This is a genomic window from Clostridium transplantifaecale, from assembly GCF_900626075.1.
GTDB classification, from domain to species: Bacteria; Bacillota; Clostridia; order Lachnospirales; family Lachnospiraceae; genus Otoolea; species Otoolea transplantifaecalis.
The window spans coordinates 346,028-461,370 of the sequence record NZ_UYZY01000001.1; the positions used below are offsets into that span (position 1 = coordinate 346,028).

General features: G+C 49.8%; 101 protein-coding genes, 1 riboswitch and 2 other annotated features (2 of these 104 running past the window's edge). Of the genes, 81 read left to right on the plus strand and 20 right to left on the minus strand.

The genetic code is table 11. The features are described 5' to 3' along the window. The 3 genes in view from EJL91_RS01540 to EJL91_RS01550 are tightly spaced (at most 51 nt apart) and all read left to right on the plus strand, a layout consistent with a single transcriptional unit that may run on beyond the window. On the plus strand, positions 1-865 hold the 3' portion of the coding sequence (locus tag EJL91_RS01540) for a pyridoxal phosphate-dependent aminotransferase (protein ID WP_125140205.1). The gene continues 221 nt to the left of window position 1, outside the view; the window shows 865 of its 1,086 coding nt (coding positions 222-1,086); its start codon lies beyond the left edge, outside the window; its stop codon occupies positions 863-865. Positions 866-916: 51 nt separating this feature from the next. Continuing rightward, a complete protein-coding gene (locus EJL91_RS01545) occupies positions 917-2,458 on the plus strand; it encodes a cobyric acid synthase (RefSeq protein ID WP_125140206.1) in 1,542 nt (513 codons plus the stop codon). Next, complete coding sequence (locus EJL91_RS01550) at positions 2,455-3,096, plus strand: precorrin-8X methylmutase (protein ID WP_125140207.1); 642 nt, start codon at positions 2,455-2,457, stop codon at positions 3,094-3,096. The genes EJL91_RS01545 and EJL91_RS01550 overlap by 4 nt, the downstream gene beginning before the upstream one ends. A 263-nt stretch (positions 3,097-3,359) precedes the next feature. Here the strand turns inward: EJL91_RS01550 and EJL91_RS01555 are convergent, their stop codons facing one another. Further along, positions 3,360-3,644, minus strand: a complete 285-nt coding sequence (locus EJL91_RS01555) for a hypothetical protein (protein WP_125140208.1) — start codon at positions 3,642-3,644, stop codon at positions 3,360-3,362. 163 nt (positions 3,645-3,807) lie between these two features. On the opposite strand from EJL91_RS01555, the gene EJL91_RS01560 reads away from it, so the two are divergent. Continuing rightward, entirely contained in the window at positions 3,808-4,962 is a 1,155-nt protein-coding gene (locus EJL91_RS01560; RefSeq protein ID WP_125140209.1) for an alanyl-tRNA editing protein, read from the plus strand. A gap of 12 nt (positions 4,963-4,974) precedes the next feature. Further along, positions 4,975-6,096: an AI-2E family transporter gene (locus tag EJL91_RS01565; protein WP_125140210.1), complete on the plus strand. Its 1,122-nt coding sequence runs from the start codon at positions 4,975-4,977 to the stop codon at positions 6,094-6,096. Positions 6,097-6,191: 95 nt separating this feature from the next. Here the strand turns inward: EJL91_RS01565 and EJL91_RS01570 are convergent, their stop codons facing one another. Together EJL91_RS01570 and EJL91_RS01575 are read right to left on the minus strand one after the other, a co-directional pair. Then, the gene (locus tag EJL91_RS01570) at positions 6,192-6,428 is read right to left on the minus strand and encodes a polya polymerase (RefSeq protein WP_125140211.1); all 237 of its coding nucleotides are present in this window, start codon (positions 6,426-6,428) and stop codon (positions 6,192-6,194) included. A 211-nt stretch (positions 6,429-6,639) separates the two neighbouring features. After that, entirely contained in the window at positions 6,640-6,897 is a 258-nt protein-coding gene (locus tag EJL91_RS01575; RefSeq protein WP_125140212.1) for a hypothetical protein, read from the minus strand. A gap of 288 nt (positions 6,898-7,185) precedes the next feature. Between EJL91_RS01575 and EJL91_RS01580 the strand changes: the two genes are divergently transcribed. From EJL91_RS01580 to cobA, 3 genes are read left to right on the plus strand one after another with little or no spacing between them, the layout of a single operon-like run. Continuing rightward, entirely contained in the window at positions 7,186-7,707 is a 522-nt protein-coding gene (locus tag EJL91_RS01580) for a precorrin-2 dehydrogenase/sirohydrochlorin ferrochelatase family protein (RefSeq protein ID WP_125140213.1), read from the plus strand. After that, entirely contained in the window at positions 7,707-8,612 is a 906-nt protein-coding gene (gene hemC / locus EJL91_RS01585) for a hydroxymethylbilane synthase (RefSeq protein WP_125140214.1), read from the plus strand. Before EJL91_RS01580 ends, hemC begins: the two co-directional genes overlap by 1 nt. Positions 8,613-8,664: 52 nt before the next feature. Beyond that, positions 8,665-10,206 (plus strand): uroporphyrinogen-III C-methyltransferase, encoded by a 1,542-nt coding sequence (gene cobA / locus EJL91_RS01590; protein ID WP_125140215.1) that lies wholly within the window; start codon positions 8,665-8,667, stop codon positions 10,204-10,206. On the opposite strand, the gene EJL91_RS01595 is transcribed toward cobA, so the two are convergent. Continuing rightward, positions 10,203-11,045 (minus strand): PHP domain-containing protein, encoded by an 843-nt coding sequence (locus EJL91_RS01595; RefSeq protein ID WP_125140216.1) that lies wholly within the window; start codon positions 11,043-11,045, stop codon positions 10,203-10,205. The two genes, cobA and EJL91_RS01595, sit on opposite strands and share 4 nt — an antisense overlap. 205 nt (positions 11,046-11,250) lie before the next feature. Here EJL91_RS01595 and EJL91_RS01600 point away from each other — a divergent pair, with 205 nt between their 5' ends. The 11 genes from EJL91_RS01600 (at position 11,251) to codY (ending at position 30,389) form a co-directional block, all read left to right on the plus strand. After that, on the plus strand, positions 11,251-13,035 hold the full coding sequence (locus tag EJL91_RS01600; protein ID WP_125140217.1) for a VanW family protein: 1,785 nt from the start codon (positions 11,251-11,253) through the stop codon (positions 13,033-13,035). 163 nt (positions 13,036-13,198) lie between these two features. Then, positions 13,199-13,807 (plus strand): methyltransferase family protein, encoded by a 609-nt coding sequence (locus EJL91_RS01605; protein WP_125140218.1) that lies wholly within the window; start codon positions 13,199-13,201, stop codon positions 13,805-13,807. Next, positions 13,804-15,438, plus strand: coding sequence for a GH3 family acyl-acid amido synthetase (locus tag EJL91_RS01610; protein ID WP_125140219.1), 1,635 nt, complete (start codon positions 13,804-13,806; stop codon positions 15,436-15,438). The genes EJL91_RS01605 and EJL91_RS01610 overlap by 4 nt, the downstream gene beginning before the upstream one ends. Then, complete coding sequence (locus tag EJL91_RS01615; protein WP_125140220.1) at positions 15,435-17,972, plus strand: HD domain-containing phosphohydrolase; 2,538 nt, start codon at positions 15,435-15,437, stop codon at positions 17,970-17,972. The genes EJL91_RS01610 and EJL91_RS01615 overlap by 4 nt, the downstream gene beginning before the upstream one ends. A 189-nt stretch (positions 17,973-18,161) precedes the next feature. Next, positions 18,162-21,695, plus strand: coding sequence for a pyruvate:ferredoxin (flavodoxin) oxidoreductase (nifJ, locus tag EJL91_RS01620; RefSeq protein WP_125140221.1), 3,534 nt, complete (start codon positions 18,162-18,164; stop codon positions 21,693-21,695). 171 nt (positions 21,696-21,866) lie between these two features. Then, positions 21,867-23,201: an MATE family efflux transporter gene (locus tag EJL91_RS01625; RefSeq protein ID WP_125140222.1), complete on the plus strand. Its 1,335-nt coding sequence runs from the start codon at positions 21,867-21,869 to the stop codon at positions 23,199-23,201. A gap of 79 nt (positions 23,202-23,280) precedes the next feature. Continuing rightward, positions 23,281-24,207, plus strand: coding sequence for an alpha/beta fold hydrolase (locus EJL91_RS01630; protein WP_125140223.1), 927 nt, complete (start codon positions 23,281-23,283; stop codon positions 24,205-24,207). A gap of 443 nt (positions 24,208-24,650) precedes the next feature. Then, positions 24,651-26,192, plus strand: coding sequence for a YifB family Mg chelatase-like AAA ATPase (locus EJL91_RS01635; protein ID WP_125140224.1), 1,542 nt, complete (start codon positions 24,651-24,653; stop codon positions 26,190-26,192). Positions 26,193-26,252: 60 nt separating this feature from the next. After that, positions 26,253-27,395: a DNA-processing protein DprA gene (gene dprA, locus EJL91_RS01640; protein ID WP_125140225.1), complete on the plus strand. Its 1,143-nt coding sequence runs from the start codon at positions 26,253-26,255 to the stop codon at positions 27,393-27,395. Between the two features lie 10 nt (positions 27,396-27,405). Then, positions 27,406-29,487, plus strand: a complete 2,082-nt coding sequence (gene topA / locus EJL91_RS01645) for a type I DNA topoisomerase (protein WP_125140226.1) — start codon at positions 27,406-27,408, stop codon at positions 29,485-29,487. A gap of 122 nt (positions 29,488-29,609) precedes the next feature. After that, on the plus strand, positions 29,610-30,389 hold the full coding sequence (gene codY, locus EJL91_RS01650) for a GTP-sensing pleiotropic transcriptional regulator CodY (RefSeq protein ID WP_125140227.1): 780 nt from the start codon (positions 29,610-29,612) through the stop codon (positions 30,387-30,389). A 193-nt stretch (positions 30,390-30,582) separates the two neighbouring features. On the opposite strand, the gene purF is transcribed toward codY, so the two are convergent. The 3 genes from purF to glmS form a co-directional block, all read right to left on the minus strand. Then, a complete protein-coding gene (purF, locus tag EJL91_RS01655; RefSeq protein ID WP_125140228.1) occupies positions 30,583-32,010 on the minus strand; it encodes an amidophosphoribosyltransferase in 1,428 nt (475 codons plus the stop codon). 27 nt (positions 32,011-32,037) lie between these two features. Next, positions 32,038-34,137, minus strand: a complete 2,100-nt coding sequence (locus tag EJL91_RS01660) for a glutamine synthetase III family protein (protein ID WP_125140229.1) — start codon at positions 34,135-34,137, stop codon at positions 32,038-32,040. A gap of 259 nt (positions 34,138-34,396) precedes the next feature. Further along, positions 34,397-36,229: a glutamine--fructose-6-phosphate transaminase (isomerizing) gene (gene glmS / locus EJL91_RS01665; RefSeq protein WP_125140230.1), complete on the minus strand. Its 1,833-nt coding sequence runs from the start codon at positions 36,227-36,229 to the stop codon at positions 34,397-34,399. A gap of 329 nt (positions 36,230-36,558) precedes the next feature. Further along, positions 36,559-36,791: a binding site (T-box leader), on the plus strand. A 91-nt stretch (positions 36,792-36,882) separates the two neighbouring features. Between glmS and aspS the strand changes: the two genes are divergently transcribed. From aspS to rbr, 5 genes are all read left to right on the plus strand, one after another. After that, complete coding sequence (gene aspS / locus EJL91_RS01670) at positions 36,883-38,214, plus strand: aspartate--tRNA(Asn) ligase (RefSeq protein ID WP_125140231.1); 1,332 nt, start codon at positions 36,883-36,885, stop codon at positions 38,212-38,214. 59 nt (positions 38,215-38,273) lie between these two features. Further along, positions 38,274-38,567 carry an Asp-tRNA(Asn)/Glu-tRNA(Gln) amidotransferase subunit GatC gene (gene gatC, locus EJL91_RS01675; RefSeq protein WP_125140232.1) on the plus strand — a complete coding sequence of 98 codons (294 nt, stop codon included), beginning with the start codon at positions 38,274-38,276 and terminating at the stop codon, positions 38,565-38,567. Positions 38,568-38,611: 44 nt separating this feature from the next. Further along, complete coding sequence (gene gatA / locus EJL91_RS01680) at positions 38,612-40,096, plus strand: Asp-tRNA(Asn)/Glu-tRNA(Gln) amidotransferase subunit GatA (RefSeq protein WP_125140233.1); 1,485 nt, start codon at positions 38,612-38,614, stop codon at positions 40,094-40,096. After that, complete coding sequence (gatB, locus tag EJL91_RS01685; protein ID WP_125140234.1) at positions 40,097-41,533, plus strand: Asp-tRNA(Asn)/Glu-tRNA(Gln) amidotransferase subunit GatB; 1,437 nt, start codon at positions 40,097-40,099, stop codon at positions 41,531-41,533. It abuts the gene before it with no gap. A gap of 282 nt (positions 41,534-41,815) precedes the next feature. Beyond that, entirely contained in the window at positions 41,816-42,349 is a 534-nt protein-coding gene (gene rbr / locus EJL91_RS01690) for a rubrerythrin (RefSeq protein WP_125140235.1), read from the plus strand. 151 nt (positions 42,350-42,500) lie between these two features. Here the strand turns inward: rbr and EJL91_RS01695 are convergent, their stop codons facing one another. Then, on the minus strand, positions 42,501-43,838 hold the full coding sequence (locus EJL91_RS01695; RefSeq protein ID WP_206429459.1) for a replication-associated recombination protein A: 1,338 nt from the start codon (positions 43,836-43,838) through the stop codon (positions 42,501-42,503). A 381-nt stretch (positions 43,839-44,219) separates the two neighbouring features. After that, positions 44,220-44,494: a binding site (T-box leader), on the plus strand. Between the two features lie 71 nt (positions 44,495-44,565). Here EJL91_RS01695 and EJL91_RS01700 point away from each other — a divergent pair. The 6 genes from EJL91_RS01700 to EJL91_RS01725 all read left to right on the plus strand — a co-directional run bounded on the left by EJL91_RS01700 (position 44,566) and on the right by EJL91_RS01725 (position 52,532). Continuing rightward, positions 44,566-45,597 (plus strand): methionine ABC transporter ATP-binding protein, encoded by a 1,032-nt coding sequence (locus EJL91_RS01700; RefSeq protein ID WP_125140237.1) that lies wholly within the window; start codon positions 44,566-44,568, stop codon positions 45,595-45,597. Then, on the plus strand, positions 45,594-46,271 hold the full coding sequence (locus EJL91_RS01705) for a methionine ABC transporter permease (protein ID WP_125140238.1): 678 nt from the start codon (positions 45,594-45,596) through the stop codon (positions 46,269-46,271). Before EJL91_RS01700 ends, EJL91_RS01705 begins: the two co-directional genes overlap by 4 nt. A 115-nt stretch (positions 46,272-46,386) precedes the next feature. Continuing rightward, entirely contained in the window at positions 46,387-47,319 is a 933-nt protein-coding gene (locus EJL91_RS01710; protein ID WP_125140239.1) for a MetQ/NlpA family ABC transporter substrate-binding protein, read from the plus strand. A gap of 46 nt (positions 47,320-47,365) precedes the next feature. After that, complete coding sequence (locus EJL91_RS01715; RefSeq protein WP_125140240.1) at positions 47,366-48,541, plus strand: amidohydrolase; 1,176 nt, start codon at positions 47,366-47,368, stop codon at positions 48,539-48,541. A gap of 204 nt (positions 48,542-48,745) precedes the next feature. Further along, positions 48,746-51,091 carry a hypothetical protein gene (locus EJL91_RS01720; protein WP_125140241.1) on the plus strand — a complete coding sequence of 782 codons (2,346 nt, stop codon included), beginning with the start codon at positions 48,746-48,748 and terminating at the stop codon, positions 51,089-51,091. Between the two features lie 158 nt (positions 51,092-51,249). Then, a riboswitch (cyclic di-GMP riboswitch) is annotated at positions 51,250-51,332 on the plus strand. Between the two features lie 252 nt (positions 51,333-51,584). Further along, a complete protein-coding gene (locus EJL91_RS01725; protein ID WP_243125204.1) occupies positions 51,585-52,532 on the plus strand; it encodes a hypothetical protein in 948 nt (315 codons plus the stop codon). Positions 52,533-52,666: 134 nt separating this feature from the next. On the opposite strand, the gene EJL91_RS01730 is transcribed toward EJL91_RS01725, so the two are convergent. Next, positions 52,667-53,644 (minus strand): PfkB family carbohydrate kinase, encoded by a 978-nt coding sequence (locus tag EJL91_RS01730; protein WP_341466934.1) that lies wholly within the window; start codon positions 53,642-53,644, stop codon positions 52,667-52,669. Positions 53,645-53,848: 204 nt separating this feature from the next. Between EJL91_RS01730 and EJL91_RS01735 the strand changes: the two genes are divergently transcribed. The 3 genes from EJL91_RS01735 (at position 53,849) to EJL91_RS01745 (ending at position 57,366) form a co-directional block, all read left to right on the plus strand. Then, positions 53,849-55,288 carry an amidohydrolase gene (locus EJL91_RS01735; RefSeq protein ID WP_164516728.1) on the plus strand — a complete coding sequence of 480 codons (1,440 nt, stop codon included), beginning with the start codon at positions 53,849-53,851 and terminating at the stop codon, positions 55,286-55,288. A gap of 124 nt (positions 55,289-55,412) precedes the next feature. Next, positions 55,413-55,865, plus strand: coding sequence for a thioredoxin-dependent thiol peroxidase (gene bcp, locus EJL91_RS01740; protein WP_125140242.1), 453 nt, complete (start codon positions 55,413-55,415; stop codon positions 55,863-55,865). Positions 55,866-56,007: 142 nt separating this feature from the next. After that, positions 56,008-57,366: an MATE family efflux transporter gene (locus EJL91_RS01745; RefSeq protein WP_125140243.1), complete on the plus strand. Its 1,359-nt coding sequence runs from the start codon at positions 56,008-56,010 to the stop codon at positions 57,364-57,366. 22 nt (positions 57,367-57,388) lie between these two features. On the opposite strand, the gene EJL91_RS01750 is transcribed toward EJL91_RS01745, so the two are convergent. After that, complete coding sequence (locus tag EJL91_RS01750) at positions 57,389-57,616, minus strand: helix-turn-helix domain-containing protein (RefSeq protein WP_125140244.1); 228 nt, start codon at positions 57,614-57,616, stop codon at positions 57,389-57,391. Between the two features lie 328 nt (positions 57,617-57,944). On the opposite strand from EJL91_RS01750, the gene EJL91_RS01755 reads away from it, so the two are divergent. The 18 genes from EJL91_RS01755 to EJL91_RS01840 all read left to right on the plus strand — a co-directional run bounded on the left by EJL91_RS01755 (position 57,945) and on the right by EJL91_RS01840 (position 73,274). Beyond that, positions 57,945-60,185 (plus strand): sensor domain-containing phosphodiesterase, encoded by a 2,241-nt coding sequence (locus EJL91_RS01755; RefSeq protein WP_243125205.1) that lies wholly within the window; start codon positions 57,945-57,947, stop codon positions 60,183-60,185. Then, the gene (locus tag EJL91_RS01760) at positions 60,154-61,998 is read left to right on the plus strand and encodes a sensor domain-containing diguanylate cyclase (protein WP_125140245.1); all 1,845 of its coding nucleotides are present in this window, start codon (positions 60,154-60,156) and stop codon (positions 61,996-61,998) included. Before EJL91_RS01755 ends, EJL91_RS01760 begins: the two co-directional genes overlap by 32 nt. Before the next feature lie 78 nt (positions 61,999-62,076). Further along, a complete protein-coding gene (gene ylxM, locus EJL91_RS01765) occupies positions 62,077-62,421 on the plus strand; it encodes a YlxM family DNA-binding protein (RefSeq protein WP_341466935.1) in 345 nt (114 codons plus the stop codon). A 65-nt stretch (positions 62,422-62,486) separates the two neighbouring features. After that, on the plus strand, positions 62,487-63,851 hold the full coding sequence (gene ffh, locus EJL91_RS01770; protein ID WP_125140247.1) for a signal recognition particle protein: 1,365 nt from the start codon (positions 62,487-62,489) through the stop codon (positions 63,849-63,851). 63 nt (positions 63,852-63,914) lie between these two features. Next, positions 63,915-64,154 carry a 30S ribosomal protein S16 gene (gene rpsP, locus EJL91_RS01775; protein ID WP_003506984.1) on the plus strand — a complete coding sequence of 80 codons (240 nt, stop codon included), beginning with the start codon at positions 63,915-63,917 and terminating at the stop codon, positions 64,152-64,154. Between the two features lie 218 nt (positions 64,155-64,372). Beyond that, complete coding sequence (locus EJL91_RS01780; protein WP_003506987.1) at positions 64,373-64,600, plus strand: KH domain-containing protein; 228 nt, start codon at positions 64,373-64,375, stop codon at positions 64,598-64,600. Between the two features lie 132 nt (positions 64,601-64,732). After that, positions 64,733-65,245 carry a ribosome maturation factor RimM gene (gene rimM / locus EJL91_RS01785; protein WP_125140978.1) on the plus strand — a complete coding sequence of 171 codons (513 nt, stop codon included), beginning with the start codon at positions 64,733-64,735 and terminating at the stop codon, positions 65,243-65,245. Between the two features lie 30 nt (positions 65,246-65,275). Next, on the plus strand, positions 65,276-66,010 hold the full coding sequence (trmD, locus tag EJL91_RS01790; protein WP_125140248.1) for a tRNA (guanosine(37)-N1)-methyltransferase TrmD: 735 nt from the start codon (positions 65,276-65,278) through the stop codon (positions 66,008-66,010). A 1,126-nt stretch (positions 66,011-67,136) separates the two neighbouring features. Further along, on the plus strand, positions 67,137-67,484 hold the full coding sequence (gene rplS, locus EJL91_RS01795) for a 50S ribosomal protein L19 (protein WP_125140249.1): 348 nt from the start codon (positions 67,137-67,139) through the stop codon (positions 67,482-67,484). 87 nt (positions 67,485-67,571) lie between these two features. Continuing rightward, positions 67,572-68,120 carry a signal peptidase I gene (lepB, locus tag EJL91_RS01800; protein WP_125140250.1) on the plus strand — a complete coding sequence of 183 codons (549 nt, stop codon included), beginning with the start codon at positions 67,572-67,574 and terminating at the stop codon, positions 68,118-68,120. Positions 68,121-68,134: 14 nt separating this feature from the next. Then, complete coding sequence (ylqF, locus tag EJL91_RS01805; RefSeq protein WP_125140251.1) at positions 68,135-68,995, plus strand: ribosome biogenesis GTPase YlqF; 861 nt, start codon at positions 68,135-68,137, stop codon at positions 68,993-68,995. Positions 68,996-69,052: 57 nt separating this feature from the next. Next, positions 69,053-69,700 (plus strand): ribonuclease HII, encoded by a 648-nt coding sequence (locus tag EJL91_RS01810; RefSeq protein WP_125140252.1) that lies wholly within the window; start codon positions 69,053-69,055, stop codon positions 69,698-69,700. A gap of 15 nt (positions 69,701-69,715) precedes the next feature. Next, entirely contained in the window at positions 69,716-70,075 is a 360-nt protein-coding gene (locus tag EJL91_RS01815) for a YraN family protein (RefSeq protein WP_125140253.1), read from the plus strand. 27 nt (positions 70,076-70,102) lie between these two features. Then, a complete protein-coding gene (gene pgeF, locus EJL91_RS01820) occupies positions 70,103-70,960 on the plus strand; it encodes a peptidoglycan editing factor PgeF (RefSeq protein ID WP_125140254.1) in 858 nt (285 codons plus the stop codon). A 256-nt stretch (positions 70,961-71,216) separates the two neighbouring features. Continuing rightward, positions 71,217-71,417 (plus strand): small, acid-soluble spore protein, alpha/beta type, encoded by a 201-nt coding sequence (locus EJL91_RS01825; protein ID WP_125140255.1) that lies wholly within the window; start codon positions 71,217-71,219, stop codon positions 71,415-71,417. Positions 71,418-71,638: 221 nt separating this feature from the next. Next, positions 71,639-72,163, plus strand: coding sequence for a 16S rRNA (guanine(966)-N(2))-methyltransferase RsmD (gene rsmD, locus EJL91_RS01830; protein WP_479723350.1), 525 nt, complete (start codon positions 71,639-71,641; stop codon positions 72,161-72,163). A gap of 2 nt (positions 72,164-72,165) precedes the next feature. Continuing rightward, positions 72,166-72,651, plus strand: a complete 486-nt coding sequence (gene coaD / locus EJL91_RS01835) for a pantetheine-phosphate adenylyltransferase (protein ID WP_125140257.1) — start codon at positions 72,166-72,168, stop codon at positions 72,649-72,651. A 29-nt stretch (positions 72,652-72,680) separates the two neighbouring features. Beyond that, on the plus strand, positions 72,681-73,274 hold the full coding sequence (locus EJL91_RS01840; protein WP_125140258.1) for a vacuolar family H+-ATPase subunit H: 594 nt from the start codon (positions 72,681-72,683) through the stop codon (positions 73,272-73,274). On the opposite strand, the gene EJL91_RS01845 is transcribed toward EJL91_RS01840, so the two are convergent. Beyond that, positions 73,252-74,265: a nucleoside recognition protein gene (locus EJL91_RS01845; protein ID WP_341466936.1), complete on the minus strand. Its 1,014-nt coding sequence runs from the start codon at positions 74,263-74,265 to the stop codon at positions 73,252-73,254. The genes EJL91_RS01840 and EJL91_RS01845 overlap by 23 nt on opposite strands. On the opposite strand from EJL91_RS01845, the gene EJL91_RS01850 reads away from it, so the two are divergent. The 18 genes from EJL91_RS01850 to EJL91_RS01935 all read left to right on the plus strand — a co-directional run bounded on the left by EJL91_RS01850 (position 74,258) and on the right by EJL91_RS01935 (position 92,491). After that, positions 74,258-75,061 carry a M23 family metallopeptidase gene (locus EJL91_RS01850; protein ID WP_125140259.1) on the plus strand — a complete coding sequence of 268 codons (804 nt, stop codon included), beginning with the start codon at positions 74,258-74,260 and terminating at the stop codon, positions 75,059-75,061. The genes EJL91_RS01845 and EJL91_RS01850 overlap by 8 nt on opposite strands. Positions 75,062-75,084: 23 nt before the next feature. After that, positions 75,085-76,482 carry an RsmB/NOP family class I SAM-dependent RNA methyltransferase gene (locus EJL91_RS01855; RefSeq protein WP_125140260.1) on the plus strand — a complete coding sequence of 466 codons (1,398 nt, stop codon included), beginning with the start codon at positions 75,085-75,087 and terminating at the stop codon, positions 76,480-76,482. Then, positions 76,482-77,216, plus strand: coding sequence for a pseudouridine synthase (locus tag EJL91_RS01860; protein WP_125140261.1), 735 nt, complete (start codon positions 76,482-76,484; stop codon positions 77,214-77,216). Before EJL91_RS01855 ends, EJL91_RS01860 begins: the two co-directional genes overlap by 1 nt. A gap of 35 nt (positions 77,217-77,251) precedes the next feature. Beyond that, complete coding sequence (locus tag EJL91_RS01865; RefSeq protein ID WP_125140262.1) at positions 77,252-77,929, plus strand: HAD family hydrolase; 678 nt, start codon at positions 77,252-77,254, stop codon at positions 77,927-77,929. Between the two features lie 14 nt (positions 77,930-77,943). Beyond that, positions 77,944-79,851 carry a YgiQ family radical SAM protein gene (locus EJL91_RS01870; protein ID WP_125140263.1) on the plus strand — a complete coding sequence of 636 codons (1,908 nt, stop codon included), beginning with the start codon at positions 77,944-77,946 and terminating at the stop codon, positions 79,849-79,851. A 6-nt stretch (positions 79,852-79,857) separates the two neighbouring features. Beyond that, positions 79,858-80,667, plus strand: coding sequence for an SDR family NAD(P)-dependent oxidoreductase (locus EJL91_RS01875; protein ID WP_125140264.1), 810 nt, complete (start codon positions 79,858-79,860; stop codon positions 80,665-80,667). Next, on the plus strand, positions 80,654-81,223 hold the full coding sequence (locus tag EJL91_RS01880) for an O-linked GlcNAc transferase-like protein (RefSeq protein ID WP_125140265.1): 570 nt from the start codon (positions 80,654-80,656) through the stop codon (positions 81,221-81,223). Before EJL91_RS01875 ends, EJL91_RS01880 begins: the two co-directional genes overlap by 14 nt. A gap of 69 nt (positions 81,224-81,292) precedes the next feature. Further along, positions 81,293-82,267: an RluA family pseudouridine synthase gene (locus EJL91_RS01885; protein ID WP_125140266.1), complete on the plus strand. Its 975-nt coding sequence runs from the start codon at positions 81,293-81,295 to the stop codon at positions 82,265-82,267. Between the two features lie 16 nt (positions 82,268-82,283). After that, on the plus strand, positions 82,284-82,823 hold the full coding sequence (locus EJL91_RS01890; RefSeq protein ID WP_125140267.1) for a Holliday junction resolvase RecU: 540 nt from the start codon (positions 82,284-82,286) through the stop codon (positions 82,821-82,823). Positions 82,824-83,646: 823 nt separating this feature from the next. Next, positions 83,647-84,879, plus strand: a complete 1,233-nt coding sequence (pepT, locus tag EJL91_RS01895) for a peptidase T (protein ID WP_125140268.1) — start codon at positions 83,647-83,649, stop codon at positions 84,877-84,879. 307 nt (positions 84,880-85,186) lie between these two features. Then, a complete protein-coding gene (locus tag EJL91_RS01900; RefSeq protein WP_125140269.1) occupies positions 85,187-86,941 on the plus strand; it encodes a phage tail sheath family protein in 1,755 nt (584 codons plus the stop codon). Positions 86,942-86,994: 53 nt separating this feature from the next. Beyond that, positions 86,995-87,423 carry a phage tail protein gene (locus EJL91_RS01905; protein WP_125140270.1) on the plus strand — a complete coding sequence of 143 codons (429 nt, stop codon included), beginning with the start codon at positions 86,995-86,997 and terminating at the stop codon, positions 87,421-87,423. Between the two features lie 102 nt (positions 87,424-87,525). Continuing rightward, on the plus strand, positions 87,526-88,155 hold the full coding sequence (locus EJL91_RS01910) for a phage baseplate assembly protein V (protein ID WP_125140271.1): 630 nt from the start codon (positions 87,526-87,528) through the stop codon (positions 88,153-88,155). 104 nt (positions 88,156-88,259) lie between these two features. Beyond that, positions 88,260-88,643, plus strand: a complete 384-nt coding sequence (locus tag EJL91_RS01915; protein WP_125140272.1) for a DUF4280 domain-containing protein — start codon at positions 88,260-88,262, stop codon at positions 88,641-88,643. 440 nt (positions 88,644-89,083) lie between these two features. Further along, complete coding sequence (locus tag EJL91_RS01920; RefSeq protein ID WP_125140273.1) at positions 89,084-89,659, plus strand: biotin transporter BioY; 576 nt, start codon at positions 89,084-89,086, stop codon at positions 89,657-89,659. A gap of 61 nt (positions 89,660-89,720) precedes the next feature. Then, a complete protein-coding gene (bioD, locus tag EJL91_RS01925) occupies positions 89,721-90,404 on the plus strand; it encodes a dethiobiotin synthase (RefSeq protein ID WP_125140274.1) in 684 nt (227 codons plus the stop codon). A 17-nt stretch (positions 90,405-90,421) separates the two neighbouring features. Continuing rightward, positions 90,422-91,606 (plus strand): adenosylmethionine--8-amino-7-oxononanoate transaminase, encoded by a 1,185-nt coding sequence (bioA, locus tag EJL91_RS01930; protein ID WP_125140275.1) that lies wholly within the window; start codon positions 90,422-90,424, stop codon positions 91,604-91,606. A 129-nt stretch (positions 91,607-91,735) separates the two neighbouring features. Further along, a complete protein-coding gene (locus EJL91_RS01935; protein WP_125140276.1) occupies positions 91,736-92,491 on the plus strand; it encodes an SIR2 family NAD-dependent protein deacylase in 756 nt (251 codons plus the stop codon). Between the two features lie 96 nt (positions 92,492-92,587). Here the strand turns inward: EJL91_RS01935 and EJL91_RS01940 are convergent, their stop codons facing one another. The 9 genes from EJL91_RS01940 to EJL91_RS01980 form a co-directional block, all read right to left on the minus strand. Further along, entirely contained in the window at positions 92,588-93,274 is a 687-nt protein-coding gene (locus EJL91_RS01940) for an ABC transporter ATP-binding protein (protein WP_125140277.1), read from the minus strand. A 24-nt stretch (positions 93,275-93,298) separates the two neighbouring features. Next, complete coding sequence (locus EJL91_RS01945; protein WP_243125206.1) at positions 93,299-95,773, minus strand: ABC transporter permease; 2,475 nt, start codon at positions 95,771-95,773, stop codon at positions 93,299-93,301. A 100-nt stretch (positions 95,774-95,873) separates the two neighbouring features. Next, entirely contained in the window at positions 95,874-97,280 is a 1,407-nt protein-coding gene (locus tag EJL91_RS01950) for a sensor histidine kinase (protein ID WP_125140278.1), read from the minus strand. Continuing rightward, positions 97,281-97,985 carry a response regulator transcription factor gene (locus EJL91_RS01955; RefSeq protein WP_125140279.1) on the minus strand — a complete coding sequence of 235 codons (705 nt, stop codon included), beginning with the start codon at positions 97,983-97,985 and terminating at the stop codon, positions 97,281-97,283. A gap of 60 nt (positions 97,986-98,045) precedes the next feature. After that, positions 98,046-98,885: an anti-sigma-I factor RsgI family protein gene (locus EJL91_RS24820; protein WP_243125207.1), complete on the minus strand. Its 840-nt coding sequence runs from the start codon at positions 98,883-98,885 to the stop codon at positions 98,046-98,048. Next, positions 98,857-99,360 carry an RNA polymerase sigma factor gene (locus EJL91_RS01965; RefSeq protein ID WP_125140280.1) on the minus strand — a complete coding sequence of 168 codons (504 nt, stop codon included), beginning with the start codon at positions 99,358-99,360 and terminating at the stop codon, positions 98,857-98,859. Before EJL91_RS01965 ends, EJL91_RS24820 begins: the two co-directional genes overlap by 29 nt. Positions 99,361-99,381: 21 nt before the next feature. Further along, positions 99,382-99,645, minus strand: coding sequence for a hypothetical protein (locus EJL91_RS01970; protein WP_125140281.1), 264 nt, complete (start codon positions 99,643-99,645; stop codon positions 99,382-99,384). Between the two features lie 194 nt (positions 99,646-99,839). Continuing rightward, positions 99,840-101,087 carry an MFS transporter gene (locus EJL91_RS01975; protein ID WP_125140282.1) on the minus strand — a complete coding sequence of 416 codons (1,248 nt, stop codon included), beginning with the start codon at positions 101,085-101,087 and terminating at the stop codon, positions 99,840-99,842. A 42-nt stretch (positions 101,088-101,129) separates the two neighbouring features. Continuing rightward, positions 101,130-102,062 (minus strand): acetamidase/formamidase family protein, encoded by a 933-nt coding sequence (locus tag EJL91_RS01980; RefSeq protein ID WP_125140283.1) that lies wholly within the window; start codon positions 102,060-102,062, stop codon positions 101,130-101,132. Positions 102,063-102,460: 398 nt separating this feature from the next. Here EJL91_RS01980 and nifJ (EJL91_RS24825) point away from each other — a divergent pair, with 398 nt between their 5' ends. The 12 genes from nifJ (EJL91_RS24825) to nadD all read left to right on the plus strand — a co-directional run. Further along, the gene (gene nifJ, locus EJL91_RS24825) at positions 102,461-106,123 is read left to right on the plus strand and encodes a pyruvate:ferredoxin (flavodoxin) oxidoreductase (protein WP_125140284.1); all 3,663 of its coding nucleotides are present in this window, start codon (positions 102,461-102,463) and stop codon (positions 106,121-106,123) included. 56 nt (positions 106,124-106,179) lie between these two features. Further along, positions 106,180-107,064, plus strand: coding sequence for a MaoC/PaaZ C-terminal domain-containing protein (locus EJL91_RS01990; protein ID WP_125140285.1), 885 nt, complete (start codon positions 106,180-106,182; stop codon positions 107,062-107,064). Between the two features lie 90 nt (positions 107,065-107,154). Continuing rightward, positions 107,155-108,300, plus strand: a complete 1,146-nt coding sequence (gene acrC, locus EJL91_RS01995; protein ID WP_125140286.1) for an acryloyl-CoA reductase — start codon at positions 107,155-107,157, stop codon at positions 108,298-108,300. A gap of 12 nt (positions 108,301-108,312) precedes the next feature. Further along, on the plus strand, positions 108,313-109,113 hold the full coding sequence (gene acrB / locus EJL91_RS02000) for an acryloyl-CoA reductase electron transfer subunit gamma (protein WP_125140287.1): 801 nt from the start codon (positions 108,313-108,315) through the stop codon (positions 109,111-109,113). Positions 109,114-109,133: 20 nt separating this feature from the next. Further along, a complete protein-coding gene (acrA, locus tag EJL91_RS02005; protein ID WP_125140288.1) occupies positions 109,134-110,246 on the plus strand; it encodes an acryloyl-CoA reductase electron transfer subunit beta in 1,113 nt (370 codons plus the stop codon). A 162-nt stretch (positions 110,247-110,408) separates the two neighbouring features. Further along, entirely contained in the window at positions 110,409-111,323 is a 915-nt protein-coding gene (locus EJL91_RS02010) for a LysR family transcriptional regulator (protein WP_125140289.1), read from the plus strand. A 245-nt stretch (positions 111,324-111,568) separates the two neighbouring features. Continuing rightward, complete coding sequence (locus EJL91_RS02015) at positions 111,569-111,955, plus strand: hypothetical protein (protein WP_243125208.1); 387 nt, start codon at positions 111,569-111,571, stop codon at positions 111,953-111,955. A 15-nt stretch (positions 111,956-111,970) separates the two neighbouring features. Further along, positions 111,971-112,987 carry a hypothetical protein gene (locus EJL91_RS02020; protein WP_125140291.1) on the plus strand — a complete coding sequence of 339 codons (1,017 nt, stop codon included), beginning with the start codon at positions 111,971-111,973 and terminating at the stop codon, positions 112,985-112,987. Positions 112,988-113,018: 31 nt separating this feature from the next. Beyond that, on the plus strand, positions 113,019-113,363 hold the full coding sequence (locus tag EJL91_RS02025; protein WP_164516729.1) for a tautomerase family protein: 345 nt from the start codon (positions 113,019-113,021) through the stop codon (positions 113,361-113,363). A 17-nt stretch (positions 113,364-113,380) separates the two neighbouring features. Next, positions 113,381-113,734 carry a hypothetical protein gene (locus tag EJL91_RS02030; protein WP_125140293.1) on the plus strand — a complete coding sequence of 118 codons (354 nt, stop codon included), beginning with the start codon at positions 113,381-113,383 and terminating at the stop codon, positions 113,732-113,734. 1 nt (position 113,735) lies between these two features. After that, complete coding sequence (locus EJL91_RS02035; RefSeq protein ID WP_125140294.1) at positions 113,736-114,257, plus strand: molybdopterin-binding protein; 522 nt, start codon at positions 113,736-113,738, stop codon at positions 114,255-114,257. Between the two features lie 58 nt (positions 114,258-114,315). Further along, positions 114,316-115,343, plus strand: the 5' portion of a protein-coding gene (gene nadD / locus EJL91_RS02040; protein WP_125140295.1) for a nicotinate-nucleotide adenylyltransferase. 181 nt of this gene lie beyond the right edge of the window; only the first 1,028 of its 1,209 coding nucleotides appear in the window; it begins with the start codon at positions 114,316-114,318; its stop codon lies off the right edge, out of view.

The following is a 115,343-nucleotide window of genomic DNA, read 5'->3' on the forward strand; positions in this document are numbered from 1 at the left end:
AAACGGATCGGCCGATTTAATGTATACCCTTATTTTCGCCCTGCGTCCGGGGAGAGCGCTTATTCCGGTTCCGGCGTTTGCGGAATATCAGATGGCCGTGGAGGCGGGAGGCTGTTTTGCGGAACCTTTTCTTCTGGAGGAAAGCACCGGCTTTTCCCTGGAGGAGAATAAGGAAAAGCTGATGGAATATATCCGTAAAAGCAGCGGCATCGACATGATGATGCTTGGCAATCCGGTTAATCCCTGCGGTTTAGCCGCGGGACGCAAGTGGATTGAGGAGATAGCCGTGCTGTGCAGAGAGAAAGGGATTTTTCTGGTCCTTGACGAGTGCTTTAACTGGTTTTTAAAGGAACGGGAGCATTTTTCCGCGATTCCCCTTATGGCGGAGGCGCCGGAAAAGTACCGCCATGTGATGGTAATCAATGCGTTTACGAAAATCTATGCAATGGCCGGGCTGCGGTTTGGATATGCGGTCTGCACCGACAGGGAAGTCATAAGACGGATGGAACGCTGCCGCCAGCCCTGGAGTGTTTCGGCTCCGGCGGAGGCGGCTGCGATGGCGGCTCTCACGGTGAGAGGAGAGGCGGAAAAGGCCGCGGAACTGGTGGAAACGGAACGCCGTTTTCTTAAAGAAGAACTTGCCGGATTAGGGTTTACGGTGTTTCCTTCCATGGTCAATTACATTCTTTTCAGGTCCGATACGGACTTTGACTACAGGGCTTTCTGCAGGGAGCGGGGCATCCTGATCCGTTCCTGCGGCAATTTTGAGGGACTGGACGGCCGGTATTACAGAGTGACGGTAAAACAGCGGGAAGAGAACAGGGAACTGCTGAAGTGCCTGGAAGAGGCATCGGCCCATTCATAGCCAAAAGCAAAAACAGAAAAAACGAAAACAGAGTCAGAGAAACGGGGAATTATGGCAAAAGCAATTATGATACAGGGAACCATGTCAAATGCGGGGAAAAGCCTTCTGGCGGCCGGATTGTGCCGGATATTCAGGCAGGACGGATATAGGGTGGCCCCTTTCAAATCGCAGAATATGGCGCTCAATTCCTTCATTACGCGTGAGGGTCTGGAAATGGGGCGCGCCCAGGTGGTGCAGGCCCAGGCGGCGGGGATTGAACCGTCGGCTGATATGAATCCGATTCTTTTAAAGCCGTCCAGCGATACCGGTTCCCAGGTGATTGTAAATGGGGTACCCGTGGCCACGATGGCGGCAAGGGATTATTTCCGATACAAGAAAAGCCTGATACCGGCTATTATGGAGGCATATGGGAGACTCGACAGGGAATACGATATCATTGTGATCGAGGGAGCCGGAAGTCCGGCGGAGATCAACTTGAAAAACGACGATATAGTCAATATGGGGATGGCAAAGATGGCAAAGGCGCCGGTTCTGCTGGCCGGTGATATTGACCGCGGAGGCGTGTTTGCCCAGCTTTACGGGACCGTAATGCTCCTCGAACCGGATGAGAGAGCTATGATCCGGGGCCTGATTATCAATAAGTTCCGCGGGGACAAGACGATACTTTTACCGGGCGTGGATATGATAGAGGAACTCTGCGGCATTCCGGTGGTCGGTGTGGCCCCATATATGAATATAGATATAGAGGATGAGGACAGCTTAAGCAGCAGGCTGACAAGCCGGGATGCGGGAACCGCCCTGGTGGATATTGCGGTAATCCGCTTCCCGCGCCTTTCCAATTTCACCGATTTTAATATCTTTTCGGCCATGAAGGAAGCGTCGGTGCGGTATGTCGGCAGGCTTGGTGAGCTTGGCAGGCCGGATATGATTATTCTGCCCGGAACGAAAAATACGATGGGGGACCTGCTCTGGATGCGCCAGAACGGCCTGGAGGCGGCTGTACTTAAGGCGGCGGCCCAGGGAACGCCGGTATTTGGAATCTGCGGAGGATATCAGATGATGGGGGAGACCCTGATCGACGAGGCCGGCACGGAGAACGGCATTCCGGGACAGCAGACGACAGGAATGGGACTTTTAAAGGCGTCCACCGTCTTCCATGAAGAGAAGTCCAGAACAAGGGTGACAGGCCGGTTTGAGGCCGTGGAGGGGATTTTCAAGTCACTTTCCGGGAGAAGCCTGGAGGGATATGAAATCCATATGGGACGAACAGATTTAAAAGACACCGGATCCACGTTTTTGCGTCTTAAGGAGCACCAGGGCAAATCGGAGGCCCGAAAGCAGGACGGATTGGCTTGTGGGAACCTTTATGGTACGTACGTGCATGGGATTTTCGACGGGCCTGGTATTGCAGAGGCAGTCGTGTCTGCACTCATGGAGGCAAAGGGACTGACGGCGCTTAAGACGGAGGACGGAGGTTTCAACTACCATGCATACCGGGAACAGCAGTATGATAAGCTGGCGGAGGAACTGCGCAGAAACCTTGATATGGATAAGATTTACAGAATACTGGAAGAGGGGCTGGAAGAAAAATGACAACAGAACTGGAACGTGTATTGCCGGCGGAGATTGAGAAAAGGAGCCTGGAAATCATAACGGAAGAACTGGGAGGGAGAACTTTCCCGGAAGGACAGTCACAGGTGATAAAAAGAGTGATTCACACGACGGCGGATTTTGAGTATGCGGACAGCCTTGTCTTTTCGGAGGGAGCCGTGGAGAAGGCTCTTGAGGCCCTCAGAGAGGGCTGCACAATTGTGACGGACACCAACATGGGAAAGGCCGGGGTGAATAAAAAATCCCTGGAAAAGACGGGAGGGGAAGTCCTGTGTTTTATGGCCGATGAGGATGTAGCGCTGAAAGCAAAGGAAGAGGGCACGACCAGGGCGGCCGCCAGTATGGACAAGGCGGCAAAACTTGGCCGGGACTGTATCTTTGCCGTTGGGAATGCTCCTACCGCTCTTGTCAGGCTGTATGAACTGATTCAGGAGGGAAAAATCCATCCGAAGCTGATTATCGGCGTGCCGGTCGGATTTGTCAATGTGGTGCAGTCTAAGGAAATGATCCTGACCTTAAAAGACACTCCTTATATTGTCGCCAGGGGAAGAAAAGGGGGCAGCAACGTGGCGGCCACCATCTGCAACGCCCTGATTTACCAGGTGAAGAGGGAACTGTAAAGAGATAGGAAAGAGTCCGGCTCATCGGACTCCTGCGAACTAAAAGAAGCTGCCGGGAGGCTCCCCAGAACGGGAGCCGGAAATCCCGGCAGTTTGCATTGACTCTCAATGAAAAGTCCGTGAAACATACTTTTCATTGTTGATGGCTATAAAGAGAATTTACTACCGGCCGGAAATGCAGGGCAGAACCTGCCCTGTATTCCCTGTGACCGGCTTAGAATGCGTGCTGGAGACGTTATAAGGCCCGTAAGACGGTACCTTAATTAGCAGCAGAATCCGCCGCCGCCATTCCCGCCGCCGCAACAGCAGCAGAGCAGGATAATCCAGATCAGGCAGTCACAACCGCCTCCGCCAAATCCACCGAATCCACCGCCGCATCCGCATCCGCCGCCGCAGTTATGTTCGAAACATCCACCGCCGCCGCCACCGCAACAGCACAGTAAGATGAGAATCAGGAAGATCATGTTTCCTCCACCGCCGCATCCACATCCGCCGCCACAGCTATTCTCACATCCACATCCGCAGTTTGTTGCTGCTAAATCACTCATATTAAGTTCCTCCGAGATTTTCTTTACACTCCATCATATGCCCGGCGGCTTGCCACAGTTTCCTGATTTTTAAAATTAATTTTAACAGGAACATGATTGAACATGGTGGAAACTTGTGTATAATAGGAGTATCGCGGAACTTTTAAATGAAAGGATTGTAAAAATGGAAAAGTTATATTACCAGCTTCCCTATGTAAAACAGTTTGAAGCGAAAGTACTCTCATGTGAAAAAGGGAAAAAGGGATTTGAAGTGATACTTGATCGGACAGGTTTTTATCCGGAAGGGGGCGGACAGCCGTCCGATACCGGAATGCTGGGAGAGGCCAGGGTACTGGAAGTCCATGAAAAGGGAGAAGAAATTATTCACTATACGGACCGGGAGATGCAGACGGGACAGACTGTTGCCGGTACAATCGACTGGGAAGGCCGTTTTTCCAATATGCAGCAGCACTCGGGCGAACATATCGTATCGGGGCTTATCCATGGGCGGTACGGCTATGACAACGTCGGTTTCCATATGGGGCATGAGGAGATGACTATTGATTTAAACGGTTCACTGACTTGGACCCAGCTTATGGAAATCGAAAAAGAGGCCAATGAAGTTGTATATTCCAATCAGTATATAGCAGTTACATATCCGGCGGAGGAAGAACTTGCAGAACTGGATTACAGAAGTAAGAAGGAATTGACCGGACAAGTCAGAATCGTGGAAATTCCCGGTTCAGACTGCTGTGCCTGCTGCGGAACCCATGTGGAACGCACCGGGGAGATTGGCGCGATCAAGTTTCTGTCCATGATTCACTATAAAGGCGGAGTCCGTATTTCGATGATTTGCGGGGCAAAGGCCATGGAGGATTATGACAGAAAGACGGATCAGGCGATTGCTATTTCCAATCTGCTTTCTGCCAAACCGGACAGGCTCGCGGAGGCGGTAGAGCGGCTTAAGAACGAAGCGGCGGAGAAGGACGCGCGTATCGGCGCGCTGACCAGGGAACTGTTTACTTTAAAAGCAGAGAGATATGAAGAAGGTCAGAAGCTTTTACTTGTATTTGAAGAGGGGCTTTTGCCGGTGCAGGTGCGGCAGTTTTGTAATCTCTTGCTGGAGGAAGGGAAGGCAGGTACGGCGGCCGTCTTTTCACCGGACGGCAGGGGCGGTTACAATTACTGTGCGGGCAGCCGTGCCATCGATATGAAGGAAGCCGGAAAGACACTGAATGCGAAGTTAAACGGACGGGGAGGCGGCAGTTCCCAGATGATCCAGGGTTCTTTTGCGGCCCCGGAGGAAGAGATAAAAGAAGTGTTTGAAGCGTTTTTATAGAGAGGAAATTATATGGATATAAACCGAGAAACAATGAAAAAGATTATGCTGCTTATCCTGTACACGATCGTGATACTGGCTCTGGCTCTTCAGTTTGAAAGGGTGCTGGTGTTCGTAGGATGGGCCATACGCCTTGTATTCCCGTTCCTCTGCGGTTCGGCCATCGCATTCATCCTGAATGTGCCGATGCGTTTTATCGAGACAAGGCTCCCGGAGAAGCATGTAAGGAAACACAAAAGGGCGCTGAGCCTTACACTGGCCCTGCTCTTTGTGGCGCTGATTCTGGGTATCGTATTTTTTCTGGTGGTGCCCCAGATTACGGAAACGCTTGTCAGCCTGAAGGATCTGATTCCGGAATTTTTCGGCAACATGCAGGCTCTGCTGGAAAAGAAATTCGGCGAATATCCGGATATAGTGGAGTATATTAATAACATCAATCTCCAGATAGACTGGAAAGACACATTTGAAAAATTAGCCGGTTTTGTCACAACGGGAGCAGGTACCGTTCTGTCTTCCACGCTTACGGCGGCCGCATCCATAGCAAGCGGTATCGCCACATTTGGCATTGCATTTATATTTTCCATTTACATTCTTCTTCAGAAGGAGAACCTGGCCAGACAGTTTAAAAAACTCTTTTACGCCTATTTTCCCGAGAAGGCGGTAAATGAGTTTATCCGTATCTGCCGGATGGCGGAGCAGACGTTCTCGAAGTTCCTTGCCGGCCAGTGCACCGAAGCCGTAATTTTGGGAACCATGTTCTTTATCACGCTCAGTCTGTTCAGGCTGCCGTACGCCCTTTTGATCGGCGTGCTGATTGCCTTTACCGCCCTTATTCCAATTTTCGGGGCTTTTATCGGCTGTGCAATCGGTATCTTTCTGACACTCGTCGTCAATCCGGTTCAGGCCGTCTGGTTTACTATCATATTTTTTGTGCTCCAGCAGGTGGAGGGGAACCTCATTTATCCCCATGTGGTGGGAAATTCGGTCGGTCTTCCTTCAATCTGGGTGCTGGCGGCCGTATCCATCGGCGGAAGCATGATGGGCGTCGTGGGGATGCTGATTTTTATTCCGCTCTGCTCGGTTGTTTATGCCCTGGTGCGAGAGGATGTGAACAGAAGACTTAGAAGAAGATAGAAACATCAAGTGAATGAGATAATAGAAACCTGGCGGCCAAAGGCCGGAAGGGTATAAAAAAGCCGGACGTCACTGTCCGGCTTTTTTAATCAATATTATTCACCCTGGTACATGAATTTGATGAGACGATCGATGTCGTCTTTATCATAGGCAACCAGTTCCAGCTCTTTAATGTATCCGTTAGAAAAGATCGTAGCCATGGAAAGGTACTGGGACAGTTTTGATTTTAAGTTGATGCGATCGCCTTCCGGAGACACCAGCTCCACGGTTCCTTTGCACTGATCAATTACGGTAAAAAATTTTTCTACATCTGAAATGTTCTGAATCTTCATGATAAACCCTCCTTTTGAAAGTAGACGCTGAAATGTACGGAACACAATAAATCCGGATTCATCTCATCGTTTGAAATTGGGTTAATGTTTTAACAAGCATATTATAGCAAATGCGCCTGCTCAAAACAAGGAGGATATTTCCCAAATTTTTACAGCAAATAGGGAAGACGTATGTGAAAATAGCAGGTAGATCCCTCCGGCTCTTTGTGAATTATATGTCAAAATCGACATGGAACGTACCCGTTTCTGCAGTGATATGAACATAGGAGAGATTGAAACTATCATCCATTACATCGACTTTATATTCAAAAACAGTGCCGTCATCTTTTTTAGACATGAAGAGATAGGAACCGTTTTCCTTTTCTTCAATATCGTCACATATTTCGTTGTAGATGTCTTCTCCATCCACTGGCCCTGTATAGCCGGAATCCTTGATTTTATCCTCTATTGCCCTGAAAAATTCTTCCATAATAAACCTCCCGAATCAATTTTATGAGAATGCGGATTTAAGCATCCGAACTGCTCTTTATGATACCGAATCAAGTATACAGTGAAACGGGGCTGGATGCAAGACGTAAATCCCGTTTGAATATCCGTCCCATTTTGTGTATAATAGGAAAAGCTGAAAAATAAGTGCATCCCCCATAATATGAGATGGCATGACGGGGAGTACGGACTGCCGCCGATTACAGCGTAGATGTTTTACACTTGGGAACGGGCAGACAAAAAAGACGGTTCAGAGGAAAGGATGGGGAGAATGTCTTATTTTCCTTTGTTTTTTAATATGGAGGGCCGCAGGGTGCTGGTGACCGGCGCCGGTAAGGTGGCGGTCAGGCGCATCAGGGTTCTGCTGGAGGCCGAAGCATCCGTGACAGTGGTTGCAAGGGAGCTTTCCGAAGAAGCAAAAGCGCTTATTATGATGTTTCACGGGGCGCATGACATTACGCTTCATGTGATGGACTACAGAGAGTTCAGGGAACGCTCAGTACGGGGGCGGAAAGAGCCGGGAAAGGATGACGGCGCCTATTTTCTTGTTCTGGCGGCGACGGGAGATGAGGAGGCGGACAGACTGGCGGCAGAGGACGGCAGGAAGGCCGGCGCCTTTGTGAACGTGGCGGGGAAAAAAGAAGAGTCGGATTTCTATTTTCCCGGCATTGCAAGACAGGGTGACGTGGTTGCCGGCATTACTGCGGGAGGCAGGGATCACCGTATGGCGAAATATATTACACAGGCCGTGCAGAAGTGTCTGAAAGAAGAACTGACAGGGAGAGAGAATTGATGAATAACAGGATCGTCCGCATTGGCAGCCGGGAGAGCGTTCTGGCTGTAATTCAATCGGAGCTGGTAATAAAAGAGATAAAAAGGGTCTGTCCGGATGTGGAGACGGAGCTGGTGACTATGAAGACAACGGGGGATATGATCCTGGACCGCTCTCTGGAACAGATTGGCGGTAAAGGACTGTTTGTAAAGGAACTGGACCGGGCGCTGCTGGAGGGAAGGTGTGACCTGACAGTCCACAGCCTGAAGGATATGCCGATGGAACTGCCCGAGGGGCTGCCAATTCTGGCTTATTCGGAGAGGGAAGATAAGAGGGATGTCCTGGTGCTTCGAAAGGGACTTGAGGAGCTTCCGGCGGAACCTGTGATTGGAACCTTCAGCAGGAGAAGGCGGATGCAGGCGGCAAAGCTTTATCCCGATGCGGAATTTAAGGGGATACGAGGCAATCTGGTTACCAGACTGAGAAAGCTGGACGACGGTGAGTACGATGCCCTGATCCTGGCGGCGGCGGGACTTCTCCGAATGGGATATGGGGGACGCATCAGCCGCTACTTTTCGGTAGATGAGATAATTCCTTCGGCCGGCCAGGGAATTATGGCGGTCCAGGGCAGAAAAGACGACGGGACCGTTTCGTTTACAAAGCGGGTGAATTCGCCGAAGTCGCAGGCAATGGCTGCGGCTGAGCGGGCTTTTGTAAGAATCCTGGACGGCGGCTGCAGTTCTCCGTGCGCGGCCTGCGCAGAAGTGGAAGACGGCAGGATCGTCCTCAAAGGTCTCTATCATGATGAGATTACGAACCGCTATATAACGGGAACGGCAGAAGACACTCTGGGAAATGAGGAAAAACTGGGTGTAAAATTGGCTCTGTCCCTTAAAAAAGCCTTCGCAGAGGGGAAAATTGAATGAAAATGCCTGAAAATAAACTGTGAATGAAAGAAGGACGGGGATAAAGACAGAGATGAAAAAAAGACTATTTGAAAATAAAGTATATCTTGTGGGAGCAGGACCGGGTGATGCGGGGCTTCTGACCGTGAAAGGAAGGGAGCTTCTTAAAGAGGCCGATACGGTCATTTATGATGCCCTTGCCGGAGACGGTATCCTGGGGTGGATACCGGATGAGGCAGAACAGATTTACGTGGGAAAGAGGAGCGGATTCCATTCCAGCACCCAGGAAAAAATTAACAAAATCCTGGTTGAGGAAGGAAAAAAAGGCCGGTTGGTAGTACGGCTGAAAGGCGGTGACCCCTTCATATTCGGCCGTGGCGGCGAAGAGGCACAGGCACTTTTTGAAAACCATATTCCTTTTGAAGTGGTGCCGGGAGTCACCTCTGCGGCTGCTGTGCCCGCATACTGTGGAATTCCTGTGACGCACAGAGGAAAAGCATCCTCTTTTCACGTCATTACGGGACATTCTGAGGCCGGGAAAGATGCATCAATTCAATATAAAGCCCTGGCAGAGGCCGGAGGAACCCTGATTTTTCTGATGGGGGTGGCTGCATCGGAGGAGATCTGCGGCGGGCTGATCCGTGCGGGCCTTTCTGAAAATACACCTGCCGCCTTTCTGCAGGAAGGGACAACGGCAGGACAAAAAAAAGTGATTTCCACCGTCAAAAGACTGCCGGCGGATGGCGAAAGCGCAGGAATCAAGCCGCCGGCCATCATGGTGATAGGGGAAGTCTGCTCCCTCAGCGGCATATGTTCCTGGGCCGAAAGCAGAGCTCTCGCGGGCAGGAAAGTTCTTGTGACAAGACCGGAGAGAAGAGCATCCGGTCTGACCGGCAGGCTGCAGGCCGCCGGGGCAGAAGTGGTGGAACTTCCGTCCGTAAAAACCGAACTGCCGGAAGATTTAAGCGGGATTTACGGTGCGCTTGATGCGCTTGACAGATATGGATGGCTCGTATTTACAAGCCCCAGCGGCGCAGAACTGTTTTTTGAAGTGATGGCGGAACGGAAGATGGATATCCGTTCCCTGGCAGGCATAAAAATTGCGGTGATCGGAAGGGCTACGGGAGAAATATTAACGGGCCGGGGGATATATCCGGACTATATGCCTGAACGTTACTATGCAAAAGAGCTGGGAGAAGGACTGGCGGCCAGGGCGGCCGGTGAACGTATTCTGATTCTGCGGGCCGAACAGGGGTCTGTGGAGCTGACACGGCCGCTCAGGGAAGCCGGGGTTTCCTACGATGACACCGTTCTTTACAAAACTGTCGTTCCAGGGGAAAATGCCCAGGCCGCAAGAGTGAGGCAGAAGCTTGCTGACCGCGGTTTTGACTATGTCACATTTACAAGCGGTTCCACTGTCAGAGGATTTATGGAGATTCTGAGGCCGGAAAAAGACTGGCTTTCGGGATTTAAGGCGGTGTGTATCGGAGAAGAGACAGAGAAAGCTGCCGCTGCCTGCGGAATGGACTGTATTACGGCGGAAATACCCACAATGGACAGCATGACGGACTGCATGAAAAAGGATGCCGGGAAAACACCGGAAAGAGTCTGCTAAGGCAGGCTTTTTCTGATGTCGTCTAACAGCAGGGAGGATACGCGGAGCCCTCCTCTGCCGGAGCCGATGGAGATATCCGGCTTGTTGGAGCCATGAAAGTCAGAACCGCCGGTGGGAAGGAGACCGTACCTGAGGCACATTTCCTTAAGACGCAGACTGTCGTTCTGGGTATGTGAAGAATAGTAGACCTCGATCCCCATAAGCCCCATGTCCTTCAGCGCTTCAACCATCCCGGCGGTTTTAGCCCAGCCGAGTTTATACTGGACCGGATGGGCCAGAGCGGGAAAACCGCCGGCTTCAAGTATCAGCCTGACTGCGTCGGGCGGTGCAATGGTCTTTTTCTGGGGGCAGTACTTTTTGCCGTGTTCCAGATATCTTCGGAAGGCCTGATCCATCGTGGTTACATAGCCGGCCTGCATGAGGGCCCGGGCAAAGTGCGCTCTTGTTATAACTGCGCCGCCGTCTCCGCCGTTCAAATCCTCCTTCGTAATCAGGAAGCCGTCCTCCCTGAACCGCGCGAGCATTTCGTCGTTCCGGTTGTCTCTGTCCTTTCTGAGCTGTGTCAGTGTATCGGAAAGGGATGGGGAGTGATGATTGATATAGAGTCCCAGAATATGGATTTCCTTCCCATTATAAATACAGGACAGTTCTGTACCTGGAATTACCTCCAACGAAGTTCCACGGGCTGCTTCGATCGCTTTGCCGATGCCGTCCGTTGTATCGTGATCCGTCAGGGCGTAAGCGTCCAGCCCTTTTTCAAGGGCAAGGCGCGTCACTTCTTCGGGGGTCAGGGTACCGTCCGAGACGTTCGAATGTACATGAAGATCAACAAAACCCATAATATGTCTCCTTACTGTCGGTGAATCCCCTGAAAAGGTATTACACCGTTTTGGTAAAACAGTACAGTTTCTGACACGAAAAGTCAAGAAATAAGTATTTATTTAACGGAAAAAGAAATTTAAGAAATAAGTTATTTTCTTTTCGAATATTTGTGCTATACTGTAGCATGAACGAAACAAGATTAGTATAGACAGGTGAAAGATTATGAGCGATTTTAGTAATGGTTCTTCCAGAAGAAGGACATCCAATACGGGCTCTTCGAGGAGAGCGGGCACCGGGAGCACCAGGAAAAATACACATACGGGTTCCAGAGTTTCCAATACATCGGCCGGGCACAGTTCCATGAACGGCCACAGCAACAACCATAACCATAACAGACGACGGAAGAAGAACGATTACGATATCACACAGATTCTGATGTATGTGATCGGGGCGCTTATTATAATATTGATTCTTGCGCTTGTAGCCAGGGGCTGCCAGAAAGCGAAGACGACAGGAGAAACCGTAGAGTCATCCTCCGAGATTGAATCTTCCAGCGGAGAAGAGAACCAGATCACGGTAGACGGAGTGGCGATCACCGGAATGAGCCAGGATGAGGCCAGGGATGCGATCCTCAAACAATACAACTGGGGCATGAAGGTAAAATACCAGGATAAAGAAGCTTCAGTCAGCAACATCCTGCTTGAAAAGGTAAATAACCTCCTTGAGGAAATCTATGCGGGGGACATGCAGACGGCCCATGCATATGAGATAGATACAGAAAATCTGACGGAAGCGGCCAAAGCGGAAGCGGCCCTCATCGCCGGCAACTGGAACATGGTAGCCAAGAACGGCGGTATTTCCGGATACGATAAGGATTCCGGCAAATTCACTTTCTCGGAAGGCACAAACGGCCTTGTCATTGACCAGGACAAGCTGGCGGCGGATATGGTTGCGGCAGTACAGAAGAAAGAGTACAGCGCTGTGATCGAGGCCAGCGTTAAGGAGGTTTCCCCGGAACTCTCCGCAGCGCAGCTTAAGGAAAAATACAAGACAATTGCAACCTATACGACAAAGACGACATCGAACAGCAACCGTAACGAGAATATCCGTCTGGCCTGCAATGCCCTGAACGGCACCATTGTCAATCCGGGACAGGAATTCTCATTTAACGACACCACGGGAGCCCGTACGGAGGCTAAGGGCTACAAGCCGGCTACCGCTTATCTGAACGGAGAGATTGTACAGGAGCCGGGCGGCGGCGTATGCCAGGTATCCTCTACCTTGTATAATGCAGTTATTTTTGCCGGACTCAAGAGTACGGAGCGTCATGCACACAGCTATGAGCCGTCCTATGTAACGCCGGGAGAGGACGCTGCGGTAAGCTTTGGAGGACCCGACTTCAAGTTTGTTAATAACTCCAATTATCCGGTTGCAATCAAGACAAGTTTTGCAAACCAGGAGCTGACTATTTCCATATACGGAGTCCAGATTGTCAAGGACGGACAGAAGATCCGCATGGCTTCCGAGAAGAAAGGAACCATCGATCCTCCCGCGCCGACCTATGAGGAAGATCAGACGCTTCAGCTGACAGAAGAGAAGCTGGTGAAAGAGGCAGTGCCGGGCAGCAGCTGGTCCACTTATCTGGTGACCTATGAGAACGGCAATGAGATCAACCGTGAATTCTTCCATAACAGCAGTTACAGAGGAAAGGCGGCTATCATCAAGAGAAATACATCGGGTGTAGTCATCACAACGGAAGCCCCGACATTACCGACGGAGGAGATGCCGTCAGCGAGTGTGGGCGAGAGCGTTCCGGAACAGGGTGAAGCACAGGGACCGGCAGGGCCTGGTTCTGAGACGGCGGAAGCACCTACAGTTGCAGCTCCGGGGGGGCAGACACCGGGAGACAACGGCGGCGTAACACCAGGACAGGAGCCGGGAGCCAACCCTTCCGAACAGCCGACGAATCCGGTTGTGAATGTTCCGGCCGGCCCGGGAGGCAATTAATTAAATTATTAGAAAGTTCAGGGAAAACCATCATGAGAGATGGTTTTCCCTTTTTTCGCAGCGGGAATAGCGAAAAAAACAGTTTTTTGTTGAGTTTCTGTTAGTGATTTGATACAATGGTATATGCGCAATATAATAGTTGGGATAAAGGGAGAAGGATTTAATGACTTACATAGGACTAGGCAGCTTATGCTTTCTATTATTTATAATCTATGATTTAAACCAAATCCATAAAAATTACAAAGCGGTCAGACCTCTGTTTGCAGCAGGCTGCATTACGCTTTGTGTGCTTACCGTTATCGTGTCAGTAACAGCATGTGAGAGTGATTATCAAGTCAGCTTACCTGCGGTTGCTGTTTTTTTCTTGCTGGCGGGAGTACAGTTGTTTCTGCTGATTTATACGCTGTTTTTTGCAGTACCGTTTCAGGAAGCCTATGTAGCAGGATCAAAACAGAAAATCTGCACGACAGGAGTTTACGCATTGTGCAGACACCCGGGGGCGTTGTTTCTGGCGGGATTTTATCTTTTTTTATCTCTGGGGCTTGGAAAACCGTTTTTGCTGCTTACAGGGACGGCATATACCGGGATGAATCTGCTTTACATACTGTTTCAGGATATTTACTCATTTCCGCGTTTGTTTGAAGGGTATGATGCTTACAGGAAAAACACGCCCTTTCTGATACCAAACGCAGCAAGCTTAAAAAAATGCATCAGCAGTTTGAAGACGTACAAGATGGAGAAAACAGCGGACAAAGGGGGACACGAAGGTTGAATTATGGACAAAAAATAAAAAAACAGCAGTACCGCGAAGTCTGGGAGGAATATTGCGGTTTCCTGGACTTATCCATTGAAGAATATATGGGGATACAGAAACGTCTGTTGGAAGAACAGATCAGCGTCTGGTCGGCGAGCGGACTTGGACAGAAGTTTTTGAAGGGACAGAGGCCTCAGACAACAGAGGATTTCAGACGCGCCGTTCCTCTGACCAGCTATGGGGATTATGCGGATATTCTGTTGGGAAAACAGACGGACATGCTTCCGGGGGAGCCGGTCATCTGGCTTCAGACTACCTGGGAGGGCGGCAAACATCCGGTAAAGGTGGCGCCATATACCAGAAGTATGCTGGATGTTTTCCGAAATAATTTAATGGCAATCACCACGATTTCTTCCAGCAATGAGTCGAAGAAAGCAAGACTTAAAAATGGCGATAAGGTACTGTTTGGGCTGGCGCCGCTTCCTTTTGTCACGGGCCTGTTTCCTGTGGTTTTCGAGGAAGAAATCGATTTTAAATTTCTGCCTCCTGTAAAAGAGGCACACAGTATGTCTTTTGGAGAAAGAAATAAAAAGGGCTTTACACTGGGAATGCAGAAAGGAATCGATTTGTTTTTCGGATTGAGCAGCGTGGCTTATTACATTACGGATAATTTTTCGTCAATGTTTAAAAATGGCTCATCCGGCGGTATGCTGAAAAAGGCGGTTAAAATGAAACCGGCAATGCTGTACCGCTTTATTATGGCAAAATACCGATGCGCCAAGGAAGGCCGCGAGATCGAGCCGAGGGATCTTTTTAACCTTAAATCACTGGTTTGCGCCGGAACGGATACGGCTTCCTATAAAGATTCACTGAGAGAAGCCTGGGGGCTCGATCCGCTGGAGATATTTGCAGGCACGGAAGTTTCTATTGTAGGCACGGAAACGCATTCACGCAACGGGATGGTCTTTTTTCCTGATTCCTGTTTTTATGAATTCATTCCGGAAGATGAGGTATATAAATCCATGGATGATCCGTCCTATCAGCCGATCACAATCCTGATGGATGAACTGGTCGCCGATCATAATTACGAGCTGGTGGTGACCGTCCTGAAGGGTGGAGCCTTCGCGCGGTACAGGATCGGGGATATGTTCCGGTGCATCAGCACAGGGGGAGATAAGAGCACGAATCTGCCTCAGTTCGCATTTTTGGACCGTGTTCCGTGGGTGATCGATATTGCAGGTTTTACCAGGATTACGGAAAATTCCATCGAGGATGTAATACGCTTATCCGGTTTGACAATAAAGCACTGGATTGCCAAAAAAGAATATGACACTAAAAGGCGGCCATATCTTCATCTTTACGTGGAGCTGGATCCTGCGGAGCTTGGAGGAATCGCGGTCAGCCGCCAGATTTTAAAAGAACATCTGGAAGTATATTTTACATTTTTCGATACGGATTACCGTGATCTGAAAAAGATGCTGGGTATCGAGCCTTTACAGATCAGCATTTTGAAATGTGGTACGATGGATCGGTATCTGGAACTGACGGGTAAAAAACTGCGCCGTGTAAATCCGCCGTCCTTTGAACTTTCGGAATTTTTAAAGTTTGATTCCTATCAGACAATCGGCGACAGGAGGTACGGACGATGAGTGGAGCGATTCCTTTTATCTGGGTGCCGATTCTGGCAGTCTTCTGTTATGCATTTTTGATGATAGCACTGCTTTCGGCAAAGAAAAATCCTTTGATTAATTCTTTTATCCAGCTGCTTTTTTGTTTTACCATTTGGACCGGCTGCTCCCTTCTTATGAGACTCAGGCTGTATCCGGGATATAAGCTGTGGTATGAGCTGTCTATCATGGCATTATTTGCTGCACCGTATCTGGTTTATATGTTTCTGTATTATTTTGTGGAATCAAAAGATAAATATATGAAAAAAGTCTGGCTGCTGGTCACTGTGGTGATTTTGTTCCTGACTCATTTTGAATTGTTTTTAAAGGCTCCGGAGCTGATAGAAACAAGTGAGGGGAAGATTGTCTTTCTGTATGAAAGCAACTGGAAAATCCTGATTCCCACCTTCCTGATTGTTCTGATGCTGATTCATGGAGCCAGAATGGTTAATTACAGCGTAAAAGAGCGGGATGTATCGGTGCACAGCCTTCTTCCTATCATGATTGGGCCTCCGGTTCTGATCATCGGCAATTTAATCTCAATATTGCCTGGGAACTATTTTCCGTGGGACACATTGTCGGGAATCATCTATGCCGGCCTGATGTTTTATGCATTGTACCAAAAAAGGCTGTTCCGTATGACGCTGCTGGTATCCAGAGCCGTGGTGCTGGCTGAAACAATGTGCCTTTGCTCTATTTTGGGCGTCTATCTGATCCGCCCTGTGGAGCAGGTGATTGAGACTTATTTCCCGGAATTTGAAGGCCACACAACATTGGTGATAGCAATTTTATTTGCAGTAGCGATGATGTTGATCTACCAGCTGCTGCAGAGAATTCTGAATAACCTGTTTTTACGGGAAGAGCAGATACAGCAGGAACGGCTGAAGGAATTCAGCGTTGCGGTATCACAGAGCCTGGATCTGCAGGAAATTTTAGCATTGTTTGTACGGGTTATCTGCGACTCGATTCGGGTAAATAAAGCTTATGTCTGCATGAGAGATGAAACAGGAAAACATTTCAGGCCTGTTTGCTCGGCGGCGCCACTGGATGTGAAGTCATTTTCTATCTCTTCGGATAATCCGTTCATTGCCTGGTTTAACAGCCGGGAGAACTGCCTTTTTATGTCGGATTTCAAGCGCTCATCCTCATATAAATCTATGTGGGACACGGAGAAGAGCCTGTTGTCCGGCCTGGGGGTCAGCTGTATTGTGCCGCTTAAGCGGGACGGGGATCTGGTCGGCGTTGTGCTGCTTGGCAGGAAGGTGAAAGGAAACGAATACACTTACGATGACATCTCCTTCCTGGAGTCGGCAAAGTCCATAGCCGCCATTGCGGTTAAAAATGCCAATCTGTATGAACAGGCAAAACGGGAGGCTACGGTAGATCACCTGACGGGCCTGTTAAACCGTAAATCTTTTATGGATAGACTGAATGAGGTATACAATAATCCACAGAATGAATCTGTAGCCCTGATTATATTGGATCTGGATGATTTCAAACTGTTCAATCAGCTTTATGGAACGTATGCCGGTGATAATGCGTTAAAACGGACGGCACAGATTATACTCAGTACGGTGGGGAATAACGGAATATCCTGCCGCTATGGGGGGAAAGAATTTGCAATCTGCATGCCTGGATACAACCTGTATCAGGCAGCCGGGCTGGCTGAAAATATCAAACAGCAGGTTGGACGCCAGGAGACCGACGGAAGCGGCGTGCTGTTAAAGGCATTGACCCTGAGCGGGGGAATCTGCGTGGCGCCTTACAGCGCTTCCTCAGTGAAAGAGCTGCTGGAAAATACGGATATGGCAGTTTATAATGCCAAACGCAGCGGAAAGAACAGGATCTGCCAGTATTCACTTACGGATCCCGCTGCAGACGGCGTAACGGCCAGCAGCAATATCATGGCCGGAAACTATGAAGAGTATGCGGCGACGATTTATGCCCTGACCGCCGCCATTGATGCCAAGGATCATTATACGTTCAGCCACAGCCAGAATGTGGCGAACTATGCCAGAACCCTGGCTAAGGCGGCCGGACTGAATGAAGAGCATGCACAGATGATCTATGAGGCGGGACTTCTCCATGACATCGGAAAAATTGCCATTCCGGAAAATATTATTACGAAACCCGGTCAGTTGAGTGATGAAGAATATGAGATTATTAAAACTCATGTAGAGCATTCCATTGCAATAATCCGGCATCTGCCCAGCCTGGATTATCTGATACCTGCCGTTGTGGGGCATCATGAGCGCTGGGACGGACGGGGTTATCCGAGAGGAATTAAAGGAGAAGAGCTTCCAATCGGAGCCAGGTGCCTGGCCGTCGCGGATGCTTTTGACGCGATTACCTCCGTCAGAAGTTATAAACCTTCCTATCCGGTGGAATATGCCTGCCGGGAACTCAGGAAACAGGCCGGCAGACAGTTCGATCCAACATTAGCGGAGCTGTTTATCAAGCTGGTGGAGAATGGCTCGATCAGCATAGATACTGCAGGACAGGGGATGAAAAACTGATCCGGCCTGAAAATAAAAGGACAAATTAAAATTAAGAAATTTTATTGTTTTGAAAATAATACGCCAGAACAATCTAAATTCGTTTGCATTTTAACAAAAAGTTGTTATAATATTCTCAGGTAAATTTCCGAGAGGGGATTGAACTTATACATTCACTTTATCACTAAAATTACAGGAGGAACATTCATTATGGCAAGAAAAATGAAAACTATGGATGGTAACCATGCAGCTGCACATGCTTCATACGCATATACAGATGTAGCCGCCATCTATCCTATCACCCCGTCCTCACCTATGGCAGAGGCTACAGACGAGTGGGCAACCGATGGAAGAACAAACATTTTTGGCCAGACAGTGCAGATTACAGAAATGCAGTCTGAAGCTGGTGCAGCTGGTGCCGTTCACGGTTCCCTTGCAGCCGGTGCTTTAACTACTACCTACACTGCATCCCAGGGTCTGTTACTGATGATCCCGAACCTTTACAAAATTGCAGGCGAGCAGCTGCCGGGCGTTTTCAACGTATCTGCACGTGCACTTGCAAGCCATGCATTATCTATCTTTGGCGACCATTCCGACGTTTATGCATGTCGTCAGACCGGCTGTGCCATGCTCTGTGAATCCAGCGTACAGGAAGTTATGGACTTAACACCGGTTGCACATCTTGCTTCCATTAAGGGTAAAGTTCCATTTATTAACTTCTTTGACGGTTTCCGTACTTCCCACGAGATTCAGAAGGTTGAAACATGGGATTACGAGGATCTGAAAGAGATGGCGGATATGGATGCAATCGACGCTTTCCGTAAGAATGCGCTTAACCCGAACCATCCATGCCAGAGAGGTTCCGCTCAGAACCCTGATATCTTCTTCCAGGTAAGAGAAGCATGCAACCCATATTACGATGCATTACCGGCTATCGTTCAGGATTATATGGACAAGGTTAATGCTAAGATCGGCACAGACTACAAACTGTTTAACTACTACGGCGCTCCAGACGCTGAGCATGTTATCATCGCTATGGGTTCCGTCAATGATACAATTGAAGAGACCATTGACTACCTGCTGGCACAGGGCAGAAAAGTTGGTGTTGTAAAAGTTCGTCTTTACAGACCATTCTGCGCAGACGCATTAGTTAATGCCATTCCGGAATCCGTAAAACAGATTTCCGTATTAGACAGAACAAAAGAGCCGGGTTCCTTAGGTGAGCCGTTATACCTTGATGTTGTTGCAGCATTAAAGGGAACAAAATTTGACCAGACACCTATCTTCACAGGACGTTACGGTTTAGGCTCCAAGGATACAACACCTGCACAGGTTGTTGCCGTATTTGATAACACGGTTAAGAAACAGTTCACGGTGGGTATCGTGGATGACGTTACAAACCTGTCCCTGGAACTGGGCGCTCCGCTTGTAACGACTCCGGAAGGAACCGTTAACTGTAAGTTCTGGGGTCTGGGAGCCGACGGTACGGTTGGCGCTAATAAGAACTCCATCAAGATTATCGGTGACAATACGGACATGTATGCACAGGCATACTTTGACTATGACTCCAAGAAATCGGGCGGTGTTACCATGTCCCACCTCCGTTTCGGGCACAAACCGATTAAATCCACCTATTTAATCCGCAAAGCCAACTTCGTTGCCTGCCATAACCCTGCTTACATCCGTAAGTACAATATGGTTCAGGAGTGTGTTGACGGCGGAACATTCCTGTTAAACTGCCCATGGGATATGGAAGCTCTTGAGGAGCACTTACCGGGACAGGTTAAGAAGTTCATCGCAGATCACAATATCAAATTCTACACCATCGACGGTGTAAAACTCGGTATCGAGACCGGCATGGGCCCGACACGTATCAACACAATCCTTCAGTCCGCATTCTTTAAGCTGGCATCCATCATTCCGGAGGAGAGAGCCATCGAACTGATGAAGGCTGCCGCTCAGGCGACATACGGCCGTAAGGGCGAGGATGTAGTTAAGAAGAACTGGGCCGCTATCGATGCAGGCGCACAGAACGTTGTAGAGATTCAGGTTCCTGAGAGCTGGAAGAACGCAGCGGACGAAGGCCTTGAGATGACTCATGCAACAGAAGGCAGAGAAGACGTAGTGAAGTTCGTTAACACCGTTCAGGCTGCTGTTAATGCTCAGGAAGGTAATAACCTGCCTGTATCCGCATTCGTAGATTACGTAGACGGTACAACGCCGTCCGGTTCCTCCGCATATGAGAAACGCGGTATCGCTGTCAATGTTCCTGTATGGAATCCGGACAACTGTATCCAGTGTAACTTCTGTTCCTATGTATGTCCGCACGCTGTAATCCGTCCTGTAGCTCTTACAGAGGAAGAGGTTTCCAAAGCACCGGAAGGAACAAAGACACTTGCTATGACAGGTATGCCACAGTACAAGTTTGCCATCACCGTATCCGCACTTGACTGTACAGGCTGCGGTTCCTGTGCAAACGTATGCCCAGGTAAGAAGGGTGAGAAGGCTCTCGTTATGAATAGCCTTGAGAAGAGCCTCGGAGAGCAGAAGATCTTTGATTACGGCCAGTCTCTGGAAGTAAAACAGGATGTAATTGAGAAATTTAAAGAGACTACGGTTAAAGGAAGCCAGTTCAAACAGCCGTTACTTGAGTTCTCAGGCGCATGTGCAGGCTGTGGTGAGACTCCATACGCTAAATTAATCACACAGTTATTCGGTGACAGAATGTATATCTCCAATGCGACAGGATGTTCCTCCATTTGGGGTAACTCTTCACCTTCCACACCATATACGGTAAATAAAGAAGGCAAAGGACCGGCATGGGACAACTCCTTATTTGAGGATTGTGCTGAGTTTGGTTACGGTATGCTCTTAGCCCAGAACGCAATGCGTGACGGCTTAAAGAAGAAAGTAGAAGACATTTTTGCATCTGCAGAAGCTTCCGAAGAAGTGAAGGCAGCCTGCAAAGACTGGTTCGATACATTCGGTTCCGGAGCATTAAACGGTACTGCTACAGACAAGTTAGTTGCCGCATTAGACGGAATTGACTGCCCTGTATGCAAGGACATTGTAAAGAATAAAGACTTCCTCGCCAAGAAATCCCAGTGGGTATTCGGTGGTGACGGATGGGCTTACGATATCGGTTTCGGCGGCGTTGACCACATTCTTGCTTCCGGCAAGGACATCAACGTTATGGTATTCGATACGGAAGTTTACTCCAACACAGGCGGCCAGTCTTCCAAGGCTACGCCAACAGGAGCTGTTGCACAGTTCGCAGCCGGCGGTAAGGACGTTAAGAAGAAAGACCTTGCTTCCATCGCTATGAGCTACGGTTATGTATACGTTGCACAGATTTCCATGGGCGCCGACTATGCACAGACTGTAAAGGCACTGGCAGAGGCAGAGGCATATCCGGGACCATCCCTGGTTATCGCTTACGCTCCATGTATCAACCATGGTATCAAGAAGGGTATGGACAAAGCCCAGACAGAGGAGAAGCTGGCTGTAGAGTGCGGTTACTGGCACAACTTCCGCTTCAATCCGGCTGCTGAGAAGAAGTTCAGCCTTGACAGCAAGGCTCCGTCAGGAGACTACCAGGCATTCTTAAACGGCGAGGTTCGTTACACATCCCTTGCACTTAAGAATCCGGAGAGAGCAAAAGAATTATTCGCTAAGAACGAGGAAGCAGCAAAAGAGAGATATCACTACCTCACAAAACTGGTTACTCTGTACGGAAACGACTAATTATATCATTAAGGGCGGACAGCATTTTGCTGTCCGCCTTTAATGATCATGGGAATGCGCGCCTCTGATTGACTGCATTTTGGAGACGGGAATGGGCATTGAGCAGGAAAATTTTCAGGACAACCTTCCAAATCTTTGATATAATAGAGAAAATGAACCGGAGGAATTAAAATGAACCGTTTATTTTCTGATAAAGAACTGAAGCTGCTGATCGTCCCCCTGCTGATCGAGCAGGTTCTGGCCATTACGGTGGGAATGGCCGATACAATGATGATATCTTATGCAGGAGAGGCCGCCATATCGGGAGTCGCGCTGGTGGATCTGATCAACCTTCTTCTAATCAATGTATTCGCGGCCCTGGCGACGGGTGGGGCCGTTGTGTCTTCCCAATATCTGGGGAAAGGCAGTAAGGAGATGTGCAGGGAGTCTGCCGGTCAGTTACTCATTGTGACCACCTTTATCTCCCTCGCTATTATGGCAATCGTGCTGGCGGCGAAAAGCCATTTTCTGGGGCTTCTGTATCCGACGGTAACGGAAGATGTTATGGCCAATGCGGTCACTTACCTGCAGATATCGGCCTATTCTTATCCTTTCCTGGCAGTGTTTAACTCCTGTGCCGCTCTGTTCCGTTCCATGGGTAATTCCAAGGTTTCGATGAAGGTCTCGGTACTCATGAACCTGATCAATGTGGTTGGCAACGCAATCCTTATTTTCGGCTTTTCCATGGGAGTAGCGGGCGCCGCATGGGCAACCGCATTCGCAAGGGGAGTGGCCGCCGTTATTATGGTCCTTCTCCTTCGGAACAGGGACAATATCATTTATCTGGAAGCAAAATCTCTATGCCGCCTGAACGGTTCCATGATCCGCAGGATTCTGTACATAGGAATTCCGAACGGGATAGAGAACGGGTTGTTTCAGTTCGGACGCGTGTTGATCGTCAGCATTATAGCCGGATTCGGAACTGTCCAGATTGCAGCCAATGCGGTTGCCAATAACCTGGATAACATGGGGCTGATCTCGGGCATGGCGCTGAACCTGGCGATGGTGACCGTAGTAGGGCGCTGCGTCGGGGCGAAGGATTATGAACAGGCAGAGTATTATGTGAAAAAACTGATGAAAATTGCGTACATTGCCGGTCTGGTTACAAACGGCCTGGTGGTGCTCGTGATGCCGCTTGCCCTGAAGATCTATTCTTTGACGGCGGAGACAGCGGAGCTGACGCGCATCCTGGTGTGGATCCACTGCATCGGTGCAATCATTATGTGGCCGGTTGCCTTCACACTTCCAAATGCGCTGAGAGCGGCCAACGATGTGAAAATGCCGATGGTTACCTCAGTCTTTTCCATGATCATGTTCCGCATTCTGTTCAGTGTCATTCTGGGAATCCACTTTAAGATGGGCGTGATCGGAGTCTGGATTGCAATGCTGATGGACTGGATTTTCCGCCTTACCCTGTTTATCCTGCGTTACCGGAAGGGAAAATGGAAGAAGATGAGCCTGATTTAAGGGCGTCGACGGGGGACAGCGGCTGCCCGGAATGGTTATGTGAACAGAGAAAGAATCATACAAACTAAGAGGTGGAGAGATGAACAGCCGGTTTGACTTTTATATTCCGTCCAGTGATGGGGTGTCGAGAATTCACGGCGTCCACTGGGTACCGTGTGGAGAGACGAAAGCGTCGCTCCAGGTTAATCATGGGATGCTGGAACATATCGGACGGTACGCCCAATTTGCCGGGGCCATGAATGAAAAAGGAATCGCCGTGATTGGCCACGATCATCTGGGCCATGGAAAGACGGCGCGTCCCGGCATGCTGGGAACATTTGCCGATAAAAACGGAGCCGGTTTCGTACTGGAGGACATCAAGCGGGTATCGGATTATGTGGGACGCCAATACCCGGCTCTTCCCCATTTTATCCATGGACACAGTATGGGGTCTTTTTTTGTCAGGCAGTATCTGACACAGCATGGCGGCGATGTAGCGGGAGCCGTTATCATGGGTACGGGAAGCAAACCAGGGCTGGTCCTGAAAATCGGCATGGAGGCGGTACGGCATGCCATAAGGAGAGAGGGACGTGATTATCACAATGAGACGCTCCACAGTCTTGTGCTAGGCAGTTACAACCGGCCGTTTGAGCCGGGAGAGACGAAGCACGACTGGCTTTCCAGAGATATCGGCGAAGACCGGAAATTTGAGGACGACCCGGACTGCCGTTTTATCTTCTCCAACGGAGCCTATGAAGACTTTTTCCGCATAATGGAGGACTTGAACCGGAAAAAGCAGTTTGATCAGATTCCGAAAACACTTCCCGTCTTGCTCCTGTCGGGAGAAAGGGATCCGGTAGGTGACCGGGGGAAGGGCGTCAGGAAGGTTTACAGAGAATTCTGCGGCCTGGGACTGAGGGACGTCACAATGAAACTGTACCCGCAGGCCCGCCATGAACTGATTAATGAATTAAACCGGGAAGAGGTATATGAAGATATTGCCGCCTGGATTTTGAAAAGAAGCTGAGAACCAGGTTCTCAGAGCAATTTGTAGGGCTTTGGCTGGAGTGCAGAATGAGACTTCAGTTCCGGTATTGAATGTGTGGTGAGGGGGGATTTTCCCCCTTCCTTCCCAGAACTGATTGCCGGAGAAACTGAAGAACGGGGAGGGAGCGGCCAAGTCCGCCACCCTACAGAGACGTCATCGAATTTCAACTAAATTTTAATCTTTTTAATCTTTTCCCTCCAGACCCTTGAACCCATAAGAGAGATATGATAAAATACGGCATACAAAGTTTTATATCAATTCAATGGAACCATATCAAGGTTCCCTTATTCTATGATTCAAACTATCAGAAATTCAAGTTATCTCAAATATTTCCAATATAATTTCCAACAAAGTATCTTAAATCCTTTCTATTTTCTAAAGAGTTCATTATTTCAAACGATTTCATTTAAGGAGGTTTTTTCGTGTTCAGTAAAATTAACAGTCTGGGAATTCACGGTGTGGAGGGGTTCCCTGTCACGGTGGAGGCCGATGTCAGCGACGGCCTTCCCGGATTTATTATGGTCGGTTATCTTTCGGAGGCCGTGAAGGAAGCACAGGACCGGGTAAGGATGGCGCTCAAAAATTCCGGATTTTATCTGCCGCCGAAAAAAGTGATGGTCAATCTGTCGCCCGGTGATATCAGGAAGGAGGGGACTGCCTATGATTTGGCGATTGCGGCTGCGGTGCTCTGCAGTCTCGGTGAAGTGCCGCGGGAAGGGCTTGTGCAGGCGGCTTTTATCGGCGAGCTGGGACTGGACGGCTGTATTAAACCGGTGAGAGGCGTTCTGTCCCGTGTATTCGCCGCATCCAAGCTGGGAATCCGGCGCTTTTTTGTCCCGGAGGAGAATGTATCGGAGGGCACGGCTGTAAAAGGTATGGAGATTGTGGGGGTTGGAAATTTAAAGCAGCTTGCCGGAATTCTGAGCGGTACGGATCCGTCCTGCGGCCGCTTTTTTGACGAATCCCTGTTCCGGGAAATGAACAGTATCTCATACCCGGTGGATTATGAGGAACTGACCGGCCTTACCACGGTCAGACGGGCGTGCCAGGCCGCGGCCGCAGGCAGGCATAATATTCTGATGATCGGGCCTGCCGGAACGGGAAAGACGATGGCGGCGCGGAGACTTCCTACCATTATGCCTCCTATTTCAATGGAAGAGAGCATCGAGGTTTCTAAAATATACAGTATCTGCGGGATGCTGAAAAAGGAACAGCCTCTCATCCGGACAAGACCTTTTAGAAGCCCGCACCACAGCATTACGGCCCAGGCGCTGGCCGGGGGAGGGAGAAATCCGAGGCCGGGGGAGATTTCCCTGGCCACCCATGGAATCCTGTTTCTCGATGAACTGCCGGAATTTACGCCCGCGCTGTTGGATTTGCTCCGCCAGCCGATGGAGGAACGGAAAATCACTGTATCGAGGATGAACGGTTCGGTGGAATTTCCGGCGGATACAATGATAGCCGCGGCGATGAATCCTTGTAAATGCGGGTTTTACCCTGACATCGGCCGCTGCACCTGCACGGAACCGCAGATAAGGCGTTATTTGAGCCGGATATCGGGGCCGTTCCTGGATCGGATTGACATCGGCGTGGAGGTGCCGAGACAGCCGCAGGAATTTCCCGGTTCCAGGAAGAAAGGGGAGAGTTCCGCCGTTATGAGGGAACGGGTCATGGCGGCCAGAATGATACAGGAAGAACGGTTTAAGGGAGAGAACTGCCGCTTCAACAGTCAGATGGAAAGGCGGCAGACCGAACGGTACTGCGGTCTTAAGAAAGCGGACGAGCGTTTCCTGGGGGAGATATACAGGACATACGGCCTGAGTGCGCGGGCTTATGAGAAAATTCTTAAGACGGCCAGAACACTGGCTGATTTGGATGAGAAGAAACAGATCACCAGGGAACATCTCAGCGAGGCGGTTTCCTTCAGAAGCTTTGAGAAAAAATACTGGGGATTTAAATTTTAGGCCGGGTTTTCAAAACCGTCCGACTCCGTGGAGACAAGGACATGGGCGACAGGCAGTGGAATGAATAAAGAAATAAAGACGGAAGAGAGGAATAAAGAGAAGAACATGGAGAAGGAAAAGTTTTATCTCTACTGGCTCAGCCGGATAGACGGCATCGGAGCGGTCAAGTCAAAAAAACTTTTGGAATATACCGGGAGTTTTGAAGCAATATATAATATGAAGAAACAGGATCTGGAACGGCTTCCGTTTTTGAGGGGAGACGATGCAAAACGGATAGAAAATGAGAAGCTGTGCCTGGAACAGCGGCAAATCGAGTATGGAGAGCTTGCCGCAAAAGATATCCGCTTTATTATGGCAGGAGAACCGGAATATCCGCGCCGCCTTGAGAACATCTATGACATGCCGATGTGGCTCTATGTAAAAGGCAGGCTTCCGGATGAGCGCCAGCCCTCCGTGGCTGTGGTGGGAGCCAGAAGCTGTACCTCCTACGGACGTCAGGTGGCGGAATATCTGTGCAGGGTACTGGCCGAAAGCGGGATACAGACCATAAGCGGCCTGGCCCGGGGTATAGACGGAGCGGCTCACAGAGGCACTGTAAATGCACAGGGGGCTTCGTACGCTGTTCTGGGGAGCGGAGTTGACTATTGTTACCCCAGAGAGAATCTGAGCCTTTATCATGTCATTTTAGAAACGGGAGGGGTGATTTCCGAATACGGCCCGGGGGAGAAACCGTCAGCCGGCCATTTTCCTGCGCGAAACAGGATTATAAGCGGCCTTGCGGACGCCGTCATTGTCGTGGAAGCCAGAAAAAAGAGCGGTTCCCTGATTACGGCGGATCAGGCCCTGGAGCAGGGAAAGGAAGTATTTGCCGTCCCCGGGCGGGTGAACGACCTCCTGAGCGAGGGCTGCAACGGCCTTATAAAACAGGGTGCGGCGCTCTTACAATCTCCAGAAGATATCCTTGATTTTTTTAGAATAGATTGTAAAAAATCCCTAAAACTCGTGAAAAGATCAATAAAGACGCTTGCCAAGACGGAAAAAATGGTGTATAGTTGCTTAGATTCACAACCAAAACATGTAGAAGAACTGATTAGAATGAGTAAACTGCCGACAGGGGAATGCATGGCAGCGCTCTTAAAACTAGAACTGGACGGATTTATTTTGCAGCCTGTCAATCAATACTATGTAAGAAAATTGGAGTAGGAGTTTTGTTATGTCAAAGAGTCTGGTAATTGTGGAGTCACCGGCAAAGGTGAAAACAATTAAGAAGTTCCTGGGAACAAATTATGAAGTGGATGCATCGGGAGGACATGTAAGAGATCTTCCAAAGAGCACACTGGGAATAGATGTGGAGAATGATTATGAACCAAAGTATATTACCATCAGAGGTAAAGGAGATATACTTGCAAAGCTCCGCAAAGAAGTGAAGAAAGCCGATAAGATTTATCTGGCGACTGACCCTGACCGTGAGGGGGAAGCGATTTCCTGGCATCTGGTAAAGGCGCTGAAATTAGATGAGCTGAAGGACAAGAAAGTGTACCGTATCAGCTTCAATGAGATTACAAAGAACGCGGTAAAGGCATCCCTCAAGGAGCCTCGTGAGATAGATATGAATCTGGTGGATGCGCAGCAGACCAGACGAGTTCTGGACCGTATGGTGGGCTATATGATCAGCCCGATTCTCTGGGCAAAGGTCAAGAGAGGACTGAGCGCCGGACGTGTCCAGTCCGTGGCACTCAGGATGATATGCGACAGGGAGGATGAGATTAACTCATTTATTCCCGAGGAATACTGGAACCTGGAAGCCGAGCTGAAGGTTCCCGGCTCCAAGAAGAAACTGACGGCCAAGTATTACGGCAGCGGCAGCGGAAAGAAGACAATCGGCAACAAGGAAGAGCTGGATCAGATTCTGGCCGGACTGGAAGGCAAGCCGTATGAAGTCAGTGAAGTGAAACTGGGAGAGCGCGTAAAGAAAGCGCCGATTCCGTTTACCACCAGTACCCTGCAGCAGGAGGCGTCAAAGGCGCTCAACTTTTCCACGCAGAAGACCATGCGTCTGGCGCAGCAGCTCTATGAGGGCGTTGACGTCAAAGGCCACGGCACGGTAGGTCTCATCACTTACCTGCGTACCGATTCCACGCGTATCGCGGCGGAAGCGGATACGGCTGCAAGGGAGTATATCAAAGCCCAGTACGGCGGCCAGTATGTGTCCGAGGAGACGACGGCGAAGAAGACGGATGTCAAGATTCAGGATGCCCACGAGGCAATCAGGCCGACCGATATTGCTATGACGCCTGTCCTTGTTAAGGAATCGCTTTCCAGGGACTTATTCCGCCTGTACCAGCTCATCTGGAAACGTTTTACCGCGAGCCGTATGAAACCGGCCGTATACGAGACGACATCGGTCAGAGTGGCGGCGGGAGACCATATTTTCACGCTGGCAGCGTCCAAAGTGAAGTTCGACGGCTTTATGTCCGTTTATATACAGGAAGAAGATAAAGAGGAAAGCAATACCCTGACGGAGAAGCTTGAGAAGGGAATGAACCTGGAACTTGTGGAACTCGACAGCAGCCAGCATTTCACACAGCCGCCTGCGCATTATACGGAGGCATCTCTCGTCAAAGCGCTGGAAGAGCAGGGGATTGGACGTCCCAGTACCTATGCTCCGACGATTACGACGATTATTGCAAGACGCTATGTGGCAAAGGAGAATAAAAATCTGTATGTCACGGAACTTGGCGAGGTCGTAAACGGCATGATGAAAAAGGCGTTCCCAACTATCGTGGATACCGCCTTTACGGCAAACATGGAATATCTGCTCGACAGCATCGGTGACGGAAATATGCCATGGAAAACGGTTGTAGAGAATTTTTATCCGGATTTAGCCGAAGCTGTGAAAGAAGCGGACGTAAAACTCGATACTGTCAAAATTGCCGACGAAGTCACGGAAGAAATCTGTGAACTCTGCGGCAGGAACCTTGTTATCAAATATGGTCCTCACGGCAAATTTCTGGCCTGTCCGGGATTCCCGGACTGTAAGAATACGAAACCATATCTTGAAAAGATCGGTGTGAAGTGTCCGAAGTGCGGTAAGGAAGTAGTGATCCGAAAGACTAAGAAAGGCCGTAAATACTACGGTTGTGAGGATAATCCGGACTGTGACTTCATGTCCTGGCAGAAGCCGTCCATGGAGAAATGTCCTGAATGCGGCGGCATGATGGTGGAGAAAGGAAGCAAGCTTCTCTGCACAAATGAGGCCTGCGGATTTGTCAAAACGCTTAATGAGCGTCCCTAATTATTAAAAAAATTTAAAAAACCAGAAAAACTCTTGTTATTAATCTGAAATCGTGTTAAAATTTGTACATGATAGCAATAATTTCTTACGATACAAAGATTAAGCAAAGGAGGTAACTGGTAATGAGTGTTCAGTTGTTGGACAAAACAAGAAAAATCAACAAATTATTGCATAACAACCATTCTCACAAAGTTGTCTTTAATGACATCTGTGAAGTGCTTGGCGAAATTCTGCAATCAAACATTCTTGTAATAAGCAAGAAGGGAAAAGTGCTGGGGGTTGCGATTTGTCCCGGAATTGATGAGATAGAGGAACTGATCGAAGACCAGGTAGGCGGTTACATTGACCGCATGCTGAACGAACGTCTTCTGAGCGTTTTATCTACCAAAGAAAATGTCAATCTTGCAACGCTGGGCTTTGCAGAGGAAAATGTCAAGAAGTATCAGGCTATCATTACACCAATCGACATTTCCGGCGAGCGTCTGGGGACGCTGTTTATCTACAAAGCAGATGCAAATTATGATATTGACGACATTATTCTGAGCGAATACGGCACCGCGGTAGTAGGACTTGAGATGATGCGCTCCGTGAATGAGGAGAATGCAGAAGAGACCAGAAAGATTCAGATTGTAAAGTCTGCTATCAGCACATTATCATTTTCAGAACTGGAAGCAATCACACACATTTTCGATGAACTGGAAGGCAATGAGGGTATCCTGGTTGCCAGCAAGATTGCAGACAGAGTTGGTATCACCCGTTCTGTCATTGTCAATGCACTGCGCAAATTCGAGAGCGCAGGTGTTATTGAATCACGTTCTTCCGGTATGAAAGGCACTTACATCAAAGTATTGAATGATGTCGTATTTGATGAACTTAAGACTTTGAAAACAGAGACAAAATAATATTGACTTGAAAATTCATTTTACATGAATTGTTTATGCAAAAAAGGAACCGGCATGGGTGAGGGAGTGGCCGATTCCTTTTTTGGTGCCCTGAATTCGCAGATGTGTGAATTCAGGGCACTATTTTTTTCTTGTTTATTTCGGCTGTTTCTTATTCAGTGAATTCTTTTTTGAGTACCGGTGTTCAGAATATTCAAACTGATTCCAGCGCATTTTTAATATCCGTGCCGGGAACTTCCATCGGATAATGCCCCGTAAAACAGGCCGTGCAGAGCGGAAGGCCGCCTACTATCTCAGGAAGCTGTTCTGCGGGCATGTAAGCCAGGGAGTCAGCGCCTATGGACCGGCGGATTTCCTCCGTGGAATGGCTGCTGGCAATCAGCTGTCTGTTGGAGGGAACGTCGGTTCCAAAGTAGCAGGGATACAGAAACGGAGGAGAGGAGATTCTCACGTGGACTTCCAGGGCTCCCGCTTCTTTGAGCATGTGAATCAGATTTTTAATTGTGGTGCCGCGCACGATGGAATCATCCACCAGCACGATGCGTTTCCCTTTCACGGCGGGAGCCAGAACATTGAGCTTGATCTTCACGCTGTTTTCACGTTCCTTCTGGCTGGATTTGATAAAAGTTCTTCCAACATAACTGTTTTTATGGAAGATGAGTTCAAAAGGGATGCCTGACGCCCTGGAATACCCCATAGCCGCCGTCAGGCCGGAGTCGGGGACACCGGCTGTCAGATCGGCATGAACAGGGCTGGAACGGGCCAGAATGGCTCCGCCCCGCAGCCTGGCTTCGTATACGCTTACACGGTCCAGCCGGCTGTCCAGTCTGGCGAAGTAAATATATTCAAAAATGCAGTGGGCGTTTTCAGCCTGCCCAAGCCCCGTGTCGGAGTGAAGGCCGTCTTTTGTAATGGTGACAATCTCCCCCGGGGTAATGTCGCGGATGAATTCACCTCCGGCTGCCTCGATGGCGCAGCTTTCAGAAGCGATGAGCCACGCATTGTTCAATCTGCCGAGACAGAGTGGTTTCAGACCGTAGGGATCGCGGACACCGATTAGTTTTCTGGGACTGGCGATAACAAGGCCGTAAGCCCCCTTTATCCTGGCGGCAGTGCGCTTGATGGCTTCCTCTACGGTAGAGGTATGCAGGCGTTCCCTGGCAATGTGCAGGGCGATGACCTCGGAGTCGATTGTCGTCTGGAAAACGGCTCCCGTTTTTTCAAGTTCCCGTTTCAGTTCGGCGGCGTTGACGAGATTGCCGTTATGGGCCAGAGTGAGACTTCCCTTGATGTAATTTAAAACAAGCGGCTGCGCATTTTCCAAAGTGGCTGCGCCGGTTGTGGCGTAACGGACATGGCCGACGCCGATATTTCCGGTGAGACGGGCCAGTGTGTCCTGCGTGAACACGTCCTGTACAAGGCCCAGGCCCTTATGATACAGGGCCGGAGCCTTTGGCCCGTTGGTGTCGCCGACCGCGATTCCGCAGGATTCCTGTCCCCGGTGCTGAAGGGCGCAGAGACCGTAGAAAATATTCCCGGAGACATTGGAACCGCCCGTATCAAACATTCCAAAAACACCGCATTCTTCTCTTAGGCCCGTTGTTTGTTCAGATGGCTGCATAACGGCTCTCCTCCTTAAATTTATTTCCTATATTGAAAAAAGCAGCTTGTCATAAGACGGATAGGTAAGAAATTCATCAGGTATCATAGGTTCCGCCTCATCTGCATACGATCGGAGTTCATTCATTTTGGCAAGTACGGTGTAACGGCAGAACATTACCTTTTCCATGCTGTCTTCCAAACTGTCCGTACAGGAAAATGCAGTTTTCAATTCATCCGTCTTTTCCGAGATGAGGGTATACAGAGCGGAAAGCCCGTCTAAACGTTTTTCCATTGCGGAGACGGAAGCTGACGGCAGGGCTTTTTTCATTTTCACTTCGGTTTCGGCCAGTTCTTTTATGTAGGAGAGCAGGGAGGGGAGGAAGGTTTTGTTCATCATGGAGTGCATGGTTTTGGCTTCAATCATAATTGTTTTTATATAGTTCTCCTGCATGATTTCATAGCGGGAGAAGATTTCTTCCCGGGTGAACACATGGTGCTTTGTGAGCAGCCCGATGTTCTTTTCTGCTATAAAGCAGGGAAAAGCCTCCGCACAGGTTGGAAGATTGAAGAGTCCCCTTTTTTTTGCCTCCTCCACCCAGGCCTCCGAGTAGCCGTTTCCGTTGAAAATAATGCGTTTATGCCGGCGTATCACCTCTTTTAACAGGGTGTGGATTTCCTCGGGCAGCTTTTCTGCGGGTACATTCTCCAGGTGATCCGCAAATTCTCCAAGAACCTCGGCGACGGCAGTATTGAGAACCACATTGGGGCCGGATACCGGGAGGGAGGAGCCGGGCATACGGAATTCGAATTTGTTGCCGGTAAAGGCGAAGGGGGAAGTCCTGTTGCGGTCCGTCGTGTCTTTGACAAAATGCGGAAGGACTTTTGCACCCGCATTCATTGAAACCTCTTCCCGTGCTTCGGGTTCTGAGTCATTCTCGACGATGTCGAGGACGGCTGCAAGGTCGTCACCGATGAACATGGAAACGATAGCGGGCGGCGCCTCATTGCCTCCCAGGCGGTGATCATTACCCGCCGTTGCAACCGAGACGCGCAGTAAATCGCCGTATACATCCACGGCCTTTACGGTGGCGGCCAGAAAGAGCATGAAACGGAGATTTCTGGCAGGCTCTTTATCGGGATCCAGAAGGTTGATACCTGTGTTGGTGGAGAGTGACCAGTTGTTATGTTTGCCGCTTCCGTTGATGCCTTCATACGGTTTTTCATGAAGAAGGCAGACAAGGCCGTGTTTTTCAGCCGTGCGCTTCATCACTTCCATTGTGAGCTGGTTATTGTCCGCGGCCAGATTGTTGGTTGTGTACACAACAGCCAGTTCGTGCTGTGACGGGGCTACCTCATTATGCCTGGTTTTAGCCGGAATTCCGAGCTTCCAGAGTTCTTCATCCAGCTCCGCCATGAAAGCAAGGACGCGGGGGCGAAGTGAGCCGAAATAGTGGTCATCCATTTCCTGACCCTTTGGTGCGGGGGCGCCAAACAGGGTTCTGCCGCAGAACTTCAGGTCGCTGCGCTTATTATACAGTTCTTTATCTACGAGAAAATATTCCTGTTCGGGACCGACTGTGGAGTAGACGCGGGTAACGTCATGATCGCCAAAGAGCTTCAGCACGCGCAGCGCTTCTTTATTGACGGCTTCCATGGAACGCAGCAGAGGCGTTTTTTTATCGAGGGCTTCTCCGCTGTATGAGCAGAACGCGGTGGGAATACAGAGGGTCCCGTCTTTTATAAAGGCAGGAGAGGTAGGATCCCAGGCCGTATAGCCTCTGGCCTCAAAAGTGGCGCGCAGGCCGCCGGAAGGAAAACTGGAGGCATCCGGTTCCCCTTTGATCAGTTCCTTGCCGGAGAAGTCCATAATCACATCGCCATTGCCGAGAGGGCTTATAAAGCTGTCGTGTTTTTCGGCGGTAATCCCGGTCATCGGCTGGAACCAGTGGGTGAAGTGGGTGGCGCCGTTTTCCACAGCCCATTCTTTCATGGCGACGGCAACGGCATTAGCAACATCCAGCTCCAGATGACGGCCGGTTTCAATTGTGTTTCGAAGGGCCTTGTAAATATCTCCCGGCAGTTTGTTTTTCATGATTTTGTCGTTAAACACAAGGCTTCCATAGAGCTCAGGGATGTTCTTTTCCATAATCTTAACTCCTTTCAGATACTGCACAGCACGCAACATTAACGCAAATTTACAAAAGAAAAAGGCACCTCGGTTGTACCGAAGCGCCTTTGCTTTTCTTTATTCTGTAGTATACACAAAAAAATGCGAATGTCAATATTTTCCTGAAATGTTTTTAAAATTGTTTTTAACTATGTTGAAAAATGAGTACGCCGCCGACGGTCGTGGTTAAGGATGGTGAGGGGCAGGTTATGCCCAGGGACAAGACTCAACGAAATCCTTACTCCACCGTAACAGATTTAGCCAGATTCCTCGGCTTATCCACATCCAGTCCTCTTCCCAGAGAAACATAGTAGGCGAAGAGCTGAAGCGGAATAATAGCAAGGGAGCCGGAGAAATAGCGGTCAATCTTCGGAATATAAACCGTAAAATCAGACACTTTTTCGATTTCTTTATTATCCTCGTTGGTCAGCGCCATCACAAAAGCGCCTCTGGTCTTGACCTCAACAACGTTGCTGATGGTTTTTGGATAGAGAGCTTCCTGGGTTGCGAGAGCTACGACCAGTGTGCCTTCCTCAATCAGTGAGATGGTTCCGTGCTTAAGCTCACCGGCGGCATAGGCCTCCGAGTGGATATAGGAAATCTCTTTCAGTTTCAGGGAACCCTCCATTGAGATGGCATAGTCCACACCGCGGCCGATGAAGAAAATGTGCTCTGCGGCCAGGTAACGGTTGGCGAAACGCTGAATCTGCTGGCGGTCTTTTAAGATTTCATCCATCATCTCAGGAAGCTTCTGCAGCTCCTCAATCATCCGGCTGTAGTCACTGTCTGCCAGAGCGGCGCGGACCCTGCCGAATTTCAGGGCAAGCAGATAGAAGGAGACGAGCTGAGCGCTGTATGCCTTTGTCGTTGCCACGGAGATTTCCGGACCGGCCCAGGTATACATGACATTGTCCGCCTCACGGGCAATGGAGCTGCCTACCACGTTAACAATTCCCAGAACTCTCTGGCCGTTTGCCTTCGATTCTCTGAGGGCGGCGAGAGAGTCGGCCGTTTCACCGGACTGGCTCACTATGATGACAAGCGTGTTGCGGTCGAAAATCGGATCGCGGTAACGGTACTCGGATGCCAGATCCACCTCAACCGGCACCCTGGAAATCCCTTCAAATACGTATTTGGCCATGACGCCGGTATGGTAGGCGGAGCCGCAGGCTACGATCATAATTTTATTAATGCTGCGGATATCTTCATCCGTCATGCCGAGCTCTTCGATCACCACCTCACCGTCCTGGATACGCGGACTGATCGTATCGCGGACAGCCTTTGGCTGCTCATAGATTTCTTTCAGGAAGAAATGCTCATAACCGCCCTTTTCCGCAGCGTTTACGTCCCAGTCGATGCGGGTGCATGTTTTCTGAAGCGGTTCCTCGTCCACGTTGTAAAATTTGATTCCCTCGCGGGAGAGAACGGCAATCTCCTCGTTCTCCATATAGAAAACTTCCCTTGTATACTGAAGGATAGCGGGCACGTCGGAGGCGATAAAATTACCGCTTTCGCTGTGTCCTACGATCAGCGGGCTGTCTTTTCTGGCGGAGAAAACCTGGCCCGGGAAATCCTTAAAGAGGATACCAAGGGCATAAGAACCTTCCACCTTCTGCATTACCTTTGTAAGTGCCTCAAGCGGGTTATGGTTGCGGTTGTAGTAGTAATCCAGCAGATGGGCCAGCACTTCCGTGTCGGTCTCAGAGATGAATTCATAACCCTTGCCGATGAGGCGCTGCTTTAATTTGCTGTAATTTTCAATAATACCGTTGTGTACGACAATGATCGAGCGATCTTTATTGAAGTGGGGATGGGCATTGGTATCGGAAGGACTTCCATGGGTAGCCCAGCGTGTATGTCCGATACCGACTGTTCCGGAGAGGGTGCTTCCTTCTTTTGTCAGATCCTTAAGACGCTTAAGACGTCCCGTGACCTTTTCCATCTTAATATCTGTCCCGTCATAAACTGCGATTCCGGCCGAGTCATAACCCCGGTATTCCAGCTTGCTGAGTCCGCTCAACAGGATAGGAGCCGCCTGTTCGTCTCCGATGTAGCCAACAATTCCACACATATGTTTTCCTCCGTTTTTTTGTTTCTGTCTGATAATACAGTAGTCAGTCTAGTACAGAAAGTGCTTATTTATACAGGTAAATTATATGCATAGATGGCCGGATGTCAACGCTTTTAAAAAAAACTTAATAAAAAAAGACAGTGAAAATTCTGGAAATGCAGGGTTTGGGGAGATGAAGACGCACCTCCCCCCTCTCCCTATTTCCCCACCCGTCCGTTCCCATCCTCATGTTTCACCCTCCAAATTGCCCCTCAATTTTGAAAATATCAAAAAGAAATTTCAAAAAACCCTTTACAACCGCAAAAAAATAGTTTATAGTGAGGACCATAAAAAAGGCAGTGAAGGAGACTCTGTTTTAAAGAATCCGACAGAAAGACGCGGTCACCGGCTGAGAGCCGCGTCAGGAGGGCGTAAGACAATAGGGAACACTCCGGAGCCGGACGTACGAACGGTCAGTAGGACGTCACGTGAATGCGCGTTAAGCATACAAGAGAGTGAGAAGATGAAGCGCTGCTTTACTTTTCAAATGCGGGTGGTACCGCGGGAATATCCCGTCCCGGAATGTCGAAAGATGTTCCGGGACTTTTTTGATCCATTGGACCCTTCGTCCTACCCGGAACATCGGTGCACAAAGAAGAAAGCGAGGGAGAAAGATGTTTTTTTTAACAGGAATGAAAGAAAAAGAAGTTCTGGAGCTTAAGAGTCTTTTAACGGATGGGAAGGCGGGACAGGAGGTCAAAGTAAACGGCGCGGTTATGAATATCAGGAATATGGGAGACATTGCCTTTATTATTCTGAGAAAACGGGACGGCGTTCTGCAGACGGTATTTGAAAAGGGAGTCACAGAGGCCGATTTTTCGCAGATAAGGGAAGAAACCTTTGTGGAAGTGACCGGGATTGTAAAAACGGAGGAGAGGGCGCCCCACGGAATGGAACTGTGGTTAAAGAGCGTGAAAATCCTCTCTAAACCGTCGGAACCGATGCCAATCGCGGTTTCCAAATGGAAGATGGGAGCCTCTCTGGAGGCCAGACTGGATATGAGGCCCCTTACACTCCGGAATATAAGGGAACGGGCCAGGTTTAAGATAGAAGAGGGGATTGCCAGGGCATTCAGGGAATTTCTCCAGGGGCAGGGATTTACAGAAATACATTCTCCGAAGATTGGGGCCAGAGGAGCCGAAGGGGGAGCCAACGTCTTTAAACTGGATTACTTCCATCGCCCGGCCGTGCTGGCCCAGAGTCCTCAGTTTTACAAACAGATGATGGTCGGAGTCTTTGACCGCGTCATGGAGATAGGCCCCGTGTTCCGGGCGGAAAAGCATAATACGAAACGCCATTTGAATGAATATACGGGACTTGATTTTGAAATGGGATATATCGACGACGTTGCGGACATCATGGAAATGGAAACAGGTTTCCTGCAGTACATGGTGGAACTGTTAAGAACGCAGTACGGCCAGGAACTGGAAATCCTCAGAGTCAAGCTGCCAAAGACGGACAAAATTCCATGCGTAACTTTTACACGGGCCAAGGAGCTGGCGGCTGAAAAATACGGAATGCAAATCAGAAACCCATATGATTTAGAACCGGAGGAAGAACACCTGATCGGCCGTTATTTCAAAGAAGAATACAATGCCGACTTTGTTTTTGTCACACAGTACCCCTCTAAAAAGCGCCCCTTTTACGCGATGGATGATCCCGAAGATACCAGATTTACAAAGAGTTTCGACCTCTTATTCCGGGGGCTGGAGGTGACGACGGGAGGCCAGCGTATCCATGACTACAAAGAACTGATGGCTAAAATAGAGAAGAGGGGTATGGATGTGGAAGGAATGGACGGTTATCTGGATACCTTCAAATACGGCATGCCTCCCCACGGCGGTCTGGGAATCGGCCTGGAACGGATGACGATGCAGCTTCTGGGTGAGGAAAACGTGAGGGAAGTTTCGCTCTTTCCAAGAGATATGAGCCGTCTTGTCCCATAGTGAAATGCGGAACCGGGGAAGAACCATCTATCAAATAGAAAACCGAAAGAAGGAAAAACATGGCAGTGAAAATTGATGATGAAATGATAGAGTATGTAGGAATCTTGGCGCAGCTTGAGCTCTCCGGGGAGGAAAAGAAAAAAGCCGGGGAAGACATGGGGCGGATGCTCGAATATATTGATATGTTAAACGGGCTTAATACCTCTGATACGGCTCCGATGACCCATCTGTTTGATACCCGTAATGTGTTCCGGGAAGATGAGGTGACAAATTCAGATATGTCTCAGGAGATGATCGCTAATGCGCCATCACGGAAAGAAAAACAGTATAAGGTACCGAGGACAGTGGAATAACGGAGCTGTGGAGAAGTTTTTCGGGCGCAGACCAGGAGGTAATGATGGAACTTATGAAATTGACGGCTCTTGAGCTGGGAAAAATGATAAAAGAAAGAGAAATATCGGTGGAGGAGGCGGTATCCGCTTCTTTTGCCAGGATTCACGAATGTGAGGATACGGTTCACGCCTTTGTATCCCTGAGTGAGGAGAAAGCGGTTGAGGATGCAAAGACCATACAGTCCCGCATAGACAGCGGAGAGCTCACGGGACCGCTGGCCGGCGTTCCCGTTGCGGTGAAAGATAATATCTGCACCGAAGGGATGAAAACCACCTGCGGTTCCAGAATGCTTTACAATTTTGTGCCTCCCTATTCGGCAGAGGCGGTCCGGAACCTGGAACGGGCGGGAGCCGTAATCATTGGAAAAACGAATATGGATGAATTTGCCATGGGAAGCACGACGGAAACCTCGTGGTTCGGCCCGACGTTAAATCCGTGGAATGAAGCTCATGTACCGGGCGGTTCGTCAGGCGGTTCCTGTGCGGCGGTTGCGGCGGGGGAGACGTTTTATGCGCTGGGTTCCGATACGGGCGGTTCCATCAGGCAGCCAAGCTCCTTCTGCGGAGTCACCGGAATTAAACCGACCTACGGGACAGTCTCGCGTTACGGCCTGATAGCCTACGGTTCATCCCTGGATCAGATAGGTCCGGTTGCGAAGGATACCGCCGACTGTGCGGCAGTTCTGGAAGTTCTGGCCTCACACGACACAAAAGACAGCACCTCCGTCCTTAGGAAAGACTGCAATTTTCTGCAGGCGCTGACCGGTGAAGCGAGGGGGATGAGGATCGGAATTCCTTCGGACTATCTGGGGGAGGGGCTGGACGAAAGTGTCAGGAAGGCAGTTCTTTCCGGAGCAAAAGCGTTAAAAGACCAGGGGGCAGAGGTGGAATTTTTCAGTCTCGGCATGGTGGAGTATGCCATACCGGCTTATTATGTCATTGCATCCGCGGAAGCCAGTTCAAACCTTTCCCGGTTTGACGGTGTAAAATACGGATACAGGACAAAAGAGTATGAGGATCTTCATGAAATGTATAAGAAAAGCCGTTCCGAGGGTTTTGGCCCTGAGGTAAAACGCCGCATTATGCTCGGTTCCTTTGTATTAAGCTCCGGCTACTATGACGCTTACTATCTGAAAGCCCTTCGGACAAAGGCATTAATTAAACAGGCGTTCGACAGGGCGTTTGAAAAATATGATGTCATACTCGGCCCGGCAGCGCCGTCCACGGCGCCTGCCGTCGGGGAAAGTTTGAGTGATCCGCTGAAAATGTATCTGGGAGATATCTACACCGTTTCGGTTAACCTGGCCGGCCTGCCGGCTGTCAGCGTTCCCTGCGGGCTCGATGAGAAAGGCCTTCCTATCGGGCTTCAGATGATTGCCGATTGCTTTGAGGAGAAAAAACTCTTCCGCGCATCCTACGCTTATGAGCAGGCGAGAGGCGGATGGGCGCTTCCGTTCTACGGCAGAAAATCAGGCAAGGAGGGGAAATAGATGAAAAAACAGTATGAAACCGTCATTGGACTGGAAGTCCATGTAGAGCTTGCCACCAGGACGAAAATTTTCTGCGGCTGTTCCACCGCATTCGGCGCGGCGCCGGGCGCCCATACCTGTCCGGTCTGCACCGGAATGCCGGGGGCCCTGCCGGTTTTAAATAAGAAGGTTGTGGAACTGGCATTATCCGTGGGTCTTGCCGCAGGCTGTGAGATAAACCGATGCTGTAAATTTGACCGGAAGAATTATTTTTATCCCGACAATCCTCAGAACTATCAGATTTCCCAGCTCTATCTGCCTATCTGTCACGACGGCTGTCTCACAATTGAAACGGCTTCGGGAGAGAAACAGATCAGAATCCATGAAATTCACATGGAGGAAGATGCAGGAAAGCTGATTCATGATGAATGGGAGGACTGTTCCCTGGTGGATTATAACAGGAGCGGAGTTCCGCTGATTGAAATAGTCTCCGAGCCGGATATGAGAAACGCAGAGGAGGTTATCGCATACCTGGATCGTCTGCGTCTTTTGATCCAGTATCTGGGCGCTTCGGACTGCAAGCTCCAGGAAGGTTCCATGAGGGCCGACGTCAACCTGTCGGTGCGGGAAGCGGGAAGTGAAACCTTCGGCACGAGAACGGAAATGAAGAACTTAAACTCCTTTAAAGCAATTGCCCGTGCAATCGAAGGAGAGAGAACCCGTCAGATTGAGCTTTTGGAGGAGGGAAAGAGCGTATCCCAGGAGACGCGCAGGTGGGATGACAACAAGGAGTATTCCTATGCAATGCGTTCAAAGGAAGACGCTAAGGACTACCGCTATTTCCCTGATCCGGATTTGCCTCCTGTCGTGATAAGCGAAGAATGGCTTGACAGTATCAGAAGTTCGCTGCCGGAACTGCAGCCTGAAAAGATGAAACGCTACCAGGAAGAATACGGATTATCGGAATATGACAGCCGGATTATCACAGAATCAAGGAAGATGGCGGAGATATTTGAAAAGACGGCGGCTCTCTGCGGTCTGCCGAAAAAAACGGCTAACTGGCTGATCGGTGAAACCAGCCGATTAATGAAAGAAAATGCAGTTGAAGCCGATAAACTTTCTTTTTCACCAGGGCATCTTTCAAAACTCATCCGGATGACGGAGGCGGGAAGCATTAACACCACAATCGCAAAAGAGGTCTTTGAGAAAATATTTATGGAGGATGTGGACCCTGAAGCGTATGTCAAAGAGAAGGGGCTTTTGATGGTAAATGACGACGAAGTCCTGGAACGGACGGTGGAAGAAGTCCTGGCGTCAAACCCGCAGACGGTGGAAGAATACCGAAGCGGAAAAACCAAGGTGACCGCCTTTCTGGTGGGCCGGATTATGAAACAGATGCATGGAAAAGCAAACCCTGCTAAGGTAAATGAAATTTTAAGGAAAAAATTAGAACGGTAGGAGCGGCGTTCCGCCCAAACCGCGCATTGTTAAACGCCGCCGATTAAAGTTCCCTGACCCGGGAGTGGCAGTACGTCTGATTCCCATCACCCGGATCAGCGGTGTTTTTCTGATGGTTTTGACCTGTTGGCAGAGTGCAAATGCTGCCGTTTCCTGCATGAATTTTTCAGCAGAAGAATGAATAAATATTTTTTCATATGCTTGACAAAAGATGGAAAAAAGTGTAATATAAAAACAGGAATAATTCCTAGAATTATAAAAGAACGTAGGAGGAATAAAACAATGGAATTAAAAGGAAGCAGAACAGAACAGAACCTGATGACAGCATTTGCAGGAGAATCACAGGCAAGAAATAAATACACATATTTCGCAAGCGCTGCGAAAAAAGAAGGATTTGAGCAGATTGCAGCAATCTTCGAGAACACTGCAAACAATGAAAAAGAGCATGCAAAAATGTGGTTCAAAGAGTTAAAGGGAATCGGAACAACAGCAGAGAACCTGAAGGCAGCAGCTGAAGGCGAGAACTACGAGTGGACTGATATGTATGCAGAATTTGCAAAAGTAGCTGAGGAAGAGGGCTTTAAAGAGCTGGCAGCTAAATTTGCGGCAGTTGCAGCCATTGAGAAGACACATGAAGAGAGATACTTAAAGCTCTTAAATAACGTAGAGATGCAGGCTGTATTTGAGAAAACGGAAGAGACAATGTGGGAGTGCAGAAACTGCGGCCACCTTGTAATCGGAAAGAAAGCTCCGAGCGTATGTCCAGTTTGTGCACATCCGCAGAGCTACTTTGAAGTTAGAAAAGAAAACTATTAATCAGCTGCCGGCAGGAGGGATGTATAATCAGGGAGAGATTTGATACATAATGCTGAAAAGCGGACCTTGAAGACCTTTTGACGGAGTGAATTTAAGAACCAGGGCGGTTCCCGGTAAATAGCGGACCCGCCCTGGTTTTCTATTAGGATTATTAGTGTTCCGGAGAAGCAGGATGTTCTCTGCGCCATTTTTTAATCTCCTCCAGACGCTCACGGACGGGGGCCTCCGCACCGGCAGTTCCGGGCTGATAATAGTTTCGTCCCTTAAGTGATTCAGGAAGGCAGTCCATAGCCGCAATTTTGTCTTCCGTATCATGGGCATAGACATAACCGTCCCCATAATGCAGCTCCGCCATCAGGCCGGTGGGAGCGTTCCTAATCTGCAGGGGGACTGGTTCCGCCATCATGTTCTGGGCGTCTTCTTTGGCTGCCTCGTAAGCCCGGTAGATGGAATTCGATTTGGGAGCCATCGCCATGTAAACGACGGCCTGTGTCAGATTCAACGTGCATTCAGGCATTCCGATAAAATGGGATGCCTGATAGGCGGCAACCACCAGCGGTAGGGCCTGGGGATCCGCAATGCCGATATCTTCACTGGCAAAACGGATCAGTCTTCTTGCCACGTAGAGAGGATCTTCTCCCGCCTCCAGCATCCTGGCGAGCCAGTAGACGGCGGCGTCGGGATCGCTGTTGCGCATGGATTTGTGCAGGGCGGAGATCAGGTTATAGTGTTCCTCACCCTTTTTATCATAGAGCAGGGATTTCTTATTAATGCACTGTTCCAGGGCCTGGTCGGTGACGGTGATGGCGCCGGAGCGGTCTAGCTCTCCGTTGAGGACGACCATTTCCAGGGTGTTAAGCGCGGTGCGTGCGTCTCCGTTGGCAAAATTGGCGATGAGGGAGAGCTGATCCTCACTGATCACGACATGCTGGTTACCAAATCCTTTGGGAGACTTCATCACATTCGTGAGCAGTTCCAGCAAATCTTCCGATGTCAGGGCCTTCAGGACAAATACTTTGCATCTGGACAAAAGAGCGGAATTGATCTCAAAAGAGGGATTTTCCGTCGTTGCGCCGATCAGGATAATGCTTCCCTTTTCCACATAGGGGAGGAACGCATCCTGCTGTGCCTTATTAAAACGGTGAATCTCGTCCACAAAGAGAATTGTCCTGATTCCCATGATTCGGTTTTTCTCAGCCTGTTCCATCACAGTTTTAATCTCTTTAATGCCGCTTGTGACGGCAGAGAAATCAATAAAAGACGACTGGGTCTTACCTGCAATAATCCTGGCCAGGGTAGTCTTGCCGACACCGGGAGGCCCCCAGAAGATCATGGAAGTCACCTGATCCTTCTCGATTAAGTTGCGCAGTACTTTACCGCGGCCAAACAGATGTTTCTGTCCCACAAACCCTTCCAGCGTATCGGGACGGATGCGGCTGGCAAGAGGGGAGGTGGTTTCGCGGTTATCAAAGAGTGAAAGCTGTTCCAGCATGGGAGAACCTCCTTCTCAAAAAGAATGTTATAAGGTGTATTTCAAGTTTATGGATGTTCTGGTTCTGTCTGAGTATCATCATACCACATATTTGAAAGAAAAGGAACGTACATTCGAATAATACCCCGTTTAAAAGACATTCCCTGTATTTCAGGAATGCGTTGGTGCGCGCAAACTATGCTGATTACAGTAAAGGGATTATTGCAGACAGCCGTTATCTGGAGCTCTTTTTCTGTAATTTGCTGACGGATAAAAAAACACCGCTGCGAAACAGGGATTTACTTCTTAATAGAATTATTTGACGGTCTTTTCGAAAAAAAGGTTGACAAACCGGGAAAAATGCAATAATATAGTCGCAAGTTGATAAATTGATTACCAGCAAAGACGTAGAAGAGAAGAGTAGTAAGCGGATGCTTTTACAGAGAGTTCCCGGATGCTGAGAGGGAGCAGAGATAGGCTTATGAAGATGGTCTCAGAGTCGCATGATCGAATATTTTAGATCATGACGGGATGCGCCCGTTACAGCGATAGAGTATAAGCCGGAACACAGGCCATGGAGATGATGGATGTGCGGCCGTACTTGAAAAGGTCTGTATGTGCGAGCGTCAGACGAAGTTAGGTGGTACCACGAAGCGGCAGCTTTCGTCCTAATACAGGGCGGGAGCTTTTTTTGTTGCAAACTATGCGGCCGCGCTCGGCGCAGAAAGTGAAAGGAGCAGTCAGAATGATTAAGTTGGAACAGGTGAGCAAGACATTTGACACCAAATCCGGTAATGTCCATGCTGTGAAAAATGTGAATCTGGAGATACAGGACGGTGAAATTTTTGGTATTATAGGTTTTTCGGGGGCAGGTAAGTCTACATTAGTCAGATGTATTAATCTGCTGGAGCGGCCGACGACGGGGCGGGTGCTGATCGACGATGTGGATTTGATGAGCCTGGATGAGAAGAAGCTGAGGGAAGTCAGGAAGAAGATCGGTATGATTTTCCAGCACTTTAACCTGATGCGTTCCAGGACGGTTTACCAGAATATTGAGTTTCCTCTTAAGAAAACGAAGATGACAAAGGCGGAGAGGGAAGAAAAGATAGCATCTCTTCTGGAACTGGTGGGGCTGACTGATAAGAGGGATGCCTATCCGTCACAGCTCTCGGGCGGACAGAAACAGAGGGTTGCCATCGCGAGGTCCCTGGCTAACGATCCGAACGTGCTTCTCTGCGATGAGGCCACCAGCGCCCTGGATCCCCAGACAACACAGTCCATCCTGAAGCTTCTCAAAAAAGTAAATGAGGAGATGGGAATTACCATTGTTCTGATTACCCATGAGATGGCGGTTGTGAAGGATATCTGCGACAGAGTCGCTATTATGGAAGAAGGAGCCGTGGTTGAGTCGGGAAATACGGTGGATGTATTCAGCCATCCGCAGGTCAGAATCACAAGAGATTTTATTGACACGGCAAGCAATATCAGAAAAATCTACGATTTGATTGAAGACAAGAATGAACTGACGGAAATCGGCGCCGGGGACAGGATGCTTCTGTTCACCTACTCGGGCGCCAATGCAGGGGAACCGCTCATTTCCTATCTGGCAAAGGCTTTTGACATCAGAGCCAACATTATTTTCGGAAATATTGACTTCCTGAAGGGTAAACCCCTCGGCAAGCTGGTGGTGACACTGAGCGGTGAGCCGGATAAGATGGCGGCTGCAATGGAATACATAAACTCACTTGGAGTGGAAGTGGAGGTAATTAAAGAATGAGTATATTATACACTTTAGCGCCGAACCTGGAACGTCTGGGCGGAGAGCTTGTAAAATGTATCGGACAGACCTTTAAGATGCTCCTGATTTCAGGAACTATCGCATTTTTCTTCGGACTTTTCTTCGGGGTCCTCCTGATTGTTACAAAGAGGGGAGGAATCCTGCAGAACGTGGTAATTTATAATTTCCTCGATAAAGCGGTTGATATTATCCGTTCCATTCCTTTCATTATACTTATGGTACTTCTGATTCCGGTCAGCCGGGCCATCGTCGGAACGGGTTCCGGCGTTACCGGTTCCTATGTGGCCTTGATTGCGGGCACGGTTCCTTTCTTTGCACGGCAGATTGAATCGGTTCTTGCAGACCTGGACGGGGGACTGATTGAAGCCAGTGAGGCGATGGGATTTTCACCGGTGGAGATTATCTTTGGTGTTTATTTGAAGGAGAGTATCCCCGGGATCACCCGCGTGACGATGATTACCTTTGTCAGCCTGATCGGTATCACGGCTATGGCCGGTGCGATCGGAGCCGGAGGACTGGGAGATTTCGCCATCCGCTACGGCTATCAGATGGGATACCGCGATATGATTTGGGCTACGGTAATTATTATCCTTTTAATTATCAGTGCAATTCAGTTTATCGGCAACGTGATTATCAGGAAAACGACGCATTAAGTAATAGTGAAAGCGGCTGTCCAGGGGACGGTACTGCGCAAAGCGGCACTTGGGAAAGAACTGGATAGTTACTATATAAATATATTTTAAAAGAGAAGAAAAAGGAGAGAAAATTATGAAAAAGACATTCAGAACATCATGGAAAAAAGCAGCAGCAGTAACCCTGGCGGCAGTGACGGCGCTCACACTTTTCGGATGCGGATCCGGAAGCGGCAGTACACCGGCAACAACGGCGGCAGCCGGGGAGACGGCAGGCGAAGCGGCAAAGGAAACCGCCAAGGAAACAGCGGAAGTGACCATGGTAAAAGTAGGCGTAGTCGGCGAATACAATGCACAGTGGGATACAATCAACGAACTTCTGAAGGATGACGGCATTCAGGTGGAACTGATGAAATTTACCGATTATGCAGCTCCGAACCGCGCATTAAATGACGGGGAGATCGACCTGAACGCATTCCAGCATAAGGCATTCCTGGCAAATGATGTGGCCCAGAAGGGATATGACATCGTAGATATCGGAGACACCATTATTGCTCCGCTTTCTATCTATAATAATAAGAAGAAAATCTCTTCCATTGATGAGATTAAAGACGGTGATGTGATTGCCATCCCAAGTGATCTGACAAACGGAGGCCGCGCCCTCAAACTGCTGGAAGAAGCAGGGTTCATCGTATGTGATCCGGAAAAAGGATTTGTACCGACAAAAGCCGATATTACAGAGTACAAAGTAAAGATCGATATCAAAGAGGCTGAGTCCGCAACACTGGCAAATATTCTTCCCGACTGCGCAGCGGCTGTTATCAATGGCGGAAACGCATTTACGGCAGGCCTTAACCCGATCGAAGACACAATTTACACCGAGAATGTAGATAAGACAACAAACGAGGCGGTACCTCAGTTAATCAATGTAATCGTTGCCCGCACCGCGGATAAGGACAATGAAGTTTATAAGAAAATTGTAGACGCTTACCATACGGCAGAAGTAAAGAAGACAATTGAAGATGCATACCAGGGCGCTTTCATCTGCGCATGGGATGATGCGGAATAAGTATTAAGGAAAAGGTGCGCCAAAGCCGGCACGGATGGAGGGTAAAATGGCATTAAAACAGTATGTAACAGACGAAAAAGATTACCTTGTCAGCCTGAGAAGATATTTTCATGCTCACCCTGAAGTAAGTCTGAAGGAATATAATACATGCAGGAAAATAGAGGAGGAGCTGGATAAAATCGGACTTCCCCATGAGAGAATCGGTGAAACGGGCGTTTATGCCTGGATCGACGGAGAAAAAGGCGAAGGGAAAACCATTGCCCTCCGGGCCGACATGGACGCACTGGCTATGGAAGACTTAAAAACGGCAGAGTATCACTCACAGAATGAGGGATTCTGCCACGCCTGCGGCCACGACGGCCATACGGCCACACTTCTGACCGCGGCAAAGATTTTAAATGCCAAAAAGGGAGAGTTCGGCGGCCATATCCGTCTTTTCTTCCAGCAGGCGGAGGAAATTGGACAGGGAGCCAGACAGTTTGTCGGAGCCGGACTTCTTAACGGTGTGGACCGGGTGTTTGGAACGCATGTGACGAGCGCCCTGGAGACGGGTAAGATTTCCCTGACAAAGGGACCGCAGAATGCGAGCTGCGATTATTTTAAAATCACCGTGACCGGCAGAGGCGCCCATGTCTCAAAACCGCACCTTGGAATCGACGCTGCTTACATCGCATCCCAGATCGTTGTCGGGCTTCAGAGCATCGTAGCCAGAAACACGGATCCGCTTGAAACCGTAGTGGTCGGCGTCGGCGTGATCAGGGCGGGAACCCAGTACAATATCGTGGCGGAGCATGCCGAGATAGAGGGAACCACCAGAAGTTTCAGTCCCGAAGTCAGGAAATTCACGAATGATAAGGTGGTGCAGATTGCCCGACAGACGGCAGAGCTGTATGGAGCGGAGGCGGAAGTGGAAATCCGCGATTACGCGGCTCCCCTTGTAAATGATGCTCAGGTGGTGGCGGAAGTAACTGCCGTCACAGAAAAGTTCCTTCCGGCGGATGGAATTATCAGCAACTACGAAAAGGCGCTGGGGGCCGACGATTTTGCCGATTATCTGGCGGTTGCGAAGGGAATGTACGCCTTTGTTGGAACCCACAATCCGGAGGAGCCGAATACGGGTGTGGCACACCATCACGGACTTTTTGATCTCGATGAAAACGGACTGCTGATCGCATGCAATGTGTATGTGGATTATGCGCTCTGGGTGCTTCAGGAGATGTAACGGACAGGGAAAATCGATGTTCAGGTAAATCAATAACACGGCGGGGCCGTCAGGAACAGTGTGGAAAGAGAGTGACACTGTCCCTGGCGGCTCTTTGTTTTCCCGTAGCAGATGGAACACGGGTTGGCTGATTCTCTTGCGGCCGGTAGCCAAAAAAGAATTCCAATGTTACAATAGAAACAGCGGACAAGGGGGGATAATACGATGGCAGAAGACATTTTCTACGGTTTATTTGAAGACTATATAAAAGGTACGCCGGTATATGTACCGGTCCTGCTGGGAGTAGTTCTGATTGCGCTTGGAAGGTGGATTCTTAAAAAGGAGCATCACTTACCCGGTTATATGGTAATTGTCACGGTATTGGAATTTATGTTAGCGGAGGCCGCAGGCGTGGTTTATGCGGTTTTACCAGACGGGGACGGCAAAAAGGGAACGATCTTTGAGATTTGCCTTTTAGCCATGATCCTGCTGCTCTTTTATAGCCTGGCGGCGTACATATGGATTGAGGTGCAGTTGTGCCGGGTCAGGCGGTTTACCGATACAATGCGGATAGACTGCGATAATATTAAGGCGTGGAATATTGCGGCTGCGTTAAGTGAGCGGAAGATGACGGCCAGGCAGAATGCAGCGTATAAAAAACAGAAGGTATTTCTGCTGATTACACTGGGGAATTTAAGTGCGGCGGAGCCTCTGATTGAATCCATGAAAGAGGATAAGGCAAGATATCATTTTTTAATGAATCTGCTTCGGCTTTATCAGGGAAAGACGGAAGAGGCGGCTGTCCACGCCAGGAAGGCCGAGGAGGCGTGTACGGCCGATACGGATCCGTTAATTCATGTGCAGATCCTTCATAACAGGGCCGTAAGCCTGATTGTTAAGGGACATTACCGGGATGCCGACAAGGTTCTCAAAAGTACGCTGCAGTTGGCAAAAGAACGGAAAATCCGGGATAAAGAACTGCTGATGACAATTTATCATAACTATGCTTTTAACCGGATCCGAATCGAAGGACGTGGTGCGGACTGGAACGTTATTATAGACGAACTGCAGGCGCATCTGAACATGAACCATCCACTCGAATACCTGGCGCTGTCGAATGTCAGGCTGGAGCTGATGCGGGAAGCAGAGGAGCCGGCCGAACAATTAAACCAAATGGTCAACCACGGATTTGAACGAATCCTCAGAGAAAAAAAGCTGCCGGAAAGAAATAAGATTGTCCTGGCTGCCAGTACGGCGCGGATTGTCTGGGCTTCGGGGCTGGATCCCAGGCCCTGTATCGGCTATCTGTCGGATCGGAAGGCGGAGCTTTCAGAACTCCCGATGCCTGTCAGATATGAGAGCATGAAACAGATCAACATTATGTTTGAAGGCCTTTTCGGCTGTCCCACAAATGAAGAAGCCGCACTGAGGGATTATGTGTTCTGGTACAGAAAAAATCAGGCGATCCCGGATCTGGAACAATATCTGGGTTCTTCAGAGCTGCCGTCGGCGGCTGTCTATTCCCGGGTCCATCTGCTGATGGAACTGGCGGGACTGCAAAAAGAACATCCGCCGCAATATGAGCTGAAGCATTTTATGGCCCTGATGCAGGACGCCGCAGTTCTGTGCGATGAAAACTCCCTTTTGCCGGAAGGACTTCACTGCAGGCTCAGCATCATGGATGAGCTTTGCGGTGAGCATAACATGGACCGGAATTTTAAGGCGATCCACGCGGACATTATGCGGGAACAGCTTAGCTGGGTGGAGCCGCGTCTGAATGAGTTGGCAGAAAATCCCCAGATCGTGGAGATTTATCTCATGCTGAGTTTTTACTGTTTCCATCTGGACGATTACGACAGATGCTTATTGTATTATGAACAGGTCAGGAAATGTATGGACAGCATTTCTCTGGATCATTTTGCGCCATGGCTTCACCGGTATTATATGGTGGTATGTTTTATTGCCCGCAGCCAATATTTCTGCAGGGCCATTCAGAGGGTTCAGGGCAGTAAGGAGTCGGAGACATATGGGGAGCCGATCCGTCTGTGGTTTGAGCGGGCATTTATGGAGGATGGGCTGATGATGTCGGCATTGCTCGGCCGTTTTATGGGGGCGAAGGAGACAATCCCGATCAAAGTAAAGAGATGGGAGGAACCGGCCGAAGGATCAGAAAATTCAGAAACCGTGCTGTGCAGCCATTTCTGGCTTGTTATTCATCCGGTCGGCCTGGAGATGGATTTCACTTACCGGCAGTTCCTGTTGGAAGAAAATCCTTCCCACTGCTATTTTGCATTAGACCGTCATCCTATGCAGACGATGGAGTCAAATGTGATAAAACGGAGCGCTGCGCAGACAGGCCGTCCATCGTCCGAAGTCCTTTTGCTGGCGTTTGCACTGGACAGCCTGCCGGAACAGGAAAAAACACTTTTTGATACGGTCTACAATATTATCATATCCCATGTGGAGGAACCGTGTCCCAAACTACAGGAACTGGAATGTCTGTTTTCCCGCGTAAGTCTTCCCAGGCCTGTTCCGTATTCGGAGAATGGATATGGGCCGGAGGCATTTTAGAGGGTGGCCGGGGACATATCCGGGAGGGCGTTGAGGGTGAGGCCGGGAAATTGGGGTGATTTCGCTGTTATCCATTTATTGTTAATACTTTCCCAGCCTGTTTTTAAAGAAACCGTTTGCACTTCCAAACAAAATAAAGTATAATGACTACGTGTAAATATTATATGTGGCAAACCCGTCGAAAGGCGGCGGCGCAAAGCTAAAGGGTCTAAGTAGAAGTATATGACAGCCAGTTGCAATCATTTTGAATGCGTGTCGAGCAGATACCCCTGTTTTTGGTGTCTGCTTTTTCAGTATTGCATTCATTGACCGCGGTAATCGGTGCGTACAGTATCCGTATTGCCGTTGATTGTCGATGAAAAATCTGCGAAACGCGCTTTTTCGTTGTTAGACTGCTGATATACTTTCACGAGGATGTTTGGGACAGGTGCAGGCTCCGGGGTGATATTATTGTTCGCGTATGGCAGCGGAAGGGGAGAAGTATAGAACAAGTATGGAAACCATTGAGAGAATCGAAGAATTAAAGCTTGAAATTGAGAAGCAGGAAAAGTTTATTGAAAACGAGAATGAGAAGACTGAGAAAGTAAAAACGTGCTGTGACAGGGTCGCCAGATTACTCTGTACATGGAGCACAAGGATTGCAGCGGAGATTACGCAGCAGAATTTCGAACAGATGATAGAGCTTCAGCCGGGAGAGATCGAGGAACAGAAAATAGAAGAGCTGGAGAAAGAAGTTCTGGAACTTTTACAGAAACAGTCGGAGAAGATGGAAACACTGGTCTTTAACAAAGAGATATGGCCGCATATTGACTGCAGAATGCGTGTGAATCTGGACGAGAGGCTCCGCGACGCTCAGTTTGAGCTGAAAGGAATTGAGAACAAGATGCTGGACGGCACCAGAGCACAGCTGCGTAAACGGGCGCTGCAGATGGAGGAGGCAAAGAACCTCTGCAGCCGCATGGAACAGGCGGTATTGTCTGTAGAGTCATGGGAGAAGCTGTTTCTGATGTTTATGGAGGATATGGAGATAAGACGCCAGTCGGGAATGGACGACACGTTTTACCTGATGGAGCGCGAAGATATCCGCAGAAAGCTTCAGACCTGCTTTGAGTTTTCAGATGTAATCTGCCAGTCACTGGGAGAAATGTTATGTTCGTCAATCAGGGATTCCGTCAGCTGCTTAGGGAACTGTCTGATAGGGCACGGATTCCATTTTTCCAGAAATGTTTGGAGCAGGACCAAGACGACAGCCCTCTATACGGGTGATATCCGTTTGTCGGATGAAATCACGGAGGAGATATCCAGATATGCGGCCGGAATTATGTTTATAGAAAAGCATCTGCATAATATTGAACTGGCGGATGAAAAAATCAAAAAATTCCGGGCGGAGCTGGGACGCCTGACCGATCAGGCCAAGGAAACTGGGAAACTGGTAGTTTGAGCAGATTCAGATTCAGGGAATCCATACTTATAGTTCAATAATGATATAAAAAAGAAGTCCGACGATGAAGAAATTTCATGCCGGACTTCTTTTGCGTTCGTTTCCAGTAAAATCTGACAGAAGAGAACCGGCCATCACGCATGGAACAGACGGTCAAATTCTTCTTTTGTCAGTGACGCCCCCTTTACCCCCACTACGGCTGAGGCGGCGGTGTTGGCAATGCAGATCGCTTCCTTAAGGTTTCTGCCTATGCTCAGGGAGGCCATAACCGCCCCGATATGGGAATCGCCGGCTCCTATGGTATCTACGACCGCAGAAGGAATTCCGTCCACATAATAGGAATTTCCAGTCCTCTCCCGGCAATAAGTTCCCTTTTCTCCCAATGTGATAATTACGGTGTTGGAGGTGAGGGAGAAAAGCGTTTCTGCGGCTTCTTCAACAGAGCCGCAGCCGCTCAGGCTCTTTGCCTCAGGTTCATTGATATGAAGCACGGGATGAAGCGCATAAAGCCGTTTGGTCTTTTCGGAACTGATCCGTACTCCTCTTGGCCCCGGGGCGTAGAATAGTTCCCTTTCCGGTTGGCTTTCCAGATATTCGATCAGTTCAATTCCCGTCGGTTCCTCAATCTCCAGGCCGCAGACATAGACCATGTCATAGACGGTTTGACGGAATTCTTCCATCCATTTTTTCCGGAAGGTGTACTCCGCGCCATGGTATGACATAAAGGTCCGTTCGCCGCTCGCCTCCACGAGACAGTAGCAGCAGCCGTTTTCACAATCGGGGACATGGACGGCGACGGGAAAACCGTTCCTTTCCAGTTCCCTTGCGACATAATCTCCGTAAAAGCCGGTTCCAACGGGAGAAATCAGGGTTAAGGGTGCGTTGAAGAGTTTGATCATGGACGCAACATTATAAGCGCAGCCGCCCAGAGCCAGGGACTGGCTGCTGGGGTGGATATCTTCTTCCGTTTTAGGAAGGTGATCGATATTTATGATAATGTCGACACAGGTTGAACCGATAACCATAATGTTTTTCGGCTGGTAGTCTGTGTCACGTACCGCACTGCCGGTTGATATTGCTTCACCGTTAAGGGATTCTGCATCGTGAGCCAATTGAAAAACCTCCGTTCTTTTATTGTTTCTATTTTAACAGTATAGCATAATAATTCAGGAAAACCGACAAATTTTTTACCATTTCCATTAAAATATGATAGACTTATAAAAGAAAAACAGGGGCAGAAAACGGCGGTGCCGGAAAGAACGCCAAGGGGAAAATATAGTAAGAATAAAAAGATTGATAAAATCCGGAGGTATAAAATGGATAAGACACTTCAATGCGAAGCACAATATCAAAAGATGGACGGCAGTAACGGAAACTGTAACGCCGGAAACGATCCTTACGCCAGGATTACTGAAATTGGGGATAACATACAGGAAAAACTGGTCAGGATCCGGAGGGATTTCCACAAACATCCAGAAACCGCATGGCTTGAGATGAGGACATCGGCGGTAATTGCCGAAAAACTGACACAGCTGGGTTATGAGGTTCTGACCGGAAAAGACGTATGCAGGGAGGGGAAACGGCTGGCTGTCCCTGACAGGGAGATTCTGGAGGAACATTACAGGAGGGTAAAGGCCGAAGCGACAATCGAGAGAAAGAGAAAGGAGGATGAGGGACTGGAAATTCCCGGCTATCCGGAATATCTTACAAGTGAGATGGAGCAGGGATATACCGGAGTAGTCGGAATCCTTCGGTGTGGGGACGGACCCGTCGTTGCGCTGCGGTTTGACATCGATGCACTGCCTATGGAAGAGGATGCATCGGAGGAACACCGGCCGTTCCGGGAGGGTTTTGCCTCTGTAAACCGTAAAATGATGCATGCCTGCGGCCATGACTGTCATGCGGCTATCGGCCTTGGCACGGCGGAAATCCTGGCTTCGATGCGAGAACAGCTTCATGGAACGGTAAAGCTTCTGTTCCAGCCGGGTGAAGAAGGGGTCAGGGGAGCGAATGCCATGGTGGCGGCCGGCCATCTGGACGGGGTGGACTATTTTGCCGGAACCCATGTGGCTCCTGATAATACGGAAGATGACGGTGATGTGACGCCCGGAACCTACGGTTCCCTGGCCACATGCAAGTATGATGTCCGTTTCACAGGAGAATCCGCCCATGCGGGAGGATTTCCTGAGAAGGGGAGGAATGCCGTCCTGGCTGCAGCCCATGCAGTGGTTGGCCTGTCCGGAATTGCGCGCCACAGCGGGGGAATAACCAGGGTCAACGTCGGCATGATTCAGGGCGGCACGAGCAGCAATGTGGTTGCGGATGAGGCTATGATTTCCATGGAAATCCGCGGTGAGACGACGGAGATCAACGGCTATATGGATCAGAGAGCCCGGGAAATCTGCCGGGCGGCGGCAATGATGGAGGGCTGTACCTGTGAGATGACACTGATGGGGCATGCTCCTTCCCAGGTGAGTGATATTCCGTTTATAGAGAGAATCGCCGGTGTGGTGAGGGAGCATCTGCCTCAGTATTCGGTCAGCAGCATACCAAATGCAAAAAATTGGGGCAGTGAAGATATCGGATTTATGATGAACCGTGTTCAGGAACAGGGAGGGCAGGCTGTTTACATGAGAACCACCACCGCAATGGCCTCTTTGCAGCATACGGCTCTGTTCGATGTGGACGAGGCGGTTCTGAAAAAGGGGGCGGTGGTCTTTGCGTCAATCGTCTATGATTTGCTGGGACAAAGCTGAATCACCAGAGGGTAACAACGGATCGGCAATAACGGAGGGAAATAAATAGAATAGCACCTCATGGAATATACAGAATGATGAAGGATATAGAAAACGGAATATATAATAGAAAGGAAAAACAAATATGCTGGAAACAGGAACAAAAGCACCCGAATTTAAACTTTTAAACCAGGAAGGGAAGGAAGTTTCCCTGGCCGATTATAAGGGAAAGAAAGTAATCCTCTATTTCTACAGTAAGGACAACACGGCAGGCTGCACGAAGCAGGCATGTTCCTTTGCAGAACTTTATCCGGATTTCAGGGAGAAGAATGCAGAGGTAATCGGAATCAGTAAAGACACGGTGGAATCACACAGGAAATTTGCCGAAAAGTACGGACTGCCCTTTACGATTCTTGCCGATCCGGAGCGGATTGCCATTGAGGCTTACGATGTGTGGAAAGAAAAGAATATGTACGGCAAAAAGGTGATGGGCGTGGTGAGGACCACATATCTGATCGATGAGGACGGGATTATTGAAAAAGCATTCACGAAGGTGAAAGCAGCGGATAACGCGAAACAGATGGCAGCGGAAGTTTAATGCCGCCGTCCGGTTACTGCCCCTGTTTCTAAAAAATGCAAAAACTGCTTGCATTACTCCTGAAGCAGCAGTAGAATATGAGATTGGCTGGGAAAACCGGCCCTGAATTTTATGATGCGAACACAGGAAAGGAAAGCAGATTATGAAGAAGTCTTATGAAATGGATATGTGCAGCGGCCCGATTTTGAAGAAGGTGCTGTCATTTTCCGTACCGCTTATGCTGTCGGGAGTCCTTCAGCTCCTGTTTAATGCGGCCGACGTTATTGTGGTGGGCCGCTTTGCAGGCAGCCAGTCACTGGCGGCGGTTGGTTCTACCACAGCTTTGATTAACCTTCTAATTAATATATTTATCGGACTGTCAATAGGAGCGAATGTTCTGGTGGCCCGTTATTATGGGGCAAAGAGTGAGAAAGATGTCAGTGAGACGGTACATACGGCTGTAGCCATCAGCCTGGTGAGCGGAGCGATTCTCGTATTCCTCGGTCTCTTCACCTCCAGATTTATGCTGGAGCTGATGGGAACTCCGGAGGATGTTATTGAAAAATCCGTGATATATATGAAGATATATTTTGCAGGAATGCCGGTCGTGATGGCTTACAATTTCGGCAGCGCAATTCTGAGAGCGGTGGGCGATACAAAGAGGCCCTTATACTTCCTCACGCTGGCAGGTGTTGTTAACATCGTGCTGAACCTGTTCTTTGTCATCAAGCTTCACATGGACGTGGCGGGAGTTGCGCTGGCTACGGTCATATCTCAGTGTGTTTCGGCGGGCCTTGTATTAAAATGCCTGGCACAGTCGGACGGACCGCTCAAACTGCACCTTAAGAAACTGAAAATTGACAAGAGAAAAACTCTTTTGATTATGAAGATTGGTCTTCCGGCTGGAATGCAGGGCGCAATTTTCTCGATTTCCAACGTTTTAATCCAGTCCTCTGTCAACTCCTTTGGTTCGATTGCCATGGCGGGTAATACGGCTTCGGCTAATATCGAAGGCTTTGTGTATACGGCAATGAATGCTCTGTATCAGACAAACCTGAGCTTTACGAGCCAGAATATCGGCGCCAGGATGTATACCCGTGTAAACAAGATTCTTTACGTCTGCCTCGGCACGGTGACCGCCGTGGGAATGGTCCTCGGTTTTGCCGCTGTAATCGGCGGCACGGATCTGCTGAAGATTTATTCCTCCGATCCGGAAGTTATCTCCTACGGTATGTTAAGGATGTCCATAATTTGTACCACCTATTTTATCTGCGGCTGGATGGATACTCTGGTCGGCAGTCTGAGGGGGATGGGATATTCCATTCTTCCAATGGTCGTCTCGCTCACGGGAGCCTGCGGCCTGCGTGTGATATGGATATTCACCATATTTGCCTATCACCATACACTTTTTTCGCTGTATATATCATATCCCATTTCATGGCTGATCACGGCTGTTGCCCATATGATCTGTTACAGGAAAATATATAAAAAGGTGCCGAAGAAAGACGGAGTCATAGTCTGATTGGCTATCGATTCCATTGAGTCTATAAAATAATGCCGTCATCGCCTTCACGCACGAACTCCATGATCTCCCCAGGCTGACAGTTCAGGACGTCGCAGATGGCGTTCAGTGTGCTGAAGCGGATAGCACTTATTTTTCCTGTTTTTATTTTAGAAAGGTTGACGTTGGATACGCCAACCTTTTCTGATAATTCATTCAGAGATATCTTACGATCTGCCATAACTCTGTCAAGGCGCAGTATAATTGCCATCTTTTTACCTCCTTATAATGTTTCGTCCGATTCTTGCTGAAGCTCTTATTTTGTAAAGCGAAAAGTTATCTTTATAAATTACAATTGAATATGGGTAATGACACTCATGGGATTGCATCCCGAAGATTCCTGTTTCACTCTAAAACGCGTTCCGCTGTGAATATAAAGTCGCATTATGTAGAATCTGTAAATTTCGGAAAGAACAACTTCTATTATTGTCGGAATGGTGGACAACAAAACCGTTTGATGCTAAGATAAAATAATGGCAACGGTTCGGAAGATACCGAATTGTTATAAATTACGTACGAAAGTAAAAGGAAGTGAGACGTTGAGAGAAGAATTCAGAAGCAGACAGAAAAGAGGGCTTGATATCATAAGAAGGTATCAGTGGACAATCAATGAAATACTGACAATGGAGATGCCAGAATCCTTCGTTTATTTCAGCGATCCGGAAACATACGAAGTACTCTATATCAGTGACGAGAAATTTATCGCCGAGGAATTGAAACGCGATCATTACCAGGGTGAAAAATGCTATGAGGTTTTTCAGGGACGTTCCACCCCCTGTCCGTTCTGCACGAATCATCTTCTCAGTAAGGATCATTATTACATCTGGACGCGTCACAATCCATTTCTGAACAACGACTATATTCTAAAAGATAAATTTGTGGATTTGGACGGGCGTACCGTCCGTATGGAGATTGCAACGGCGCTAAAGGGACATGACGCTGTTTTAAGCGCCCTGGAGGAGAGCTTTGAAAGCCAGAATATACTGATGAACTGCATACAGCCTATGCTTGACGAAGCGGATCAATTGGTAGCGCAGAGACGGATTATGGACAATATCTGTCCTTTCTTTGGCGCGGAGTGGGGAACCATCCACAGCTGCGGAGATTATCCAACCCTTGTCGAGTGGGGCAGCAGGCCGGGAAGCAAGCGGAACATCGGAAAACGGCCGTCCGTTTACATGAAGGAATGCAGGAAACGCTTGAACAGCTCTTCTCAGATACTGATTATGGACACGGAGAGTATCAGGGAGACAGATCCTGAGAATTACGAGTTTTTGAAAGAGGAAGGAATCACCTCCCTTTGCTGTACACCCATTTTTACTGGGAAAGAGCTGTCAGGCATGATTACCATCGGAAATTTTACAAAGCGTCGGACCGATATAACAATGCTTTTTACACTGGCATTCTATATCGCTTCCCTGATGCAGAGAGATGAGCTTTACCGGAAAAAACTGCGTCTTGAGTATTACGATGTGCTGACGGGCAGCCTCAACCTCGAAGGTTTCAGGAGGGAAGCAAGCGTGCTCTTTGCAGCGGCGGCGCCGTCGGAGTATTCGGTATGGTACTGTGATATCAAGAATTTTAAATACATTAATGATCTGTTCGGTTTCAATACGGGAAACAGAATCTTGAAATACTGGGCAACCTGCCTGAAAGAGAACTGCCGGGAAGGGGAGATATTCTGCCGTGTCAGCGATGATAACTTCGCGTTTTTGTGGAAACGCGATGAGGCGGAAAAACTTCAGGAGAGGTTTGAGAAGCTTGTAGAAAAACTGGCTTCATTCACGCCGTTTAAGGAAAAAAACTACCAGGTAGAGGTCAACAGCGGCGTTTTTATTCCGGAGTCTTCTTGTAATATGGATATGGACGAACTGCTAAACCGTGCCAATATGGCACAGAAGTCAGTGAAGAACCTGAGGGGAAGCAGGCCCGGCTTTTTTACCGAGGAGCTGAGGATTAAAGTCCTGAACGAGATACAGATGGAATCTGAGATGAGGGCGGCTCTTACGAACGGAGAGTTTGTGCTCTACTTACAGCCGCAGACACCGCTTCGGAGGGTGAGCGGACAGAAGCAGCACCGGGCAGAGGCTCTGGTGCGCTGGATTCGCGATGGACGGATTTATGCGATGCCGGATGATTTTATCGGACTGTTTGAGAAAAACGGCATGATAGCCAGCCTGGATCAGTATCTCTATGAGAAAATCTGCAGCCTGATCAACCGGATGAAAAAGAGCGGGATGCCTTCTGTCTGCATTGCAGTTAATGTGTCGAGGCATACGATGATTCAACCCGAGTTTGTGGAAACTTATATTGCGATCAGGGATAAATATCAGATAGAGAATGATGAACTGGAACTGGAATTCACGGAGAGCATTGCCGTGGAGGACTTGGAAATGATGCAGCAGGTTTTGAAAAAGCTGAAAAAAGCAGGCTTCATCTGCGCCATGGATGATTTTGGGACGGGGTACTCATCCCTGAATGTACTCCAGGTGCTTCCTCTTGATATTCTGAAGCTGGATCGGGGATTTCTGGCTTCGGAAGGGGAAGATGTCCGCAGGCAGATCGTGGTTGAGAGCGTGCTGCAGATGGCAAAACGGTTGAACATGCTGACAATTGTGGAGGGTGTGGAAAGCAGGGAGCAATTGCATCTGCTGGAGAGACTGGACTGCGACTATCTACAGGGATTTTTAGTGTCACCGCCTTTATCAGAAGACGAGTATAGAAGTTTTATAAAGGAGGAGGAGATACATGGAGGAGAAAGTGAAATACAGCAGATATAGAACGACACTGTTCGCAGTTGCTGTAACCGCTTTTTGCGTCCTGATTTATTCTATTTTTATTAATTATGGTACAAAAGTAAATAACCGTTTTATGAGTATAGAAAAAGAAAACCTGATGGAGTATGGGGAAGCCCAGAGTATAAAAATCAGTGAAGACCTGACGAATATGAAGGTGCGGCTCAAATCGGTGGCAGAGTTTGCGGGAGCTGCTTCGTTTGATGTGGAAAGCGGGGAATTTAAACAATATCTTTCCCGTGTGAACGGCACACAGAATTTTCCCGTTGGTTACGTTCCGGCTGATGTCTGGAGAGAAAGATCAAAGGAAGCGGATCTGAAACCCGAAGAAAGAGAATTTTACGTAAAGCTGCTGGGAGGAAATCCTGCCGTATCTAAACTTATCTATTCCCCGTCCAGGTCAGGATACTATTTTTTTGCAGGTGAACCCGTTATCAGGAACGGAGAGACGATAGGCGTCGTCAAATGCGCTGTCAGTGTTTCTGAACTGATGAATCTGCTGGAGGGTTATTCCGGTATGAGAGGAACCATGGTAAGCTGCATTGCCGATGGAAACGGAGAGATTCTTTATTGCAGCGACAAAGAGGAGTGGGTCGGCCAGAACATCCGTGATATCCTGCGGAGTGCAGAGAAAAAGACGAAAGGGATCGATGAATTTATCCGGGCTGTAGAGGAGAACTTAAACATTACCTTAACCGTGGATGCGGATACAGACAGCGCATTTCTGACGAATATTCCCATGGGTTTTGAGGGGTGGAACCTGATGAGCTTTTCCGATGCCAACCTGATGAAGGATGTGTCCTCACAGCTTTTAGACGACACAATCCTGATGGGAATGTCCCTTGTAGGAATTACGCTTCTGGCCGGCCTGCTCATCTATATACTGATGAGAGAAAGCGGGCGCCGGATTAAATTAGAACAGGCGAGATATGCGGCGCTTTCCAATTTTTCGGACACTATCCTGTTTGAATATAACTTCAGAACAGACGTGCTTCAGCTGACACAGAATGCTACAGAACTCCTTGGCGTTGTGCGGCACAGCATCGAAAAATTCAGCAGTTTCTGCGGAGGACTGGTACACCCGGACGATGTGGACGAGACCGTGAACTCTATTGCATCCGTCAGGAAGGATGGAGAGTTAAAGGTTGTGGAATTAAGGCTTTTAGGACGGGACGGAGGCTGGATATGGTGCGAATGCAAGATGCAGCCAATCAGCGGAAACAAGGATATTGTCATAGGAAAACTGACCGATATTACCGGACGCAAGGCCAAGGAGATGAACCTGCTCTCTTTAAGTTCGACCGACACTTTAACAGGCCTTATGAACCGGGAGGCGTTTGTGGGAAAGGTGGAATCTCTTATCGAAGAAAAGCAGAAGGGATTCTTTTTCATGATTGATGTGGATAACTTCAAACTGGTTAATGACACGAAAGGCCATGAGGCGGGTGACGGCTATCTTACCAAAATCGGTGAGCTGCTCCGTCAGTCATTCCGGGATTATGATCCGGTTGCCCGGATCGGAGGGGATGAATTTGCCGCCTTTATGTCCGATACTTCGGACATTGAGAATGCACAGAAGAAAGCTGAGCTGATCCTGTCTAAAATGAGCCATTCCCAGGGAGAGGCGGAAGTGGGAATGTCCGTCAGCATCGGAATTGCGGCCTGTCCGATTGACGGCCGGTCCTACCAGGAACTTTACCGCAATGCAGATCAGGCGATGTATATGGCGAAAAGAAAAGGCAAAAACCGCTTCGTCTGCCACAAACCGCCCGAGACCGAACAGGGCGCTTTAGAATGAACAAAAGAAAAACAGGGTGTAAAGAAAAAACACTTGACACCCTGTTGAACCTGTTGTATGATAAGTCAGGTGATTGAAATGGAAAAAATTGTAGAGCAGGGTCTTTTATATGATTTTTACGGTGAATTGCTTACAGAGCATCAGAAATCGATTTATGAAGATGTTGTGTTCAACGATTTGTCCCTGAGTGAGATTGCAAAAGAAAAAGGCATCAGCCGTCAGGGAGTCCATGATATGATAAAGCGCTGTGACAAGATACTGAACGGTTATGAAGAAAAACTGGGCCTTGTTAAGAAATTTCTAAAGACAAGGGAGCTGGTGGAGGAGATTAACTGCCTCACCGGCGAGTTCCTTGAGACAGAGGACAAGGAACTGATTAAGCGCGTTGGACAGATTTCCAATGATATCCTGAAACTTGTATGATTGATTGGCGATGAAAAGTTTGTGCAACATGCTTTTTACTGCCTGACTTGAACGGAGGGTTTTGAATGGCTTTTGAAAGCTTGGCAGATAAACTGCAGAACGTTTTTAAAAACCTGACGGGAAAAGGACGCTTATCGGAAGCGGACGTTAAAGCAGGTCTTAAGGAAGTCAAGATGGCTCTCCTCGAAGCCGATGTAAGCTTTAAGGTTGTAAAACAGTTTATCAATTCTGTACAGGAACAGGCGGTGGGCACCGATGTGCTGAACGGCCTTCATCCGGGGCAGATGGTAATAAAGATTGTCAACGACGAACTCGTAAAACTGATGGGTTCCGAGATGACGGAGATTGCTTTAAAACCCAGCAATGAGATTACGGTTATCATGATGGCCGGCCTTCAGGGAGCCGGTAAGACGACGACCACGGCCAAGATAGCGGGCAAGCTTAAGGCCAAGGGAAGAAATCCCCTTCTGGCAGCCTGCGACGTATACCGTCCTGCGGCGATTGAACAGCTTCAGAAGAACGGTGAGAAGCAGGGAGTGCCTGTCTTTTCCATGGGTACGGGGCACAAGCCGGTGAATATTGCAAAGGCGGCAATTGAGCATGCGTCAAAGAACGGCCAGAATGTGGTAATCATTGATACCGCCGGACGTCTTCATATCGACGAAGATATGATGAATGAGCTGGTGGAAATCAAGGAGAATGTGGATGTAAACCAGACGCTTCTCGTAGTTGATGCCATGACGGGACAGGATGCGGTCAATGTAGCCGGAATGTTTAACGACAAGATCGGCGTCGACGGCGTTATTCTGACTAAGATGGACGGTGATACACGAGGCGGTGCGGCTCTTTCTATTAAAGCAGTAACCGGCAAACCGATTCTTTACGTCGGCATGGGAGAAAAGCTTTCCGATTTAGAGCAGTTCTATCCTGACAGGATGGCATCCAGAATACTCGGTATGGGCGATGTGCTGTCGATTATCGACAAGGCCGCAGCCGTGATGGATGAAGAAAAAGCAAAAGAACTCAGTAAAAAGATTAAAAAAGCTGAGTTTGACTATAATGATTTCCTGGATCAGATGCGCCAGATTAAGCAGATGGGCGGTATGTCCAGCATCTTAACGATGATGCCGGGTATGAACCAGTTAAAAGGCGTGGATCTGGACGACAATGAGAAGGCGATGGGAAGAGTCGAGGCGATTATCCTCTCCATGACGGATGAGGAGAGAAAGAACCCGGATCTCATCAACCCCTCCAGGAAAAAGCGCATTGCGAATGGTGCAGGCGTGGACATTGCCGAGGTGAACCGGATGGTGAAACAGTTCGGCGAGATGAAGAAGATGATGAAACAGCTTCCCGGAATGATGGGAGGCGGCAAACGCCGCGGCGGTGGTCTTGGCGGAATGCTCGGGAAGATGAAATTCCCGTTTTAAAAACAGTTAGTATGATGCATAAGCATTATCTATACAGAATTAACCCAAGGAGGTGAAAGTAAAATGGTAAAGATGAGACTGAAAAGAATGGGTCAGAAGAAGGCTCCTTTCTATAGAATTGTTGTTGCAGATTCCAGATCCCCGAGAGACGGAAGATTCATCGAAGAGATTGGTTACTATGATCCTAACACAGAGCCAAGCACAATCAAGATCGATGAGGAAGCAGCTAAAAAGTGGTTATCTACAGGTGCTCAGCCAACCGAAACAGTTGGTAAACTTTTAAAAATCGCCGGCATCCAGTAATCACTTACTATTCACAGCCGTTATACCCGATAATGCGGGACACGCAGTCCCGTGAGGCGTTTTTATGCACAGTATGCGTGAAAATCCCGAGTTTGACGGCGCGAAACTGCATCTTGCAGTTTCTGTGCATCGCGAAGCGAGTTGCTGTTCGCAGAACTGTGTCTTAGCAGGGCTGGGAATAGTGACAATTAGCAGCCTGGCCTGTGAGGTGAATTGGTATGAAAGAATTAGTAGAAGTGATCGCAAAAGCACTGGTTGAAAACCCAGACGAAGTTGCAGTTACAGAATCGGTGAAAGATGACGAGATTGTAGTTGAGCTTAAGGTTGCCGCCTCAGACATGGGAAAGGTGATCGGCAAACAGGGACGCATTGCCAAGGCAATCCGCTCTGTTGTGAAAGCAGCAGCTTCCAAAGATGATAAGAAAGTTATTGTAGAAATTCAGTAACGTAAAAGCCGCCGGCCTGCAGGGGAAGACGGCTTTTCTTTTGATACGGCAAAGAATCCTTATAAAGCAGGATTTTTCTATATGACAACGGCGGAATTACGGTCTGCCGCACAGAAAGGACAGGGAAGCAGGATGGAACAGTTTCTGCGGGTGGGCGTTATCTCCTCGACTCATGGAATTAAAGGAGAGGTAAAGGTATTTCCCACAACCGATGACGCAAACAGATTTAAAAAACTGAAGGAAGTGCTGCTCGATACGGGAAAAGAACGTATTCCCATGGAAGTAGAACAGGTGAAATTCCATAAGAATATGGTCATTGTCAAATTCAAGGGTTATGACAATATCAGCGATATGGAACTGTATAAGGGAAAAGATCTTCTCGTCTCCAGGGATCAGGCGGTCAAGCTTGAGCCGGATGAGAATTTCATTATAGATTTAATCGGCCTTAAGGTGGTCACAGATGAAGGGGCGGATTTTGGCACGGTAAAGGATATTCTCCAGACCGGCGCCAATGATGTCTATGTGATCGACGGCAATGACGGGAAGGAATACCTGTTCCCATCCATCAAGGAGTGCATTCTGGATGTAAACCTGGATGAGGGAACGGTGACGGTCCACATTATGGACGGCCTTCTGGATTTATAATATCTGGATATGTTTAAGGAGCATAATTTTATGAATTTTCATATTCTAACGCTGTTTCCCGAGATGGTGATGGGAGGGCTTAACACCAGCATTACCGGGAGGGCCATGGAGAACGGCCTGATATCGGTGGAAGCCGTCAATATACGTGATTATTCCACGGACAAGCATCATCATGTGGACGATTATCCGTACGGCGGAGGAGCGGGAATGGTGATGCAGCCAGGACCGATCTACGCGGCCTGTGAGGATCTGGCCGGTAAGATCGGAAAGAGGCCGAGAGTAATCTATATGACACCCCAGGGCCGGGTATTTAACCAAAAGATTGCCGAGGAGCTGGCGCAGGAGGACGAGCTTGTATTCCTCTGCGGCCACTATGAGGGAATCGACGAGCGGGTTCTGGAACTTGTCGTGACGGATTATCTCTCCATCGGTGATTATGTGCTCACCGGCGGCGAACTGCCCGCCATGGTCATGATAGACTGCATCTCAAGGCTGGTGCCAGGAGTGCTGAATAACGACGTCTCCGCGGAATTTGAATCATTCCACGACAACCTGCTGGAGTACCCGCAGTACACAAGGCCCGAGGAATTTATGGGTAAAAAAGTACCCGAGGTGCTCTTGTCGGGCCATCATAAAAACATCGACGAGTGGCGGCGCAGGAAATCCATAGAACGCACACTGGAGCGCAGGCCGGAACTGCTTGAAGACGCTGTTTTATCCAAGAAGGAGGCGTTGTATCTGGCGCAGCTTAAAGAGGGGATTTAGTTGAGATGCGAGGATGCCTCTGTAAGATGGCGGACGGGGGAGTGGGATGGTGTATATGAGTCTTCAGTCCCGGTGTTTAGGTTGTGGTGAGGGGGAATCCGGAGAAAAAAATTCCTGCGGGGACACGCTCCCGCTTGTGAAGCGCACAGCGGATGCTAAGCTCGTGAGGGACCTCGCTAAGCACCGGCGGGCTTCAAGGTCTCCCTTCGGAAAGTTTTTCTCCTCCTTCCCCGGGCAGGTTATCGACGGGACTGAAGACTCAGGCAAGGCTGTTGCCCCGTCCGTCATCTTCAGGGGCTGATTGTCTCTTTCGTCAAGTGGGGAGGAGGTATTGTCGCGACCACTACGTTGTGGCGATATTTATACGGAGCTGGGCTGTTATGGTGAATGCTTTGTGATATGCAGTGACAGAATAAAACGCTGTTTCGTGCCGGTGGATTTGGATTTAGGTATCTTTATGTGAAAATGTATAGAAATGCTTTGCAGAATGTAAACTCATGAATAGCGATTGAGCTTTTTTGATTGAGATTTTTCGTTTTGTCGGCATTTCAGATTATATGAAAGAGATGTCTAAGGCGGAATTGAAAGAAGATTCTGTCTTTCAGATAGAGAGTTTAAGCAGAGAATTTAAAATGAGCAGGAGTCATTTCCCGGGTATTGGAATAAACGTAGTGGCAGCGACAGTTCCCTTTTCCCCTTTGAAAGAAGAGAACAATTCAGCGGCCGCAGGCCGGGATTCGGGATGGCGGAAACCTTCGCGTCTTCAGTCCCGGGGTATAACCTTCCCGTGGGGAAGGAGGGAGAAAAAGATTCCGGAGGGAACCTGAAGTTCATCGGCACTTACCGAGGTTTTTTCGAGGTTAGTACCGTTATGCACTTCGAAGGCAAGCGTTTCCCGCAGGAACTTTTCTGCCGGATTCCCCCGCGCAACCTTCACCCGGGACTGAAGACTCATAACCTCCCCTCACCATCCCCCCCCGGCCGTCCCGGCGGCGTTCTCATATTTCAAAAAACGCTTGCATTCCACCCCAATATATGGTATCATAATAAACTGTGAAATAAAGAGATGGTCCTCTGTTACGGAATGTATTAAGAACATCAAAGATTTTAAAGGAGGTTCACTAGGATGAACGAAATTATCAAGAATATCGAAGCTGCTCAGTTGAAAGCAACTGTTCCGAGCTTCAATGTAGGAGATACAGTAAGAGTATCTGCTAAAATCAAAGAGGGAAACCGTGAGAGAACTCAGATTTTCGAAGGAACTGTTATCAAGAGACAGAACGGCAGTTCAAGAGAAACTTTCACCGTAAGAAAGAATTCCAACGGTGTAGGCGTAGAGAAGACATGGCCGTTACATTCTCCTGTTGTTGAGAACATTGAAGTAATCAGAAGAGGTAAAGTAAGAAGAGCAAAACTTAACTATTTAAGAGACAGAGTTGGTAAAGCTGCCAAAGTTAAAGAGTTAGTTAAATAATTCTTGGAATGAAAAGGGACAATGTAAATTGTCCCTTTTTTAGCAGACAGGTTATTGCAGTTCATAACGACAGGTTAGGGGAAAAGAATGCATATAGACGAAGAACCCAGCCGCCTGCGGCTGATAGTTAACTGGATTGTCGATATCGTTGTCGTAATATCTATTGCCTGGTTTGTTGTATTCTCGATGGGGACGCAGATTACAGTGACGGGCCAATCCATGGAACCTGTGCTCTCACAGGATGAGATGGTTTTGATGAACCGGCTTTCCGTCAGGTTTGGAAAGATCAAGCGGTTCGATATCGTAGTATTTGAAAAGGAAGATAAGAAATTTAATATTAAGAGAGTAGTCGGCCTGCCCGGTGAGACGGTGCAGATTAAGGACGGTTCTCTCTATATTAATGATGAAAAAATAGAGGCGGAAAACGGACTTTCACAGGCTGCGCTTGCAGGCCTTGCGGAGAATCCGGTGGTACTTGCGGAGGATGAATACTTTCTTTTGGGAGATAACCGGGAAAACAGTGAGGACAGCCGTTTTGTCAATGTAGGAAATGTAAAGAAGAGCCAGATTCGAGGAAAGGTCTGGTTCCGGATACGTCCGCTGCGCCGTATCGGGCTGATACGCTCCGGCGCCTGAAAGGAGATTCACAGATGAATATACAATGGTATCCAGGCCATATGACAAAGGCCAAAAGAGCCATGAAGGAAGATATTAAACTGATCGATCTGGTGATCGAGCTGGTGGATGCCAGGGTTCCTCTTGGAAGCAGGAATCCCGATATCGATGAACTGGCAAAAGGAAAAGGCAGAATCATTCTGTTGAATAAATCGGATCTGGCAGATGAGAGATATAATGAGAAATGGTCGGCCTGGTTTCAGGCCAAAGGGTTCCACGTCATTAAAGTGAACGCAAGATCCGGAATGGGTTTAAAACAAATCCAGCCGCTGGTGCAGGAGGCCTGCCGTGAGAAGATCGAGCGTGACAGGAGAAGGGGAATCTTAAACCGGCCCGTCCGTACGATGGTAGTCGGTATCCCGAATGTGGGAAAATCCACCTTTATCAATTCATTTGCAGGAAAAGCGTGCACAAAGACCGGGAACAAGCCGGGCGTGACAAAAGGCAACCAGTGGATCCGACTGAATAAGACGCTTGAGCTTTTAGATACCCCGGGAATTCTCTGGCCCCGTTTTGAAGACCAGGATGTGGGGCTGAAGCTGGCCTTTATCGGTTCCATCAACGACGAGATCATCGATAAAGAAGAGCTGGCCGCAGAGCTGCTTAAATTCCTGATGAAGTACTACGGCGGCAATCTGAAAGAGCGGTACGCAATAGAGGCAGAAGACCCGTATGAGGCCCTCAGACAGGTGGCCAAGGCGCGTTCCTGTCTTTTAAAGGGTAATGAACTGGATACGAAGAAGGCGGCCAACATCCTGCTGGATGATTTCAGAAGCGGGAAACTGGGACGGGTTACGCTTGAATTCCCGCAAAACCAGGAAAAAGAAGAAAATTAAGAAAATAGAGAAACCAGAGACAGGGAACTGAACGATAAGACAGGAGAGATACAAAGGATGAGAAAAATCAGCAGTGAGAAGCTGGAGCAGGAGCTTGCGCGCCTGGAACGGATGAAAGAATATGAGCGCAAATATGAAGGGTATTCCATTGTCTGCGGAATCGACGAAGCAGGCAGGGGACCGCTTGCAGGTCCGGTTGTGGCGGCTGCCGCTGTTTTGCCGAAGGATGCCACCATTCTCTGGCTGAATGACTCCAAGAAGCTCTCCGAGAAACGGCGCGAGGAACTGTTCCAGGAGATTCAGGAAAAAGCGGTGACATACGGAGTGGGAGTCGTGAGCCCGGCAGTCATTGATGAGATCAATATTCTCCAGGCAACCTATGAGGCGATGAGACAGGCGGTTTCCGCCCTTTCCTCGGAGCCGGATATCCTGCTTAACGACGCTGTCATCATTCCTGGAATTGATGAGAAAAAACAGGTTAAGATTATTAAGGGCGACGCCAAAAGCGTTTCCATCGCAGCGGCCAGCATACTGGCTAAAGTGACGAGGGACCGCATGATGGGAGAATATGACAAGCTTTATCCGGAATACGGATTTGCACAGCACAAGGGATACGGCACAAAGGCGCATATGGATGCCATCCGGGAATTCGGCGTCTGCCCGATCCACCGCAGAAGTTTTTTAACGAAGATGGATTTAAAATAACAGGGACTAAAATGAATGGGAACTAAAAATAACAGAGAGACAGGCAGCCGTCATGAGTCACAGGCGGCTGTTTTTCTTACGGAGCGGGGCTATGTAATTCTGGAACGGAATTACCGCTGCCGCACGGGAGAGATTGATCTTATTGCAAAGGATAACGGATACCTCGTATTTATAGAGGTAAAATACAGAAGCTCAGGGTACAGCGGAGATCCGGCGGAGGCAGTGGACATGAAAAAGAGACGAAGGATTGCCGGAGCGGCCCGTTATTACCTTTTAACCCATGGATACGGGGAGGATATTCCCTGCCGTTTTGATGTCGTGGCGATTTTGGGCGATGAGGTGCGTGTGGTTAAGGACGCATTCTGGCTGCCATGACGCTTCTGTTCAGGAGGACTTGAAAGAATGGAATTTATGAAAAAGACAGAGGATACCATATTGACGCTTAAAGAAAAGGAGGGTGTTCCTTTTCTGTCATTTCCTATCCTGGAAAAAACGGGACTTGTTTCCCAGGCTTTTTCCACCAGACTGGGTGGGGTGAGCAAAGGAGATTTCGCAACAATGAACTTCTCCTTTACAAGAGGAGACAACCGGGAAGATGTGCTCGAAAATTACAGGAGGATGGCTGCGGCCCTCGGCGTGGATATGAACCGCATGGTTCTGACCTGGCAGACCCACACGACGAATGTAAGGAGTGTGACGGCGGAGGATGAGGGGAAAGGCGTAGTGAGGGACCGTGATTACCGTGATGTGGACGGACTGATCACCGATATTCCCGGCATTACCCTGGTTACATTTTTTGCGGACTGCGTTCCGCTTTATTTTCTGGATCCGGTCCACAGGGCGATTGGCCTGTCACATTCCGGCTGGCGCGGCACGGTGAAACGGATGGGACAGGTGACGGCAGACGCGATGAAAGAGGCATTCGGCTCACGGCCGGAAGATATCATCGCCTGTGTCGGACCGAGCATCTGTAAGGACTGCTATGAGGTGGGAGCGGAAGTGGCCGAAGAATTTTGCGGCGCTTTTGATGAAACATACCATAATGCAATTTTACTTAAAAAGCCGGACGGAAAATACCAGCTCGATCTTTGGAAGGCTAATGAAATTGTTTTAACAGAGGCGGGAATCAAAAAAGAAAATCTGGCGGTGACCAATATCTGCACTTACTGCAATCCGGAGCTTTTATTTTCCCACAGAAGGAGCGCTGAGCGGCGCGGCAATCTCTGCGCATTCCTTTCATTAAAAGAAAAGCAGATTTAAAATTATAAATAAAAAGGCAGAAACAACGAAAAAGCACGCTTCGCGAACTTTTCATTGCCACTCAACAAAACCATTATAATTGTAGGAAATAAACGTCCGATTGGACAGGTGGCAGGAAATCCCATTTGTTCCAAAAGATATCAGAGTATTATTTCATCTGAGAGCCATAATAGGAGTGTAGCATAAATAACAGCCCATGAAAGACACAAACAATTGCATGGGCAAAATAAAAACAGATGAAAAGGAGGCGTTTATTATGTCTACTACAAACAACACAAACGTACCAGAAGCTAAGGAAGCAATGAACAGATTCAAAATGGAGGTTGCCAACGAAATTGGTGTGCCGTTAACAAACGGATACAATGGTAACTTAACATCTGCACAGAATGGTTCTGTAGGCGGATATATGGTTAAGAAGATGATCGAAGCACAGGAAAGACAGATGGCAGGTAAATAAATCATTTAACTGACATTAACGGAAAATCCTGAGTTTTTCGGCGAAGGTACAGGGCTGCGGCAGATGTGATGCTGCCATTGCCCTGTATTTTTGCGTGAAATAGCTTTGAATTCGGAAATACTGCTTGTATATAAATCAATTACATACTATAATAGATGAGATAAAAATTTTCGGGGAAAGAATCCATGCGAGTGATATCGGGAAGCGCCAAGAGGCTGCTTTTGAAAACAATAGAAGGTAAGGATACCAGGCCTACCACAGATAGAATTAAAGAGACGCTTTTTAACATGATGCAGAATGATATTTATGGCTGCACTTTTTTAGATCTCTTCAGCGGAAGCGGAGCAATCGGCATCGAGGCGCTGAGCCGCGGCGCAGGGCTGGCCGTTATGGTGGAGAATAATAAAAAGGCAATCGAATGTATCAGAGAGAATCTTAAGACTACCCGTCTGGAAGAGAAGGCAATGGTGATGGACTGTGATGTGATAACCGCGCTTAAGCGTCTGGAGGACAGGCAGCTTACGTTTAATATCATTTTTATGGATCCGCCATACAATCAGCTGCTGGAGAAGACTGTGCTTGAATATCTGGCCCACTCAGCTTTGATTGACCGGGATACCCTTATTATTGCGGAAGCATCCAGGGAGACAGAGACGGATTATCTTTCTGGGCTTGGTTTTGAACTTGTACGCGAAAAGGAGTATAAGACAAACAAGCATTTATTCATTACCAAAGGAGAAAACTAAAAATGAAAACAGCCATTTACCCGGGCAGCTTTGACCCGGTGACGCTCGGCCATTTTGATATAATTGAGCGTTCTTCCAAAATTTTTGATAAACTCATCGTCGGGGTTTTGAATAATAGTGCAAAATCTCCGTTGTTTTCTGTCGAAGAACGTGTTAAGATGTTAAGGGATGTAACCTCGCATTTTGGCAATGTGGAGGTGCAGTCTTTCGATGGTCTGCTGATTGATTTTGTACGCGGGAATGATGCGAACGTGATCGTCAGGGGACTCAGGGCTATTACGGATTTTGAGTATGAACTGCAGCTTGCGCAGATGAACAGGGTTATTGCACCCGAGATAGACACACTGTTCCTGACAACCAATCTGAAATATGCATATTTAAGCTCCAGCATGGCAAAGGAAGTGGCCATGTACGGCGGCGATATCTCTTCTTTTCTGGCTCCCGAGATAGCCGAGGAAGTGAGAAAGAAATATGCGGTGCAAAAGTGACAGGGAGCAAATAAGTAAGGAGAAAGACTATGAGCAGAATTGAACAGATCATTACAGAGATTGAAGACTATATCGACAGTTGTAAGTATCAGGCGCTGTCCAATGCAAAGATTCTTGTTAATAAAGAAGAGATTGAGGAGCTGCTTGTGGAGCTCCGCTTAAGGATACCGGAAGAGATTAAGAAGTACCAGAAGATTATCAGCAACCAGGACGCCATTCTCCAGGAAGCACGCTCCCAGGCCGATGCTATGGTGGCGGAGGCAACGGCCCAGACGAATGAACTGGTGAACGAGCACGAGATTATGCAGCGCGCTTACTCCGAGGCCAACAGCATCATCGAACAGGCGAACGCACAGGCTCAGGCGATTGTAGACAGCGCCGTTATTGAGGCGAACAATATCCGCCAGGGTTCCGTACAGTATACGGACGATATGCTTCGCAGCCTTCAGACGATCATCAAGCACTCCATGGAGGGCGCACAGGGCAGATTCGACGCCTATATGAGTTCCATGCAGTCCAGCTTCGACATTGTATCCTCCAACCGCAACGAACTGGCAGGCAGCGTTGTGAGGGAGCCGGATGACAACGGTGAGGCCGCGGCTACAGAGATGACAGCAGAATAAGGATAAAACATGCGAGACTGGCGTGAACCAGTTTCCATAGTATATAATGCCGGATGGAGAGTCCGGCATTTTTTATAACCGTATTTGTCTGGGAGACGCCGGACAGGCCCCCGAAAGCGGCTGAAAACAGGATCACCAGCGCCGCAGGAAGGCCGGACAGTGAGCGTGAGACATTGTCGATTCCCGTCGTCATTTCCACAAAACCGGTCAGGAGCGGTTTAACCGGTTCCGGAATCAGGCCGGAGCCGCAGATAAAACACGCGAGGATGGAATACAGCATGATATATCCGCCGATTTTGACCATAATTTCCAGGGAGGACATCATAATCTCGTCAAAGGGCTGGGATTTGGCGGGAGGTATATCCGCAGGCAGCGGGGCGGTGCTTCTGCTTTTGACGGAATAGTCGGTTGACGCTATGTTCCGCCCTTTTGTCTTGTCCCTGTAGAAAACCTGTACCAGAAAACCGAGCAGAATAACCGGTATGTAAAGGGAAACCGCGACCGAGATAAACGGGACGGTACCGTCCAGATGGGAATGGACGTATCCGGCTACGAACATCGGGCTGGGGCAGCCTGCGATGGCAAGCAGCCGCTTTCCCTCATTTGCCGTGATTTTTCCTTCCCTCAGGAAATCGGCAGTTGTCTTGGCCCCCATCGGGTAGCCGCAGAGAAGCCCTGCCATCAGGGCATAGCTTCCGCCGTCCGACAGGTGAAGCAGCTTAAAAAGAGGGGAAAAGGGCCGGGTGATGAGAGGCACGCCTCCCCAGGCCACGAGCAGGCTGGAACACAGCATAAAAGGAAGCAGCGTCGGGAGCACCACGTTAAACCACAGCAGCAGGCCGGACTTAGCTCCCTCAAAGGACTGGGCCGGATGCATCAGCAGGAAAATCAGGATCAGGACCGGGATGGCCGGCAGGATGGATTTTTTCATAAGAGTCCGAATAGAATGTTTTATATAATATATGTCCGGAAGCGATTCTCTTATGTTCATTATATTTCTCATTCTGTTATCCGTCTTTAACACGACTATGTTTCACTGGCTGGGGCAGAACCCCGGCTTTTACCAATTGAATGCTTATACCTGGGAGAGCGACGATTTTCGGAGCATGAAGCTGGGAGCGGCCATTGCCGGGCAGGAAAGCCCGGATTACGATCAGATAGCATCCCTGATGCTGGAACATGAATTTGATTTGACAGACTGTAAGGATTTGACGTATCATAACAGCATGGCTCTGATGCAGAAGCCGGCCGCGTATAAGAAGCTGGCGGGCGCATACGAGGTGATACTGAAAGACTTAAAATATTTTCCCATCCCGGAGAGTACAAGGGCCGGAACTCCTTTTCCCGTCTATGAGGACAGCTGGAAGCAGAAGCGTACCTATGGCGGAGAGAGGGGGCATGAGGGCTGCGATATTATGGGCACGGAGCGGGAACGCGGTTTTTACCCCGTCATAAGCGTCAGCGACGGCACGGTGGAAAAGATAGGCTGGCTGGAACAGGGAGGCTGGCGCATCGGAGTGAGGACGCCGTCAGGAGCTTACATTTACTATGCCCATCTCTACTCCTATGCGGGAGATTTAAAGGTGGGAGATAAGGTGAGGGCGGGAGAGCTGCTCGGCTATATGGGCGACTCCGGCTATGGAAAACAGGAGAACACGGTGGGCAATTTTGCCGTGCATCTGCATCTGGGAATCTATATCCGAACCGATCATTATGAAGAGATGAGCGTAAATCCGTACTGGATTTTAAAATATCTGGAAAAGAACCGATTGAAATATAATTACTGACAGTGAATAAAGGAGATTGCAAATTGGACTACAGAGAACTTCCGGCTGATTTTCTGGAAAAGATGAGAGGCCTTTTAAAAGATGAATTTGAGGATTATCTGGCCTGTTTTTCGGAGCCTCCCCACTATGGCCTGAGAGTGAACCGGCTGAAATGTACGGCAGGAAAATTTGCCGAGGCCAGCGGCTGGGAGCTTTTGCCGGTTCCCTGGATCGACAACGGTTTCTACTATAATAAGGAGTTAAAGCCGGCCAGACATCCGTGGTACTATGCCGGTCTTTATTATCTGCAGGAACCGAGCGCCATGACACCGGCGTCACTTCTGCCGGTCACACCGGGGGACCGCGTCCTGGATCTCTGCGCGGCTCCCGGGGGAAAGAGCACGGAACTGGCCGCAAAGCTGATGGGCCGGGGCCTTCTTTTTTCCAATGATATCAGCAATTCCAGGGCAAAGGCGCTGCTCAAGAACCTGGAACTGTTTGGCGCCGGGAATATTTGTGTCTCCAGCGAGACGCCGGAGAAACTTTCCCTGCGGTTTGGGGGATTTTTCGATAAGATTCTGATCGACGCCCCCTGTTCCGGCGAGGGAATGTTCCGGCGTGACAGCGATATGGTTAAGAGCTACAGAGAAAAAGGGCCTGATTATTACAGTGAAATTCAGTATGGAATTGTCACGGAGGCTGTAAAGATGCTGCGTCCCGGCGGGATGCTCCTTTACTCAACCTGTACCTTTGATGAGAAGGAAAATGAGGGAACCATCCGGCGACTGTTGAGTGAACACGGAGATATGCATCCGGTGCCGCTTGAAAAGCGGGAAGGATTTGCGCCGGGCTTCGGACTTCCGGAGTGTGTAAGGCTGTTTCCCCACAAAATACGCGGGGAAGGCCATTTTATCGCCCTGCTTAAGAAGGATGGGGAAGAAGACTGGCCGGCCGGCGCCGGACAAACGGAAAAAATATCTGCTCCTGGAGGAAAAAGCTGGCCGAAAGAGCTGGAGCCGGTCCGTGACTTTCTCTGTATGACAAAGGCGGATTGGGAACCGGAACGCCTGTATCAGGTCGGCGATACGGTATATTATCTGCCGGAGCCATTTTCGGGGAAAGGAAAGGCGTATTTAAAGAATGTCCGCTATCTGAGGACAGGCCTTCTGCTCGGTGAACTGAAAAAAGGCCGTTTTGAACCGTCCCAGGCGCTTGCCATGTTCCTGAAGGCAGAGCAGTTTCAGGACAGTTTTAATATGAGTGCAGAGGATGAGCGGGTAATCCGCTATCTGAAGGGAGAGACGGTTCAGCTTTCAGAGGATGAGGCCGCGGACGGAAAGGGCTGGTGCCTGGTCTGTGTGGACGGCTGGCCTCTGGGTTTTGCCAAACGCCAGGGCGGCATTCTAAAGAATAAATATTATCCTGGATGGAGGTGGCAGTGATGGCCGGGACAATCAGGCTTGACAAATTTCTGGCGGAGATGAAAAAAGGGACGAGAAGCCAGGTGAAGGAGGCAATCCGCAAGGGGCGCGTGCTGGTGGACGGCGCAGTCTGCCGGGAATCCGATTATAAATTTGACCCGGCTGCCGTGACCGTTTGTATGGACGGGGAGGAAGTGGCTTTCTCTTCCGTCGAATATTTTATGCTTAATAAACCCCAGGGCGTCGTATCCGCGACCGAGGACAACCTGCATCCCACCGTTATTTCCCTGATTGGGGATGCGAAGAGGAAGGATCTCTTTCCGGTCGGACGGCTGGATATTGATACGGAGGGACTTCTGCTGATTACAAATGACGGTAAACTGGCCCACGAACTCCTGTCACCGAAAAAGCATGTGGACAAGGTTTATTTTGCAAAGGTTAAGGGAAAACTGAGGGAAGACGTTACAGAGGCCTTCGCGAAGGGAATTACGCTGGCAGACCAAACCACTGTACTTCCGGCAGAACTTCTGATAGAATCTTCTTATGAAGAGGACGGGGAACCAGTCTGTGAGGCCAGGCTCACGATCCACGAGGGAAAGTTTCATCAGGTTAAAAGAATGTTTGAGGCAGCCGGAGGACAGGTTGTCTTTTTGAAACGCCTTTCCATGGGACCGCTTATGCTGGATCCTTTACTGGAACCGGGGGAAAGCCGTCCGTTGACCGCAGAGGAATTAAAGGCGCTTAGAAAGAGCTGAGCGGCGGAGAAAGAACGAAAAGGAGCTGGATACAGATGTTAGAAGGAAAAAAAGCGGCAATATTTGATTTAGATGGGACGCTGGTGGATTCCATGTGGATGTGGAAGGCGATCGACATCGAGTTTCTGGGGCGTTTCGGTTATGGCTGCCCCGACGATCTGCAGAGAGCCATCGAAGGGATGAGTTTTTTGGAGACGGCCGCTTATTTTAAGGAGCGCTTTAAACTGCCGATGGAGCTCGATGAGATTAAGGATATCTGGGTTAAGATGTCCATAGACAAATACCGCCATGAAGTGCCGCTTAAACCGGGGGCAGAGGCGTTTCTGAAGGAACTGCGCGGACGCGGTTTCAAGCTGGGAATCGCTACCAGCAACGGACGGGACATGGTGGACGCGGTGCTTGGTTCTTTAAAAGTGGAGCCATATTTTGACGTGGTGACGACGGCCTGCGAGGTTGCCGCCGGAAAACCCGCGCCCGACATTTACCTGAAAGTTTCAGAAACCCTGAAGGTAAATCCCCTGCAGTGCCTCGTATTTGAGGATATTCCGGCCGGAATTCTGGCGGGCAAGAGGGCCGGGATGACAGTCTGCGCGGTGGAGGATGAATTTTCACTCGACTTAACCAGGGAAAAACAGTCCATGGCGGACTATTACATAAAAGACTATGATGAACTGCTTATGAAAGAAACCTTTAAAACACAGGCAGACAGATAATTGGAGAAAATGTGATGATACATGATTACTTACCGATTTCAAAGGCAGATATGGAAAAACGCGGCTGGGAAGAGTGCGATTTTATCTATGTGACGGGTGACGCCTACGTGGATCACCCGTCCTTTGGCCATGCCATTATCAGCCGTATCCTGGAATCACACGGTTACAGGGTGGGAATTATTGCCCAGCCGGACTGGAAGGACGCAGACAGTGTCAGGATTCTGGGAGAGCCGAGGCTGGGATACATTGTTTCGGCCGGCAATATGGATTCCATGGTGAACCATTATTCCGTTTCCAAGAAAAGACGCGCAAAGGATTCCTACACTCCCGGCGGCGTGATGGGAAAAAGGCCCGATTACGCTACGGTTGTCTACTGCAACCTGATACGCTCCATCTCAAAGAAACCGATTATCATCGGCGGAATTGAGGCCAGCTTAAGGCGGCTGGCCCACTATGATTACTGGTCGGGGAAAATGAAACGGTCGATTCTGCTGGATTCCCAGGCCGATCTGCTTTCCTACGGGATGGGGGAACGCTCCATTGTCGAGATTGCCGATGCGCTTAACAGCGGAATTGATATTAAAGATATTACGTTTATCGACGGAACGGTCTATAAGGCCGATTCACTGGCATCGGTATACGATGAGGTGACACTCCCCTCCTATAAAGAACTGACGGCGGATAAAAAAGAATACGCGAAAAGTTTTTATACACAGTACTGCAATACGGATCCCTTTTCCGGAAAACGGCTGGTGGAGCCGTATGGGGAGCGTCTCTTCGTGATCCAGAATCCGGCCTCGAAACCGCTCAGTGAAGAGGAGATGGACGACGTTTATGCCCTGCCTTATATGAGAAATTACCATCCGTCCTATGAGGCGGCGGGAGGTATCCCGGCCATCACCGAGGTGAAGTTCAGCCTGATCAGCAACCGCGGATGTTTCGGCGGGTGCAGCTTCTGCGCCCTGACCTTCCATCAGGGAAGGATTGTGCAGACGAGGAGCCATGAATCGATTGTGGAGGAGGCAAAGCTTCTGACGCAGGAACCCGACTTTAAGGGGTATATCCATGACGTGGGCGGACCGACGGCCAATTTCAGGCATCCGTCCTGTGAAAAACAGATGAAAGCGGGTGTCTGCCCGAATAAACAGTGCCTGTTCCCAAAGCCGTGTAAAAATTTAAATGCCGATCACAGCGATTATATTGCGCTGCTCAGGAAGCTCCGGGATATCCCAAAGGTAAAAAAAGTATTTATCCGTTCGGGCATCCGATTCGATTATCTGCTGGCGGATCCGGGACATGCTTTTTTAAGGGAGCTGTGTAAGTACCACGTCAGCGGCCAGCTGAAAGTGGCACCGGAGCATATTTCCGACAACGTGTTAAAGAGGATGGGGAAACCGGAGAACAGTGTATACCGCCAGTTTATGAAGGAGTATGCGAGGATGAATGAGAAGCTGGGGATGAAACAGTTTCTCGTCCCTTATCTGATGTCTTCCCATCCGGGGTCGACGCTTACGGAGGCGGTGGAGCTGGCGGAATATCTGAGGGATCTGGGTTATATGCCGGAACAGGTGCAGGATTTCTATCCGACTCCATCCACGCTTTCCACCTGTATGTACTATACAGGATACGATCCGAGGACAATGGAAAAGGTCTATGTGCCGACCAACCCTCATGAGAAAGCAATGCAGAGGGCGCTGATCCAGTACAGGAATCCCAAGAACTATGAACTGGTCATGGAGGCTCTCAAGGCAGCCGGAAGGACCGATCTCATCGGTTTTGATAAAAAATGCCTGATCCGGCCGAGACAGACAGGGTATCAGAATTACGCCAGGAAAAAAGAAGATGGGAAGCCGGATGGAAAATCCTCCAGGCCGGTCAAAAAAAAGACCATCAGGAATGTGCATAAAAAATCAGGAAGGTGATACTGAATGAAAATAGCAATAGTAACGGGAGCCTCCTCGGGTATGGGCCGGGAGACGGCGGTACAGCTGGCGGACCGCTTTGCCGGTTTTGGAGAAATATGGCTGGTTGCCAGGAGAATGGACCGTCTTACGGAACTGGAAAAGCAGCTTCCGGTCCCGGTTAAGAAATTTGCGATTGATCTCACGGATGGGGTCCAGCTTTCCGAGCTTTCCGAGGCGCTTAAGAAGGAGCAGCCGGATGTGAAGATTCTGGTGAACGCTTCGGGTTATGGAAAGATTGGCAGAGTCGGAAGCGTCGCTTTAAATGAGGAGACGGGAATGGTGCGTTTAAATTGCGAGGCGCTCTGCGCCGTCACCCATATGGTTCTGCCTTATATGAGCAAGAACAGCCGCATCATTCAATATGCGTCCTCGGCGTCCTTCCTGCCGCAGCCCGGCTTTGCCGTCTATGCGGCGACCAAGGCGTTTGTTCTGAGTTACAGCCGCGCTCTCGGTGAGGAGCTTAAAAAACGCGGCATCTATGTCACGGCGGTATGCCCGGGACCTGTGAAAACCGAGTTTTTCGACATAGCGGAGACAACGGGACGGATTCCGCTCTACAAGCGCCTGACTATGGCGGATCCGGTCAAAGTGGTGAAGCTGGCGGTGCGCGACAGCCTGATGGGAAAGCCGGTCTCCGTATACGGAATTATGATGAAAGGCTTCCGGCTGATGTGCAAGGTGGCGCCGCACAGTCTGATTCTTAAAATCATGTCATGCATTTCACCAAAGCAGGTGGTAAAACCGGAAGAGGAGAACGAAAGTGAAGAAAAGTAAAAAAGGGGAGTACGGCTACCGTACCAGTTTTAAGAGAAAGCATATTTTCCTGATATCGATTCTGGCCGCGTTTATTATTGCTCAGCTTGCGGCCCGTTATTTTACGGACAGCCAGGCGGTTAAGAATATTCTGACCGTCATGGCCGTCGTCACAGTGCTTCCGGCCGCGAACCTGGCTTCACCGCTGGTGGCGATTATCAGGTACAAAACGCCGTCTAAGGAATTTTATGATAAATATTCGGCATATGAAGTGAAATTTCCGATGCTCTACGACATGGTGCTGACAACGAAGGACTATGTGCTGCCGATGGACGCCATAGCGGTCCATCCAACCGGCATTTACGCCTACTGCATCAATCCGAAGGTGAATATCCAGGAGGCCGAGAAATCGTTAAATGATATCCTGGTGTCCCAGAGGCTGGATCCGAATATGAAAATCACCAAGGAACTGAGCACATTTGATAAACGGCTTAAGAGCCTGAAACCGGCCTCCGAGTACGAGGATGACGGAAGTGTGGAGTACGCTGTAAATACAATGAAGAGCCTGTGCATGTAGAAAACGGCGGCGGGAAATACATAAGCGGACAGTAAAGGTTAGAAGAAACGAAACGGGGAAATAAAGAGGATGCAGGTCGTAAAAATAACAAAAAACGAAGCCGGTCAGAGGCTCGATAAATTACTGGCCAAGTACCTGAATCTGGCGGGAAAAAGTTTTATCTACAAGATGCTGAGAAAGAAGAACATCACCTTAAACGGCAAAAAATGCGATGGCTCCGAGAAGTTATCCGAGGGCGACGAGGTGAAGCTCTTCCTTTCCGACGAGACCATCGAAAAATTTTCCGAAGTAAAAATTCAGAAGGTGAAGAAGACGAAGCTTAACGTGGTCTACGAGGACAATGATATTATCCTGATCAACAAACCGTCCGGCATGCTGTCCCAGAAAGCGAAGGACAGCGACGAATCCCTGGTGGAATACCTGATTGATTACCTTTTGGACAGCGGACAGCTTACCGGGGAGGAGATGCGCCAGTTCCGCCCATCCGTCTGCAACCGGCTGGACCGTAATACCAGCGGCATTGTCATAGCGGGCAAGTCACTTCCCGGCCTGCAAATCATGTCAAAGGCTATCAAGGAGAGGACTATTGGGAAATACTATCTCTGTATCGTAAAGGGAAAAGTGGACGGGACGAAGGAAATCTCCGGTTTCCTGAAAAAAGATGAAAAGACCAACCAGGTGAAGGTTTTGAAACACGAAGAGAAGGATGCGCTGCCCATCAGGACGCTGTACCGGCCCCTTTTAAGCGACGGTAAACATACACTTTTAGAGGTGAAACTGATCACGGGGCGCTCCCACCAGATCAGGGCGCATCTGGCCTCCATCGGCCATCCTATCGCCGGAGATTACAAATACGGAGATCCGAGGCTCAATGCCGCAGTGAAGGAAAAATACGGGGTTAAATCCCAGATGCTCCATGCCTGGAGGCTCGTAATGCCGTCCCGGATGGAGGAGCCGCTGTCCGGCTTAAGCGGCCGGGAATTTACGGCAAAACCGCCCGCAGAGTTTGACGCGATGACGGCGGAGATGGAGAAAAAGCAATAGCAGGAGAATATCACGAATGGGAACCTGGAATACAAGAGGCCTCCGCGGATCGACGCTGGAGGATCTCATCAATCATACAAACGACAGTTACCGGGAAAAGAGGCTGGCGCTGATTCAGAAGATACCGACCCCAATCACGCCGGTCAGCATCGACAAGGAAAGCCGTCATATTACAATGGCTTATTTTGACCAGAAGAGTACCGTGGATTATATCGGCGCAGTCCAGGGCGTGCCGGTCTGTTTTGACGCCAAGGAATGCGCTGCGCCGACATTTCCCCTTCAGAACGTCCATGCCCATCAGGTTGCCTTCATGAAAGAATTTGAAGAACAGGGCGGCGTCGCCTTTATCATCCTATATTTTACCGCAAAGGATGAGATGTATTACGTGCCTTTCGAAGAACTGAACCGGTTCTGGATCAGGATGCAGGAGGGCGGAAGAAAGAGCTTTACATATGACGAACTGGATAAATCCTGGAAAATCAGGAGTTACCGCGATATTTACGTCCATTATCTGGAGCCGCTTCAGAGGGATTTAGAGATGAGAGACGAGGAATGAGAACGCCGCCGGGATGGCCGGGGGGCGGGATGGTGAGAGGGAGTTATGATTCTTCAGTCCCGGTTTGCAGAGTGTGGCGAGGGGAATCCAGGAGAAAAAATTCCTACGGGGACTCGCTCTCGCTTGTGGAATGCGCAACGGGTGCTAGATTCGGTAATACCTCATCAAGCACCGGCGGATTCCAATGTCCCCTTCAGAAAGTTTTCTCCTTCCTTCCCCGGGCAGGTTGTCGACGGGACTGAAGACACGTAGGTTTTCGCCATCCCGAACCCAAGCCTGCGGCCGTTGAAAAGGTAAAAGGTTCACGACTACGTATCGGCCGCGACAATACCTCCCCCGCACTTGATAAAAGAGACAATCAGCCCCTGAAGCCGGCGGACGGGGCAATACCCTTCGCTGAGTCTTCAGTCCCGTCGATAACCTGCCCGGGGAAGGAGGAGAAAAACTTTCCGAAGGGTGACCTTGAAGCCCGCCGGTGCTTGGCGAGGTCCTTTCGAGCCTAGCATCCGCTGTGCGCTTCACAAGCGGGAGCGAGTCCCCGAAGGAATTTTTTTCTCCGGATTCCCCCTCACCACAATCTATATACCGGGACTGAAGACTCATATACAACCACCCACCACCCCGTCCGCCGTCTTACAGAGGCGTCCTCGCATTTCAACTAAATCCCCAATATCCCTTTTTTCCTGAAGAAATATGTAGTATAATATCTGATGTGTGTGGACATGAGCTGCCATTCGCGGACCGTGTTTACAGCGGGAAAGCAAATTGCAGCGATAACCGTAATATATGGAATTTCTTTAAATAAAAACTATGAGGTGAAGGTATGAGCAAAGCAGCAGATCGTTTATTGAAGTACGTCTCCTTTGACACTCAGTCAAAAGATGAGATGGAGCAGGTTCCGAGCACGGAAAAACAACTTGTGCTGGCAAAAGAACTGGTCAGGGAACTGGAAGAGATGGGAGCATCCAATGTCCGTTTGAGTGAGAACGGCTATGTCTATGCGACAATCGAGGCAACTACGGAAAAGAAAGTGCCTTCTCTGGGTTTTGTCGCCCACATGGATACTTCTCCGGCCCTGTCTGGCAAGGATGTGAAGGCCAGAATCGTGGAGAATTACAGCGGCGGTGACATTGTCCTGAATGAGGAGAAGAATATTGTCATGAGAGTGAAGGATTTCCCGTTCCTGGTGGACTGTGAAGGGAAAGACCTGATTGTGACCGACGGAACAACGCTGCTTGGCGGTGACGACAAGGCGGGAGTAGCCGAGATTATGACAATGGCCGCATGGCTTTTAGAACATCCCGAAGTGCCCCACGGCACAATCCAGATTGGTTTTACTCCGGACGAGGAGGTTGGCAGAGGCGCTGATTTCTTTGATGTGGAAGGTTTTAAGGCGGATGTGGCTTACACGGTGGACGGAGGTCCTTTAGGGGAGCTGGAGTACGAAAACTTCAACGCGGCATCCGGCAGAGTCTATGTGCACGGTGTGGGAATCCATCCGGGCGGAGCCAAGAACATGATGAAGAGCGCCGTTTTAATCGGAATGGAATTCCAGAACCTGCTTCCTGTATTTGAGAATCCGATGTACACGGAGGGATATGAGGGATTTTTCCATCTCGACCAGTTTGCCGGAGATGTGGAGAATGCCAAAATGGATTATCTGATCCGCGATCACGATATGCAGAAGTTTGAGCAGAAAAAGGCATTATTTGCCGCGGCTGCAGACTACCTGAATAAAAAATACGGCGAGGGAACCGTTGAGGTCAAGATAAAGGATTCCTACTATAACATGAAGGAAAAGATCGAGCCTTACAAATATCTGATCGACATTGCGAAAGAAGCCATGGAAGAGAACGGCATCACTCCGGAGATCTCTGCGATCCGCGGAGGCACGGACGGAGCAAGGCTGTCCTATATGGGACTTCCATGCCCGAATCTCTGCACGGGCGGCTACAACTTCCATGGAAGATATGAGTTTATACCGGTCCAGTCCATGGATAAAGTGGTGGATCTGCTGCTGACGATTGTAAATAAATTTGAGGCGCTTGGGGAATAGGAAAAGTTTTTATTTCCAGGTATATGGCGACAGCACTTTGTAGTTAAATACAGATTAAAAGGTAAAAAACACTCTGCACCGGCTTGGGATGCAGAGTGTTTTTTTACTATCCGGACAGGCGGCTTCGGGTAAAAGACTTGCCGGTGATACAGCAAAAAGATATAATGGAATAATATGACAGATGAGTGAGCTGAAGAAACAGGGGGAGGCTGGCAGAAACTATAAAAGGGCGGCCTTTCATTGATGACACAATCCTTGTGAAAGAGGCGGATAGTTGCAGGCAGAAAGAAAATGAAAGGAGAAGGATATGGCAGAATATTTATCACCAGGAGTCTATGTAGAGGAATTTGATTCCGGTGGAAGACCAATGGAAGGCATTGGAACCAGCACGGCCGGTTTTATCGGTGCGGCTGAGAGAGGGCCGGTGGAAGGTTTTCCCCAGATGATAACGAATTTTTCAGATTTCAGGAGAAATTACGGAGGTTATCTCTCGGCGAATGAGTTCGGAAACTTCAGATTTCTTGCTTACGCTGTGGAACATTTTTTTATTAACGGCGGGGAGCGCTGTTTTGTGATGAGGGTGGCGCCGCAGGATGCGGCCTGCGCCGAAGGAGCTGTTCCGATGGGAGATGCGCCTGTCTTATCGCTGAAAGCCAAAACCCCGGGGCTGTGGGGCAACGGCTTAAGGGCGGTCATATCTCCATCCAGTAAGGCTAAAACCCAGATTTTAGAGGTGCTTGAGACAGGATCCGGTAAAGGCTATTCCGTCAAGAGTGGAGCCGGCTTTATGAAAGGAGATATCGTAGCGTTTAGCGACGGGACAGAGACGGTGCTGAATCGGATCGTTAAAAGCCAGGATAACGTTTTGATTTTTGAGAAAGAGTTTGAGGCAGACGTGGTGGACAAAGGGCTCCTTCCCGGCAAAATCATTTCTACCTGCGAATTTTCCATGGAAGTCCGCTATGAGGATGAGGTGGAAAGCTTTGATTACCTCTCTTTTAATACTGAGGCGCCGAATTTTGTGGAAAACAAGATGGCTAAATCCGAACTAGTGGCCGTTACATATGCAGGGAAAGAGGAAAAAGAGATAAAAACTCCCTTTGAATGTCTTCTGGGAGGGCAGGCGGCCAAGGTGTCCGTCGGCTTTTCCGGTGGAAGTAACGGGAATACCCTTGGGATGACGGCAGGCGACTTTATAGGTGTGGATAAAGGTACTGGAAAGAGAACCGGAATACAGGCATTTCTTGACAATGATGTTGTATCCGTCATGGCGGTTCCGGGAGTAACCGATCCCAATGTGCAGCTTTCCCTTGTGGCCCACTGTGAGAATCTGACCAGCCGTTTTGCCGTCCTGGATATCCCCCAGGGTGCCAGAAAGGTACAGGATATCCGGAGCCACCGGGATATTTTCGATTCGACCTACGCGGCCCTTTACCATCCGTGGCTGACTGTTTTTGATCCGCGGGACAAGAGAAATATCCAGATACCGCCCTCGGGTTCTGTGATTGGAATCTATGCCAGAAGCGATAAAACAAGAGGCGTCCACAAAGCGCCGGCCAATGAGGTGGTCAGAGCCTGTGTGGGACTGGATGTACAGTTTAATAAGGGGGAGCAGGATCTTCTGAATCCCGTGGGAGTAAACTTAATCAGGGCGTTCCCGGGACAGGGGATCCGTGTCTGGGGGGCCAGGACGGCCGGCAGTGACGGAAGCTGGAAATATATCAATGTAAGGCGCCTCTTTATTTATATAAAGGAATCCATAAAAGCCAATACCAATTGGGTGGTATTCGAGCCGAACGATGAGCTGCTTTGGAGCAGGGTCCAGAGAACCATTGAGGTTTTCCTCACCAGCCTCTGGAGAAACGGAGCCCTTGCGGGCTCTTCACCTGATGAGGCATTTTTTGTCAACGTAGGAAAAAGTACAATGACTCAGGATGATATTGACAATGGAAGGCTGATTTGCGTGATCGGAGCTGCTCCTGTCAAACCTGCTGAATTTGTAATTTTCAAAATTACCCAGAAGACGGGCGATTCCCAGCAGCAGGAGGCAGTGGATCGTTGAAAGTGCAAAAATTTTGAAATACCGAAAAAAGAAATAGGGAAAGGAGCATTATCATGGCAGTATATCCGGGAGCGAAATTCCGTTTTAAGCTGGATATCGATGGACTGGAGGCAGGAAGGTTCAGTGAGGTTTCCGGTTTCGACGCGGCGATAGAACCGATTGAGAACAGGGAGGGAGATATGGCGGCAGAGAATCCGATGAGGGTGGCGGGACTGCGTAAATACGGCAATATCACCCTGAAGAATGGCATGCTCGAAGGAAAAGCCGCTTACGGCTGGATTGAGAAGGGGATGGCCGGTGAGGTGGAGAGAAAGACTGTGACAGTAAGCCTGCTAGATGAGATGCGGAATGAGGTGGCAGTGTGGAAGATTATTAACGCATGGCCTGCTAAATATTCGGCGCCTGATTTCAATGCGGCTTCCTGTGAGATTGCTATTGAGAGTTTGGAGCTGGCTCATGAAGGTATATCAAGGGAGTCATAGATTTTTAGCAGCGCGATGGATTTTGTGGCGGAGACTTCTACCCTATGATAAGTGATAAACGGTTATAGGGGTGAACGGAATAAAAGGATAGGAGGCAGATGTATGGATGCATCTATGGTGACGGGAATTGTCAAAGAAAATTGGAATGAGGAGCAGCCTGGGAGAATCCGGGTGGAGTACGGTCTGGGAGTGGATGGCAAGCGTCTTTCCGGCTGGTTACCGGTGATGACCGGTTACTGCAAAACGGAATACGGTTCATTACTGCTGCCTGAAGTGGGAACGGAGGTGGTTGTAGGTTTTCTGAACGGAAGCCCGGATTGCCCCTTTGTGATGGGCTGCCTGCAGGGGCTTGCCGACACGCCGCCGGAGGGAGTGGCAAAAGAGGAAAATCCAGTCAGGATGATGAGAACAGAGGGAGGATGTCTGACACTTGATATTAAGGAAAAACTGGAATTCAAAATTGAGGGTGAACCCTTTCTGACCCTTGAAAAAGGAAGGATTACTCTGGCTTCCGATGTGAAGATAAACGGACAGAAAATAGAGCTGAAGGCAGAAAAAGGACTTGCCGTAAGCGGTGCATCAGTGATATTAAGGCCTTCCCAGACCTTGGAACTCGGGGCGGATAAAACGAAGGTTGAGGGAATGATACTGGAACTTAAGGGGACTGCCAGCGCTAAACTTGAGGCAAACGGTCTGTTAGAAGTTAAGGGAGCTATGGTCAAACTGAATTAAAAAGAAGACCGCTTATGGATCAGTTCTGAAGACAGGGAACTGCCCGTGCCATGAAATCTGTAAACGGAAGAGAGTAAAATCATTTTTAGACAGGAGATGACGGAATGAGTTTTTGTGTATGTGGTGGGGCGTGTATAAGCTGCAGTTTCGGTTCGGTACCGTCCACTTTAAATGTATTGCCTGCGGCCAGGGTGATGAACACCCAGGCGATTGCCTCCATCATGGATAAGGTGCCTATGGTTAATATCCTACCCTTCGGCCTGTGTTCCTCCATGGCAAACCCCATGGTGGCGGCCGCAACGGCTGCTGCGTTGGGCGTACTGACGCCGATGCCATGCATACCGGTAACGCCGGTTCCGTGGATGCCAGGCAATCCGCGGGTTTTAATTTCTGGAAAACCGGCACTGACATCTGATTCAAAACTGATATGCGAGAGGGGAGGATACATCCGGATTATGATGCCGGGAATATTCAATATTCAGATATGACAGAACTTGAGGAAGCTGATGCAATAATCAGAAAATTCAGAAAGAAAACGGGATTGTTCCCCATGTTCACCCCTCTTCAAAAAGTGCTGCTGCGAACTCCATGCCAGCAGCACTTTTTGTAGTTCTAATACCGAATCCAACATCAAATCGAAAGCCAATTCTAACTTCAATACTGAAACCAACACCAAACCTCAGAAGAAACTTTCAGACAGTGAACAAAAGGCGTTCCCCGGACTTCCGAAGGAGCATTGTGGTTGACAGCCTTCTCATTTCTCAATTAAAATCCCGCTTTAGGATTGAAAATCATTTGTTAACTTACAAAAATAAAAGGTTGACAATTTGGAGCGTAATTGGTAAGATTTATCTGAATGTAAACTGTATTTTATTTTTGGTTTACATTCAGATAAATCTTACCAAACAGAAAATTATAGGAGGAAAACATGTTACAAAAAGCAGAAAAACCCCTGAGGTATTCACCGGTACTGAACCTTACCTATACAGCGATGTTTACAACGCTGATCGCCGTAGGGGCGTTTATTAAAATTCCGGTGCCCGTGGTGCCTTTTACGCTGCAGTTTTTATTTACCATGCTGGCGGGGCTTTTGCTGGGTGGTAAAAATGGGGCGGCCAGTGTTGCCCTGTATATAGCGCTTGGGCTGGCGGGGCTGCCTGTTTTTGCAGAGGGCGGCGGAATCTGGTATCTTTTAAAGCCGAGCTTTGGCTATCTGATCGGCTTCTGTCTGGCCAGTTATGTGACGGGGAAGATAGCCGGACACGGGAATCCGCTGACAATTAAAAAACTTCTGGCAGCAAATTTTACAGGGCTGTTTATTGTCTATGGGGTTGGGATGGTTTATTACTACATCATCTGTAATTTTGTGATAAATACGCCGATAGGAGTATGGCCGCTCTTTCTCTACTGTTTTATATTAGCAGTCCCGGGAGATATCTGTTTATGTATTTTGGCAGCTTATCTGGTAAAGCGGATTCAGCCGGTTATGAAAAGTATGAGATAGGGTGTAACGGCATCAGATACATAGGAGAGATTGAAGAACTGCAGAATGAGGTGGACTGAATATGAGTAAAAATATCTTTATTACGGGAACCGGAACAGACATCGGGAAAACCTTTGTGACGGGCCTGATTGTGAAAAAACTGAGCCAAAGCGGGAGAAACGCGGCATATTATAAAGCGGCTATGAGCGGGAACAGCCGCGGCGGAGACGGAAATCTGATTCCGGGTGATGCATGGACTGTAAAGAGTGTTTCTGGAATTGCCCAACCGCTGGGGGAGATGTGCCCCTATGTATATGAGCTTGCGTATTCTCCCCACCTCGCTTCCAGAATTGAGGGGAATCCGGTTCGGCTGCAGGTGGTCAGGGAAGGATTTGAGGCTGTCTGCCGCAATTACGACTATGTAACGATGGAGGGCAGCGGAGGTATTGTATGTCCGGTCTGCTTTGATGAGGCCAAAATCCAGTTGGAGGATATTATCAGAGAACTGAAGCTGTCCTGCCTGATTGTCGCAGATGCGGGACTCGGCACAATTAACGATGTGGTTCTCACCTGGGAATATATGCGCTCCCATGATATTCCGGTAAAAGGAATCATTTTCAACCATTTCCATGCAGGGAATGTGATGGAGGAAGATAACCGGAGGATGTGTGAATACATGACGGGACTTAAGGTGCTGGCCTGCGTCAAAGACGGTGATACAGAGCTTGACATAGACGCAGATGAACTGGCATCCCTGTACGAATAGGAAAGAAGGTAAAAAATATGATTTGGTATCCATATCAGCAGATGAAAACAATGAAACCGCCCTATAAAGTCGTCAATGCGGAGGGCGTTTATCTCTACACGGAGGATCAGAAGCTGATTGATTCCGTTTCCTCCTGGTGGAGCGTCATCCACGGTTATAAGCATCCGGAGCTGACGGAGGCAATCAAATCCCAGGCGGATCGGTTTGCCCATGTCATGCTGGGGGGACTGACCCATGAACCGGTGGAAAAACTGTCTGAAAAACTGAAGGAATGGCTGCCCGGGGATCTGGATTACTGTTTTTATTCTGATTCCGGGAGTGTGGCGGTGGAAGTGGCTCTTAAAATGGCGCTGCAGTTTAATACAAACCGCAAAAAGACCAGGAGTAAGGTCTTGTCCCTGACCCGGTCTTACCACGGGGACACATTTAAGGCCATGGAAGTGGGAGACGATGAGGACTACCATTTTGCATTCGGGGAAAAGAAGGATGTGATCCATATTCCAACGGAGATTCCAGCCCTGGAGGAAGCGTTTAAACTGTATCATGATAATTTGAACTGTTTTATCGTGGAGCCTCTTCTTCAGGGTGCGGGAGGAATGCAGATGTATGATATCTCATTTTTAGAGCGGGCGAGAGAACTGTGCGACGAGTACGATGTACTCCTGATTTTTGATGAGGTCGCCACCGGATTTGGACGGACCGGATTCCGTTTTGTCGCAGATCTCGTATGCCCTGATATCCTGGTTTTGGGAAAAGCTCTTACAGGAGGGTATATCGGACATGCGGTTACGGTTGCAAACCATAAGGTATATCAGGGCTTTTACGGCGACGATCCCGCCCTTGCACTGATGCACGGACCCACCTTCATGGGAAATGCCCTGGCTTGCAGTGTGGCGCTAAAATCCATTGAGCTTTTTGAAAAGGAAGATTACATATCGAAGATCAGCCGTATTACCGATATTACCCGGAGGGAGATGGAAGGCTATACGGACAGCCGCATAAAAGAGATACGTATTATGGGAGGCTGTGTCTGCATAGAGGTACGCGATCCCGCCGTATTGGAGGGATATCAGCAGTTTGCATATGAACGGGGCGTATTCAGCCGTCCGTTTTTAAACTACATGTATGCGATGGTTCCTTATGTAATCACGGAACAGGAATTAGTCAAGGTGCTGGATACGATGAAAGCATGGTTTCAGTAGAAAAATAGAATGAGGAAAAAGGCGCTCTCTGCATGGAACAGCGTCTTTTTTCATGTCTGTGCTGACTTGCAGGCACTATGGCAAAATGTTATAATGAATAAAGGTAATAGAACCGAAGGGGGCATTGCTATGAAGAAAAAAATGGAACGGCTAAAGAGAATTCTGGAAGAAAGTACGTACACTGTGGCGCTTTGCGGCTCCGGCATGATGGAGGAAGGCGGATTTACAGGGATAAAAAAGCAGGACAAAGCTTACGACATAGAAAGCCGCTACGGCCATTGCGTGGAAGAGCTGTATTCGGCTACCTTCTATAATACGCGGCCGGAACAGTTCTTTGAATTTTACAAAAGTGAAATGCTTCACCATATGCCGCATGACACCGCTACCGGTCCGGCGCTGGCAGCCATGGAGCGGGCAGGCAGACTTCAGAGCGTAATCAACAGCAACATCTATGACAAGCCGCGCAGGGGAGGCTGCGGACATGTAATCAACCTGCATGGAAGTATCTACCAGAACCAATGTCCCAGATGCGGCAAAGAATACCCTGTTCCCTACATAATGAATGCAAAACACGTACCGCTTTGCGAAGTCTGCAGGATTCCCGTCCGGCCGATGATTTCTCTTTTCGGAGAGATGGTGGACAGCCAGAAGATGACAAGCACCACAGAGGAGATTACAAAAGCCGATACATTACTGCTGCTGGGGACGACTCTTGCTTCCGAAGTATTCCATCATTATATTCAGTATTTTGAAGGAAGACATCTGGTCATTATCCATAAGCAGAAGCACTATTTGGACGAGAAGGCGTCACTTGTGATACTGGATCATCCTATGAATGTACTGCCTCTTCTTGGATATGGAAAAGAGGATAGCAAAGCACAGTAGATATTTATTAATTTTACGCCGGGGCCGTTTTCAGGCCCCGGCATTTTTCTATACGACCGGAAGAGAAGCGGCATGACATGTGCAATTTAACCTTCTTTATTTTATTTTCCCATCCTGCACGGTAATAATCCGGCTGCTGCTTTTAGCCGCTTCGGGGGAATGTGTCACCATGATAATTGTCTGGCCGGTGTTTTTGTTAATCTCCCTCAAAAGATTCATAATCCCGGCCCCGGTCCGGCTGTCCAGATTTCCCGTAGGCTCGTCGGCAAAAAGGATTTCCGGGCTGTTAATCAGGGCGCGGGCAATTGCCACACGCTGCTGCTGGCCGCCGGATAATTCGCGGGGCGTGTGTTTCCTGTGTTCGGACAGGCCGACGAGACCGATAATCTGATCAAGCTGTTTCCGGCAGCTCCCTATCTTTTTACCGTCCAGAAGCAGCGGAAGCATGATATTTTCCTCTGCATTCAGGTTGGGGATTAGATTGTAAAACTGAAAGACAAAGCCGATTTTCTGCCGCCGGATACGGCTCATTTTTTCGTCTTCCAGGCGGGAAATATCCGTGCCGTTTAAAAGAACAGAGCCGCCTGTGGGGATGTCCAGACCTCCAAGGATATAAAGCAGCGTACTTTTTCCGGAACCGGACGGTCCCATGACGGATACGAATTCCCCCTGCAGGACCTGTAACGAAATATCTTTGAGTACCTTTACGGTTTCGCCGCCGAGACGAAAATCTTTTACAATGTGTTTTCCCTCCACGGCAATGTTTGCGGGTGTCTGTTTCATGAAATAACCTCCTGTCATCGCGTACTATTCAAATTTGATTTCCTCCACCAGTTTCATACTGCGGCTCTTAAATACTGGGACAACGGAGCCAAGCAGGGTCACAATAATTCCCATGATACCGGCGCGCAGGAAGATAACGGCATCCAGCTCCGGCGCCATTGAGATTTTTGGTCCGGCTACAAGGAAAATGGTCTGAATTTCCATGCAGGAAACAAAAACCGCTATAACCGCCCCGATAAGACCGGCCGAAAATCCCTCAATCAGCGTTATTTTTATATTCTGCCGGTTGGAAAGCCCCACCGACTTGTACATGGCAATGCTCCGCCGTTTTTGGATGCAGTTGATTAGCAGGTTATTAATGACGCCCACGGCCGCCAGCGCGAAAATAAAAAAGGTCATGGTGTGCATGGGCTGCAAAAAAGCTCCCACGGTAGACAGGGCGTCCGCGTTAAATTCCTTCACCGTCCGGCTCCAGTTCGGTGTATCACCGAACAGAGCGCGGATTTGCACCATAATAGCTTCGGGATCTGCGGCGGTATAAGCAAGGAAGCCATAAGAAACAGGGCCGAAATCAGCTGCTGCATATGAGGAAGAAATGACCGCCTCTACATCCGTAGCCCTTGATTTGAAGCTGCCCACTACAAGATAATCATTTTGTCCGGCGCCGCAGGACAGGGGAAGCATATCACCGATGGAAAAACCGGTGCGTTCCATGCAGCTTTCACTTAACAGAACGGCCCGTTCCCCGTCAAAGGCTGAAATTGCTTTTTCTTCCATCCCCCTTTCCGTATATTGGAGCGCCAGCATGGAGCTGTACCATTCCAGATGATCGGTTGCCTCCAGACGGCTGAAAGTCTCGCCCTCCGCCTGCATCTCATTTTTATACACGTAAAGGGGAAGCGCTTTTTTAATTCCCTCCATCTCCTTAACCTGTTCGATAAATTCCGGTTCCATCTGCCCATCCGCAAAGCCCTGAATTTCAGCGTCCCTGAACACGTCGCCGATGTAGGCGGTCACGAAATCCCCCACGGCGGTGATGGCGATTACAGCGGAAATGCTGATAAAAAGCAGCGTGATATTCTGCGAAGTATTCCGGTTGCCCCGCATATTCCGGGCGGCAAGCCTTCCTTCGTTTCCCAGGACGGCTCCGTAAAGATGTTCCAGTCCCGCTGCGCTCATGTCCGTCAGCAGCGGAATAATCAGAATTGCGGAGGCAATCAGCCCCAGCAGAGAAAATCCGCCGGCCGGATACAGCGCTTTTGGTGAGGCCAGTTTAGGAAGAAACGCTGAAATTATAAAAAGCGTAATGCCGGTCCCGGCCCTATAGCGCCGGGGGATATGTTTTTCTTCCACGCTGCCGAGCACAACATCTTTGATCGGCAGCCGGCTTGCCCGCCGCACCGGGAGCCATGCGGAGAGCAGGGATACCATTACCGCAGCCGCAAAGGAAAAAAGGATACTGAATGGAGTGACGACAACCGGAATCTCGATTCCCTGTGAAAGAGACTGCCCCATTCCCCGCAGAATCAGTTTCAGGACGAGTATACCCGCCGGAATCCCTATCAGGCCGCCCATGACGCCGTACAGTGCGCTTTCCAGCAGAAGAATGCGGGTCACGGCCTTTTGCGTTGCCCCAATACTGCGGAACGTGCCGATTACAGGCAGGCGATCCAGGGTAATTACCTTGTAGCTGCTGTAAATGATAAAAATGCTCACCGTCAGGGAGAAAAAGCTGATCAGAAAAAACGGCATGGATTTTTGCCGTGCGTCCGCAAAGATCTGCGCCTCATCCACCACTTCGGACACGCGGTATCCGCCGCCAGGCAGAGCTGCTGCCAGCTCGTGTTTCAGTTCCGAAGCAGAAATCCCTTCGGCCGGTTTAATTAACAGTTCGGTGTATCCGTCCTTCCGGCCGGACAGGGCGGAAAGGGTGGAAAGGGGCAGAAGAGCGGTCGTCCCTCTTGTATGCCGGAGAAAAACAGTATCATAGGCGGCAACCGCCTCCACGGCGAAAGGAACCGGCTGCCCGTTAATCTGCAGCGTAACCGTGTCACCCGCCTCAATCCCGTATTTTGATGTGAAACGGTCCGGTAAGATAACCTTATTACCGGTGAAATCCTCAATTTTCTCCCCGTCTGCGAACCGCGGAGGATTGATCTGATTGAGCAGGGCCAGATCGGCCGCTATCAAATCAACGGTTTCATAATAACCGTTTTCGTGGTAAAGGGCAGTCCCCTTCAGCGCCCCGACAACGGCATCCACCGACGGCAGTTCCGGCAGGATGCCGATATCGACAGGACCCTCGGCCGCAGTTACGGAGATTGCCGCGCTTCCGGCCATTCCGCGCGCCATTTTCCGCTGTGCGCTTTCATAAGAAGCGCCAATGGAAAACGACACCAGAAGAAGGGTGGAGGAAAGTAAGACGGACAGAAGCATGACGGCGGTCCGCATTTTTCTTTCTTTGACGTTTGTGAGAATGTATTTCCAGATGATTTTCAAAATAAGACCTCCTTGAAAGCAGAAAAAAGGTTGGCAGCTATCATTAAATTAATAATAGTCTGCCAACCTTAATCTGATTTTCAGGCAACCTTAATTAACCTTAAGGGAATGGGAATTCGATTTGAAATTCCGTTCCGGCCATTGGAATACTGGAAACAGAAATGGAGCCGCCGTGCAGCTCAATAATATCCCTGGCGATTGCAAGGCCCAGGCCGCTTCCTTCCGGCTTTTGTCCCGTATCCGTTCCTCTGTAATAGCGGTCAAAGAGATGTTGCACCGTCTCCGGTTCCATGCCAGTTCCGTTATCGGCAACATAGATGCTCAAAGAGCCGGATAAGGATACGTGCAGCGTGACTTCGGTATCCTCTTTGCCATGCACAAATGCATTGATGATTAAATTCCGAAAAGCCCTTGCCAACAGCGTCTGATCAAAGGAGTAAGGAATCATTTGTCCGGAACTTTCGAAATGGATTGTGCGATTTTCATATTCCGGAGTATTCAGAATGGTAATTGCCAGCTCTTTTAGAAAACGGACGATATCCGTCTCTTCGCGGTTTACGGGCAGCATCCCGTATTCCAATTGATAGGTCAGTTTCAGATCATCCATAAGAGTTTCTATATAAGAAACATTTTTCAGCATGATACCGGCATAACGCCTGCATTGCTCACCGTCCCCGCCGATTTCCAGCAGGATCTCCGCATATCCTTTGATGGGGGAGAGCGGCGTTTTCAAATCATGGGTGATATTGGCAATCCATTCCTCACGCATAGTTTCCGTCTGCAGCCTCAGTTTATCACCGGCCCTGATTTCTTCATCCAGACGGTTCAGGCCGTCATAGAGATCATGGAACACCCCATGATCCTGAACCGGAAGATAGCTGCGGACGCTGATATCCTGAATGACAGCCGTCAGCCGCTTCATTGCGCTTACCGTAAAAAGACCGTAGAGAAGGCCTGAGATTAGCACAAGCAGAAGCAGTGCCGACAAGACGGGTAAAATCACGTTTTTACCGCCCGCAAACCGTTCTCCGTTGACGTACATTGTAACTTTGGAAACATTCACGGGAAAATACAGGATGTAGATATATTCTTCTCCTGCGGCCTTGGCTGTTCCGGTAAAGGCGGCAGTTTCGCCGCCGCCTGATTTTCCTGACTGAAAGAGACGCAGCAATTCCGGGCCGGAATAGGAGGTAGCTGCCTGTTCCGGTTTCCGCCAGCCGAATACTTCACGGCCGGAGGAATCTAAAATCTGGATGCCGATTCCGTTATCCTGCAATGATGCCATCCCGGTCTGTGTAGGCTGCGGCGCGCCGTCGATCCATACAATCTGTTCTGAAAAATCTTCAGTAAATGTTTTGGGCCAGTCACTTTTTTTAATTGCGCCGCCGGTCGTCCGGATGGAGAACGTCATGAAGAAAAGGCAGACGGCAAGCAGGAGCGCTGCAAGCAGAGACAGAAAGAAAATCAGGTAAATATGGAAAATCGCGCGATAGCCTGAGCGTTTCATCTAATCAATCCTTTTTTTGAGCTTATAGCCCAAACCTTTCACGGTGATAAGCTGCCGGGGAGAGGACGGTTCGTCCTCAATTTTCTCCCGCAGGTGCCGGATATGGACCATAATCGTGTTGTCGCAGATACTGCTGTATTCGCCCCAAACCTGTTCGTAAAGACGCTCCTTGCTGATGATTTTATCTGCGTTCTCCATGAGATACGATAAGAGCAGGAATTCCCGTCCGGTCAGCCCGAGTTCCTGTCCGTTTTTGCAGGCGCGGCCGCTTTCCCTGTCAAGAGTAAGCGATCCGGCAGCCAGAAGAGCCGAGGCATTTTCGGAAACCACTGTCTGATACTGCTGTCGGCGCAGCTGGGCTTTGATACGGAATACCACTTCGCGGGGACTGAACGGCTTTGTGACATAATCATCGCCGCCGCAGGACAGGCCGAGGATTTTATCGATATCATCGTTTTTAGACGACAGAAAGAGGATAGAGCAGTAGGAAAATTCCCGGATCTTTTTGCAGACTTCCAGACCGTCTATATCGGGCAGCATAATATCCAGAACAATGACGTCAGGCTGAAACTCCCGGCAGATGCTCAGCGCTTCCATGCCGGTGCAGGCTTTTTGAATAGAGTGAAATCCGTCTTTTTGCAGCACTTCCTCCAACAGATCGATAATATCTTTTTCATCGTCAACCAGTAAAACTTTATGATCCATTTTATACCTGCTTTCTTTTCCGCGCCAAGCCCGGGCTGTCGGGCTGTTTCACTCTATTTGTCAGTTATGGCCGTTGTGATGCTTATTATGGCATTTTCCGCGGCTGTCAGGGGTGCAGCCGTCGTCCGGGGAACCGGAAACAGCATCCGGATCCGTCTGTCCGTCCCGGCGTTCCCCGTTCTGTTCCGTCCTGTGTTCACAATGTTCCGTATGCCCTCTGATCTCTTTCATGGACTTATTCTTGAACTCATCCAGAGTAGCCATGGGATCCACATCCAGAAGTTCCTGGATAGCGTAATATTTGCCGACGGACATTCCGTGGCTGTGCGCTTCGCTGCACATATGGCTGTCCACGCTGGCATATTCCGCCGTGACATTTCCATGGCACTGTTCTAATGCGGTATCTACGCAGTTCTGAAGATTTTCCAGAAGCCGGCTGTTTCCGTTGCTGTTTTCCAGGGTGACGGATACCACGGCGTTGTTTTGCAGATAGGACCGCATGGCCTCACTGCCCAGCAGGCGTTCCATGGCGTCCCCGTATTCCAGATGTTTCAGGGAGACTTCCCGGAGCACGTTTTCCCCGTCCGTCCCGTAGGGAACCTCGTCCACGACCCTTCCCCAACGGTTAATATCCAGTTCGATACTGGGATTGACATCAATGCTGATGGTGGCGGCCTCGGTATAATAGAGCTTGTAGCCTCCGAACCCGCTTCCCACAAGAAGCATGAGACAGGCGGCGGAGATGGCCCATTTCATTCCGGATGAGGTGAAACGGCGTTTCCTGTGCGTTTTTTTCTGCTGTTTTCTTCTCATTTTGCCGACAACAGCGGCGCATGTGCGTTCTTTCAGTGCATCATCACATTTAACGGCGTCAAATGCGTTTTGGATATTCTGTTTCACCTTCCTCACCTCCCAGTCTGTCTTTCAGTTCCGCTTTGGCTCTTGCCAGATGCGTGTATACCGTATTGACATTCTTATGTAAAATACCTGCGATTTCCACGGAGGAATATCCTTCGTAGTAGTGCAGATAGATCAGAATTTTATATTTTTCAGGAAGCTGTATCACGGCCTCCAGCACCTCAGAATGTTCATCGCCGTCCGGCGCCGCCGTGGCCATGGCCTCCTCCAGGGAACAGGTGTTGCGGCGGAAAAAACTGCGCAGCACATCCTTGCACCGGTTGACGGTCACGCGGATCAGCCAAGCTTTTCTGTGCTCCTCGGACTGAAAGGGTTCGGAAAAAAGGGCGTATTTCAAAAATACATCCTGAAATACGTCCTCCGTATCGCTTTCGTTTTTCATATAGACAAAGCAGATATGCTTCACCATATCGGCGTATTGGCCGATTGTCTGCTCTACATCCGATTCCTGCCGCATGGTTTCTCCATAAAGTTATTTTTATCTGTGATGTGAGCCGTAGCCCTGCCTGTTGTGATGGCTGCCGCGGTTCCCGCTTTCACTGTGATGACCGTTTGAATTGCTGCCGTCCCCGGACTGGTAGCTTTCACAGTCTCCATGGTCATGAGTGGTACAGTATTCATAACCGGTACAGTCTTCGTATCCTCTCGGACAGCTCCACTCTGCTCCGAACGCCAGGCTGCTGCCTGCAAATGCCAATACAATTCCAGTTGCTGCTGTTGCCATTATAGTTCTGATTTTCATTATTTTCAATCTCCTTCTTTCATTCATTTCAATTATAATACGAATAGGGCAGGGGAATCCTTTCAAAGCGGTGAAATTTTTTTATTTATGAAAATAGGAGTATTGCGTATATGGCTGGCTAATAAAGGTTTTACGGTAAAAATCAAAAACGTCTGGATATCCAGGCGTTTTTGATTATAGACAAAATAAATTATTTATTTTTCACTCTGGAACTTAGGAATGATCAGGCTGATGATTCCGCCGGCCAGCGCGCCGAGCGCCATGACGGCAAAAGCCATGGGATAGCCCGCCCTTTCAGCCATAAAGGTAGGGATGTATGAGGCGATACTGCCGCCCAGTCCGAGCCCGATCAGGACGGTGAAGGCAAACATTTTATCCGCCGCGTTCTGATCATTTAGGATATCCATATTGATTGCACCCATGGTCGCATTTGTGATAGGTACGCCCCAACCGCACAGGATACAGCCAATTAAAGCAAACGAGTAGGAAATGGGCGCAATCACGGGATAGAGGGCTGTGGTGACTGCGGCCACCATAAAAGCAGGAATCCCCATGGTAAAGCAGCGGGCTTTGATCGGCGGCCAGCCTTTTTTAACTAAATTATCTGAGATAATTCCGCCGACGGGAGTAGAGACAATACCGATCAGTCCGGCCAGAAGGCTGATAAAGCCGCTTTGAACGGTATCATAGCCCAGATGATCCGCATAATTCCCGACAAAGTTCAGATAGCCGGTCAGCTGCCAGCAGTTAAAAAACATGCATGCGACCAACAGCCATGCGCCGACCGAGCGGTACGGGTTGACATGGGATCGGGCCTGCGCTGCCGACTGTTCAGGAGCGGATTCCCGGTAAAGGTCTTTCGGCGGATTCTTCATGAGAATTGCCCAGACAGCGGCGGCGATGGAAAGAATAACCGCAAACAGCTTAAATGCACCCTGCCAGCTGCCGGCAATTTCAATCAGGAGTTTAGCGACAAAGTTGCCCATACCGATGCCAAGGACCAGGGAGCCGCCGATGACGCCGGAGGCAAATCCGCGGTTTGCGGGCGGGAACCAGGCAACCGTGCTGTTTGTTCCGACTACCCAGAGAATGCCGAATCCCTGGAGAAAACGGAAGACCAGAACCATGGTAAAGCTGGATGCATAAGGTACGCCGAAAATCCCGACCACCATACAGATAAGCCCGACAATGCCGCCGGTGCGGTAGCCGTATTTTGCGGCAATCTGTGTCTCGACAAAACTTCCGACTGCATAACCCATCATAAACGCTGACGCCCCCAGGCTCGCAACCGACTTCGACACATGAAAGGTTGCCACGAGTTCATTGAGCGCCGTACTCCAGGTGGTCAGTCCCGCGTATGCCAATGCGCATACCACAAAATTGATTACCAGAATTACCCAACGGTAACTGGACGTTACATTTTTTTTCTGATTACTGTTCATTGTTTCCCCCTTTGTTTTAGAAAACACCCTTCTGATCCCTTTCTATTTTCTGCCTTTCAAATACTTTTTCTCAATAGAAGCACAGAGAGAGTAGAGGGAATCTACCATATTCCCAACATACAGGCCTCCGATTTGCCCGACCAGCATATAGGCATCCAGCTTGTCAAAACCGTAATCCTCCACCATCCAGTCAATCAGTCCGCCGTAGGCGATGCGGGCGGCGTCCTCCATCGGCTTTGCGCTGCCGATTACCATGATTTTGTCCTCGGATTCGACTCGGGGCCATTCAAGAGATTTACCCTTTATCAGTTCAAAGCTCAGGGTGCATTTGGCCGGAATTTCAAGTGCCGCACCGGTCACTTCGCCTTGTCCCTGGTTAGCATGGCAGTCGCCGATGTAGAAAAGCGCGCCTTCATTATTGACCGGCAGGTAGATTTTGTGGCCTGGGCGAACGTCGGGCACATCCATATTGCCTCCAAAGTAACCGGGAGCGACAGCGGTGATAGATTCCAGTTTCGGGGCCGTGGCCATCGTGCCGCAGAAGGAAGAGACGGGGAGCTTGATGTCCAACTGCTTATTATAGACAGCAGTGTTATTGTCTACCAAATCCCAAATCCAGGTTTTTTCAGGAAGCGCATCCTGAAGCATGCGGGTGGTATTTGTGGATTGAAGTCCGCCGAAATATTTGATCAGCGCCGTGACAGCATAGGGCCTGGTGAATTCAATGGATTTAAAATCGACGACCAGGGTATCGCCCGGCTCTGCTCCATTGATATAAATTGGGCCTGTCTGGGGGTTGAAAAACTGTGTGGTAGCGCAGGCCTCCGATACTAAGTCTGCTTCGGAGTGGAGTTGGCCGGCGTAAGCGTCCTCTGTGTAAATTTCCAGGATATCACCCGGATCTACGCTTAAAATGGGTTTAAGATCTGCGCTGAAAAGATAATTGTAACTTGTTGGTTTGACAGTATGGTACATATTGGCTCCCCTTTCTACTCTACATGAAATGTTTTAATGGTTCATTGCTTGTTATTTACGATCAGTCCCTGTGCACAAAAGATTGATGTTTTTAGAACATCTTTTATTCCTGTCGGTTCTCTTTCTATTCGTAATCTTACACCAAAATGAAACGATAATAAAATACCGTTTGTACTATTTTTGAAATAACCCAAATGCTATGGGAAGGAAAACGGATCGAATCTGTCTGAACCCCATAGCTTTTGTATTATGACAAAGATGGTTCCAATGGTATTTTACTTTAAAAAAGTGCAATGCTAAGATGAAATTAATCCAAAAGCACCCGGGGGCGGAAATTTTCCCGCAGGAGCGAAACAGCATTTTTAAGCTGTGAAAAAACAGAAAAGGAGAATAATAATATGAGCAAGCGCAGACAAAAATCCATGGACGGAAACACTGCGGCGGCCTATGTTTCCTATGCATTTACCGACGTAGCCGCCATCTATCCCATCACCCCTTCCTCCGATATGGCCCAGCATGTGGATGAGTGGGCGTCCGAGAACAGGAAAAACATATTCGGAGAAAAGGTACAGGTCATCGAGATGCAGTCGGAGGGAGGCGCCTCCGGGGCGATTCACGGCTCCCTTCAGGCGGGGGCTCTCACCAGCACCTACACCTCCTCCCAGGGGCTGATGCTGATGCTCCCCAACATGTTTAAGATAGCGGGAGAACTTCTTCCCGGCGTCTTTCACGTCGCATCCCGCCTGGTGGCCTCCAACGGCCTCGGAATCTTCTGCGACCACTCCGATGTCATGGCGACACGCACCACCGGCTTTGCCCTCCTCAGCGCCGCCAGCGTCCAGCAGGTCATGGATCTGGGAGCGGTGGCCCATCTAACGGCCATCCGCGGCAGAGTCCCTTTCCTCCATTTTTTTGACGGCTTCCGCACCTCCCATGAGATTCAGAAGATTGAGGTGCTGGAGTACGATGAGCTGGGAAAACTCATCGATATGGAAGCGGTGAACGCCTTCCGGAGAAATGCATTGAATCCGGATCACCCCTGTGTGCGCGGCACTGTTCAGAACGCAGACATTCACTTCCAGCAGAGAGAGGTTATCAATAAATATTGGGAGGAGCTCCCTGCCATCGTGGATCATTATATGGGGGAGATTGGGAAGCTGACCGGGCGCGAATACCATCCGTTCAATTACTACGGCGCGCCGGACGCAGAGCGTCTAATCATTGCCATGGGTTCCATGACCCAGACCATCGAGGAGGTGGTGGACGCCCTCAACGCGGTCGGGGAGAAGGTGGGCCTTCTGACCGTTCATTTATACCGCCCGTTCTCCCTGGAATACTTCTTCAAATATATTCCGGACACCGTAAAAGCCATCACGGTTTTAGACCGGGTTAAGGAGATAAACGCCCAGTCCGAGCCTCTCTACATGGATGTAAAAATCGCCTATTACGGAAGAAAATTCCAGCCGAAGATCGTCGGCGGCCGGATCGGCGTCGGCGGCAAGGATATTCGCCCGACTCATATCTTCGATGTGTTTGAGAATATGAAACAGAAATCGCCAAAAGATCATTTCACAGTAGGCATCATAGACGATGTAAATGGAAGCGGGCTTCCCGACGCGGGGGATATCGAGATCGAGGATCCGGGCACCACAGCCTGCAAATTCTGGGGACTGGGCTCCGACGGCACGGTGGGAGCAAACAAAAGCGCGATCAAAATCATAGGAGACAACACAGAGCTGTACGCCCAGGCCTATTTTGCCTACGACTCCAAGAAATCAGGAGGCGTTACCGTATCGCATCTTCGGTTTGGAAACAGCCCGATCCGCTCCACCTATTTAATCGACCGGGCCGATTTCGTGTCCTGCTCCCAGCAGTCCTATGTGGATAAATACGATCTGCTGGCGGGAACCAGGCCGGGAGCCGTGTTCCTGTTAAACACCATCTGGAATCGGGAGGAGCTGGAACAGAACCTGCCCGTATCCATGAAACGCTACATTGCCGAAAATAAAATCGAATTCTATACCATCGACGCGGTGGACATCGCCAGAAAGCTGGGCCTGGGAAACAGGACCAACATGATCATGCAGGCCGCCTTCTTTAAGCTGGCCGGGATCCTGCCGGTGGAGGACGCGGTCCGATATCTGAAAAAATCCGTTTCCGACACCTACGGCAAAAAGGGCGACGATATCGTGGCGATGAACTGCGCGGCTATCGATCAGGGCATCTCAAGCATCGTAAAGATTGACGTGCCGGAGGAGTGGAACGGCGCGGACGAGGAGCTGGCGGCGGAAGGCGGGAACGCGGCGGCAGGAAGAATCGGCATGGCCGCGAGAAAGCCTGGCGCGGCGGAAAGAGCAATCGGTTTGGCTGCGGGAAAGTCCGGTGCGGTAGCAGATAAAATCGCCGTAACCGCAGGAACGCCCGCCGCGGCCTCCGATTCCGGCAAAACCTTAGATTACATAAATGATTTCTTAATTCCCGTGAACCGTATGGAGGGCGACTCCATCCCGGTCAGCGGCATGATCCCCATGGAGGACGGCTCTTACCCCTCCGGCACCGCGGCCTACGAAAAGCGCGGTGTGGCGATCCGCGTGCCGCACTGGAACGCGGAGAAATGCATCCAGTGCAACCAGTGTTCCTACGTCTGCCCCCATGCCTGCATCCGGCCGGTGCTGACCACCGCCCAGGAGACAGAGATGGCCCCGGAGGGCTATGAGACGAAACCGGCAAACGGCGCGTCTGGCTTAGATTTCCGGATCGCCATTTCACCGAACGACTGCACCGGTTGCGGAAACTGCATCAACGTCTGCCCGGCGAAGGAGAAAGCACTGGAGATGAGGCTTTTGTCCGAGGAACAGACGCAGACCCCCCTCTGGAATTACGCGGTCTCCCTGCCCGAGAAGAAAAATCCTTACAACCGTCTCACCGTCAAGGGGAGTCAGTTTGAAAAGCCGCTGTTCGAATTTTCCGGCGCCTGCGCCGGCTGCAGCCAGACGCCCTACATCAAGCTTCTGACCCAGCTCTTCGGCGACCGGATGATGATCGCCAACTCCGCCGGCTGCGCCCATGTATTCTCCGGCAGTGTTCCGTCCACGCCTTATACGAAGGACGAAAAAGGCCACGGCCCCGCATGGAACAGCTCCCTGTTTGAGGACACCGCGGAATTCGGCCTCGGCATGTTCATGGGTACCAAGCAGGTTCAGAAACAGCTTGCCTCCCAGGCGGCCAGAGCCCTGGAACTGGATTTGGATGACACCCTGAGGGACGCTCTGACGGATTGGCTTGAGAACCGCGAGGTCTCCGAAAATACCCGGGAACGGGCGGAAAAGCTGACGAGAGCCTTAAGGCCCTACAAGGATCAAAATCCGATTCTTTCTGACATCTATGAGAATCGGGATTACCTGACCAAACGCTCCCAGTGGCTCATCGGAGGCGACGGCTGGTCCTACGACATCGGCTACGGCGGACTGGATCACGCTCTGGCATCCGGGGAAAATATCAACGTACTCGTTCTGGACACAGAGGTCTACTCCAACACCGGAGGCCAGGCGTCCAAAGCTACCCCGACGGCGGCCATCGCCAAATTCGCGGCCGGCGGCAAGCGGACGAAGAAGAAAGATCTGGGACGCATCTTCATGTCCTACGGCTATGTGTACGTGGCGCAGATCAGCATGGGAGCCGATCAGGCCCACACCTTGAAGGTTCTGGCGGAAGCGGAGGCCTATCCCGGCCCGTCCATCGTCATCGCCTACTGTCCTTGTATCAACCACGGCATCAAAACCGGCATGGCAAACTGCCAGCAGGAGGAAAAAGACGCCGTGGCCTGCGGCTACTGGTCCCTGTACCGCTATAACCCGGCCCTGGAGGAAGAAGGAAAGAACCCTTTCAGCCTGGATTCCAAGGAGCCGACCAAGCCGTTCCGAGATTTCCTGATGAATGAAGTCAGGTTCTCTTCCCTGAAAAAAGTGTTCCCGGACGAGGCGGAGGGCCTGTTCGAAAAGACCGAGCAGGACGCCATGGACCGCCTGGCCTATTACAAAAAAATGGCGGGGAAGGCATAAAACACAAAAACATAGCCCGGCGGCGTGAAACGCGCCGAATAAGGAGGGAGCAGACAGTGAAAAAAGAAAATCTGGCCGAGCGGCTGGTCGGAAAAAAAATGGAGCCGCGTTATATGGAATACAACTGGCGGGACGTGATCCTCTACGCGCTGGCGGTGGGGGCCAAAAGAGAGGATCTTCTCTACACCTACGAAAAGAACCTGAAGGTTATCCCTACCTACGGCACGGTTCCCTATTGGGGAACGGTCAACGTGCGCCCCTATCAGTGGATGCCCTTGCCGGCCTCCATGCTGGCTGACGAGATCATAAAGCCGACGATCTCATTTCTGAACATGGATCATGAGATCGTCATGCACCGTCCCATCGACCCGATCAAGGGAACCTTCCAGTACCAGGACGTCATCACCGACGTCTATGATCGGGGAGAGGGAAAAGGGGCCGCGGTGCGGACGCGGATCGACGTCCGCGACGAAGCTGGGAACGCGATCTGCACCAATTACTCCACCACTTTTTTCCACGAGGCCGGCGGATTCGGCGGAGCCCCCATGCCGAAGAGCCCGGTGGAGATCCCGGACCGCTGTCCTGATATCGAGGCAGATGATCTGATCAGCCCGGTTCAGAACCTGCTCTACCGCCTGACCGGGGACACCAACCTGATACACGTGGATCCGGATTACGCGAGGAAAATGGGCTTTGAGACCTCCTTTATGCAGGGGCTCTGTTCCTTCGGTTTTGCCTGCCGGATGGCGGTGGAGGCCCTGATCCCCGGGGAACCAGAGCGTATGGCCCGGATGGCCGCCCAGATGAGTTCCGTTCTGTTTCCCGACACGCCCATCCGGCTGCAGCTCTGGAACATAGGGAAGGGGCGGGCCTATTTCAGGCTTATGAACCTGCTGACGGGCAAACCGGTTTTAAACCGGGGCGTATTTAAATGGAATTAGAAGAACCTTTCGGCGCGTTCCGACAGGAGTATCACTGCGCTGGAAAAATAAGAACACATTTCACAGAATAAAGGAAAGGAAGCGCTCTTTATGGATTTTTCACTGACAAGGGAACAGGAGCTGCTGCGCCGGCTGGCCGAGGAATTCGCGGAAAACGAGCTGGAGCCGGTGGCGGCCGACATGGATCGGAAACATAAATTTAATATGGAAAACTTCAAAAAAATGGCGGAGCTGGGCTTCACAGGCCTGGGAATCCCCAGAGAATACGGGGGAAGCGGCGGCGGGGCCGCGGAAAAGGTCATCGTCATCTCCGAATTTGCCAAAAAGTGCCTCACCTCCGCGGCCACGCTCTCCATCCACGGAATTACTCCGGGCGTGCTGCTCAAATACGGCACCAAGGAACAGAAACAGAGCTACCTGCCCAGGCTGACTCAGGGCAGCAGTCTGGCGGCCTTTGCCCTGACCGAGCCGGGAGCCGGATCCGACGCGGCCGGCGTCAAGACAACGGCCCGCTACGACGCCGGGACGGACGAATACGTCTTAAACGGAACGAAATGCTTTATCACCGGCGGAGCCTTGGCCGACGTTGTCATCGTGTTCGCCCTCACCAACCCGGAACTGGGAACCAAGGGCCTCTCCGCCATCCTGGTGGAAAAAGGGACTCCCGGTTTCGCCGGTGGGAAAGTGGAAGAGAAGATGGGTCTGTGCGGTTCAGAGACTGCGGAACTGATCTTCGAGGACTGCCGCGTGCCTGCCGCCAATCTGGTAGGAAAAGAAGGGCAGGGATTTAAGATCGCCATGGAAGCCCTGGATGGGGCCAGAATCGGAGTCGGGGCCTCGGCCGTGGGGCTTTCGGAGGGAGTGATCGACCTCAGCGTCAAGTATATGCATGAACGCGTCCAATTTGGGAAACCCATTGCGGAGCTCCAGGGGCTTCGCTGGTACATTGCCGAGATGGGAACCAGGACAGAATCCGCAAAATGGCTGGTGTACTATGCGGCCTATCTGCAGGACAGCGGGAAGCCCTTTACCAAAGAAGCGGCCATGTGCAAGCTGAATGCCTCAAAAGCCGCCCGGTTCAATGCAAATCTGGCGCTGCAGATCCACGGAGGATACGGCTACATGAAGGATTATCCGCTGGAGCGGATCTACCGGGATGCAAAAATTACGGAAATCTACGAAGGGACCTCAGAGGTTCACAAAGTAGTGATTTCCAGAGCTATGCTGGGAAGATAGGAGGAAGAGAAGATGAAGATAATCGTTTGCGTCAAACAGGTTCCCGACACCTCCGGAAAAGTGTCCGTCAAACCGGACGGAACTCTGGATCGGGCCTCCATGGCCACAATTATAAATCCGGATGATCTGAATGCGGTGGAGGAGGCCTTAAATTTCAAAGATCAGTTCGGAGCTGAAGTGGTAGTCTTATCTATGGGGCCGCCGCCGGCCGAGAGGATGCTGCGGGAACTCATGGCCCGCGGCGCCGACCGCGCGGTATTAGTCTCTGCCCGTGAATTCGGGGGTTCCGATACCTATGCCACCTCCCAGATCCTGGCCTCCGCCATCAAAAAGGTCGGTCTCGAAAAAGAGGATATCATCCTGTGCGGCCGTCAGGCCATCGACGGCGACACCGCCCAGGTGGGCCCTCAAATCGCGGAAAAACTGAACCTTCCGCAGGTATCTTATGCGGCGGATATTAAAAAAGAGGGTGATTATCTGACGGTCAAGAGGATGCTGGAGGACGGCTATATGCGGATCCGCCTCCGGACGCCCTGTCTCCTTACCTGTATCAAGGAACTGAACGAACCCCGATATATGACCGTGCAGGGGATCTTCGACTGTTATGGGAAGCCGTTCACGGTCTTTGACTACGAGGCATTAAAGGACGATCCGCTCATTGACCCGGCAACCATCGGACTGAAAGGTTCTCCGACCAATATTTTCAAGTCCTTTACGCCGCCGGTAAAAGGATCCGGCGCCATGCTTGAAGGTGATGGCAAAGAGACATGTGACAAGTTGGCGGGAATACTGGCCGCCGGAAATTTAATCTGACGGAAGGAGGAATCAAAGCGATGTCTGACTACAACAGTGCTGCGATTAATAAATTTAACGGGGGAGTATGGGTATTCTGCGAGCAGCGGCAGGGCAAGATGATGACGACTTCCTTTGAACTGCTGTCCGAGGGCCGGAAGCTGGCGGATCAGCTGGGTACAAAACTTTATGGTGTCCTTTTGGGAAGCGGGATCGAGGCGCTTGCGAGGGAGGCGGGCGGCTATGGGGCCGACGGTGTCTATGTCGCGGACAGCCCTCTGCTTGAACTTTATACCACAGACGGGTATACCAAGGTGATCTGTGATCTTGTAAAAAAATACAAGCCGGAAGTCTTTCTTTTGGGAGCCAGCAATATCGGCCGGGACCTGGGGCCCAGATGCGCCGCCAGGCTGCACACGGGGCTCTGCGCCGACTGCACACACCTGGATATCGACGTCCCTGGTTATCAGGAATTCCTGCGCAGTTCCTCCTCTCTGGCTCCGGCCGTCATCGACGGGCTCGATGAAAATGACCGGAACTTAAAGATGACAAGGCCGGCTTTCGGCGGACATCTGATGGCAACGATCATCTGTCCCAGATTCCGCCCGGCCATGGCTACCGTGCGCCCCGGCGTGATGAAAAAGAGCGCCTTTGACCAGGCAAAAGCCGATGCTTGTGAGATCCTTCACCCGGCCTTCTCCCTGAAGCAGGAGGATCTCCTGGCGGAGGTTCTTGAGGTGATCAAGTCGGCCGGAAAACAGGTGGATCTCATCGGCGCCGAGGTGGTGGTTTCCGTGGGCCGCGGGATCGGAAAAGACGTGGAAGGCGGCATAAAGCTGGCCAGAGGACTGGCCGGAGAGCTCGGCGGCGTGGTCGGCGGCTCCCGCGCGGCGGTGGACTCAGGCTGGCTGTCCGCCGATCACCAGGTAGGGCAGACCGGAAAAACCGTACATCCGAGAATCTATATTGCCCTCGGAATCTCCGGTGCCATCCAGCATAAGGCCGGCATGCAGGACTCCGAGTGTATCATCGCCGTCAACAAAAATGCGTCGGCTCCGATCTTCGAGATCGCCGATTACGGCATCTGCGGCGATCTGTTTAAAGTCACGCCTCTGCTGATCGATGCGATCCGGGAGGCTAAGGCGGCGAAGTAAAAGAAACAGCGAGGGAAAATTCTTTATATTGTCCACAGATAATTTCGTCCCCCCTGAGAGCTGGATTGAATTGGGATTGTGGAAAAACATTCCGGGTTATATAATAAATAACAGGGAGTCCGGCAAACCAAAAATCACAGAATATTCAGGGGGTAACTCAAAATGACAGAACGCAAATTTGAATACTTTCTTTCCATCGTGGAACTCGGGAGCATCACCAAGGCTGCCAAAAAGAATTATATCTCACAGCCGTCCATGACGCAGTTTATGAACCGGTTCGAGACCTCCGTGGGAATAAAACTGTTCAACCGCGAGACCTCGCCTATAACTCTGACAAAAGCCGGGGAAGTTTATCTGGAATACGCAAAAAAGAGGATCGAGCTGGAGAATGAGCTGGAACAGTCGCTGAGCGAGCTGAAACGTTCCGTCAGCGGCAGCATCCGCCTGGGAATTCCGCTCCAGATGCAGGTTTTCCTGGCCCACAAGCTGCTGCCGCCGTTCCTCCACCTCTATCCCAATATTGATATCCACCTGGACGATGACGCCTCACCGGCCCTGGAAAAAGAAGTTTTAAACGGACAGGCAGACTGTGCGCTGATCTATGCTATCCGGCAGACCTATAAGCGACTGAGCTACGACTACCTGGAGGACGAGCGGATCCGCGTGGTTTGCAGCAAAAATCACCCCCTGTTATCGGGGAAGAAAACATCGTCGGACGAGCCTTTCCCGGTCAGGCTCGAAGAACTGAAAAATCAGGTTTTCTGCTTAATGGATAAGAATTTTATTGTGCGGAAGATTTCGGACGAATTCTTTTTGAGGTATAAATTTGTCCCGAAATACAAGATTTCCATGTCCAGCATGAACGCCATTTTGAACATGGTCTGCTCCGGAAACGGAATCTCTTTTATTCCTGATTATGTGATTTCATCCTATACGAAAGCGGAGGAGCTGGGGTATCTGGAGATTCAGGAGGAACAGTTTGCGTTGAAGCTGGCCCTGGTTTATCAGGATGACGAAGCTTTATCCCCGGCCGCCCGGGTGTTTATCAAATTTGTGAATGAGTTTTATGAGAGATAGGGGGCAATCGGTTACCGTTCAGCCCAGCGGCTAAACTGCAATAATAATGCACAGAAACGGTGAAAAAGGCCGCTTCACGCTGCAATCCCCCGGGATTCCCCATAGGATCCGAGTTATGGGGAAAACTACAGAGATAATATTTTACTATTATAGCGCTGGGTGTTAAAGTAAAGTTAACAACAGGAGAGATAACGGCAAAGCAAGAGGAAATGCCGTGATATTCTATCAGTATGGAGGAGGGTTCTATGAAATTTCTGCACACGAAGCTGCCGGAATTTATCAGAAAAATGGAGGTGGCGGCAGCCACCGCGGGGAAGCGGCCGAAGAACTATAAGCTGGAGGGCATGGAGAATCTGAAGACGGCAAAGCTCCAGTCCCTGAAGACGGGGCGGATCGAAAATGCGGTCGAGGAGCTGGCCCGCCGGGATGACGTGGAGGAGATACAGCTTCTCGTCCGGCCCAGGGTGCCGGAGACGCTGCACACCATTATCATCAAAGGCATCAACAAGGATGGGAAGACCCAGAAAATCATTCTGGAAAATATCTCTATCCTGCACGGGCCAGACGATCTGGAGACATTTGACTGCGACGACATCGAGGACCGCAGGGCTCCGATGGGAAAACAGGGTTGAAAAGGAGGACGTGTAATGGGACAGTTAAAATATAAGATGATCCGGACCGGCCGGCTGAACGGCCAGATTATCCCCCTGAACCTGGTATTCATCGACGCGAAGGACGTGACGAAGTGCGGGATTAGCTTCAAAGAAGCCTGCGAGGCGATTGCAAAGACCCAGCCGGATCCGACGATGATGAATATTATCGATATGGACTGTGTGACGACCACCAGTGATGGACTTCTGGTGGAGGGCGCCATCGTTGCCATGGCCGCATCCGACCGGAACCGGATCCACCCGGAATTCGGCTTTTTGGAGATGCTGGAGGTTCCCTACTCGAAAGAACTGATCGAGGAGGAACCGCATCTGAAACAGTGGGATCGGATATATCCGGGACGCCGTCTGGTCATGGGGCCGAAGGATAAGCTGCTGCCGATCCACAACGCGGCGATGACGGGCCGGGCCTGCAACAACAATGCTGGCACCGAGGTGTGGAGCATTATCACCATGGAAGAGCTGTTGCTCCCCATTCTTGGCCAGATAGAGATCATCCGCGACGGCCGCATCCTCGTCGGAAAGACCGGCGAGATTATTTCCGTGAGTATCGGCATGGTGGTCGGGGAGGAATACGGAAGAATCATGCCAAAGCGGGCGTTCCACGTAGGCCAGACCGCCCACAGAAGCGGGGAGAAGGCTAAGGGGCTGAAGGCCCATATTCCCGTGATCACCTGTGACAAAAAGGTTCTGGCCCGCTATATCATCCAGGCGCTCCGGGCCGGTATGGTACCGGGAGAGGACATCGGCCCGGCCCCTTCTATCCTCGTGATCTCCCGCCTTCTGGGAACCAGGATCGCTATGGATAAAATCGAGGAAGCGGCCTATGAGGAGCTAGCGTCTGTCGGATTTACAAAAGAATGGATGACGGAACAGACAGAGCCGATGACGCCGGAAGAGATTATCAGCCTGGCAGACGAGATTCTGCCAGGCGGGGAAGAGTACCAGGTGTTGGATGTGAAGGACGCCGTCGAGATCTTTTACGCGGAGGTCTGAACATCTTTGTGAAGAAATGGGGAGGGGAAACATGCCTGTTATCAATTTAAATTGGACGAAAAAAATTTCAGCCGAAGAAAAGCGGAACCTGATCGAGACGATCGCCGAGACGGTCAGCACGGCGGTTCAGGTTCCCTCGGAGGCGGTCAATGTGCTGATTCATGAGAACGACGAGGAGAATGTCAGATTTCCGGAGGCGGTATTCACAATCTCGTGGTCAAAGCATCCGAACCGGAGCAGGGAGGCCAAAGCAGAGATCATAGAAAAGCTCACCGGGATCGTGCAGGGGATTTCAGAAATCAGGCCGGAACGGATCGTGGTATTCTTCCACGATCTGGACGGGGAAAACGTCGGAGTCGCCGGGAAACCGCGCTGACGCGGGAGGAATGTAAAATGGATGACAGCAAGATTATTGTTCAGGTTGATAAGACCGTGGTCAAGATCACGGGCATTACCATAAAGGGACTGAATATCCAGCAGGTGGAAAATTTGATGCAGGAGAAGCTAAAAAGCGCTGCCAGGGTGATTGGGGTGACCGGTTCCTCGATCGAGATGGACGTCTACGGAGTAGAAGAGGAGGATATCCGGAAGGACGGAGAGGGGCTGATTCAGGCAATTTCCGTGGCAGACGGGATCACTCTGACGGATCTGGCCCAGATTTCTTCGGTTGACAAGATAAAAACCGTGGATATCAGCGAGGTCCCCACGTATTCGGAGACGCAGTGCATGATGGAGAGGTGGTTATAACATGTTTCAGAAAGCAGTGATCATCCCCACAGGAGACGAGCTGATCGCCGGCATGATCCTCGATACGGACAGTCCGGCCGTGATGAGTGAACTGCTGGGTCTCAATACAAACAGCGTCATCACCCGTCTGGCCCCGGTCAGGGACCGCGAGGACGCCATCATCGGCCGAATCTGGGAATGCGCCGGGGAGGGGTACGACCTGATCGTCATGATCGGGGGAAGCGGGGGCGGACACCGCTACAGCCCGACATTGGGAAAAGATTTTACCCATTCGTCTTTGGAAGAGATTCTTTCGGAAAAGCATTCCTGCGAGATTTACGGCAAGAACGGCCACCTGTGGAGTAAACTCATCATCGGCCGGCTGGGGCAGGCCCTGGTATTGAACCTGCCCGGTCCTTGTGAGGAAGCGAAGGCCGCCATCCGCGCCTTCTGTGAAACCTATACAGAGGACGGGGACGGCCCGGATCTGGAAAAAATCAATAAGGCGATGGCAGAAGCGCTGAGAAAAACTTACGGGGCTTGACAGCAGGCCCCTTTTTGTTAGAAAAAAATAGCCTGTTTGGGCCGTTTGGAGGGTTGTTATGGAGTCATTTATCTATTCAGGAGTCACAAAGGATCAGATACCGGTTGCCGTCTGCGGTTTTTGCGCGGAGGGGGAAACGGGGAGGATTCTGCGCCTTTTAGGGGAACTTTCCAATACGGTTTTCGGCCCCTACACAGCTGGCTACATTATTGATTACCGTTTAAATGAAATGATGCATACGCTGCTTTCGGAGGTCGGATCGGAGATCGCCGTACTCGGGGCGACGGCAGGCGTTCCGGGAGCGGAGGGAAACACCGGGGGGATCTTCGGGGATTTCACCGGACGGCCTCTTTCTTCCGAGGACACGTACCGGCGGGAAAACGGCCTGATTTACGGAGTGCGCCCCGGATATGCCGCCTTCTGCGTCAGGGATCATCAGGAAGACGAGTGGAAGATACAGTTCTTCTCGGCTGAGGGGAAGGCGGATCTCATCGATTTTTACCACGCCCTGGCGGAAAGCGGAAGGGAATTTCTCTTTCTCTCCGACGGCAGCGGGGAGGAGGCCTTCGGCATGGTGGCTGTCCAAGAGAGGATGGTTACGCTTGACGAGGTCATTCACCGGAGACGCGCCAGGAGGGAATTCCGGGGAGTTAAGCGGATTGGCATATTCGGCGGCACCTTTGACCCGATCCATTACGGCCACCTGACGGCGGCGGAGGCGGCGAGAGAAGCGCTAGGTCTGGATCTTGTCGTATTCATGCCCAACGGAAATGTCCCCTACCGCCGGGAGTCCGTGACCGGCCGCTGGCTCAGGTATGAGATGCTCTATCAGGCGGTGCGGAGCAATCCCGGTTTCTGCGTCTCTGATCTGGAACTGACACGGGAGGGGTTCTCCTTTGCCGCGGACACGGTAAAAGAAATCCGCAGCCTTTGCGACGGGGACGCATCGCTCACCTTTCTCATGGGAGCGGATGTCCTCCCCAGCCTGCCGCGCTGGAGGGATTTTTCCAAACTCGCCTCTCTCTGCCGTTTCGCCGTTCTCACAAGGCCGGGATACGGCTTTGACGAAGGGATTGCCGGGGAGCT

Excerpts from the sequence above, each read along its gene's own strand:
- EJL91_RS01545 (WP_125140206.1), top strand. The coding sequence starts at position 917 with ATGGCAAAAGCAATTATGATACAGGGAACCATGTCAAATGCGGGGAAA.
- EJL91_RS01550 (WP_125140207.1), top strand. The coding sequence starts at position 2,455 with ATGACAACAGAACTGGAACGTGTATTGCCGGCGGAGATTGAGAAAAGG.
- EJL91_RS01555 (WP_125140208.1), bottom strand. The coding sequence starts at position 3,644 with ATGAGTGATTTAGCAGCAACAAACTGCGGATGTGGATGTGAGAATAGC.
- EJL91_RS01560 (WP_125140209.1), top strand. The coding sequence starts at position 3,808 with ATGGAAAAGTTATATTACCAGCTTCCCTATGTAAAACAGTTTGAAGCG.
- EJL91_RS01565 (WP_125140210.1), top strand. The coding sequence starts at position 4,975 with ATGGATATAAACCGAGAAACAATGAAAAAGATTATGCTGCTTATCCTG.
- EJL91_RS01570 (WP_125140211.1), bottom strand. The coding sequence starts at position 6,428 with ATGAAGATTCAGAACATTTCAGATGTAGAAAAATTTTTTACCGTAATT.
- EJL91_RS01575 (WP_125140212.1), bottom strand. The coding sequence starts at position 6,897 with ATGGAAGAATTTTTCAGGGCAATAGAGGATAAAATCAAGGATTCCGGC.
- EJL91_RS01580 (WP_125140213.1), top strand. The coding sequence starts at position 7,186 with ATGTCTTATTTTCCTTTGTTTTTTAATATGGAGGGCCGCAGGGTGCTG.
- hemC (WP_125140214.1), top strand. The coding sequence starts at position 7,707 with ATGAATAACAGGATCGTCCGCATTGGCAGCCGGGAGAGCGTTCTGGCT.
- cobA (WP_125140215.1), top strand. The coding sequence starts at position 8,665 with ATGAAAAAAAGACTATTTGAAAATAAAGTATATCTTGTGGGAGCAGGA.
- EJL91_RS01595 (WP_125140216.1), bottom strand. The coding sequence starts at position 11,045 with ATGGGTTTTGTTGATCTTCATGTACATTCGAACGTCTCGGACGGTACC.
- EJL91_RS01600 (WP_125140217.1), top strand. The coding sequence starts at position 11,251 with ATGAGCGATTTTAGTAATGGTTCTTCCAGAAGAAGGACATCCAATACG.
- EJL91_RS01605 (WP_125140218.1), top strand. The coding sequence starts at position 13,199 with ATGACTTACATAGGACTAGGCAGCTTATGCTTTCTATTATTTATAATC.
- EJL91_RS01615 (WP_125140220.1), top strand. The coding sequence starts at position 15,435 with ATGAGTGGAGCGATTCCTTTTATCTGGGTGCCGATTCTGGCAGTCTTC.
- nifJ (WP_125140221.1), top strand. The coding sequence starts at position 18,162 with ATGGCAAGAAAAATGAAAACTATGGATGGTAACCATGCAGCTGCACAT.
- EJL91_RS01625 (WP_125140222.1), top strand. The coding sequence starts at position 21,867 with ATGAACCGTTTATTTTCTGATAAAGAACTGAAGCTGCTGATCGTCCCC.
- EJL91_RS01630 (WP_125140223.1), top strand. The coding sequence starts at position 23,281 with ATGAACAGCCGGTTTGACTTTTATATTCCGTCCAGTGATGGGGTGTCG.
- dprA (WP_125140225.1), top strand. The coding sequence starts at position 26,253 with ATGAATAAAGAAATAAAGACGGAAGAGAGGAATAAAGAGAAGAACATG.
- topA (WP_125140226.1), top strand. The coding sequence starts at position 27,406 with ATGTCAAAGAGTCTGGTAATTGTGGAGTCACCGGCAAAGGTGAAAACA.
- codY (WP_125140227.1), top strand. The coding sequence starts at position 29,610 with ATGAGTGTTCAGTTGTTGGACAAAACAAGAAAAATCAACAAATTATTG.
- purF (WP_125140228.1), bottom strand. The coding sequence starts at position 32,010 with ATGCAGCCATCTGAACAAACAACGGGCCTAAGAGAAGAATGCGGTGTT.
- EJL91_RS01660 (WP_125140229.1), bottom strand. The coding sequence starts at position 34,137 with ATGGAAAAGAACATCCCTGAGCTCTATGGAAGCCTTGTGTTTAACGAC.
- glmS (WP_125140230.1), bottom strand. The coding sequence starts at position 36,229 with ATGTGTGGAATTGTTGGCTACATCGGAGACGAACAGGCGGCTCCTATC.
- aspS (WP_125140231.1), top strand. The coding sequence starts at position 36,883 with ATGTTTTTTTTAACAGGAATGAAAGAAAAAGAAGTTCTGGAGCTTAAG.
- gatC (WP_125140232.1), top strand. The coding sequence starts at position 38,274 with ATGGCAGTGAAAATTGATGATGAAATGATAGAGTATGTAGGAATCTTG.
- gatA (WP_125140233.1), top strand. The coding sequence starts at position 38,612 with ATGGAACTTATGAAATTGACGGCTCTTGAGCTGGGAAAAATGATAAAA.
- gatB (WP_125140234.1), top strand. The coding sequence starts at position 40,097 with ATGAAAAAACAGTATGAAACCGTCATTGGACTGGAAGTCCATGTAGAG.
- rbr (WP_125140235.1), top strand. The coding sequence starts at position 41,816 with ATGGAATTAAAAGGAAGCAGAACAGAACAGAACCTGATGACAGCATTT.
- EJL91_RS01700 (WP_125140237.1), top strand. The coding sequence starts at position 44,566 with ATGATTAAGTTGGAACAGGTGAGCAAGACATTTGACACCAAATCCGGT.
- EJL91_RS01705 (WP_125140238.1), top strand. The coding sequence starts at position 45,594 with ATGAGTATATTATACACTTTAGCGCCGAACCTGGAACGTCTGGGCGGA.
- EJL91_RS01710 (WP_125140239.1), top strand. The coding sequence starts at position 46,387 with ATGAAAAAGACATTCAGAACATCATGGAAAAAAGCAGCAGCAGTAACC.
- EJL91_RS01715 (WP_125140240.1), top strand. The coding sequence starts at position 47,366 with ATGGCATTAAAACAGTATGTAACAGACGAAAAAGATTACCTTGTCAGC.
- EJL91_RS01720 (WP_125140241.1), top strand. The coding sequence starts at position 48,746 with ATGGCAGAAGACATTTTCTACGGTTTATTTGAAGACTATATAAAAGGT.
- EJL91_RS01725 (WP_243125204.1), top strand. The coding sequence starts at position 51,585 with ATGGAAACCATTGAGAGAATCGAAGAATTAAAGCTTGAAATTGAGAAG.
- EJL91_RS01735 (WP_164516728.1), top strand. The coding sequence starts at position 53,849 with ATGGATAAGACACTTCAATGCGAAGCACAATATCAAAAGATGGACGGC.
- bcp (WP_125140242.1), top strand. The coding sequence starts at position 55,413 with ATGCTGGAAACAGGAACAAAAGCACCCGAATTTAAACTTTTAAACCAG.
- EJL91_RS01745 (WP_125140243.1), top strand. The coding sequence starts at position 56,008 with ATGAAGAAGTCTTATGAAATGGATATGTGCAGCGGCCCGATTTTGAAG.
- EJL91_RS01750 (WP_125140244.1), bottom strand. The coding sequence starts at position 57,616 with ATGGCAATTATACTGCGCCTTGACAGAGTTATGGCAGATCGTAAGATA.
- EJL91_RS01760 (WP_125140245.1), top strand. The coding sequence starts at position 60,154 with ATGGAGGAGAAAGTGAAATACAGCAGATATAGAACGACACTGTTCGCA.
- ylxM (WP_341466935.1), top strand. The coding sequence starts at position 62,077 with ATGGAAAAAATTGTAGAGCAGGGTCTTTTATATGATTTTTACGGTGAA.
- ffh (WP_125140247.1), top strand. The coding sequence starts at position 62,487 with ATGGCTTTTGAAAGCTTGGCAGATAAACTGCAGAACGTTTTTAAAAAC.
- rpsP (WP_003506984.1), top strand. The coding sequence starts at position 63,915 with ATGGTAAAGATGAGACTGAAAAGAATGGGTCAGAAGAAGGCTCCTTTC.
- EJL91_RS01780 (WP_003506987.1), top strand. The coding sequence starts at position 64,373 with ATGAAAGAATTAGTAGAAGTGATCGCAAAAGCACTGGTTGAAAACCCA.
- rimM (WP_125140978.1), top strand. The coding sequence starts at position 64,733 with ATGGAACAGTTTCTGCGGGTGGGCGTTATCTCCTCGACTCATGGAATT.
- trmD (WP_125140248.1), top strand. The coding sequence starts at position 65,276 with ATGAATTTTCATATTCTAACGCTGTTTCCCGAGATGGTGATGGGAGGG.
- rplS (WP_125140249.1), top strand. The coding sequence starts at position 67,137 with ATGAACGAAATTATCAAGAATATCGAAGCTGCTCAGTTGAAAGCAACT.
- lepB (WP_125140250.1), top strand. The coding sequence starts at position 67,572 with ATGCATATAGACGAAGAACCCAGCCGCCTGCGGCTGATAGTTAACTGG.
- ylqF (WP_125140251.1), top strand. The coding sequence starts at position 68,135 with ATGAATATACAATGGTATCCAGGCCATATGACAAAGGCCAAAAGAGCC.
- EJL91_RS01810 (WP_125140252.1), top strand. The coding sequence starts at position 69,053 with ATGAGAAAAATCAGCAGTGAGAAGCTGGAGCAGGAGCTTGCGCGCCTG.
- EJL91_RS01815 (WP_125140253.1), top strand. The coding sequence starts at position 69,716 with ATGGGAACTAAAAATAACAGAGAGACAGGCAGCCGTCATGAGTCACAG.
- pgeF (WP_125140254.1), top strand. The coding sequence starts at position 70,103 with ATGGAATTTATGAAAAAGACAGAGGATACCATATTGACGCTTAAAGAA.
- EJL91_RS01825 (WP_125140255.1), top strand. The coding sequence starts at position 71,217 with ATGTCTACTACAAACAACACAAACGTACCAGAAGCTAAGGAAGCAATG.
- coaD (WP_125140257.1), top strand. The coding sequence starts at position 72,166 with ATGAAAACAGCCATTTACCCGGGCAGCTTTGACCCGGTGACGCTCGGC.
- EJL91_RS01840 (WP_125140258.1), top strand. The coding sequence starts at position 72,681 with ATGAGCAGAATTGAACAGATCATTACAGAGATTGAAGACTATATCGAC.
- EJL91_RS01850 (WP_125140259.1), top strand. The coding sequence starts at position 74,258 with ATGTTCATTATATTTCTCATTCTGTTATCCGTCTTTAACACGACTATG.
- EJL91_RS01845 (WP_341466936.1), bottom strand. The coding sequence starts at position 74,265 with ATGAACATAAGAGAATCGCTTCCGGACATATATTATATAAAACATTCT.
- EJL91_RS01860 (WP_125140261.1), top strand. The coding sequence starts at position 76,482 with ATGGCCGGGACAATCAGGCTTGACAAATTTCTGGCGGAGATGAAAAAA.
- EJL91_RS01865 (WP_125140262.1), top strand. The coding sequence starts at position 77,252 with ATGTTAGAAGGAAAAAAAGCGGCAATATTTGATTTAGATGGGACGCTG.
- EJL91_RS01870 (WP_125140263.1), top strand. The coding sequence starts at position 77,944 with ATGATACATGATTACTTACCGATTTCAAAGGCAGATATGGAAAAACGC.
- EJL91_RS01875 (WP_125140264.1), top strand. The coding sequence starts at position 79,858 with ATGAAAATAGCAATAGTAACGGGAGCCTCCTCGGGTATGGGCCGGGAG.
- EJL91_RS01885 (WP_125140266.1), top strand. The coding sequence starts at position 81,293 with ATGCAGGTCGTAAAAATAACAAAAAACGAAGCCGGTCAGAGGCTCGAT.
- EJL91_RS01890 (WP_125140267.1), top strand. The coding sequence starts at position 82,284 with ATGGGAACCTGGAATACAAGAGGCCTCCGCGGATCGACGCTGGAGGAT.
- pepT (WP_125140268.1), top strand. The coding sequence starts at position 83,647 with ATGAGCAAAGCAGCAGATCGTTTATTGAAGTACGTCTCCTTTGACACT.
- EJL91_RS01900 (WP_125140269.1), top strand. The coding sequence starts at position 85,187 with ATGGCAGAATATTTATCACCAGGAGTCTATGTAGAGGAATTTGATTCC.
- EJL91_RS01905 (WP_125140270.1), top strand. The coding sequence starts at position 86,995 with ATGGCAGTATATCCGGGAGCGAAATTCCGTTTTAAGCTGGATATCGAT.
- EJL91_RS01910 (WP_125140271.1), top strand. The coding sequence starts at position 87,526 with ATGGATGCATCTATGGTGACGGGAATTGTCAAAGAAAATTGGAATGAG.
- EJL91_RS01915 (WP_125140272.1), top strand. The coding sequence starts at position 88,260 with ATGAGTTTTTGTGTATGTGGTGGGGCGTGTATAAGCTGCAGTTTCGGT.
- EJL91_RS01920 (WP_125140273.1), top strand. The coding sequence starts at position 89,084 with ATGTTACAAAAAGCAGAAAAACCCCTGAGGTATTCACCGGTACTGAAC.
- bioD (WP_125140274.1), top strand. The coding sequence starts at position 89,721 with ATGAGTAAAAATATCTTTATTACGGGAACCGGAACAGACATCGGGAAA.
- bioA (WP_125140275.1), top strand. The coding sequence starts at position 90,422 with ATGATTTGGTATCCATATCAGCAGATGAAAACAATGAAACCGCCCTAT.
- EJL91_RS01935 (WP_125140276.1), top strand. The coding sequence starts at position 91,736 with ATGAAGAAAAAAATGGAACGGCTAAAGAGAATTCTGGAAGAAAGTACG.
- EJL91_RS01940 (WP_125140277.1), bottom strand. The coding sequence starts at position 93,274 with ATGAAACAGACACCCGCAAACATTGCCGTGGAGGGAAAACACATTGTA.
- EJL91_RS01950 (WP_125140278.1), bottom strand. The coding sequence starts at position 97,280 with ATGAAACGCTCAGGCTATCGCGCGATTTTCCATATTTACCTGATTTTC.
- EJL91_RS01955 (WP_125140279.1), bottom strand. The coding sequence starts at position 97,985 with ATGGATCATAAAGTTTTACTGGTTGACGATGAAAAAGATATTATCGAT.
- EJL91_RS01965 (WP_125140280.1), bottom strand. The coding sequence starts at position 99,360 with ATGCGGCAGGAATCGGATGTAGAGCAGACAATCGGCCAATACGCCGAT.
- EJL91_RS01970 (WP_125140281.1), bottom strand. The coding sequence starts at position 99,645 with ATGAAAATCAGAACTATAATGGCAACAGCAGCAACTGGAATTGTATTG.
- EJL91_RS01975 (WP_125140282.1), bottom strand. The coding sequence starts at position 101,087 with ATGAACAGTAATCAGAAAAAAAATGTAACGTCCAGTTACCGTTGGGTA.
- EJL91_RS01980 (WP_125140283.1), bottom strand. The coding sequence starts at position 102,062 with ATGTACCATACTGTCAAACCAACAAGTTACAATTATCTTTTCAGCGCA.
- nifJ (WP_125140284.1), top strand. The coding sequence starts at position 102,461 with ATGAGCAAGCGCAGACAAAAATCCATGGACGGAAACACTGCGGCGGCC.
- acrC (WP_125140286.1), top strand. The coding sequence starts at position 107,155 with ATGGATTTTTCACTGACAAGGGAACAGGAGCTGCTGCGCCGGCTGGCC.
- acrB (WP_125140287.1), top strand. The coding sequence starts at position 108,313 with ATGAAGATAATCGTTTGCGTCAAACAGGTTCCCGACACCTCCGGAAAA.
- acrA (WP_125140288.1), top strand. The coding sequence starts at position 109,134 with ATGTCTGACTACAACAGTGCTGCGATTAATAAATTTAACGGGGGAGTA.
- EJL91_RS02010 (WP_125140289.1), top strand. The coding sequence starts at position 110,409 with ATGACAGAACGCAAATTTGAATACTTTCTTTCCATCGTGGAACTCGGG.
- EJL91_RS02015 (WP_243125208.1), top strand. The coding sequence starts at position 111,569 with ATGAAATTTCTGCACACGAAGCTGCCGGAATTTATCAGAAAAATGGAG.
- EJL91_RS02020 (WP_125140291.1), top strand. The coding sequence starts at position 111,971 with ATGGGACAGTTAAAATATAAGATGATCCGGACCGGCCGGCTGAACGGC.
- EJL91_RS02025 (WP_164516729.1), top strand. The coding sequence starts at position 113,019 with ATGCCTGTTATCAATTTAAATTGGACGAAAAAAATTTCAGCCGAAGAA.
- EJL91_RS02030 (WP_125140293.1), top strand. The coding sequence starts at position 113,381 with ATGGATGACAGCAAGATTATTGTTCAGGTTGATAAGACCGTGGTCAAG.
- EJL91_RS02035 (WP_125140294.1), top strand. The coding sequence starts at position 113,736 with ATGTTTCAGAAAGCAGTGATCATCCCCACAGGAGACGAGCTGATCGCC.